This window comes from Streptomyces sp. NBC_01257, assembly GCF_035917255.1.
Lineage (GTDB): Bacteria > Actinomycetota > Actinomycetes > Streptomycetales > Streptomycetaceae > Streptomyces.
Map to the genome: position 1 here is coordinate 1,939,120 of NZ_CP108472.1, position 113,069 is coordinate 2,052,188.

101 protein-coding genes, 1 tRNA gene and 1 pseudogene (1 of these 103 running past the window's edge) are annotated in these 113,069 nt (G+C 71.5%); 40 read left to right on the forward strand and 63 right to left on the reverse strand.

The genetic code is table 11. The features are described 5' to 3' along the window. Positions 1 to 132 precede the first annotated feature (132 nt). Genes OG408_RS08000 through OG408_RS08020 form a run of 5 tightly spaced genes read right to left on the reverse strand, consistent with a single transcriptional unit; the run spans position 133 to position 5,579 of the window. Positions 133 to 936 carry a DUF1295 domain-containing protein gene (locus OG408_RS08000; RefSeq protein ID WP_326669101.1) on the reverse strand — a complete coding sequence of 268 codons (804 nt, stop codon included), beginning with the start codon at positions 934 to 936 and terminating at the stop codon, positions 133 to 135. Continuing rightward, positions 933 to 2,303, reverse strand: coding sequence for a cyclopropane-fatty-acyl-phospholipid synthase family protein (locus tag OG408_RS08005; RefSeq protein ID WP_326669103.1), 1,371 nt, complete (start codon positions 2,301 to 2,303; stop codon positions 933 to 935). Before OG408_RS08005 ends, OG408_RS08000 begins: the two co-directional genes overlap by 4 nt. Further along, positions 2,300 to 3,583 (reverse strand): SAM-dependent methyltransferase, encoded by a 1,284-nt coding sequence (locus OG408_RS08010; RefSeq protein WP_285573089.1) that lies wholly within the window; start codon positions 3,581 to 3,583, stop codon positions 2,300 to 2,302. Before OG408_RS08010 ends, OG408_RS08005 begins: the two co-directional genes overlap by 4 nt. Before the next feature lie 2 nt (positions 3,584 to 3,585). After that, the gene (locus OG408_RS08015) at positions 3,586 to 4,311 is read right to left on the reverse strand and encodes a DUF1365 domain-containing protein (protein ID WP_266786022.1); all 726 of its coding nucleotides are present in this window, start codon (positions 4,309 to 4,311) and stop codon (positions 3,586 to 3,588) included. Continuing rightward, complete coding sequence (locus OG408_RS08020; protein ID WP_266776824.1) at positions 4,305 to 5,579, reverse strand: NAD(P)/FAD-dependent oxidoreductase; 1,275 nt, start codon at positions 5,577 to 5,579, stop codon at positions 4,305 to 4,307. Before OG408_RS08020 ends, OG408_RS08015 begins: the two co-directional genes overlap by 7 nt. A gap of 259 nt (positions 5,580 to 5,838) precedes the next feature. On the opposite strand from OG408_RS08020, the gene OG408_RS08025 reads away from it, so the two are divergent. The 5 genes from OG408_RS08025 (at position 5,839) to OG408_RS08045 (ending at position 11,366) form a co-directional block, all read left to right on the forward strand. Then, positions 5,839 to 7,377 (forward strand): sulfite oxidase, encoded by a 1,539-nt coding sequence (locus tag OG408_RS08025; protein ID WP_266786024.1) that lies wholly within the window; start codon positions 5,839 to 5,841, stop codon positions 7,375 to 7,377. A 117-nt stretch (positions 7,378 to 7,494) separates the two neighbouring features. Continuing rightward, on the forward strand, positions 7,495 to 8,145 hold the full coding sequence (locus OG408_RS08030; protein ID WP_266776826.1) for a fasciclin domain-containing protein: 651 nt from the start codon (positions 7,495 to 7,497) through the stop codon (positions 8,143 to 8,145). A 154-nt stretch (positions 8,146 to 8,299) separates the two neighbouring features. Further along, complete coding sequence (locus OG408_RS08035; protein ID WP_326669105.1) at positions 8,300 to 9,835, forward strand: amino acid permease; 1,536 nt, start codon at positions 8,300 to 8,302, stop codon at positions 9,833 to 9,835. Between the two features lie 4 nt (positions 9,836 to 9,839). Next, complete coding sequence (locus OG408_RS08040; RefSeq protein ID WP_326669107.1) at positions 9,840 to 10,829, forward strand: ADP-ribosylglycohydrolase family protein; 990 nt, start codon at positions 9,840 to 9,842, stop codon at positions 10,827 to 10,829. A 96-nt stretch (positions 10,830 to 10,925) separates the two neighbouring features. Further along, complete coding sequence (locus tag OG408_RS08045; protein ID WP_266776832.1) at positions 10,926 to 11,366, forward strand: SPW repeat protein; 441 nt, start codon at positions 10,926 to 10,928, stop codon at positions 11,364 to 11,366. A 76-nt stretch (positions 11,367 to 11,442) separates the two neighbouring features. Here OG408_RS08045 and OG408_RS08050 read toward each other — a convergent pair whose 3' ends face one another. Continuing rightward, positions 11,443 to 12,099 carry a TetR/AcrR family transcriptional regulator gene (locus tag OG408_RS08050; protein WP_266776834.1) on the reverse strand — a complete coding sequence of 219 codons (657 nt, stop codon included), beginning with the start codon at positions 12,097 to 12,099 and terminating at the stop codon, positions 11,443 to 11,445. Positions 12,100 to 12,255: 156 nt separating this feature from the next. Here OG408_RS08050 and OG408_RS08055 point away from each other — a divergent pair, with 156 nt between their 5' ends. Genes OG408_RS08055 through atzF form a run of 4 tightly spaced genes read left to right on the forward strand, consistent with a single transcriptional unit; the run spans position 12,256 to position 18,939 of the window. After that, positions 12,256 to 13,074, forward strand: coding sequence for an urea amidolyase associated protein UAAP1 (locus tag OG408_RS08055; RefSeq protein ID WP_285573067.1), 819 nt, complete (start codon positions 12,256 to 12,258; stop codon positions 13,072 to 13,074). Continuing rightward, positions 13,071 to 13,673, forward strand: a complete 603-nt coding sequence (locus OG408_RS08060; RefSeq protein ID WP_266776838.1) for an urea amidolyase associated protein UAAP2 — start codon at positions 13,071 to 13,073, stop codon at positions 13,671 to 13,673. The genes OG408_RS08055 and OG408_RS08060 overlap by 4 nt, the downstream gene beginning before the upstream one ends. Continuing rightward, positions 13,670 to 17,248 (forward strand): 5-oxoprolinase/urea amidolyase family protein, encoded by a 3,579-nt coding sequence (locus tag OG408_RS08065; RefSeq protein WP_326669112.1) that lies wholly within the window; start codon positions 13,670 to 13,672, stop codon positions 17,246 to 17,248. Before OG408_RS08060 ends, OG408_RS08065 begins: the two co-directional genes overlap by 4 nt. After that, the gene (gene atzF / locus OG408_RS08070) at positions 17,248 to 18,939 is read left to right on the forward strand and encodes an allophanate hydrolase (RefSeq protein WP_326669115.1); all 1,692 of its coding nucleotides are present in this window, start codon (positions 17,248 to 17,250) and stop codon (positions 18,937 to 18,939) included. The genes OG408_RS08065 and atzF overlap by 1 nt, the downstream gene beginning before the upstream one ends. A gap of 119 nt (positions 18,940 to 19,058) precedes the next feature. On the opposite strand, the gene OG408_RS08075 is transcribed toward atzF, so the two are convergent. From OG408_RS08075 to OG408_RS08130, 12 genes are all read right to left on the reverse strand, one after another. Continuing rightward, positions 19,059 to 21,893, reverse strand: coding sequence for a DEAD/DEAH box helicase (locus tag OG408_RS08075; protein WP_326669117.1), 2,835 nt, complete (start codon positions 21,891 to 21,893; stop codon positions 19,059 to 19,061). Between the two features lie 44 nt (positions 21,894 to 21,937). After that, positions 21,938 to 22,891: a YegS/Rv2252/BmrU family lipid kinase gene (locus tag OG408_RS08080; protein ID WP_266776844.1), complete on the reverse strand. Its 954-nt coding sequence runs from the start codon at positions 22,889 to 22,891 to the stop codon at positions 21,938 to 21,940. Positions 22,892 to 22,909: 18 nt separating this feature from the next. Then, positions 22,910 to 23,860, reverse strand: coding sequence for a twin-arginine translocase subunit TatC (gene tatC, locus OG408_RS08085; protein ID WP_266776846.1), 951 nt, complete (start codon positions 23,858 to 23,860; stop codon positions 22,910 to 22,912). A gap of 73 nt (positions 23,861 to 23,933) precedes the next feature. Continuing rightward, positions 23,934 to 24,230 carry a Sec-independent protein translocase subunit TatA gene (gene tatA, locus OG408_RS08090; RefSeq protein WP_266776848.1) on the reverse strand — a complete coding sequence of 99 codons (297 nt, stop codon included), beginning with the start codon at positions 24,228 to 24,230 and terminating at the stop codon, positions 23,934 to 23,936. A gap of 237 nt (positions 24,231 to 24,467) precedes the next feature. Next, positions 24,468 to 24,665, reverse strand: coding sequence for a hypothetical protein (locus OG408_RS08095; protein WP_148016158.1), 198 nt, complete (start codon positions 24,663 to 24,665; stop codon positions 24,468 to 24,470). Between the two features lie 19 nt (positions 24,666 to 24,684). Further along, complete coding sequence (locus OG408_RS08100) at positions 24,685 to 25,002, reverse strand: hypothetical protein (RefSeq protein ID WP_285573047.1); 318 nt, start codon at positions 25,000 to 25,002, stop codon at positions 24,685 to 24,687. Between the two features lie 18 nt (positions 25,003 to 25,020). Then, positions 25,021 to 25,977, reverse strand: a complete 957-nt coding sequence (locus tag OG408_RS08105; RefSeq protein ID WP_266776854.1) for a helix-turn-helix transcriptional regulator — start codon at positions 25,975 to 25,977, stop codon at positions 25,021 to 25,023. A 13-nt stretch (positions 25,978 to 25,990) separates the two neighbouring features. Further along, complete coding sequence (locus tag OG408_RS08110) at positions 25,991 to 26,944, reverse strand: helix-turn-helix transcriptional regulator (RefSeq protein ID WP_266776856.1); 954 nt, start codon at positions 26,942 to 26,944, stop codon at positions 25,991 to 25,993. 169 nt (positions 26,945 to 27,113) lie between these two features. Next, complete coding sequence (locus tag OG408_RS08115; protein ID WP_266776859.1) at positions 27,114 to 27,488, reverse strand: FKBP-type peptidyl-prolyl cis-trans isomerase; 375 nt, start codon at positions 27,486 to 27,488, stop codon at positions 27,114 to 27,116. A 43-nt stretch (positions 27,489 to 27,531) separates the two neighbouring features. After that, a complete protein-coding gene (locus OG408_RS08120; protein WP_266776861.1) occupies positions 27,532 to 28,488 on the reverse strand; it encodes an FKBP-type peptidyl-prolyl cis-trans isomerase in 957 nt (318 codons plus the stop codon). 127 nt (positions 28,489 to 28,615) lie between these two features. Beyond that, positions 28,616 to 29,977 carry a Pup--protein ligase gene (gene pafA / locus OG408_RS08125; protein ID WP_123468669.1) on the reverse strand — a complete coding sequence of 454 codons (1,362 nt, stop codon included), beginning with the start codon at positions 29,975 to 29,977 and terminating at the stop codon, positions 28,616 to 28,618. Positions 29,978 to 29,986: 9 nt separating this feature from the next. Further along, positions 29,987 to 31,246: an MFS transporter gene (locus OG408_RS08130; protein ID WP_266776875.1), complete on the reverse strand. Its 1,260-nt coding sequence runs from the start codon at positions 31,244 to 31,246 to the stop codon at positions 29,987 to 29,989. Positions 31,247 to 31,379: 133 nt separating this feature from the next. Between OG408_RS08130 and OG408_RS08135 the strand changes: the two genes are divergently transcribed. Then, positions 31,380 to 32,417, forward strand: a complete 1,038-nt coding sequence (locus tag OG408_RS08135) for a LacI family DNA-binding transcriptional regulator (RefSeq protein WP_326669124.1) — start codon at positions 31,380 to 31,382, stop codon at positions 32,415 to 32,417. Positions 32,418 to 32,474: 57 nt separating this feature from the next. Here OG408_RS08135 and prcA read toward each other — a convergent pair whose 3' ends face one another. The 6 genes and pseudogenes from prcA to arc all read right to left on the reverse strand — a co-directional run bounded on the left by prcA (position 32,475) and on the right by arc (position 38,358). Further along, on the reverse strand, positions 32,475 to 33,338 hold the full coding sequence (prcA, locus tag OG408_RS08140; protein ID WP_266776879.1) for a proteasome subunit alpha: 864 nt from the start codon (positions 33,336 to 33,338) through the stop codon (positions 32,475 to 32,477). Positions 33,339 to 33,397: 59 nt separating this feature from the next. After that, positions 33,398 to 34,243 (reverse strand): proteasome subunit beta, encoded by an 846-nt coding sequence (prcB, locus tag OG408_RS08145; protein ID WP_266776881.1) that lies wholly within the window; start codon positions 34,241 to 34,243, stop codon positions 33,398 to 33,400. After that, positions 34,195 to 34,386 (reverse strand): annotated as a pseudogene (locus OG408_RS08150) (endonuclease domain-containing protein); the annotation flags it as partial. The pseudogene OG408_RS08150 and the gene prcB, both read right to left, overlap by 49 nt. Positions 34,387 to 34,503: 117 nt before the next feature. Continuing rightward, entirely contained in the window at positions 34,504 to 34,722 is a 219-nt protein-coding gene (locus OG408_RS08155) for a ubiquitin-like protein Pup (protein WP_266776883.1), read from the reverse strand. 120 nt (positions 34,723 to 34,842) lie between these two features. After that, positions 34,843 to 36,354, reverse strand: a complete 1,512-nt coding sequence (dop, locus tag OG408_RS08160) for a depupylase/deamidase Dop (protein WP_285573286.1) — start codon at positions 36,352 to 36,354, stop codon at positions 34,843 to 34,845. A gap of 237 nt (positions 36,355 to 36,591) precedes the next feature. Further along, positions 36,592 to 38,358 (reverse strand): proteasome ATPase, encoded by a 1,767-nt coding sequence (arc, locus tag OG408_RS08165; protein WP_266776887.1) that lies wholly within the window; start codon positions 38,356 to 38,358, stop codon positions 36,592 to 36,594. Between the two features lie 241 nt (positions 38,359 to 38,599). Between arc and OG408_RS08170 the strand changes: the two genes are divergently transcribed. Beyond that, the gene (locus tag OG408_RS08170; protein WP_266776889.1) at positions 38,600 to 38,911 is read left to right on the forward strand and encodes a ferredoxin; all 312 of its coding nucleotides are present in this window, start codon (positions 38,600 to 38,602) and stop codon (positions 38,909 to 38,911) included. 49 nt (positions 38,912 to 38,960) lie between these two features. Here OG408_RS08170 and OG408_RS08175 read toward each other — a convergent pair whose 3' ends face one another. From OG408_RS08175 to OG408_RS08185, 3 genes are all read right to left on the reverse strand, one after another. Further along, complete coding sequence (locus OG408_RS08175; protein WP_266776891.1) at positions 38,961 to 39,548, reverse strand: hypothetical protein; 588 nt, start codon at positions 39,546 to 39,548, stop codon at positions 38,961 to 38,963. Positions 39,549 to 39,805: 257 nt separating this feature from the next. Further along, complete coding sequence (locus tag OG408_RS08180; RefSeq protein ID WP_266776893.1) at positions 39,806 to 40,711, reverse strand: tRNA (adenine-N1)-methyltransferase; 906 nt, start codon at positions 40,709 to 40,711, stop codon at positions 39,806 to 39,808. 61 nt (positions 40,712 to 40,772) lie between these two features. Further along, a complete protein-coding gene (locus tag OG408_RS08185; protein WP_266776895.1) occupies positions 40,773 to 42,023 on the reverse strand; it encodes a site-2 protease family protein in 1,251 nt (416 codons plus the stop codon). A 172-nt stretch (positions 42,024 to 42,195) separates the two neighbouring features. Between OG408_RS08185 and OG408_RS08190 the strand changes: the two genes are divergently transcribed. After that, on the forward strand, positions 42,196 to 43,041 hold the full coding sequence (locus tag OG408_RS08190) for a RecB family exonuclease (protein WP_266786028.1): 846 nt from the start codon (positions 42,196 to 42,198) through the stop codon (positions 43,039 to 43,041). A gap of 9 nt (positions 43,042 to 43,050) precedes the next feature. Continuing rightward, positions 43,051 to 43,722: a response regulator gene (locus OG408_RS08195; protein ID WP_266776897.1), complete on the forward strand. Its 672-nt coding sequence runs from the start codon at positions 43,051 to 43,053 to the stop codon at positions 43,720 to 43,722. A 38-nt stretch (positions 43,723 to 43,760) separates the two neighbouring features. On the opposite strand, the gene OG408_RS08200 is transcribed toward OG408_RS08195, so the two are convergent. From OG408_RS08200 to metH, 3 genes are all read right to left on the reverse strand, one after another. Then, positions 43,761 to 45,356 (reverse strand): ABC transporter substrate-binding protein, encoded by a 1,596-nt coding sequence (locus OG408_RS08200; protein ID WP_285573270.1) that lies wholly within the window; start codon positions 45,354 to 45,356, stop codon positions 43,761 to 43,763. A 362-nt stretch (positions 45,357 to 45,718) separates the two neighbouring features. After that, positions 45,719 to 46,420, reverse strand: coding sequence for an HAD family hydrolase (locus tag OG408_RS08205; protein WP_266776901.1), 702 nt, complete (start codon positions 46,418 to 46,420; stop codon positions 45,719 to 45,721). A gap of 120 nt (positions 46,421 to 46,540) precedes the next feature. Beyond that, positions 46,541 to 50,053, reverse strand: a complete 3,513-nt coding sequence (gene metH, locus OG408_RS08210) for a methionine synthase (protein WP_326669129.1) — start codon at positions 50,051 to 50,053, stop codon at positions 46,541 to 46,543. A gap of 219 nt (positions 50,054 to 50,272) precedes the next feature. Between metH and OG408_RS08215 the strand changes: the two genes are divergently transcribed. From OG408_RS08215 to OG408_RS08235, 5 genes are all read left to right on the forward strand, one after another. Beyond that, the gene (locus tag OG408_RS08215) at positions 50,273 to 51,055 is read left to right on the forward strand and encodes an IclR family transcriptional regulator (protein WP_266786029.1); all 783 of its coding nucleotides are present in this window, start codon (positions 50,273 to 50,275) and stop codon (positions 51,053 to 51,055) included. Between the two features lie 231 nt (positions 51,056 to 51,286). Further along, complete coding sequence (locus OG408_RS08220) at positions 51,287 to 52,078, forward strand: MIP/aquaporin family protein (RefSeq protein WP_326669131.1); 792 nt, start codon at positions 51,287 to 51,289, stop codon at positions 52,076 to 52,078. 58 nt (positions 52,079 to 52,136) lie between these two features. Further along, entirely contained in the window at positions 52,137 to 53,678 is a 1,542-nt protein-coding gene (gene glpK / locus OG408_RS08225) for a glycerol kinase GlpK (RefSeq protein ID WP_266776907.1), read from the forward strand. Between the two features lie 7 nt (positions 53,679 to 53,685). Beyond that, positions 53,686 to 55,299, forward strand: a complete 1,614-nt coding sequence (locus OG408_RS08230) for a glycerol-3-phosphate dehydrogenase/oxidase (protein ID WP_266776909.1) — start codon at positions 53,686 to 53,688, stop codon at positions 55,297 to 55,299. A gap of 133 nt (positions 55,300 to 55,432) precedes the next feature. Then, a complete protein-coding gene (locus tag OG408_RS08235; protein ID WP_266776911.1) occupies positions 55,433 to 56,104 on the forward strand; it encodes a FadR/GntR family transcriptional regulator in 672 nt (223 codons plus the stop codon). A gap of 93 nt (positions 56,105 to 56,197) precedes the next feature. Here OG408_RS08235 and OG408_RS08240 read toward each other — a convergent pair whose 3' ends face one another. The 5 genes from OG408_RS08240 to OG408_RS08260 all read right to left on the reverse strand — a co-directional run bounded on the left by OG408_RS08240 (position 56,198) and on the right by OG408_RS08260 (position 62,058). Next, positions 56,198 to 57,250 carry an ABC transporter permease gene (locus OG408_RS08240; protein ID WP_266776913.1) on the reverse strand — a complete coding sequence of 351 codons (1,053 nt, stop codon included), beginning with the start codon at positions 57,248 to 57,250 and terminating at the stop codon, positions 56,198 to 56,200. Further along, positions 57,247 to 58,767 (reverse strand): sugar ABC transporter ATP-binding protein, encoded by a 1,521-nt coding sequence (locus OG408_RS08245; RefSeq protein ID WP_266776915.1) that lies wholly within the window; start codon positions 58,765 to 58,767, stop codon positions 57,247 to 57,249. Before OG408_RS08245 ends, OG408_RS08240 begins: the two co-directional genes overlap by 4 nt. A 2-nt stretch (positions 58,768 to 58,769) precedes the next feature. Next, positions 58,770 to 59,810 carry a sugar ABC transporter substrate-binding protein gene (locus OG408_RS08250; protein WP_266776917.1) on the reverse strand — a complete coding sequence of 347 codons (1,041 nt, stop codon included), beginning with the start codon at positions 59,808 to 59,810 and terminating at the stop codon, positions 58,770 to 58,772. Positions 59,811 to 59,941: 131 nt separating this feature from the next. Then, positions 59,942 to 60,721 carry an SDR family NAD(P)-dependent oxidoreductase gene (locus OG408_RS08255; RefSeq protein ID WP_266776919.1) on the reverse strand — a complete coding sequence of 260 codons (780 nt, stop codon included), beginning with the start codon at positions 60,719 to 60,721 and terminating at the stop codon, positions 59,942 to 59,944. After that, positions 60,718 to 62,058, reverse strand: coding sequence for an enolase C-terminal domain-like protein (locus OG408_RS08260; protein ID WP_266776921.1), 1,341 nt, complete (start codon positions 62,056 to 62,058; stop codon positions 60,718 to 60,720). The genes OG408_RS08255 and OG408_RS08260 overlap by 4 nt, the downstream gene beginning before the upstream one ends. A 257-nt stretch (positions 62,059 to 62,315) precedes the next feature. Here OG408_RS08260 and OG408_RS08265 point away from each other — a divergent pair, with 257 nt between their 5' ends. Continuing rightward, positions 62,316 to 63,350, forward strand: a complete 1,035-nt coding sequence (locus OG408_RS08265) for a PAC2 family protein (protein ID WP_266776923.1) — start codon at positions 62,316 to 62,318, stop codon at positions 63,348 to 63,350. A gap of 64 nt (positions 63,351 to 63,414) precedes the next feature. Here OG408_RS08265 and OG408_RS08270 read toward each other — a convergent pair whose 3' ends face one another. The 5 genes from OG408_RS08270 to OG408_RS08290 form a co-directional block, all read right to left on the reverse strand. After that, positions 63,415 to 66,465, reverse strand: coding sequence for an NPCBM/NEW2 domain-containing protein (locus tag OG408_RS08270; RefSeq protein ID WP_326669137.1), 3,051 nt, complete (start codon positions 66,463 to 66,465; stop codon positions 63,415 to 63,417). Between the two features lie 109 nt (positions 66,466 to 66,574). Next, the gene (gene mshC / locus OG408_RS08275; RefSeq protein WP_326669139.1) at positions 66,575 to 67,804 is read right to left on the reverse strand and encodes a cysteine--1-D-myo-inosityl 2-amino-2-deoxy-alpha-D-glucopyranoside ligase; all 1,230 of its coding nucleotides are present in this window, start codon (positions 67,802 to 67,804) and stop codon (positions 66,575 to 66,577) included. A gap of 138 nt (positions 67,805 to 67,942) precedes the next feature. Then, on the reverse strand, positions 67,943 to 68,782 hold the full coding sequence (locus OG408_RS08280) for an SCO1664 family protein (protein ID WP_266776929.1): 840 nt from the start codon (positions 68,780 to 68,782) through the stop codon (positions 67,943 to 67,945). Next, entirely contained in the window at positions 68,746 to 69,336 is a 591-nt protein-coding gene (locus tag OG408_RS08285) for a DUF3090 domain-containing protein (RefSeq protein WP_020207450.1), read from the reverse strand. The genes OG408_RS08280 and OG408_RS08285 overlap by 37 nt, the downstream gene beginning before the upstream one ends. 107 nt (positions 69,337 to 69,443) lie before the next feature. After that, positions 69,444 to 70,166 (reverse strand): histidine phosphatase family protein, encoded by a 723-nt coding sequence (locus OG408_RS08290; RefSeq protein WP_266776950.1) that lies wholly within the window; start codon positions 70,164 to 70,166, stop codon positions 69,444 to 69,446. Between the two features lie 67 nt (positions 70,167 to 70,233). On the opposite strand from OG408_RS08290, the gene corA reads away from it, so the two are divergent. Next, positions 70,234 to 71,220, forward strand: coding sequence for a magnesium/cobalt transporter CorA (gene corA, locus OG408_RS08295; RefSeq protein WP_326669142.1), 987 nt, complete (start codon positions 70,234 to 70,236; stop codon positions 71,218 to 71,220). 23 nt (positions 71,221 to 71,243) lie between these two features. Here the strand turns inward: corA and OG408_RS08300 are convergent, their stop codons facing one another. Both OG408_RS08300 and OG408_RS08305 read right to left on the reverse strand, forming a co-directional pair. Then, positions 71,244 to 72,032 carry a ferritin-like domain-containing protein gene (locus tag OG408_RS08300; RefSeq protein WP_266776954.1) on the reverse strand — a complete coding sequence of 263 codons (789 nt, stop codon included), beginning with the start codon at positions 72,030 to 72,032 and terminating at the stop codon, positions 71,244 to 71,246. 221 nt (positions 72,033 to 72,253) lie between these two features. After that, entirely contained in the window at positions 72,254 to 73,303 is a 1,050-nt protein-coding gene (locus OG408_RS08305; RefSeq protein ID WP_266776956.1) for an LLM class F420-dependent oxidoreductase, read from the reverse strand. A 140-nt stretch (positions 73,304 to 73,443) separates the two neighbouring features. Between OG408_RS08305 and OG408_RS08310 the strand changes: the two genes are divergently transcribed. Continuing rightward, on the forward strand, positions 73,444 to 74,427 hold the full coding sequence (locus OG408_RS08310; RefSeq protein ID WP_266776958.1) for an aldo/keto reductase: 984 nt from the start codon (positions 73,444 to 73,446) through the stop codon (positions 74,425 to 74,427). Beyond that, the gene (locus OG408_RS08315; RefSeq protein WP_326669145.1) at positions 74,424 to 76,637 is read left to right on the forward strand and encodes a helix-hairpin-helix domain-containing protein; all 2,214 of its coding nucleotides are present in this window, start codon (positions 74,424 to 74,426) and stop codon (positions 76,635 to 76,637) included. Before OG408_RS08310 ends, OG408_RS08315 begins: the two co-directional genes overlap by 4 nt. A gap of 73 nt (positions 76,638 to 76,710) precedes the next feature. On the opposite strand, the gene OG408_RS08320 is transcribed toward OG408_RS08315, so the two are convergent. Continuing rightward, the gene (locus OG408_RS08320; RefSeq protein WP_266776962.1) at positions 76,711 to 77,370 is read right to left on the reverse strand and encodes a hypothetical protein; all 660 of its coding nucleotides are present in this window, start codon (positions 77,368 to 77,370) and stop codon (positions 76,711 to 76,713) included. A gap of 47 nt (positions 77,371 to 77,417) precedes the next feature. Here OG408_RS08320 and OG408_RS08325 point away from each other — a divergent pair, with 47 nt between their 5' ends. Continuing rightward, positions 77,418 to 77,606, forward strand: a complete 189-nt coding sequence (locus OG408_RS08325) for a DUF5703 family protein (RefSeq protein WP_136328229.1) — start codon at positions 77,418 to 77,420, stop codon at positions 77,604 to 77,606. Positions 77,607 to 77,675: 69 nt separating this feature from the next. Here the strand turns inward: OG408_RS08325 and OG408_RS08330 are convergent, their stop codons facing one another. The 3 genes from OG408_RS08330 to OG408_RS08340 all read right to left on the reverse strand — a co-directional run bounded on the left by OG408_RS08330 (position 77,676) and on the right by OG408_RS08340 (position 80,317). Continuing rightward, on the reverse strand, positions 77,676 to 78,452 hold the full coding sequence (locus OG408_RS08330) for a chaplin (RefSeq protein ID WP_326669148.1): 777 nt from the start codon (positions 78,450 to 78,452) through the stop codon (positions 77,676 to 77,678). Between the two features lie 138 nt (positions 78,453 to 78,590). After that, on the reverse strand, positions 78,591 to 78,824 hold the full coding sequence (gene chpH, locus OG408_RS08335; RefSeq protein WP_266776966.1) for a chaplin ChpH: 234 nt from the start codon (positions 78,822 to 78,824) through the stop codon (positions 78,591 to 78,593). Positions 78,825 to 78,982: 158 nt separating this feature from the next. Then, complete coding sequence (locus tag OG408_RS08340; protein ID WP_266776968.1) at positions 78,983 to 80,317, reverse strand: M20/M25/M40 family metallo-hydrolase; 1,335 nt, start codon at positions 80,315 to 80,317, stop codon at positions 78,983 to 78,985. A gap of 183 nt (positions 80,318 to 80,500) precedes the next feature. On the opposite strand from OG408_RS08340, the gene OG408_RS08345 reads away from it, so the two are divergent. Then, a tRNA-Leu gene (locus OG408_RS08345) sits at positions 80,501 to 80,585 on the forward strand. Between the two features lie 147 nt (positions 80,586 to 80,732). Next, positions 80,733 to 83,618 carry a glycoside hydrolase family 2 TIM barrel-domain containing protein gene (locus OG408_RS08350; RefSeq protein WP_326669151.1) on the forward strand — a complete coding sequence of 962 codons (2,886 nt, stop codon included), beginning with the start codon at positions 80,733 to 80,735 and terminating at the stop codon, positions 83,616 to 83,618. 50 nt (positions 83,619 to 83,668) lie between these two features. On the opposite strand, the gene OG408_RS08355 is transcribed toward OG408_RS08350, so the two are convergent. Further along, positions 83,669 to 84,730, reverse strand: coding sequence for a rhamnogalacturonan acetylesterase (locus OG408_RS08355; protein WP_326669153.1), 1,062 nt, complete (start codon positions 84,728 to 84,730; stop codon positions 83,669 to 83,671). A 229-nt stretch (positions 84,731 to 84,959) separates the two neighbouring features. Between OG408_RS08355 and OG408_RS08360 the strand changes: the two genes are divergently transcribed. Next, positions 84,960 to 85,895, forward strand: coding sequence for a pseudouridine synthase (locus OG408_RS08360; protein ID WP_326669155.1), 936 nt, complete (start codon positions 84,960 to 84,962; stop codon positions 85,893 to 85,895). Between the two features lie 9 nt (positions 85,896 to 85,904). Here the strand turns inward: OG408_RS08360 and OG408_RS08365 are convergent, their stop codons facing one another. The 4 genes from OG408_RS08365 to OG408_RS08380 form a co-directional block, all read right to left on the reverse strand. Continuing rightward, positions 85,905 to 86,534 carry an MBL fold metallo-hydrolase gene (locus OG408_RS08365; RefSeq protein WP_326669157.1) on the reverse strand — a complete coding sequence of 210 codons (630 nt, stop codon included), beginning with the start codon at positions 86,532 to 86,534 and terminating at the stop codon, positions 85,905 to 85,907. Beyond that, a complete protein-coding gene (locus OG408_RS08370) occupies positions 86,534 to 87,619 on the reverse strand; it encodes an S-(hydroxymethyl)mycothiol dehydrogenase (protein WP_266776979.1) in 1,086 nt (361 codons plus the stop codon). Before OG408_RS08370 ends, OG408_RS08365 begins: the two co-directional genes overlap by 1 nt. Before the next feature lie 148 nt (positions 87,620 to 87,767). After that, positions 87,768 to 89,405, reverse strand: a complete 1,638-nt coding sequence (locus tag OG408_RS08375; RefSeq protein ID WP_326669160.1) for an amidohydrolase — start codon at positions 89,403 to 89,405, stop codon at positions 87,768 to 87,770. Positions 89,406 to 89,451: 46 nt separating this feature from the next. Further along, a complete protein-coding gene (locus OG408_RS08380) occupies positions 89,452 to 91,029 on the reverse strand; it encodes an APC family permease (RefSeq protein ID WP_442806014.1) in 1,578 nt (525 codons plus the stop codon). A 51-nt stretch (positions 91,030 to 91,080) separates the two neighbouring features. On the opposite strand from OG408_RS08380, the gene OG408_RS08385 reads away from it, so the two are divergent. Continuing rightward, complete coding sequence (locus OG408_RS08385; protein ID WP_266776985.1) at positions 91,081 to 91,794, forward strand: TetR/AcrR family transcriptional regulator; 714 nt, start codon at positions 91,081 to 91,083, stop codon at positions 91,792 to 91,794. 45 nt (positions 91,795 to 91,839) lie between these two features. On the opposite strand, the gene OG408_RS08390 is transcribed toward OG408_RS08385, so the two are convergent. Next, on the reverse strand, positions 91,840 to 92,541 hold the full coding sequence (locus tag OG408_RS08390; RefSeq protein WP_266776987.1) for a FadR/GntR family transcriptional regulator: 702 nt from the start codon (positions 92,539 to 92,541) through the stop codon (positions 91,840 to 91,842). Positions 92,542 to 92,722: 181 nt separating this feature from the next. On the opposite strand from OG408_RS08390, the gene OG408_RS08395 reads away from it, so the two are divergent. Together OG408_RS08395 and OG408_RS08400 are read left to right on the forward strand one after the other, a co-directional pair. Further along, a complete protein-coding gene (locus OG408_RS08395; protein ID WP_285572554.1) occupies positions 92,723 to 93,232 on the forward strand; it encodes a gluconokinase in 510 nt (169 codons plus the stop codon). An 11-nt stretch (positions 93,233 to 93,243) separates the two neighbouring features. Next, positions 93,244 to 94,641: a GntP family permease gene (locus OG408_RS08400; protein ID WP_266776991.1), complete on the forward strand. Its 1,398-nt coding sequence runs from the start codon at positions 93,244 to 93,246 to the stop codon at positions 94,639 to 94,641. Here the strand turns inward: OG408_RS08400 and OG408_RS08405 are convergent. Next, entirely contained in the window at positions 94,627 to 95,265 is a 639-nt protein-coding gene (locus OG408_RS08405; RefSeq protein WP_266776993.1) for a cytochrome b/b6 domain-containing protein, read from the reverse strand. The genes OG408_RS08400 and OG408_RS08405 overlap by 15 nt on opposite strands. Continuing rightward, a complete protein-coding gene (locus OG408_RS08410) occupies positions 95,249 to 96,025 on the reverse strand; it encodes a molybdopterin-dependent oxidoreductase (RefSeq protein WP_405402486.1) in 777 nt (258 codons plus the stop codon). The genes OG408_RS08405 and OG408_RS08410 overlap by 17 nt, the downstream gene beginning before the upstream one ends. A 110-nt stretch (positions 96,026 to 96,135) precedes the next feature. Between OG408_RS08410 and OG408_RS08415 the strand changes: the two genes are divergently transcribed. Further along, positions 96,136 to 96,567: an ASCH domain-containing protein gene (locus tag OG408_RS08415; protein WP_266776995.1), complete on the forward strand. Its 432-nt coding sequence runs from the start codon at positions 96,136 to 96,138 to the stop codon at positions 96,565 to 96,567. A 95-nt stretch (positions 96,568 to 96,662) separates the two neighbouring features. On the opposite strand, the gene OG408_RS08420 is transcribed toward OG408_RS08415, so the two are convergent. Further along, a complete protein-coding gene (locus OG408_RS08420) occupies positions 96,663 to 97,892 on the reverse strand; it encodes an FUSC family protein (protein ID WP_266776997.1) in 1,230 nt (409 codons plus the stop codon). Between the two features lie 126 nt (positions 97,893 to 98,018). Beyond that, positions 98,019 to 99,674, reverse strand: coding sequence for an FAD-binding dehydrogenase (locus OG408_RS08425; RefSeq protein ID WP_266776999.1), 1,656 nt, complete (start codon positions 99,672 to 99,674; stop codon positions 98,019 to 98,021). Positions 99,675 to 99,892: 218 nt separating this feature from the next. On the opposite strand from OG408_RS08425, the gene OG408_RS08430 reads away from it, so the two are divergent. From OG408_RS08430 to OG408_RS08455, 6 genes are all read left to right on the forward strand, one after another. Continuing rightward, positions 99,893 to 100,786, forward strand: a complete 894-nt coding sequence (locus OG408_RS08430) for a DMT family transporter (protein ID WP_266777001.1) — start codon at positions 99,893 to 99,895, stop codon at positions 100,784 to 100,786. 105 nt (positions 100,787 to 100,891) lie between these two features. Further along, positions 100,892 to 101,530, forward strand: coding sequence for a TetR/AcrR family transcriptional regulator (locus OG408_RS08435; RefSeq protein WP_266777003.1), 639 nt, complete (start codon positions 100,892 to 100,894; stop codon positions 101,528 to 101,530). Positions 101,531 to 101,565: 35 nt separating this feature from the next. Next, positions 101,566 to 102,339, forward strand: a complete 774-nt coding sequence (locus OG408_RS08440) for a glucose 1-dehydrogenase (RefSeq protein ID WP_285572547.1) — start codon at positions 101,566 to 101,568, stop codon at positions 102,337 to 102,339. Between the two features lie 33 nt (positions 102,340 to 102,372). Continuing rightward, positions 102,373 to 102,885 (forward strand): NUDIX domain-containing protein, encoded by a 513-nt coding sequence (locus OG408_RS08445; RefSeq protein WP_326669169.1) that lies wholly within the window; start codon positions 102,373 to 102,375, stop codon positions 102,883 to 102,885. Positions 102,886 to 102,928: 43 nt separating this feature from the next. Next, on the forward strand, positions 102,929 to 103,324 hold the full coding sequence (locus OG408_RS08450) for a YidH family protein (RefSeq protein ID WP_266777009.1): 396 nt from the start codon (positions 102,929 to 102,931) through the stop codon (positions 103,322 to 103,324). After that, positions 103,321 to 103,632, forward strand: a complete 312-nt coding sequence (locus OG408_RS08455; RefSeq protein WP_266777011.1) for a DUF202 domain-containing protein — start codon at positions 103,321 to 103,323, stop codon at positions 103,630 to 103,632. Before OG408_RS08450 ends, OG408_RS08455 begins: the two co-directional genes overlap by 4 nt. 42 nt (positions 103,633 to 103,674) lie before the next feature. Here OG408_RS08455 and OG408_RS08460 read toward each other — a convergent pair whose 3' ends face one another. Both OG408_RS08460 and OG408_RS08465 read right to left on the reverse strand, forming a co-directional pair. Continuing rightward, a complete protein-coding gene (locus OG408_RS08460) occupies positions 103,675 to 104,613 on the reverse strand; it encodes an NADP-dependent oxidoreductase (protein WP_326669173.1) in 939 nt (312 codons plus the stop codon). A gap of 41 nt (positions 104,614 to 104,654) precedes the next feature. Then, entirely contained in the window at positions 104,655 to 105,293 is a 639-nt protein-coding gene (locus OG408_RS08465) for an NADPH-dependent F420 reductase (protein ID WP_326669175.1), read from the reverse strand. 113 nt (positions 105,294 to 105,406) lie between these two features. Between OG408_RS08465 and OG408_RS08470 the strand changes: the two genes are divergently transcribed. Continuing rightward, positions 105,407 to 105,748 (forward strand): winged helix-turn-helix transcriptional regulator, encoded by a 342-nt coding sequence (locus OG408_RS08470; RefSeq protein WP_266777017.1) that lies wholly within the window; start codon positions 105,407 to 105,409, stop codon positions 105,746 to 105,748. 41 nt (positions 105,749 to 105,789) lie between these two features. Here the strand turns inward: OG408_RS08470 and OG408_RS08475 are convergent, their stop codons facing one another. Next, positions 105,790 to 107,079, reverse strand: a complete 1,290-nt coding sequence (locus OG408_RS08475) for a glucarate dehydratase family protein (RefSeq protein ID WP_285572535.1) — start codon at positions 107,077 to 107,079, stop codon at positions 105,790 to 105,792. Between the two features lie 155 nt (positions 107,080 to 107,234). Between OG408_RS08475 and OG408_RS08480 the strand changes: the two genes are divergently transcribed. Further along, on the forward strand, positions 107,235 to 108,263 hold the full coding sequence (locus tag OG408_RS08480; protein WP_266777019.1) for a phosphotransferase family protein: 1,029 nt from the start codon (positions 107,235 to 107,237) through the stop codon (positions 108,261 to 108,263). 8 nt (positions 108,264 to 108,271) lie between these two features. Further along, positions 108,272 to 109,522: an acyl-CoA dehydrogenase family protein gene (locus OG408_RS08485; RefSeq protein WP_266777020.1), complete on the forward strand. Its 1,251-nt coding sequence runs from the start codon at positions 108,272 to 108,274 to the stop codon at positions 109,520 to 109,522. A gap of 47 nt (positions 109,523 to 109,569) precedes the next feature. Here OG408_RS08485 and OG408_RS08490 read toward each other — a convergent pair whose 3' ends face one another. Further along, a complete protein-coding gene (locus OG408_RS08490) occupies positions 109,570 to 109,734 on the reverse strand; it encodes a hypothetical protein (RefSeq protein WP_266777021.1) in 165 nt (54 codons plus the stop codon). Between the two features lie 74 nt (positions 109,735 to 109,808). On the opposite strand from OG408_RS08490, the gene OG408_RS08495 reads away from it, so the two are divergent. Next, a complete protein-coding gene (locus tag OG408_RS08495; RefSeq protein WP_405402501.1) occupies positions 109,809 to 110,687 on the forward strand; it encodes a LysR family transcriptional regulator in 879 nt (292 codons plus the stop codon). Positions 110,688 to 110,695: 8 nt separating this feature from the next. Here the strand turns inward: OG408_RS08495 and OG408_RS08500 are convergent, their stop codons facing one another. The 3 genes in view from OG408_RS08500 to OG408_RS08510 are tightly spaced (at most 28 nt apart) and all read right to left on the reverse strand, a layout consistent with a single transcriptional unit that may run on beyond the window. Continuing rightward, positions 110,696 to 111,289, reverse strand: a complete 594-nt coding sequence (locus OG408_RS08500; protein WP_266777022.1) for a TetR/AcrR family transcriptional regulator — start codon at positions 111,287 to 111,289, stop codon at positions 110,696 to 110,698. Positions 111,290 to 111,317: 28 nt separating this feature from the next. Beyond that, on the reverse strand, positions 111,318 to 112,985 hold the full coding sequence (locus OG408_RS08505; RefSeq protein WP_266777023.1) for a class I adenylate-forming enzyme family protein: 1,668 nt from the start codon (positions 112,983 to 112,985) through the stop codon (positions 111,318 to 111,320). Beyond that, a protein-coding gene (locus tag OG408_RS08510) for an SDR family oxidoreductase (RefSeq protein ID WP_266777024.1) crosses the window boundary here: on the reverse strand, positions 112,982 to 113,069 show its final stretch. Its footprint extends 677 nt past the window's final position; only the last 88 of its 765 coding nucleotides appear in the window; its start codon lies beyond the right edge, outside the window; its stop codon occupies positions 112,982 to 112,984. The genes OG408_RS08505 and OG408_RS08510 overlap by 4 nt, the downstream gene beginning before the upstream one ends.

Here is a 113,069-nt window from a genome sequence, read left to right on the forward strand (position 1 = left end):
GTGGCCGCACGCGCTCGCCCCGGGTCGGGTCGTCCCGGTGGGCCGTGGCCATTTCGCGGTGTCCACCCCGTACTTCGGCCGTTGGGAGGCGGCCGGGGTACGGGGCACACTGGCTCCCTCCCGGCGGGCGGCTCAGCCGCGGCGCGGCGGGCGCGGGAAGAATCCGCTGGTCCGGTCCCTGTACGCGGCGAAGCCGGGGCGCTCGGCCATGTGCCGTTCCAGGAGCGCCTTTCCGCTGCCGCCGATGAGCAGGAAGCTCATCAGGACGGGTGCCACCAGGGTGGCGGCGGCCGCGCCGGGCGCCTGGCACACGATCAGGAACAGGCCCCACCACACGCAGAAGTCGCCGAAGTAGTTCGGATGCCGGGTCCAGGACCACAGTCCGCGGTCCATGATCTTCCCGCGGTTCGCCGGGTCTGTCTTGAACCGGGCCAGCTGGCGGTCCCCCACCGCTTCGAAAACCAGCCCCACCGCCCACACGCCCGCACCGGCCCAGGCCCACGCGCCGGCCGGTCCCGTCAGGTACCCGGCCGCCTGCACCGGGAGCGAGATCAGCCAGACCAGGGCGCCCTGGAGCAGGTACACCTTCCGCAGGGCGTACAGCCGCGGGTCGCCCGGCGCCCTGGCGAGCATCGCCGCGTACCGCGGGTCCTCGCCGTGCCCCCGGCCCCGCCGGGCGATGTGCCAGGCCAGGCGCAGCCCCCACACGGCGGTGAGCACGGTGACCAGGAACCGGCGGGTGCCGTCCCCGTCACCGGCCGACGCTGCGTACGAGACGAGGGCCACGGCGGTGAAGCCCAGGCCCCAGGCGACGTCCACGACCCGGTGCACACCCATGCGCAGGGCGACGGCGAACGTCGCGAGCATGACGGCCAGGGCGGCGCCCGCACAGGGCAGCAGGCCCTGTGCGAACGCCGCCCATGCGAAGCCGCTCATTCCGCGAGTCCGGCCGTCGCCCCGTCACGCGCGGCCGGCACCTCGGCCGAAGCCGCGTACCAGCCGTTGCGGGTGTCCGGCATCCCGGCCGCACCGGTCGTCTCCGGCCGTACGGAGAGGATCTGGTCCACGCCCATCCGCCGTTCGTCGAACGCCAGGGCGCCGCCTGCCAGGTAGAGCCGCCACACCCGCACGGTCTCCTCGCCGACGAGGTCCGTGAACTCCTGGTGGTTCTCCTCCAGGGTGCGCCGCCACGCGTCGACGGTCCGCACGTAGTGCTCGCGCAGCCCCTCGACGTCACGCACTTCGAGGCCGGCGCCCTCCAGCAGCGTCACCGTCTCGCCGAGCGGGCGCATGTGCATGTCGGGCGCGATGTACGACTCGATGAACGCGCCGCCGCCCGGGGCGTCGCGCCCGCGTGACATCTGCTGGACGAGCACCCGGCCGCGCGGCCGCACCATGGCGTGCAGCGTCCCGGCGAAGGCCGGGTACTGCTCGTCCCCGACGTGCTCGCCCATCTCGATGGTGGACACCGCGTCGTACCCGCCCTCGTGGCCCGGCGCCCGGGCGATGTCGCGGTAGTCGCAGCAGCGGACCTCGACGAGGTCCTCCAGGTTCCGTTCGGCCACCTGGTGGCGGACGTACGCCGCCTGTTCCCGGGCGAGGGTGACCGCGGTGACGCGGACGCCGTGCCGCTGCGCGGCGTACAGCGTGAGCGATCCCCAGCCGCAGCCGATGTCCAGCAGCCGGGCGCCCGGACGCAGTCCCAGCTTGCGGCAGATCAGTTCGAGCTTGTCGCGCTGCGCGTCCGCGGGGCCGTAGCCGGGGGCTTCACTGGTCCAGTAGCCGCAGGAGTAGGCCATCGTCTCGTCGAGGAGCAGCGCGTAGAAGGCGTTGGAGAGGTCGTAGTGGTGGCTGACGGCGGCCCGGTCGCGGGCCTTGCTGTGCAACACGCCGTGGAGTCCGGCGCGGGCGGCGGGTACCGGTGGCCGGGGGCCGACGGCGCCCAGCCGCAGCGCGGTGCCCAGCGCCCGCAGCCGGCCGCCGGCACCGGGGCTCGGCGGGCGCAGTCCGCGTTCGCGCACCGCGTGGCGCATCGCCCGCAGGCCGGTGGCGAGATCACCTTCGATGTCGATGTCCCCGGTGATGTAGGCCTCGGCGAGGCCGAGTTCGCCCGGGGCCCACAGGAGCCGGCGCAGTGCGCGGCGGGAGCGGACGTGGACCAGGGGCCCGTCGGGGGCGCCGGTCTCGCTGCCGTCCCACATCCGTACCCTGACCGGCAGTTCGCCGCCGAGCAGCTGCTCGACGAGCGGTTCGAGGCGTTGCGCAGCGCCGGGGGCGGCGGTCTGCTTGGCCGTGAGTGTCATCGCGCTGTTTCCTGACGGGTCAGCAGCATCTGCTGCACATGGAGGTAGCCGGAGCGGAATCCCGCTTCGGAGTAGGCCAGGTAGAAGGTCCACATCCTGCGGAAGGTGGCGTCGAAGCCGAGCGCGTCGACGTCGTCGGTCCGTTCGGTGAAGCGTTCCCGCCACAGCCGCAGGGTCTCGGCGTAGTGGGTGCCGAAGTCGTCGCAGCGCTCGACGCGCAGGCCCGTGTGCTCGGCGGTGACCTGTCCGACGGCCTCGACGGACGGGAGGAGTCCGCCGGGGAAGATGTACTTCTGGATCCAGGTGTAGGTGCTCCCGCCGGCGCGCAGCCGGTCGTCCGGCATGGTGATGGCCTGGAGGGCGATCCTGCCGCCGGGGGCGAGCCGCTCCTCCAGGGTGCGGAAGTAGACCGGCCAGAACTCGGCGCCGACCGCCTCGATCATCTCGACGCTGATGATCGCGTCGTACTCGCCCTCGACGTCCCGGTAGTCGCTGAGCCGGACCTCGACACGGTCCTCGAACCCGGCGTCCCTGATCCGGCGGCGGGCCAGTTCCTGCTGCTCGCGCGAGAGGGTGACGGAGACGACGCGGGCGCCGCGGGCGGCGGCCCGGATCGCGAGTTCGCCCCAGCCCGTGCCGATCTCCAGGAGCTGGGTGCCGGGCCCGACCTCGGTGAGGTCGAGCAGCCGGTCGATCTTGCGGTGCTGGGCGGCGGGCAGCAGGGCGTGCTCGGCGGGGAAGCCGCGGAAGATCGCGGAGGAGTAGCTGAGCGTCTCGTCGAGGAAGAGCGCGAAGAGCTCGTTGGACAGGTCGTAGTGGTGGCTGATGTTGTCGCGGGCGCCCTCACGGGTGCCGAGCTGTCCGGCGGGGCGGCGGCGGGCCCAGACGCCCCGCAGCCGCTGGAGGGGCTGCGGGATCAGGGTGGCGACCTGGTCGGCGAGGACGGTCAGCACGCCCACCGGGTCGGGTGAGTCCCACTCCCCCGCCATGTAGGACTCGCCGAAGCCGATCAGTCCGTCGACGCCGATTCTGCGGAAGAACGTGGCGGGGTCGCGTACGTCCATCAGCGGGCCGCCGAGGCCGAGGTCCTCGCGTCCGGCGAGCCGGACCCGGAGCGGGAGGCGGTCCAGGGCGTGGCGGACGAGCCGTTCGGCGATGAGGGTCCGCAGCCTTGAGCCGCGCGGCGGCCGCACGACATCGGGCCAGCGCCCGGGGTCGATGTCCGCGGTGGCGTGCACCGGGGGCGAGGTGGAGGGGGACGGGGAGTGGGACGTGGACACGCTCACTGCATTCCTTCCTGGGGGCGGTGGTGGGGACGGGGCTGTACGGGCAGTCCGCGCAGCAGCAGGCGGATGCCGTGCAGCCGGATGGCGGCCGAGACGACGGCGGTGGACCAGGGGTGGAGCAGCGCCAGCCGGAGCAGGGCGCGCGGGGTGACCGGGCGGCGCACTCCGCGGACCGTGGCGGTGAAGGGCCGGATGCCGGCCCGTTCCAGGTGCACCGTCAGGTCGAGCCGGGGCCCCGGCTCGGGGAGCCGCATCCGGTAGGAGCCGGTCACGTCGAAGAACGGCGAGACGTAGAAGTCCTTGCCGGTGGACGCCCGGCCGTCGGCGTCCGGGCGCAGCAGGTAGCAGTGGCGTTCGCCGTACGTGTTGTGCACCTCGGCGACCGTGCAGAGCGGGCTGCCGTCCGCGCGGCGGCACCAGTAGACGGTCAGCGGGTTGAAGACGTGGCCGAACACCCGGGCCTGGGTGAGCATCCGCACGCTGCCGTCGGCGAGGTCGACGCCGTTCGCGGCCAGGAAGCGGCTCAGTCCGTCCCGGATGGTCGGGGCCGTGCCGCCGAAGTGGTCGCGCGGGTCGAAACCCGCCAGCAGGCGCAGGGCCGCGGGCAGCGGTGGCGGCCCGTCCGGGTCGATCAGCCACAGGTAGGTGCGGTGCCGGAACGCGTACTTGCCCGGCGCACTCCGTACGTGGGCGATGGTGCAGGGGTAGAGGGCGTTCACCAGTCCACCCCCAGGGCGGCGGCGGCCTCGGCCCCCGAGCGGCAGCCGTCCTCGTGGAATCCCCAGCCGTGGTACGCCCCCGCGTAGGCGGTGACCGGGCCGGACAGGGCGGGCAGCCGGGCCTGCGCGGCCACCGACTCCGGGGTGAAGACGGGGTGTTCGTAGACCATGCGGGCGCGGACGAGGCCGGGGGCGACGCGGTCGGCGCCGTTCAGGGTGACGACGAAGGTCTCGGGGGCGTCGAGCCGCTGGAGCCGGTTCATGTCGTAGCTGACGGTGACGTGCCGGGCGTCGGCCGAGCAGTCCGGCATCAGGTAGTTCCAGGAGGCGCGGGCGCCGCGGGCGCTCGGCAGCAGCCGGGTGTCGGTGTGCAGCAGGGTGGGGTTGCGGGAGTAGCGGAAGGCGCCCAGGGTGCGGCGTTCCTCGTCCGTCGGGTCGGCGAGGATGCGCAGCGCCTGGTCGGGGTGGGTGGCGATGACGACGGAGTCGAACGCCTCGGTGGTGTCGTCGGCGGTGACGAGGTCGACGCCGTCCGTGTGCCGGCGCACGGCACGGACCGGGGTCGCGGTGCGGACGGCGGCGAGCTGCTTGGTGACCCGTTCGACGTAGGCGCCCGAACCGCCGGTGACCGTCCGCCACACCGGGGAGCCGCCGACCGCGAGCATCCCGTGGTGGTCGAGGAAGCGGAAGAGGTAGCGGGCGGGGTACAGCATCGCGGTCACCGGGTCGCAGGACCAGACCGCGGAGACCACGGGGGTGAGGAAATGGGCGGTGAAGTACGGGGAGAAGCGGCCGCGGGCGGCGAACTCGCCGAGCGTCATCGTGTCCGCGTCCGGTCCGCCGTCGGCCAGGAGGCGGCGGGCGGCCCGGTGGAAGCGCGGCACGGCGGCCAGCATCCGCAGATAGGCGGGGTCCCGGAGCTGGGCGGGCCGGGCGAGCAGACCGGCCGGGCCGCGGGCACCCGCGTACTCCAGGCCGCATCCCTCGCACCGCACCGACATGCTCATCTCCGACTCCTGGGTCGGGACGGCGAGCTCCGCGAAGAGCCGCAGCAGATGCGGGTAGGTGCGCCGGTTGTGCACGATGAAGCCGGAGTCGACGCGGTGGACGCGGCCGTCCGACGCGGGCAGGTCGTGGGTGTGCGCGTGGCCGCCCACCCGGTCGTCCGCCTCGAACAGCGTCACGTCGTGGGCCGTGCGCAGGATGTGCGCGGCGGTCAGTCCCGCCACCCCGCTCCCCACCACCGCTGTACGTTGCCGCCTGCCTGTCATGCCGTTCCCTCCGCCTGCCCGTGCCCCGCGCTCGCGCGCTGACGCGCGCGAGCGGCGAGGCCTCTCAACTGTGGTTCGTTACAGGTCGCGCCGCGGATTGGCCGGGACCGACTCTCATTCGTTCGGGTGACAGACCAATCCGCGGGCCGACCGGCCACGAATCCCGGTTGTGAGCGAAGATCGGAACGAAGCGAAGAGCGGGGCCCCCGGGTCCCGGCGGTCCCGCTGGGCACGAGCGGCCTGCGCCGCGCTCAGCGGTGTGATCGCCGGGTTCTGCGCCCTGGCCGTCGCCGAGCTCGTGGCGGCGGTCGTGCGTCCCGAGGCGGGTCCGGTCGCGGTGGTGGGCGGTGCGGTGATCGACCGCACTCCCCCGGCGCTGAAGGACTTCGCGGTCCGCCATTTCGGCACCAACGACAAGCTGGTCCTGGAGCTCGGGATTCTGGCCCTGCTGGCGGTCTTCGCCGTGGCGGTCGGGATGCTGGCACTGCGGCACCGGCTGATCGGTTCGGCGGCCGTTCTGGTCTTCGGCGTGGTCGGGGCGGTCGCGGCGATCGGGCGGCCGGAGGGCCGCCCGTCCGACGCCCTGCCCTCGGTGGTGGGTGCCGTGCTGGCCGCAGGACTGCTGTACTTCCTGGTCGGACGGCTGGCTCCGGCTCCCGGCCCCTCCCCCGCGGCTGGCGGGAGGGACGGGGAGCCGGTCCGCGGCACCTTCGACCGGCGGGGCTTCGTCATCGCGGCGAGCGCCGCGGCGGTCGCCTCGGCCGGTGCCGGTCTGCTCGGGCGGCGGCTCACCTCCGCCGTCCAGGCCGGGGCCACCGCCTCACGGAACGACCTGGTGCTGCCCGTACCCGGCTCGCGGGCGCCCGCCGTACCCGCGGGCGCCGATCTGAAGATCCGGGGGCTGAGCTCGTTCGTAACCCCGAACAAGAGCTTCTACCGGGTGGACACGGCGCTGGTCGTGCCGCGGATCGATGCGAACGACTGGCGGCTGAGGATCCACGGCAAGGGCGTGAAGACGCCCCTGACGCTCAGCTTCCAGGACCTGTTGCGCCGCGAGATCATCGAGCGCGACATCACCCTGACCTGCGTGTCCAACGAGGTGGGCGGACCGTACGTCGGCAACGCGCGGTGGATCGGTGTGCGACTGGCCGATCTGCTGCGCGAGGCGGGGGTGAAGCCGCCGTCCGGCGGTGGACCCGCCGACCAGATCGTGGCGCGTTCGGTGGACGGCATGACGATCGGCACGCCGGTCGAGGACGTCATGGACGGACGCGACGCGCTGCTCGCCCTCGGCATGAACGGTGAGCCGCTGCCCTTCGACCACGGCTTCCCGGTCCGGATGGTCGTTCCCGGCCTGTACGGATACGTCTCGGCCTGCAAGTGGATCAAGGACATCGAGCTGACCACGTTCGACGACTACGACGCCTACTGGGTCAAGCGTTCCTGGTCCAAGCAGGCACCGATCAAGACCGAGTCCCGGATCGACACCCCCCGCCCCTTCGCCTCCCCGAAGGCCGGCACCATTCCGGTCGCCGGGGTCGCCTGGGCCCAGCACCGCGGTATCCAGCGGGTCGAGGTCCGGGTGGACGGCGGCCCGTGGAATCCCGCGAAGCTGGCGGCCGAGGACAGCCGTGACACCTGGCGCCAGTGGGTGTGGGAGTGGCCGGCCACCTCCGGCAACCACACCCTGGAGGTCCGTGCGACGGACCGCACCGGCGCCACTCAGACCGACCGGCGCGTCGGCACCGTACCCAACGGTGCGACGGGCTGGCACTCGGTGGTGGTCGACGTGTCCTGACCGGACGGTCACCACCTCCCCTTACTCACGCGCTCCGCGAGGAGCAGCGTTTCGCACAGCCCAACCCCCTTACCGACCGTAATCATTCGGTCACCCATACGAACCAGGAGAACCATCATGAAGGTCACCCACGCGCGTCGTGCCGCCGTCGCCATCTCGGCGGCGTTCGTCCTGCCGCTGGCCCTTTCGGCCTGCTCCAGCGACTCCAAGGACAGCGCGTCCGGCTCCTCGGCCAGTTCGGCGAAGGCCTCGGACCCGGCGTCGGCGTCCGCGAGCGACACGATGCCCATGGACCAGCCCTTCGGCCCCGCCTGTTCGTCGGTGCCGAAGAACGGTGCGGGCTCCTTCGACGGCATGGCGAAGGACCCGGTCGCCACGGCCGCCTCGCACAACCCGGCGCTGTCCACCCTGGTCACCGCGGTCAAGAAGGCCGGCCTGGTCGACACCCTGAACAACGCGCAGAACATCACGGTGTTCGCCCCGACCAACGACGCCTTCGCCAAGGTCCCGAAGGCCGACCTGGACAAGCTGCTCGCCGACAAGGCCGCGCTCACCAAGGTCCTCACCTACCACGTGGTGGGCCAGAAGCTGACGCCGAAGCAGCTGGAGAAGGGCTCCTTCGACACCCTGGAGAAGAGCGAGCTGACGACGTCCGGTTCGGACATGACGTACACCGTGAACGACTCCTCGAAGGTCGTCTGCGGCAACGTCCCGACCGCCAACGCGACGGTCTACATCGTCGACACGGTCCTGATGCCCGCCAAGTAGCGGTCCTTCCGCGCGGGCCCGCGCTCACGCCCTTCGGCAACCCGCCGGAGGGCGTGAGCACTTCGGCCCCGCCCGGACACGGTCACGTCACGCCCCGGAAACAGCGCGTCCCTAATTTCTGTCGCCCGACAGGAAATCGGCGACAGGGGCTGACATGACCGCCACCGCACCAACGGACGTACGTCCGGATCCCGCCGGAACCGGCCAGGGCGACCACACCTCCCTGGCCGGTTTCGGCTATCGCCAGGAGTTGCACCGCTCCATGGGGCGCTACGCCTCGTTCGCGGCCGGTTTCTCCTTCATCTCCGTCCTCACCACCGTCTTCCAGTTCTTCGCGTTCGGCTTCTCCTTCGGCGGCGCGGCCTTCTTCTGGACCTGGCCGGCCGTGCTCGTGGGCCAGCTGCTGGTCGCCGCGTGCTTCGCCGAACTCGCCGCCCGTTACCCGCTGTCCGGGGCGATCTACCAGTGGTCGACCCGGCTGAGCACCCCCGCCTTCGGCTGGTTCGCCGGATGGATCATGGTGATCGGACAGATCGTCGTGGTCGCGGCCGCCGCGCTCGCGCTCCAGGTGGTGCTGCCCGCGATCTGGTCCGGATTCCAGCTGGTGGGCGGCGATCCGGCACCCACCACGGCGACGGGCGCGGCCAACGCCGCGCTGCTGGCCGTCGTCCTCCTCGCCCTCACCACGACGGTGAACCTGCTCGACAACAGGGTCATGTCGGTCGTCAACCGCGTCGGAGTGACGGCCGAGATCATCGGCGCGGTCCTCATCCTGGTCCTCCTGTTCACCCACACCGAACGCACCCCCGGCGTCACGCTGCACACCGGCGGCCAGGGCGGCGCGCTCGGCGCCCTGCTGGTCGGTTCCTTCACCGCGGCCTACGTCCTGATCGGCTTCGACAGCGCGGGCGAGATGAGCGAGGAGACCCGCTCCCCGCGCCGCACCGCCCCGCGCACGATCCTGCTCGCACTGGCCTCGGCGGGTGTGCTCGGCGGACTACTGGTGCTCGCCGGCATCCTGGCCGCACCGGACCTGACGGACGGCCGGCTGGCCACGGAGGGCCTCTCGTACGTGCTGACCAGCAGCCTCGGGGACGGGGTCGGCCGCTTCCTGCTGGCCGACGTGGCGGTCGCCGTGGCGGTGGCGACCCTCGCCATCCAGACGGCCGGCTCCCGGATGCTGTTCTCGATGGCGCGCGACGGCGTACTGCCCTTCTCCGCCCGCCTCGCCAAGGTCTCCCCGCGCACCGGAATGCCCGCCGCACCCGCCCTGTTCGTCGGCGCGGCGGCCGCGGCACTCGGCCTGCTCAACCTGGCGTCCCCCGAGGCGTTCCTGGCCATCGGCACCACGTGCATCGCGATGCTCTACCTCGCGTACGCCATGGTCACGGGCCCGATGCTGCTGCGCCGGCTGCGCCGCCTGCCGCTCTCGCCCGCCTCCGGCCCGCCGCACGACGAGACGGGCGAACCGCTCTTCTCGCTCGGCCGTTGGGGACTCCCCGTCAACGCGCTGGCCTTCGGGTACGGAGCGGTGATGACCGTCAACCTGGCCTGGCCGAGGGCGGCGGTGTACGACCCGGCGGGCGGGCACTGGTACTTCCAGTGGTTCACGGTGCTCTTCCTGGGCGCCACGGTGCTGCTCGGGGCCGTGTATCGCGCCTGCGTGAAACGGCCGGCCTCCGTACGCTGACCGGATGGACTCCCCGAGCAGACAGGACCGGGCGGCCGGCGCGGTGGTCGGATCGGCCGTCGGCGACGCGCTGGGCGCGCCGTTCGAGTTCGGTCCGGCCGGCGTCCACACCGCCCGCTTCCCGGACGGCTCCGGCACGATGTGCGGCGGCGGTGGCTGGGACCCGGGCGAGGCGACGGACGACACGCAGATGGCCGTGCTCGTCGCGGAGTCGCTGCTGGAGTGCGGCGGTCTCGACCTGCCCGACCTGTTCGGCCGGTTCCGGCGGTGGGCGGCCGGCGATCCCAAGGACATCGGCCTCCAGACGGAGGCCGTCCTGACCAGTGGTGATCCGTGGGACCTCGCCGCGGCGCTGCACTTCCGGATCAACGGCCGGGCGGCGGGCAACGGTTCACTGATGCGCGCCGCCACCTCGGCCGTGTACTTCGCCGGGCCGGAGCGGCCGGAGGCGGAGGCCCGGGCCGCGACCATGGAAGCGGCCCGCCGGATCGCCGCCCTGACGCACGGCGACCGCGCCGCCTGGGAGGGCACCGCCGTCCTGCACGAACTGATCCGGGTGGCGCTGAACGGGGCCGATCCGCTCGACGCCGTCCCCGACGCACTGGCCGCCGTGCACGCGGCCCACCGGGAGCGCTGGGCCGCCGTCCTCGCACCCGACTGGCATCCGGACCTGGCGACCGAGTTCAACGGCGCGGTGTGGCCCTGCCTCGGTACGGCGCTGTGGGCGCTGCGCACGACGCGTGCGTACGAGGACGCGCTGGCCGCGGCGATCGACGTGGGCGGGGACACCGACACCGTGGCCGCGGTGACGGGGGCGCTGACGGGTGCGGTGTACGGGCTCGGGGCGATCCCGTCGCACTGGACCGGGCCGCTGCACGTCCCGCTGCCGGGGTACGGCGACCGGGTGCTGCGCACCCCGGACCTGATCGCGCTGGCCCGGCGGCTGGACGACCGGAGCACCGATGCGCATCCTGCGGAGATTCAGCTGCCTTGAACCTACACATAAGGGGCATATAAGAGCACAATGGCAGAGCGGGTCGCTTGCCGCACACAGCGGCGGCCAGGCCTGCGAAAGCAAGGGAGACGAACCATGTCAAACGTCTCGCACACCGGTCACGACATGACCGGACACCCCGACGTCTCCGAAATGCGCGACCGGTACGACCGGATGATGGGCGGCCGCGACGTGGCGCTCGTCGACGGGCCGGTGTTCCTGGTCGGTCTGTACTGCGCCGTATCGCCCTGGGTGCTGCACTTCACGACGTCCCAGTCGTCCCTCGTGACGCACAACCTGATCATGGGTATCGCGATCGCCGTGCTGGGGCTGGGATTCACCGTGATGCCGCAGCGCATGTACGGCCTGAGCTGGGCCATCTGCGCGATGGGCGCCTGGATGATCATCTCGCCCTGGGTGGTGGGCAGCAGCCCGGACATGGGCGTCGTGCTCAACAACGTCATCATCGGCGGTCTGACCGTCCTGCTGGGGCTGGTCTGCGCGGGCGCCTCGATGAGGAGCGGCAACCGCACTTAGGGCGTGTCACCCCCACCACGGAAGGGACCACCGTCACCGGCCGGGTCCGCGGACAGCGGTCCCGGCCGCACCACGATCACCCGGCGGAATCCGCCCCCACGCCCACGATCCGAAGCGCCGCGTCCGCCGTGGCCGCCGCGAACGTCTCCGTCGCCCGCCCGGGCTCCGACAGATGCACGAGGATCACGCCCTCGATGAGCCCGAAGACCAGATCGGCGCGGAGCCGCGCCTCGTCCGCGCCGAGCGCCGCGCCCGCCCCGGTGGCGGCCAGCAGTTCCCCGTACGCGGCCCGCAGCGCCGCCCGCACCCGGTGGAAGTCCGCGAACCGCTCGGCCCGCACCTCCGGCAGGACGTACAGCGCGCCCAGGTTGTACGGGCCGCCGCACAGCAGCGCCACATCCGCGCGGCACAGCTCCCACAGCCGGTCCTCGGCCGGCCGCGACGCGTCCGCGAGCAGCTTCCCGGCGAGCGCGAGCGACGGGGTGACGGTCGACTCCAGCAGCGCCGCGAGCAGATCCTCCTTGCCCGCCACGTAGTGGTACATCGTGGCCTGGCGCATACCCGCCCGTTCGGCGACGGCCCGGGTGGTGGTGGCCGCGTATCCACGAGTGGTGAACAACTCGGCTGCGGCGGACAGGAGTTCCTCCCGTGCGGACAGTCCGGTGTCCGGTCGCTGGGTGGCGCGCGGCCGGCCGACCCGGCGGCCGCCGCCGGTTCCCGAGGTACTGGACATGGGCCGATCGTCCCACATCCCCGGGCGCCACGATCTTGGTGAGCACTCGGTAACTCCCGCGCAACGAACGGGCAATGGCCACGACTCCCCGGCCCCCTAATTTCTGTCGCGCGACAGAAACAAGCATCGGCAACACGTCGAGCCGGAGGTTCAGCCATGGCGACAGCGACGACACACGGGGCCCGGGACCACGCCCGTGCCCAGGACGGCACCCGTACCGGTGCCATGCCGGTGGTGCCCGCGAGCGACTGGCCGGACGCCACCCCGGGCACCCCGGTCTGGGCCGAGACGGTCGGGGGCGGCAACTACACGCACCGCGTCCTGGCCCGCGGCACCGAGCTGCGGCTCACCGACCTCGCGGGGGACGCCTGCGCCCATCTGCTGCTGTACGCGGACGGCCGGCCGTGGGAGCGGCTCAACACCGCGGACACGGTGAAGGTGCAGTGGAACGCCTACCTGGGTGCCGGCCGGCTGCTCCTGTCCGACCAGGGGCGGGTGCTCGCCTCGGTGACCGCGGACTCCTCGGGCCGGCACGACGCCCTGTGCGGCACCTCCACCCTGGGCCGGAACACCCGCCGCTACGGCGACGGCACCCCGCAGTCGGGCTCCCCCGCCGGCCGCGAACTGCTGAAACTGGCCGCCCTGAAGAACGGCCTGGAGCCGCGCGATCTGCCGCCCTCGCTCTCCTTCTTCCAGGGCGTACGGATCGGCGGGGACGGCACCGCGGAGTTCACCGGCTCGGCCGGGGCGGGCGGCTCGGTGACCCTGCGCGCCGAGCAGGACCTGACCGTGCTGATCGCGAACGTCCCGCATCCGCTGGACCCGCGCCCCGCCTACACCAGCACCCCGCTGGAGGTCCTGGCCTGGCGCGCCCGGCCGACGGCCCCGGGCGACGCCCTCTGGGACGCGGCACCGGAGAGCCGCCGCGCCTTCCTCAACACACTCGACTTCCTCACCGCCCGGGGGCTCGCATGACGACCACCACCATCCCCGCCCGCGCGGCCTGGTCCGCGAAGGTCCGCGCGGGTGAGCACCTCACGCTCACCGATCTGCACGGCAACCAGGCGGTGGACTTCCTGGTGTACGACGCCCACGACACGGCCGTCCGCTACAGCGCGCCCGACACGATCCAGGCCGGCGGGGGCATCTTCCTCACCACCGGCAGCGTGCTGATGTCGAACGAGTACAGCCCCCTGATGACGGTCACGGCGGACGGCTGCGGCCGGCACGACACGGTCGGCGGCGCGTGCTCTAAGGAGTCCAACACCCTGCGCTACGGCCACCACACCTGGTCGCAGCACGCCTGCGTGGACAACTTCCTGGCGGAGGGCGCCCGGCACGGGCTCGGCAAGCGCGATCTGGTGTCCAACGTCAACTGGTACATGAACGTGCCGGTGGAACCGGACGGCACGCTCGGCATCGTCGACGGACTCTCGGCGCCCGGCCTCTCCCTCACGCTGCGGGCCGAGACGGACGTGCTCGTGCTGATCTCCAACTGCCCCCAGATCAACAACCCCTGCAACGGTTTCGAGCCGACGGCGGTAGAAGCCACTCTCACCGGGACAAGCCGATGACGTTCGATCCTCCGACGGCCCTCGACACACCTGCGGCCTTCGGCACGCTGCTGATCGCCAACCGGGGCGAGATCGCCGTCCGCATCATCCGTACGGCCCGCCGCCTCGGTCTGCGCACGGTCGCCGTCTTCTCCGACCCGGACCGCTCGGCCCCGCACGTCCGGCTCGCCGACGAGGCCGTCCGGCTGGGCCCGGCGCCCGCCAAGGAGTCCTATCTCGACGCCGATCTGGTGCTGAGGGCGGCGAAGGACACCGGGGCCGGGGCCATCCACCCGGGGTACGGATTCCTCTCCGAGGACGCGGAGTTCGCGCGGCGCTGCGAGGAGGCCGGGATCGTCTTCGTCGGCCCGACCGCCGCCCAGCTGGAGCTGTTCGGCGCCAAGCACACGGCACGTGCCGCGGCCGAGGCGGCGGGCGTCCCGCTCGCCCCCGGCACCGGGCTGCTGCCGGATCTGCCGGCCGCGCTGGCGGCCGCGGAGCGCATCGGTTACCCGGTGATGCTGAAGGCCACCGGCGGGGGCGGCGGGATCGGCATGTCGGCCTGCCGGTCGGCCCAGGAGCTCGCCGGCGCCTGGGAGCGGGTGCAGCGGGTCGCCGCCGCGTCGTTCTCCTCGGCCGGCGTCTTCCTGGAACGCCTGGTGGAGAACGCCCGCCATGTCGAGGTGCAGGTGTTCGGGGACGGGAACGGCCGGGTGGTGACGTTCGGCGACCGCGACTGCTCGCTGCAGCGCCGCAACCAGAAGGTCCTGGAGGAGGCGCCCGCGCCCGGCCTCCCCGCCCGCATCCGGAGCCGGCTGACCGACTCCGCGCGGGAGCTGTGCGCCTCGGTCGGCTACCGCTCGGCCGGGACGGTGGAGTTCGTCTACGACGCGGCGCGCGCCGAGGCGTACTTCCTGGAGGTCAACACCCGGCTCCAGGTGGAGCACCCGGTCACCGAGGAGATCCACGGCGTCGACCTCGTCGAGTGGATGCTGCGCCTGGCCCAGGGCGAGACCGCCGTCGTGCGGCAGCCCGACGCACCCCGCGGCCACGCCGTCGAGGCGCGGGTCTACGCCGAGGACCCGAGCCGCGACCACCGCCCCGGCGCCGGTCTGCTGACCCGGGTCGACTTCCCCCGGGGCGAGGGCCTGCGGGTGGACAGCTGGATCGAGACGGGCACGGAGGTGACGACGGCGTACGACCCGATGCTGGCCAAGGTCGTCGCCCACGGCACCGACCGCGCGGAGGCCCTGGCCCGGCTGGACGCGGCGCTCGCCTCGACCCGCGTCGACGGCATCGAGACCAACCTCGGCCTGGTCCGGGCCGCACTGGCCGACGACCGGGTCCGTACCGCGACACACTCCACGGCCACGCTCGCCACCATCGACGACCCGACGCCCCGTGTCGAGGTGGTCTCCGGCGGCACCCTCACCACCGTCCAGGACTGGCCGGGACGCACCGGCTACTGGCAGGTCGGCGTCCCCCCGTCGGGCCCGATGGACGACCTGTCGTTCCGGCTCGGCAACACCGCCCTCGGCAACACCCCCGGCGCCCCCGGACTCGAATGCACCCTCCAGGGCCCCACCCTCCGTTTCACGCACGCCACGACCGTGTGCGTCACCGGCGCCCCGGCCCCGGTGACCCTCGACGGCGCACCGGTCCCCCAGTGGGAGCCGCTGACCGTCCCGGCGGGTGCCGCACTCGCGGTCGGCGCACCGGACGGGCACGGACTGCGTACGTACGTCCTGTTCGCCGGCGGCGGTCTGGACGTCCCGGAGTTCCTGGGCAGCGCGGCCACGTTCACGCTCGGCGGTTTCGGCGGGCACGGCGGCCGGGCCCTGCGCACCGGCGACGTGCTGCACGGGGGCGCCACCGCACCGGAGGCCCTCCCGGTCCCCGTGGCCGGACGGCCGAGCCTCACGGGCACCTGGCAGATCGCCGCCGCCGAGGGCCCGCACGCGGCGCCGGAGTTCTTCACCGAGGAGGACATCCACGACTTCTACGCGGCCGACTGGAAGGTCCACTTCAACTCGGCCCGCACCGGGGTCCGCCTGATCGGCCCGAAGCCGCGCTGGGCCCGGGCGGACGGCGGCGAGGCCGGGCTGCACCCGTCGAACATCCACGACACGCCGTACTCCGTGGGCGCGGTCGACTACACCGGCGACATGCCCGTGCTGCTCGGTCCCGACGGCCCGTCGCTGGGCGGCTTCGTCTGCCCGGCGACGGTGGTGACCGCCGAACGCTGGAAGCTGGGCCAGCTGCGCCCCGGCGACACCGTCCGCTTCCTGCCCGTGACGGTGACGGGAGAGTCCCGCCCCGAGATCACCGACGGCGGCGTCCTGTACCGCGACGACGCCGTCACCTACCGCCGCAGCGGCGACGACAACGTGCTGGTCGAGTACGGGCCGATGCAGCTGGACCTGGCACTGCGGATGCGCGTCCACGCCCTGATGGAAGCCCTGACGGCCGCGGCCGTCCCGGGCATCACCGGCCTGACGCCGGGCATCCGTTCGCTCCAGATCCAGACGGACCCCGCGGTGCTCCCGCAGACCGCGCTCCTGGACCTGCTCCACCGCACCGAGGCGGCGCTCCCGCCCACCGACGCCCTGACCGTCCCGTCCCGCACCGTGCACCTGCCGCTGTCCTGGGACGATCCGGCGACCCGCGAGGCCATCGCCCGCTACATGGCGGGGGTCCGGGACGACGCGCCCTGGTGCCCGTGGAACATCGAGTTCATCCGCCGGGTCAACGGCCTGGACTCGGTCGACGACGTGTACCGCACGGTCTTCGACGCCGAGTACCTGGTGATGGGCCTCGGCGACGTGTACCTCGGTGCCCCGGTGGCCACTCCGCTGGACCCGCGCCACCGGCTGGTCACCACCAAGTACAACCCGGCCCGTACCTGGACCGCGGAGAACTCCGTCGGCATCGGCGGCGCCTACCTGTGCGTCTACGGCATGGAGGGGCCGGGCGGCTACCAGTTCGTCGGCCGCACCACCCAGGTCTGGTCCGGCTGGCAGCAGCGCGGCGCCTTCGAACCGGGCTCCCCGTGGCTGCTCCGCTTCTTCGACCGCATCAAGTGGTATCCGGTGGAGGCCGACGAACTCCTGGAGCTGCGCGCCGACATCATCTCCGGCCGGTTCGTCCCGAAGATCGAGGAGGGCGAGTTCTCACTGGCCCGGTACGAGGAGTTCCTGGCCGGGAACGCGGACTCGATCGCCGCGTTCCGCAGCCGCCAGGGCACGGCCTTCGCCGCCGAGCGGGACGCCTGGGAGGCGGCGGGCGAGTTCGCCCGGGCGGAGGCCGCCGACGCCCCGGCGCCCCCGGCCGCCGAGGTGACGGTGCCGCCGGGCGGACGGCTGGTGGAGGCCGAGTTCGCGGCCTCGGTCTGGCAGCTCAACGTGGCCGAGGGCGACACGGTGACGGCGGGTCAGCCGCTGCTGGCGCTGGAGGCGATGAAGATGGAGTCCCGGGTCCACGCCCCGGCGGACGGCGTGGTGGAAAGGATCCTCACCCGCCCGGGCGCCCAGGTGGAGGCCGGCACGGCCCTGGTCACCCTGGCCCCCCTCGCCCGCACGAACCCAGGAGCCCCCTGATGCCCAGCACCTCGCTCGCACCCGTCCTCGCCCGGATCCGCGCCGCCTACGCCCGCATCGAGGCGGTGGACCGCCCGGAGATCTGGATCGGCCTGCGCCCGCAGTCCGACCTGGAGGAGGAGGCCCACGCGCTCGGAACCCGCCTCGCGGCAGGTGAGTTCCTCCCCCTGGCGGGCCGGCTGCTGGCCGTCAAGGGCAACATCGACGTGGCCGGCCTGCCCACCACGGCGGGCTGCCCGTCCTACGCGTACGAACCGGCGGCGGACGCCCCCGCCGTGGCCCGCCTGCGGGCCGCGGGCGCCCTGGTGATCGGCACGACCAACCTGGACCAGTTCGCCACCGGCCTCGTCGGCACCCGGTCCCCGTACGGCGCGGTCCGCAACGCCCACGCCCCCGACCGGATCAGCGGCGGTTCCAGCTCGGGTTCGGCGGTGGCCGTGGCGCTCGGCATCGCGGATCTCGCCCTCGGTACGGACACGGCGGGCTCCGGCCGGGTCCCGGCCGCGTTCAACGGCATCGTGGGCCTGAAGCCGACCCGCGGCCTCGTCCCGACGGAGGGCGTGGTCCCGGCCTGCGCGAGCCTGGACTGCGTCACCGTCTTCGCCCGTACGCTCCCCGAGGCGGAGTCGGCACTCGCCCTGATGACCACCCCCACCGCCCGCCCCGTCCCCGCCCGGACCCCGGGGCCGTGGCGGATCGCGGTACCGCCGACGGACCAGCTGGGCGAACTGGACCCGGGCTGGGCGGAGGCCTACGAGGCCACGGCCGACCGCCTCCGCGCAGCAGGCGCCGTCCTGGTTCCCCTCGATCTGTCCCCCTTCACCGAGGCGGCGGCGATGCTGTACGCGGGGGCGTTCGTGGCGGAGCGGTACACGGCGGTGGGCGCGTTCGTCGACAGCGGCCCGTCCGGCCTGGACCCCACGGTGGCGGGCATCATCACGGCGGCCCGGGACATCCCGGCCCACCGGCTGTTCGCGGACCGGGACCGGCTGGCGGAGCTCCGGAGCGCGGCCGAGGACGCGCTGGGCGACGCGGACGCGCTGCTGCTCCCCACCGCCCCCGGCCACCCCGCGCTCGCGGACGTGGAGGCCGACCCGCTGGGCGCGAACGCCCGCCTGGGCCGGTTCACCAACTCCACCAACCTGTTCGACCTGTGCGCGGTGGCAGCGCCCGCGGGCGAGGTGGCGGGCCTGCCGTTCGGCGTGATGCTGATCGGCCGGGCGCACACGGACGAACGCCTGCCCCGGATCGCCGCCCTGCTGACCCCGCCCGTCCGCCTCGCGGTGGTCGGCGCCCACCTGACCGGCGAGCCGCTCAACCCCCAGCTCCTGTCACTCGGCGCCCGTCTGCTCCGCACGACGACCACGGCCCCCGTCTACCGCCTGCACGCGCTGGCGACCACACCACCGAAACCGGGCCTGGTCCGCACGGACGAGGGAGGCGCCGCCATCGAGACAGAGATCTGGGAACTGCCGCCCGAGGGCCTCGGCACCCTCACGGCAGCCCTCCCCCACCCCATGACGCTGGGCAGAATCGACCTGTCGGACGGCACCACGGCACCCGGCTTCCTCTGCGAGCCGTACGCGGTGGCGGGATCGAAGGACATCACGGAGCACGGCGGCTGGCGCGCGTACAGATCCGGCACACACTTCAGCCCCTCCGGCCCCCATGTCAGCCCCTCCGGCGATTGAGGAGCGGGGTCCGGGGCAGAGCCCCGGTCACGGGAAGGGGCGGGTAGGGGACAAGCCCGGCCGCAGGCGCACCCACTTGCGCGCCCCCGCCCGCACCCGACAACAACGCCCCCGGACGCTCATCCCACGGAGCTGTACGCCACAACCCCGCGCAACACCTCATCAACCGCCTTACGCGCATTCCGCCCCACAGAACTCCCCTCCCGAGGAGCCGCCGCAGCCACCTGCCCCAGCACGTCGATCACCTGCTTGCACCAACGGACGAAGTCCCCCGCCGGCATCTCCGCCTCGCGCAGCACCTCGTCCAGCGTCCGCCCGGACGCCCACATGTACACCGCCCAGGCGAACCCGAGATCGGGCTCGCGCTGCCCGACCCCTTCGGCCTGGTTGATCTTGAAGTCCTCCTCCAGGGCATCGAGCCGCCCCCAGATCCGGACCATCTCGCCCATCGCGGTCTTCGCCGGCCCGGACGGCAGCTTCGGCGCCACCGCGTCGTCGGACTGCCGCGCCTCGTACACCAACGCCGAGACGCACGCCGCGAGTTCCGCCGGTGCGAGGCCTTCCCAGACCCCCGCCCGCAGGCACTCGCTCGCCAGCAGGTCCAGCTCGCCGTAGAGCCGGGCCAGCCGCTTCCCGTGCTCGGTGACCTCGCTGCCCCGCAGATAGTCGAGCTCGGTGAGCAGGGCGACGATCCGGTCGAAGGTGCGGGCGATCGTGTTCGTCCGCCCCTCGATCCGCCGCTCCAGCTGACGGGTGTCCCGCTGCAGCCGGTGATACCGCTCGGCCCACCGCGCGTGGTCCTCACGCTCGTCGCACCCGTGGCACGGGTGCGCGCGCAACTCGGCCCGGTAGCGCGCGATCTCGCGGTCGTCGGCGGCGACGGCCCGCTCCCGGCGGTGCCGGTCCGGCACGATGTGCCCGGCCTTGGTCCGCAGCGCGGAGGCCAGATCACGGCGCGACTGCGGCGAGCGCGCGTTGAACGACTTCGGGACGCGCATCCGTTCCAGCGCCTCGACGGGCACCGGGAAGTCGATCGAGGCCAGCCGCTTCACCTGTCGCTCCGCGGTGAGCACCAGAGGCCGCGGCCCGTCGTGGTACTCCATGCCCCGGTGACCGTGCCCGTTGGTCCGGCCGGCCGGAAGCCCGGGGTCGAGGACGAGCGCGAGCCCGGCGAACTTGCCGGTCGGCACATGGATGACGTCGCCGGGCTTGAGCTTCTCCAGGGACGCCGCCGCCGCGGCCCGCCGCTGCGAGGCGCCCTGCTTGGCGAGCTCCGTCTCCCGGTCCTTGAGGTCGCGGCGCAGCCGCGCGTACTCCTCGAAGTCACCGAGGTGGCAGGTCATGCCCTCCCGGTAGCCCTCCAGGCCCTCCTCGTTCTTCTGGACCTGGCGGGAGATCCCGACCACCGAGCGGTCCGCCTGGAACTGCGCGAAGGAGGTCTCCAGCAGCTCGCGCGAACGGTGCCGCCCGAACTGCTGCACCAGGTTGACGGCCATGTTGTACGAGGGCCGGAAGCTGGAGCGCAGCGGATACGTACGCGTGCCCGCGAGTCCGGCCAGCGCGCCCGGGTCCATGCCGCGCTGCCAGAGGACCACCGCGTGGCCCTCGACGTCGATGCCGCGCCGGCCGGCCCGGCCGGTGAGCTGGGTGTACTCGCCGGGGGTGATGTCGGCGTGCTGCTCGCCGTTCCACTTGACGAGCTTCTCCAGGACCACCGAGCGCGCGGGCATGTTGATGCCGAGCGCGAGGGTCTCCGTCGCGAAGACCGCCTTCACGAGGCCGCGGACGAAAAGCTCCTCGACGACCTCCTTGAACGTCGGCAGCATTCCGGCGTGGTGCGCGGCGATGCCCCGCTCCAGGCCTTCGAGCCATTCGTAGTAGCCGAGGACGTGGAGGTCCTCGCCGGGGATGGACGCGGTCCGCTCCTCGACGATCTCCCGGACCAGCCGGCGCTTGTCCTCGTCGTTGAGCCGCAGTCCGGCGTGCAGGCACTGCTGCACCGCGGCCTCGCAGCCGGCCCGGCTGAAGATGAAGGTGATGGCGGGCAGCAGTCCCTCGGAGTCCAGCCGGTCGATGACCTCGGCCCGCGAGGGGGTCCAGATCCGGCTGCGCTGGCGCCGCTCGCGCTCCCGGTCGGCCTCGCGCACCAACTTTCCGCGGCGGCGCTCGCGCGGGTTGTACCCGCGCTGGTTCTCCATCCGGGCGAGCCGGACGAGGTCGGGATTGACCTCACGGCGTCCGGCACCGCGGCCGCCGTGGTCGCTCTCCTCCTCGAAGAGGTCGTACATCCGGCGGCCGGCCAGCACGTGCTGCCAGAGCGGCACCGGCCGGTGCTCGGAGACGATCACCTCGGTGTCGCCGCGCACGGTGTCCAGCCAGTCGCCGAACTCCTCGGCGTTGGACACGGTCGCCGACAGGGACACCAGGGTGACGGACTCCGGCAGGTGGATGATCACTTCCTCCCACACCGCGCCCCGGAAGCGGTCGGAGAGGTAGTGCACCTCGTCCATCACCACGTATCCGAGGCCGTTCAGCGCCTGGGAGCCCGCGTACAGCATGTTCCTCAGCACCTCGGTGGTCATGACGACCACCGGTGCGTCGGAGTTGACGCTGTTGTCCCCCGTCAGCAGGCCGACCTTGTCGGCGCCGTAGCGCTTGACCAGGTCGGCGAACTTCTGGTTGGACAGGGCCTTGATCGGCGTCGTGTAGAAGCACTTGCGGCCCTGCTCCAGGGCCAGGTGCACGGCGAACTCGCCGACGATCGTCTTGCCCGAACCGGTCGGGGCCGCGACGAGCACGCCCTTGCCGGCCTCCAGCGCGGTGCAGGCCTCGATCTGATAGGGGTCCAGATCGAACTCGTACATCTCGCGGAACGGCCCGAGTGCGGTCGCCTGCTCGGCGGCTCGGATCCGGGAAGCCTGATAGCGCTCAGCTGGTGAGAGGTCCTCTGTCATCTTGTCCACGAGCCTACCCGCCGCCTCTGACAGTGACGCGATCTTTAATTCCCCGTGGGAGAACCCGTCGGAGCACCGGCCGGCGAACCAGTGGAGGTGACCGCGGGCGGGCCCGCCCCGAGCACCCGGACCGCGCCCGGCGCACAGGTGGCGGTCAGCGGCAGCGCCCCGAGCGGTTCACCGTCCGCGTACGCGGTGACACCGACCGCTTCGAGCGCGATGGAGGAGACCCGGTGCGTGGTGACGACGGGATGGCTGAGGTGCGTCCCCTTGTAGACCCGGGGGAACACCTTGAGGAGCGTGGTGCGGCTGCAGTCGCCGACGACCGTCACGTCGAACAGGCCGTCGTCCATGACGGCGTCCGCACAGATCCGCATGCCACCGCCGTACGTGGATCCGTTCCCGACGGCGATGAGCGTCGCCTCGATCTCCCGGACCGGCCCGCCGTCCAGACTCATCCGGTACGCGACGGGCCTGAACGCGGCGAGTTCGGCGAGAATCGCCAGGTCGTACTTGAACCGGCCGCCCCAGCGCATCCGGTTGCCGCGGTCGTTGACCCGGGAGTCGAATCCGGTGGCGAGCACGGACCCGAACCACCGGTCGCCCACCCGGCCGAGGTCGATCTCGCGGACGGCGCCGCCCTTGAGCGCGCGGGCGGCCAGCCGCCCCGCCGCCGCCGGGTCCCGTACCGGCATGCCGAGGGCGCGGGCGAAGTCGTTGCCGGTGCCGACCGCGACGACGCCGAGCGGGGTGAGCGTTCCGGCGACCGCCTGGAGGGCGAGGGACATCATGCCGTCCCCGCCGACGGCTATGAGCGCGCCCGTCCCGCCGGTCACGGCCTCGCGCGCCCGCCGCAGCGCGTCACCGGCGTCCTCACCGAGGACCGTACGGACGGAGAATCCGGCGTCCCGCAACGCGGAAGCGGCCGGCTGCGCGGCGTGCGCGCCCCGGCCGCGTCCTGCGGTGGGATTGACGAAAAGGGTGATCTCGCTGGTCACCCGGGGGACCTTACAAGGTCAGGTGATGTCGTCGTAACCGTTCACCCGGTCACGGTCCGAGGACGCCTGCGCGGGCAGCGACCGGCTCGCGGAGACCGACTCGCTCTCCCCGATGTCCTCGGGAGTGAGGTCCAGTTCCGAGGCCTCGTCGTCGCCGGGGCCCTCCGCCTCACGCTGCGCCTTGCGGCGGTCGTTGAGGAGGGAGATCGCGGTGGCGACGAAGTAGAGGACCCAGATCGGACCGGCGAGCGCCAGCATCGTCAGCGGGTCGGTGCTCGGGGTCGCCAGGGCCGCGAAGAGCGTGATGCCCATGATCATGCCGCGCCACCAGCCGAGCATGCGCTTGCCGGTGATGACACCGCCGAAGTTCAGCATCACCAGGAGCAGCGGCAGTTCGAAGGAGAGCCCGAAGACCACCACCATGCGTGTGATGAGGTCCAGCAGGTCGTCCAGCGGCAGCTGGTTGTCCAGGTCCGCCGGCGAGAACTCCAGCAGGACCTCGGCCATCGTCGGCAGGGTCTTGTAGGCGAAGAAGCCACCCGCGAGGAACAGGGGGAAGCCCGCTCCGACGAACGCGAGCGAGTACTTCTTCTCGTGCCTGTGCAGTCCCGGCGCCACGAAGGCCCAGAGCTGGTAGAGCCAGATCGGCGAGGAGAAGACGACTCCCGCCATCAGCGACACCTTGAGCGCGAGGGTGAACGGGGTGAGCAGCCCGTTCAGGACGATGCGCGCGCAGGTGCCGTCCTTCTGCTTGGCCAGCTCCGCGAAGCTGTACTCGCAGCCGACCGCCTTCAGCACGGGGTCGGTGAAGAACTCGATGATCCCCTTGTAGAAGAACGCGGCGACGATGGTGACGACCACGATCGCCAGCAGGGCCTTCGTCAGCCGGTTCCGCAGCTCACGCAGGTGCTCCACCAGGGGCATGCGGCCCTCTGGATCCGTCTCCTGTGTGCGGGCAGACTTGAGCAACCCACGTCCTCATCTCGTGCAGCAGGCCGTTACCGGTCAGGGCGCCTGCTTTTCGGCCCGGTTGGTGTGTGTGTCAGTGCTTGATCGTCGAGTCGGTCGGCTCAGCGACCGGACGGGAGCTGGTGACGTCACCGGGGGCGGCCTGGATGGTGCGCGGGGCGGTCTGGTCCTGAGCGGCGTCCTTGGCGGCGGGCTCGGCCGGGGTGGCCGACGGGCCGCCCTCGGACTTCATGGCCTTGGCCTCGCTCTTGAGGATGCGGGCCGACTTGCCGAGCGAGCGAGCCATGTCAGGAAGCTTCTTCGCGCCGAACAGCAGAACAATGACGACGAGGATCAGGATGATCTCGGGAGCGCCGAGCCTTCCGAACATATGCGTGTACCTTCTCACCGAGGCAGCAGGGGTGGGGCGGACCGAACGTCGGACGGACGTCCGATCGTCGAACTGTCAGCGATCGTATCCCGCAGGAGTAAACGCAGGGCAATACCCATGCATCCTTGCGATTACGGCCCAACGCCTCGCTCACAGGGCCGTCACCAGCAGCGTACCTCCCGCAACTGAGAAAAAGGAGGCCGCGCCCTCCCGGATCGATCCGGCCCCGGGCGCCGGCTAGCGCAGGGTTTCGCCCGTGGCCGCGAGGTTCGTGGCCGCGCGCTCCAGGTCCTCGGCGGCCCGGTTGATGCGCTCGGTGGTGCTTGTCACCTGGTGTCCGAGGCGCTGGGCCTCGATGAAGACCTTGACGGCGAGCACCCCGAGTACGGCGATCCCGAGGAACCCCAGGGCGATGGCGAGCATGGGCCAGAACATGCGCAGAGCCTCGATGTTTCTAGTGTCCGGCCGGTCCGGAGTGACCGGGGGTGACAGGTCGGGCACCGGTGTGGAGGCGCAGCGTCCGCACCCCGCCACCGGTGAGAAGTTCCACTATCCGCTCCCCCGCGGGCCTGCGGACCGCCGCGTCGCACGCGGGGCAGGTGAAGGAGTAGAACGTGGTCCTGCTGCTGGCGCCGATCGCGAGCCGGAACTCGGCCGCCGCCAGTTCGAACCGCGCCCGGCACTCCGGGCAGGCGGCCCGGAACCGTACGGACTCCGGAACGACCACGGTCGGCACGGCGGAAACACCCGACACCACGGACAAAGGGGGCATGGCTCCTCAGGCTTCCTCTCAGACCGGGCCGTCGTACGCGGCGAGCGCCGCACGGGCCGCACGCTGTGCGCTCTGGGCCAGCTCCGGCGGCGAGACGATGCGTCCTTCCCTGCCGAGCCGGAGCGCGAGCCTGCGCAGCGACGCCGGGTCGGGGGTCCGCAGCGTGATCCGCAGACCGCCGTCGGGCAGTTCGTCGGCGCTGTCGTGCGGGTAGTACTCGGCCACCCAGCGCCCCCCGGGACCGACCTCGACCACGACCTCCGGGTCCTCGGCGGCGGGCTGGACCAGCCCTTCCGACAGGTCCCGGAGTTCGAGCTCCGGCGGCGCGGCCGGCTCGTCGAGCAGCCGGATCTCGGCGACCCGGTCGAGGCGGAACGTACGCCGGTCCTCGGAGGACCGGCACCAGGCCTCCATGTAGGTGTGTCCGACGGCGAACAGCCGGATCGGGTCCACCTCGCGCTCGGTCAGCTCGTCGCGCGCGGGCGAGTAGTAGCGCAGCCAGAGGCGGCGGCGCTCGGAGATCGCCCGGTCCACGTCGGCGAAGACGCCGCCCTCGGACTCGAAGGTGACGGAGAGCCGGGAGCTGGCGGCCCCCACCTCACCGGCGGCGGCCTCCAGCTTGGCGGTGGCCCGCAGCAGGGCCTGGCGGTCGCTCTCGCGCAGTCCGGGGAGCGTCGCGACGGCGCGTGCGGCGACCAGCAGGGCCGTCGCCTCGTCGGCCGCGAGCCGCAGCGGTTCGGCGACGTCGTCCGGGTTGTGCCACCAGATGCGGTCGCCGTCGGTGTCGATGTCCAGCAGGTCGCCGCCGCGGAAGCTCGTCCCGCACATGGGCAGGACGTCGAGGTCCGAGATCAGTTCGTCCTCGGTGATCCCGAAGGCCCGTGCGACGTCCTGGACATGGGCGCCGGGGCGCTCACGCAGATACGTCACCAGGGAGAGCATCCGGCGGGTCTGGTCGATGGCGTTCGTGGCCATGAATACGGTCCCCTCAGTCCTTGGCCACGGCGCGCAGCCGGTCCACCACGTCGGCCCGCAGATCCGCAGGTTCGGTCACGACGACGTCCGGGCCGAACTCCACGAGCCAGGCGTCCAGACCGTGTCCGTACGGGATCTCCAACTCCTCCCACCCGTCCCCGAGTTCCCGGACCGATATCGCCCGGGCTCGGAGCGGGTAGCCGGAGCCGGCCCGCAGCCTGATCAGCGCGGTGCGCGTCGCCGTCTCGCCCGCCCAGCTCTCGACGGTCTCGCGGACGGTGACCACGTCGGGCACCTCGGCGGTGAAGGCACCGGCCCGGGAGCGGACCTTGCCGGCGATCCGGGAGAGCCGGAACACCCGCTCAGCGGCTCGCTCCCGGTCCCAGCCGGCCAGGTACCAGTGGCCGCGCCAGCACTCCAGCGTCCACGGCTCGACCTGGCGCTGCTCGGGGCGCGCGGCGTTCGCCTTGCGGTAGTCGAAGGTCACCGGACGGCGGTCGCGGCAGGCCAGCATCAGGGGTTCGAACGCGGCCTCGTGGACGGGGATACGGGGTTCGAGCGCGCTGTGCACCTCGTAGGCGTCCTCGGCCTCCGGCATGCCGGCGGCCCGCAGTTTCTGGAGGGCGCCGCTGGCCGCGCCGGCCAGCCGGGCCTGCTGCCAGACCTTGGCGGCCAGTCCGAGGGCGGCGGCCTCCTCGGCGTCCAGCGTGATCGGGGGCAGCCGGTTGCTGTCGCGGCGGGCGAGGTAGCCGGTGTCCCCGTCCAGGTTCTCCACGGTCTCGATGACCAGGCCGAGCTCGCGCAGATCGTCCTTGTCGCGCTCGAACATCCGGTTGAAGGCGTCGTCGGACCCCGCTTCGAGGTAGGCCTCGATGGAACCGCGCAGTTCGCGCTTGCTGAGCGGGCGCCGGGTCCCCAGCAGACACAGCGCCAGGTTCATCAGCCGCTCGGCCTTGGCAATCGCCATCGACGCCCTTTCTGTTTTGCTCTACGACCCTCGACCGTACCGCCCCGGGGTGTCCGGACAAAAGCCAGTGCCGCGGCAGGCAACGTCTGCGGCGGAGCGCACGTTGCCTGCCGCGGCACTGGGGCCCGCGCCTTGCGGCGCGGGCCCCTGGAAGCGCGGAGGCGCCGGATCAGACGGCGACCAGGTCGCAGACGAAGATCAGCGTCTCGCCCGGGGCGATCGCGCCGCCGCCGGCGCCGCGCTCGCCGTACGCGAGGTGCGAGGGGATGGTCAGCTGGCGACGGCCGCCGACCTTCATGCCCTGCACGCCCTGGTCCCAGCCCTTGATGACCTGGCCGGCACCGAGCTGGAACTGGAGCGGCGTACCGCGGTTCCAGGAGGCGTCGAACTCCTCGCCGGTGGAGAAGGCCACGCCCACGTAGTGGACGGAGACGGTCTGACCGGCCTGGGCGACGGGACCGTCGCCTTCCCAGATCTCCTTGATCTCCAGGTCGGCCGGCGGCTCGCCACCCGGGAAGTCGATCTCGGGCTTCTCGATGCTCACTGACTTGCTCCTCTAAATGATGAACTGGGCAACCGGGACAGTCTTACATCTTTGCCAGGATGTCCACGGCGAAGACGAGCGTCGAGTTCTTGGGGATGGTCTGCTGCGCCTTGTCGCCGAAGGCCTGGTCCGGCGGGATGACGAGCAGCACCCGGCTGCCGATCTTCTTGCCGATCAGACCGGTCTTCAGGCCCTTGAGCGTGACCTGGGCCAGCGGGAAGGTCTGCGTCTTGCCGGTCGCGTAGGTGCTGTCGAACGTCTTGCCGTCCTTCCACAGCAGGCCCACGTAGTTCACGACGACGCTGTCGGTCTCCTTGACGACCTCGCCCTTGGACTCCAGGACGTAGTTGGAGACCAGCTTCTTGGGCGGGGTGGACTTGGTGGGGATCTTGACGCTCGGGGCCTTGCCGTCGGTGTTGGTGCCCACCTTCGGCAGGTCGACGTTGTCCTGGGCGACCTCGGTGCCCTTGGCCGTCGCCGGGATCTGCTTCGCCTTCAGGACGTCGACGACGAAGACGAGGGTGGCGTTGGGCTTGATGTCGCCCTGGCCCTGCGCGCCGTAACCGAGGTCCGGCGGGATCACGAGCTCGACCCTGCTGCCGACCTTCTGACCGACCAGGCCCTTGTCCCAGCCCTGGATGACCATGCCGGCCCCGAGGGTGAGGTCGAACGCCTGCTTGCGGTCGAAGCTGTTGTCGAACGGCTTGTCGGAGTCCCAGGCCTGTCCCAGATAGTTGACCTGGATCGCGTCGCCGTTCTTGAGCTTCGCGCCGTCACCCTCACTGACGACGTTGGTCTTCAGCTCCTTGGGCGGCGTTCCCGTGCCCTTGGCCAGGGTGGGCTTCTCGCCGAACTTCGCGCCCGCGGTGATGGCGGGGAAGCCGTCCTTGGTGGGGGCGGACGCGGAGGCGGAAGCGGAGTCGGAGCCCTTGTCGTCGTTGCCGCAGGCCGCTGACAGCAGCAGCAGGGGGACGACGAGAAGGCCGGCAATTCGGCGCACTGGTTCCTCAGATCTCAGACGACACATGTGTAGGGGGTCCCGGACACTCTAGGGCGTGCGCAGGGCCCCGTACGAGGAACGTACGGGGCCCGAGTCGCGCGAGGGCCGAGGCGCGTCCTGCGCCGGCTCACATACCCGCGATGAGCTTCTCCACTCGGTCGTCGACGGATCGGAACGGGTCCTTGCACAACACCGTGCGCTGCGCCTGGTCGTTGAGCTTGAGATGGACCCAGTCGACGGTGAAGTCCCGCCGCTGCTCCTGGGCCCGCCGGATGAAGTCGCCCCGCAGCCGCGCCCGGGTCGTCTGCGGGGGCACCGACTTGCCCTCGAAGATCTTCAGGTCGTTGCAGATGCGGGCGGCCTGTCCCTTGCGCTCCAGCAGGTAGTACAGGCCGCGGCGGCGGTGGATGTCGTGGTAGGCGAGGTCTATCTGGGCGACCCGCGGATTCGACATGGTCATGTTGTGCTTGGCCCGGTACCGCTCGATGAGCTTGTACTTCATGACCCAGTCGATCTCGGTGCCGATCCGGTCGAGGTCCTCGGCCTCGATCGCGTCGAGTGTGCGGCCCCACAGTTCGAGGACCTTCTCGACGTTGCCCGTACGGATGCCGCGGCGGTCCACGAAGTCCACGGCCTTCTCGTAGTACTCGCGCTGCACCTCGATGGCGGACGCCTCGCGGCCGCTGGCGAGGCGGACCTTGCGCTGTCCCGTGATGTCGTGGCTGACCTCGCGGATCGCCCGGATCGGGTTCTCCAGGGTCAGGTCCCGCATCACCGTGCCCGCCTCGATCATGCGGAGCACCAGGTCGGTCGCGCCGACCTTGAGGAGCATGGTCGTCTCGGACATGTTGGAGTCGCCGACGATGACGTGGAGGCGACGGTACCGCTCCGCGTCCGCGTGCGGTTCGTCCCGGGTGTTGATGATGGGACGGGAGCGCGTCGTCGCGGAGCTGACGCCCTCCCAGATGTGCTCGGCACGCTGGCTGACGCAGTAGACGGCGCCCCGCGGGGTCTGCAGCACCTTGCCGGCGCCGCAGATCAGCTGCCTCGTGACGAGGAAGGGAATGAGGATGTCCGCGAGCCGGGAGAATTCTCCGTGCCGGGCCACGAGGTAGTTCTCATGGCATCCGTAGGAGTTTCCCGCCGAGTCGGTGTTGTTCTTGAAGAGATAGACGTCGCCCGCGATTCCCTCCTCGTGCAGGCGGCGCTCGGCGTCGACGAGCAGGCCTTCGAGAATGCGCTCGCCGGCCTTGTCGTGAGTGACCAGTTCGGTCAGGTTGTCGCATTCGGGGGTTGCATATTCCGGATGCGATCCCACGTCGAGGTAGAGGCGGGCGCCGTTCCGCAGAAAGACATTGCTGCTGCGGCCCCATGACACAACACGGCGGAAGAGGTAGCGCGCCACTTCATCAGGAGACAGTCGGCGCTGTCCCCTGAACGTGCACGTGACGCCGTACTCGTTCTCCAGCCCGAAAATGCGGCGGTCCATGACTGAACATTACGCCTGATGGCCCGAGCTGAAACCGGGTTCGACGGCACCGTTTCGATCATTTTCCGATCCTCGCACCGCTACGGCACTACGCCCGGGAGCTGCGAGGACCTTTCCGGTGGCCAGCAGAACGGCCAGCGCGGCCACTCCACCGGCCCCCGCCACGGCGAAGCTCCACGCCGTCCCGCCCCACTCCACGGCCGGACCCGCCACGGCCGTGCCCGCCGCCGCGCCCACCCCGAACGTCGTCACGAGCCAGGAGAACGCCTCCGTCACCGTGCCCCGCGGGGCGTGCCGGTCGACGACGATGAACGAGCAGGCGATGGCCGGGGCCAGGAACACCCCGGCGACGGCGGCCAGCACGGTCATCGCCACCACACCCGGGGTCAGCACCAGGGGGAGGTAGCCGAGCGCCAGCAGGGCGACGATCACCCGGAGCCTGCGCTCGGGCGGCCCCGACCACTGCCGCGCCCCGTAGACCGTGCCGCCGATCAGCGCGCCGAGCCCCAGGGCCGCCATCAGCCAGCCGTAGACCGACTCCTGGCCCTGGTCGTCGGCGTACGCCACGCCCGCCACCGTGATGGAGCCCAGCGCCAGGCCGACGAAGAAGAAGGAGCCGAGCAGCGCCAGCAGCCCGGGCGAGCGCAGCGCCCCCAGCCAGTGCGCCTCGCGCGGCGCGGAACGCCAGGCCCTGGACGGCTCGGACAGGACGACGGAGAGCGCCCCGAGGACGCCGATCGCGTTGATGACGAGCAGGGCGGCGGCCGGCGACCAGAGGGAGACCAGCACGGTCACCAGGAGCGGCCCGACCGTGAACATGACCTCCTGCGCGACCGCGTCCATGGCATAGGCCCGGTGCACCCGGTCCTCGCTGCCGAGGACGCTCGGCCACAGGGCCCGCAGGCCGCCCTCCAGGGGCGGCGTGAACACTCCGGCGACGGCCACCGCCCCGTAGGCGAGCGGCAGCGATCCGAAGCCCGCCACGGCGAGCAGGACCATGCCGAGTGCGGAGACGACGGCGGCGGGCAGCTGGACGCGCGGCTGGCCGTAGAGGTCCACGGCGCGGCCCAGCAGCGGCTGACCGACCGCCGTGCCCAGCCCGTACACCGCCGCGAGCGCGCCCGCGAGGGCGTAGCTGCCGCCCTCCGCGCGGGTGAACAGGACGATCGCGATGGGGGCGGTGCCGTTCGGCAGCCGGCCCACCAGGGTGCCCGTGAGCAGCCTGGCGGCATGCCGCGCCCGGAGGATGTCCAGATATCCCGCGGCCATGTCCCGCCCCTCTCCTTGGAGCGCCCGTCCGGCCACCCGAGGTTTTACGTATAACTTCAAGGTTCATACGTACCATGAGCCCAGTCCGCAGGTCCACCTCGCCGTGCCTGCCCCGACCGGCCCGGAGGCCCGCGTGACCAGCCCAGCACCACCCGGCCCGCCCCGGCCCACCAGCCGCGACGTGGCCCGGGCCGCCGGCGTCTCCCAGGCCACCGTCTCCCTGGTCGTCGGTGACAAATGGCGCGGCCGGGTCTCCGAGGCCACCGCCGGCCGGGTGCGCGAGGCCGCCCGCGGACTCGGCTACCGGCCCAATCTCGCGGCCCGCAACCTGCGTCTGGGCAGTACCCGGACCGCACTGCTCGTCGTGCCCGCGCTCACCAACGAGTTCTTCGCCCGGGTGTACACCGGCGCCGCCGCGGTCGCCGCCGAGCACGGTTTCGGCGTCGTCCTCTACCCGTCACCCGACGGCACGGGCCCGGCCCGGGACCCCTTCGCCTCGGCCCGCGCCGCGCTGGACGGGGTGATCGCCTCCTCGATGGCGGCCGACGCCCTGGGCGCCCTGCAAGGAGCGGGTCTCCCCCTGGTCATGCTCGACAGCGACCCGGCGGCGCCGGGACCCGCCGCCCGGGTCAACCTGGACATCGCCGACGGCATGCGGCAGGTGACGGAACACCTGCTCGCCCTCGGCCACCGCCGTTTCCTGCATCTCTCGTCGTCCGTGGACACCTGGACCTTCGCGGTCCGCGCCCGTGCGCTCCACGCGGCCCTCGGCGGCGTGGCGGGCACGGAGGTGCGTACCGTCGCGGCCGCCCTGGACGTACGGGCGGGACGCGAGGCCACCGAGCGCGCGCTGGCGGCCCCGGGCCCGCGCCCCACCGCCCTCGTGTGCGACGACGACATCCTGGCGGCGGGCGCCTGCAAGGCCGCCCGCCGGCTCGGGCTGCGGGTCCCGGACGACCTCTCCGTCACCGGCTTCGACGATCTGGCCCTGGCCACGGCGGTCGAGCCGGAGCTCACCACGGTGCGGCTGCCCGCCGAACAGGTCGGCGAGCGCGGCATGAGCGCCCTGCTGGCGGTGCTGGACGGCCGGCAGGCCGAGCCGGGGAGCCTGCCGGTGCGGCTCGTCGTGCGCGGCTCCAGCGCGCCACCGCCCGCCGGCCAGGCCGTATGACGGTGCCCCGGCCCGCCGAAGGGCGGACCGGGGCACCGTCGGGACGTGCGGGACGGGCTACTCGACGTCGCCGCCGGAATCGGTGGAGTCCCCGGCATCGGAGGCATCCGGGGCGGCCTTCTTGGCGCCCGGCTTGCCGGTGTCCGTCGCGGCCGCGGAGGTGTCCGCGCCCTCGCCGTCCTCGGTGTCCGAAGGGGCGTCCGTGGGCGTCGAATCCGCGCCGTCCGCCTCCAGCAGGCGGGCCAGCTGCCGGCCGACGATCCGCTTGAACTTGCGCTGCTGCGGCCGCGTACGGTCCAGGACCGCGACCTCCAGCCGCTCCGCGGGGATCTCCCGCTCGCTGCCGTTGGGATCGCGGGACAGCGCCTGCACCGCCAGCTTCAGCGCCTCGGCGAGCGACATCCCGTCACGGTGGCGCTGGTCCAGGAAGGTGCTGATCTGCTCGGCGTTGCCGCCGACCGCGACCGAGCCGTGCTCGTCCACGATCGAGCCGTCGTGCGGCAGCCGGTAGATCTGGTCGCCCTCGGGCCCGGCGCCGACCTCGGCGACCACCAGCTCCACCTCGTACGGCTTCTCGGCCGCACTGGAGAAGATGGTGCCGAGCGTCTGCGCGTAGACGTTCGCCAGTCCACGCGCCGTCACGTCGTCGCGGTCATAGGTGTATCCGCGCAGATCCGCATAGCGCACTCCGCCGATGCGGAGATTCTCGTACTCGTTGTACTTTCCGGCGGCGGCGAAACCGATCCGGTCATAGATCTCGCTGAACTTGTGCAGCGCGCGGGACGGGTTCTCGCCGACGAACACAATGCCGTCGGCGTACTGCAGCACAACCAGGCTGCGACCACGGGCGATGCCCTTCCGGGCGTATTCCGCCCGGTCGGCCATGGCCTGCTGAGGTGAGACATAGAACGGCGTCGACACCGGCTATCCGTCCCTTTCTGTCAGTGACAAGAGCATCGAAGAAGCCTCGGTACGGGCGGTCAGAGCAGCGCGGCGCGCGGGCCGTCGGGCTGTTCCAGCCGGCGTTCCAGAATCGAGCGGGCAATCTCGGAGGATTCCGTCTCGGTCAGCTTCCGGAAGCCCTCGTCGGTGATGACGGTGAGGATCGGATAGATACGACGGCCCACGTCCGGTCCACCGGTCGCGGAATCGTCGTCCGCCGCGTCGTACAGCGCCTGTACGACCAGCGTGAGCGTCTGCTCCTCCGTCAGGTCCTCGCGGTAGAGCTTCTTCATCGAGTTGCGGGCGAAGATCGAGCCGGAGCCCGTCGACGCGTACCCGTGCTCCTCGGAGCGGCCGCCCGTGACGTCGTAGCTGAAGATCCGGCCCCGCTCACGGTCGACGTCGTAGCCGGCGAAGAGCGGCACCACGGCGAGACCCTGCATGGCCATGGCCAGATTGCCGCGGATCATCGTGGAGAGCCGGTTCGCCTTGCCCTCCAGGGAGAGCTGGGCCCCTTCGACCTTCTCGAAGTGCTCCAGCTCCAGCTGGAAGAGCTTGACCATCTCCACGGCCAGACCGGCCGTACCGGCGATGCCCACCGCCGAGTACTCGTCGGCCGGGAAGACCTTCTCGATGTCGCGCTGCGCGATCATGTTGCCCATGGTCGCCCGCCGGTCACCGGCCAGGACGACGCCGCCGGGGAAGGACGCCGCGACGATCGTGGTGCCGTGCGGCGCCTCGATGGCCCCCTTCATGGGCGGCAGCTGCCGGTTGCCCGGGAGCATCCCGGGCGACTGGTCGGACAGGAAGTCCATGAAGGAAGAGGACCCGGGCGTCAGGAAGGCAGCTGGTAGACGCCCGGTGCTACGAGTGTTGGCTTCCACGCGTTTCCCTCCAGGTAAGCGATGGCCCTGCGCAAGGTGTCAGGAGCATCTCCCAACTTGCCTACGGCCGAATTGCAGTTGAAGCACCGTATGCCACGGACCCTACCCGTCCGACGACGGTGATCCACATGTGTGGCGGAGGCATTCGGACCGATCGCGGTCCGCGCCCGCGAGGTGTGTCCCCGAGGCGTGCCGGCGGTCGTGCGGCACGGGCCGGAGCCCGTGCCGCACGCCGGTCACCGGTAAGGGCGCCGGGCCGGTTACTCCCCGCCCTTTTGAACAAATGAGCGAACGAAGTCCTCGGCATTGGCCTCCAGGACGTCGTCGATCTCGTCGAGGACGTCGTCCACGTCGTCGCTCAGCTTCTCCTGCCGCTCCTTGAGGTCCTCGGAACCCTGCGCTTCCTGCGCCTGCTCCTCGGTCCCCTCGGTGGAACGTGTCGCCTTCTGCTGTCCGCCGCCGGTGTCCTTGGTCGCCATGTAGCTCACCCCGCTCGGTTCGAAGCACTTGATCAGACCCTACCTACGGGGTCCGACATTGGCCCGGTACTTGTCTCAACGTCCGGAGGTCATCGGAATGATTCCCAGTCGGCGGCCCTTTCAGCCGCCCGACAGCACCCGGACCAGCTCTTCCGCCGTACGGCAGCGGTCCAGGAGCGCCTTGACGTGGTCACGGGTGCCCCGCAGCGGCTCCATGGTCGGAACCCGCTGCAGGGAGTCGTGGCCCGGCAGATCGAAGATGACCGAGTCCCAGGAGGCTGCGGCGACGTCGTCCGCGTACTGCTCCAGGCAGCGGCCGCGGAAATACGCCCTGGTGTCCTCCGGAGGCGCCGTACGGGCCTTCTCGACCTCGTTCTCGTCCAGGAGGCGCTTCATCCTGCCGCGGGCCACCAGACGGTTGTAGAGGCCCTTGTCGGCCCTCACGTCGGCGTACTGCAGGTCCACCAGGTGCAGCCGGGCCGCGTCCCAGTCCAGGCCGTCCCGGCGGCGGTAGCCCTCCATGAGCTCCCGCTTCGCGATCCAGTCCAGCTCGCGGGACAGACTCATCGGGTCGTTCTCCAGCCGGTTGAGCGTGTCCTCCCAGCGGACCAGGATGTCCTTGGTCTGCTCGTCGGCGTCCGCCCCGTACCGCTCCTCGACGTACTTGCGGCCCAGCTCGAAGTACTCCATCTGGAGCTGGACAGCGGTGAGTGTCCGGCCGCTGCGCAGAGTGATCAGCTGCTGGAGATCCGGGTCGTGCGAGACCTGGTGCAGCGTGCGCACCGGCTGGTCGACGGCCAGGTCGACGTTGATGAAGCCGTCCTCGATCATGGAGAGGACCAGTGAGGTGGTGCCCAGCTTGAGGTAGGTGGAGATCTCCGAGAGGTTCGCGTCACCGATGATCACATGGAGCCGGCGGTACTTCTCGGCGTCGGAGTGCGGCTCGTCGCGGGTGTTGATGATCGGGCGCTTGAGGGTGGTCTCCAGACCGACCTCGACCTCGAAGTAGTCGGCGCGCTGGCTGATCTGGAACCCGTGCTCGTGGCCGTCCTGGCCGATGCCGACCCGTCCGGCGCCGGTGACGACCTGCCGCGAGACGAAGAACGGCGTCAGATGGCGCACGATGTCCGAGAACGGGGTCTCGCGCTTCATCAGGTAGTTCTCGTGCGTGCCGTACGAGGCGCCCTTGTTGTCGGTGTTGTTCTTGTAGAGGTGGATCGGCTGGGCGCCGGGCAGCTGGGCCGCGCGCTCGGCGGCCTCGGCCATGATGCGCTCGCCGGCCTTGTCCCACAGGACCGCGTCCCGGGGGTTGGTGATCTCCGGCGAGCTGTACTCGGGGTGTGCGTGGTCGACGTAGAGCCGTGCTCCGTTGGTGAGGATGACATTGGCCAGGCCGATGTCCTCGTCGGTGAGCTGGCTGGAGTCGGCGGTCTCGCGGGCGAGGTCGAAGCCTCGCGCGTCGCGCAGCGGGTTCTCCTCCTCGAAGTCCCAGCGGGCGCGCCGCGCCCGGTGCATCGCCGCCGCGTAGGCGTTGACGATCTGGGACGAGGTGAGCATGGCATTGGCGTTGGGGTGGCCGGGCACGGAGATCCCGTACTCCGTCTCGATGCCCATTACTCGCCGTACGGTCATGCGGCCCTCCTTGCCCGGCGTCGCTCCCTTCCGGGGCGGCGCTCAAGTACCGCTGCTTCTCCGGTGCGTGCGCGGTCTGCCCGTCCCCGCACTGCGCGACCGGGCGGTACGCCAGAGCCTAGAGCGCCTCTGTGCTGCTGGGGAGATCAATTACGTCATTACTGCGGTGTCGTGGGAGCTGTCCGGAAAGCAACCGGCTGCGGATGCCCGGCCGGGCATCCGCAGCCGGTGTGCGTTCTAGAGGTACTGCCCGGTATTCGCCACCGTGTCGATGGAACGACCGGTGTCCGCGCCCTGCTTTCCGGTGACGAGTGTGCGGATGAAGACGATCCGCTCACCCTTCTTGCCGGAGATCCTGGCCCAGTCGTCCGGGTTGGTGGTGTTCGGCAGGTCCTCGTTCTCCTTGAACTCGTCCACGCATGCCTGGAGGAGGTGGGAGACGCGAAGGCCCTTCTGGCCCTGTTCGAGGAAGGCCTTGATGGCCATCTTCTTGGCCCGGTCGACGATGTTCTGGATCATCGCGCCGGAGTTGAAGTCCTTGAAGTACAGGACTTCCTTGTCGCCGTTGGCGTACGTGACCTCGAGGAAGCGGTTCTCCTCGGACTCGGTGTACATCCGCTCGACGACCGACTGGATCATGGCGTGAGCCGCCGCCTCCTTGGAGCCGGTGTGCTCGGCGAGGTCGTCCGCGTGCAGCGGCAGCGAAGGCGTGAGGTACTTCGCGAAGATGTCCTTCGCGGCCTCCGCGTCCGGACGCTCGATCTTGATCTTCACATCGAGACGGCCGGGCCGCAGGATCGCGGGGTCGATCATGTCCTCGCGGTTGGAGGCGCCGATGACGATGACGTTCTCCAGGCCCTCCACACCGTCGATCTCGGCGAGCAGCTGGGGGACGATGGTGTTCTCCACGTCCGAGCTGACACCGGAACCGCGGGTGCGGAAGAGGGACTCCATCTCGTCGAAGAAGACGATGACGGGGGTGCCCTCACTCGCCTTCTCACGGGCACGCTGGAAGACCAGGCGGATGTGACGCTCGGTCTCGCCGACGTACTTGTTGAGGAGCTCGGGGCCCTTGATGTTCAGGAAGTAGCTCTTTCCGGCGGGCTGGCCGGTGACTTCGGCGACCTTCTTGGCAAGGGAGTTGGCCACTGCCTTGGCAATGAGTGTCTTGCCGCAGCCGGGCGGGCCGTAGAGCAGGATGCCCTTCGGCGGCCGCAGTTCGTGTTCCTTGAAGAGGTCCGGGTGGAGGTAGGGGAGCTCGACCGCGTCGCGGATCAGCTCGATCTGGTCGCCCAGGCCACCGATCTTGTTGTAGTCGATGTCCGGGACTTCTTCGAGGACGAGTTCTTCGACCTCGCTCTTGGGAACCACTTCATAGACGTAGCCGGACCTGGGTTCGAGCAGCAGGGCGTCGCCGGGACGGATGGTGATGTCCAGCAAGGGCTCGGCGAGCCGCACCACCCGTTCCTCGTCGGTGTGCCCGACCACCAGGGCTCGTTCGCCGTCCTCAAGGATCTCCTTGAGGGTGACGATGTCCCCGGCCCGCTCGAATTCCATGGCGTCGACCACGTTGAGCGCTTCGTTGAGCATGACTTCCTGGCCGCGCCGGAGGTCCTCGAGCTCAACACTGGGACTGACGTTCACCCGGAGCTTGCGGCCCCCGGTGAAGATGTCGCAGGTGCCGTCCTCGTTGGCGTGCAGGAACACTCCGAAGCCGGCCGGCGGCTGTGCGAGCCGGTCGACCTCCTCCTTGAGAGCCACGATCTGGTCGCGGGCCTCCCGGAGTGTGCTTGCGAGCCGCTCGTTCTGCGCGGACACGCCTGCGAGGTTGGTCTGCAACTCGACGATCCGCTCTTCGAGAATCCTCGTATGACGCGGAGAGTCGGCGAGCTTACGTCGCAGGACGGCGATTTCCTGCTCGAGATAGGCGACCTGGCCGGCTGGGTCATCGGACCCCCGCCCGGGCCGGATGCCGCGGTTGATGTCGTCGTCGTGGGCTGCCACGGTCCTCACCTCCTCCAAGGGGAGCTGGACGCTTCCTGACCCTACCTGGGTGGGTGATGATTGAAACCCCTAGATCACAAAGACTCTGGGGTGTGTCCGATCTTCACCCTTGCGCTCTCCCTCGTGTCAGGGGAATACCCACCCTTCAACATCGGAAAGCGGCCGGTTGTATCGTCGAACTGTTCAACACCCGTCAGGGCTGGCTTTTTTTGGTTCGGATACGCAGGAAACGGCAGGAGAAATGACCGTGCAGCAGGACGCTCCCACCGGCAGCGAGACGCAGGACCTGGAGGTCTGGATCGACCAGGACCTCTGCACGGGGGACGGCATCTGTGTGCAGTACGCGCCCGAGGTGTTCGAGCTGGACATCGACGGTCTCGCGTACGTGAAGAGCGATCAGGACGAGCTGCTCCAGCACAAGGGCGCGACCACACCGGTCCCGCTGCCGCTCCTCCAGGACGTCGTCGACTCGGCCAAGGAGTGCCCGGGCGACTGCATTCATGTACGACGCGTTTCGGACAGCGTCGAGGTCTACGGCCCCGAGGCCGCCTGACCGCTCCGGCCGCCGTCCCGGACGGGGCGGCGGACACGCGCGGTGACGGTCAGACGCCGGCCCCGGCCGGTTCCTCGGACTGGCTGCTGCGCACGAAGGCGCCGTTCTGCCACTGCCAGGTGACCTTCTCCTGCTCGTCGGGGCAGCAGGAGGGCACCGAGGGCGAGGAGTAGCCGAGGAGTGTGGCAGCGATGACGCCGTCACTCACCGTGAAGTCCCCGACGCTCTTCGACTGGGCGGGGTCCACCAGGGTCGCGACGATCCTCGGTGCGGCCCCGCTTGTCTGCGTGAGGACGTAGACGCCGCTGGGCGGGGTACCGGATCCGGCCGCGCAGTGGACCACGGCGACGGTTTCCGGACGTCCGTCGCCGTCGAGGTCGCCCGGGGCCTGCTTGGCCACGGTGGTGCCCACTCCGCCGCACTTCAGGGGGAAGGCGGCGCGGGCCGGGTCGGGTGCGGCGACGGGGGCGGCCCCGTGCTGCGCGGTGGTGCGGTGGGGGGTGGAGGCCGAGGCGCGCGCGTCGGGCTGGAGCAGGCCTGCGGCCGCGACGACGGCGGCCATGGCCGCCGCGGTGGCGAGCCAGTGCATCGGCGAGGTGTCGGTGTGCGCGAGGTCCGGGAGCGCGGAGGTCTGCACGCGGGATGTCTCCTGTGGTCCTGTGGTGCGGAATGCCGGAAAGGCGGTGCCGTCGGCGGGACGTCGGCGGCGGGGTGGGGGTGGCCAGCATCGTGCCACACCTCACACGGCAGCGGAACGGTGGGGTCGCCACGGATCGCTTCCCCGTCCGTCACCCGCCGTGCGGCCAACGAAAGGGCGCCGCCGCCGGGTTCCCGGGTCGGTCCGGGAACCCGGCGGCGGCGCCGGTACGTCGGGTGCGGGGGCGGTGCTCCCGGCTACTCGGCGGCGGAGCCGCTCTGGCTGCCGGGGCCGGTGTAGTCCTCGCCGTAGGCGCCCTTGGAGGGGCGGCGACGGCGCGGCGGGGCCTGGACGCCGTCGGCCAGCCGGCGGGCGGTGACGAGGAATCCGGTGTGGCCGATCATCCGGTGGTCCGGGCGGACGGCGAGACCCTCGACGTGCCAGTTGCGGATCATCGACTCCCACGGCTGCGGTTCGGCGAAGCACCCGATCTCACGGATGGACTCGACCGTCCGCGAGAGCTGGGTGGTGGTCGCGACGTACGCGCAGAGGATGCCGCCGGGGACGAGCGCCTTGGAGACGACGTCCAGGCACTCCCAGGGGGCGAGCATGTCCAGGACGACGCGGTCCACGTCGGTTTCCGTGAGGTTGTCCTGGAGGTCGCCGACGGTGAGCTGCCAGGCGGGGTGCGGGCTGCCGAAGTAGCGCTCGACGTTCTGCTGGGCGATCTCGGCGAAGTCCTCGCGGCGCTCGTAGGAGTGCAGCATGCCCTGCTCGCCGATGGCGCGGAGCAGGAAGGTGGAGAGCGCGCCGGATCCGACCCCGGCCTCCACGACGCGGGCGCCGGGGAAGATGTCGCCGAAGGCCAGGATCTGCCCCGCGTCCTTGGGGTAGACCACGGCGGCGCCGCGGGGCATGGACAGGACGTAGTCGGGGAGCAGGGGGCGCAGCGCCAGATAGACGACGTTCCCCGTGGTACGGACAACACTGCCCTCGGGAGCACCGATCAGCTCGTCGTGCGAGAAAGAACCCTTGTGGGTGTGGAAGTTCTTTCCGGCTTCGAGCGTGAAGGTGTAGTGGCGTCCCTTGGGATCGGTGAGCTGGACCTGGTCCCCGACCTTGAAGGGCCCACGTCGGCGGGCGGCACCGGTCGGTTCAGACATGTGACCAGCGTACCGGTGTTTCCCGGGGCTCCGACCGCCTGCCCGGCGGGGTGCGCGGGGGTCAGGCGGCGGGGCGTGCCATGGCGGCGACGAAGGCGCGCTCGACGTCGGCGGTGGACAGCACCCCGTAGATCGCGCCGGTGTCCTCGACGACGAGGTACTCGGTGGCGGGGCTGGCCTTGAGGCGGTCCAGGAGTGCCTCGCCGGCGAGTTCGGCGGGGACCTTCATGCCGTCGGTGAGGTCCTGGGCGAGGCCGCCGACGGCGACCCAGGGACGGCGGTGCTCGGGGACCCCGACGATGGCGGCCTCCCGGACGACGGCCTGGGGTTCGCCGGTCGCGTCGACGACGACGAGGGCGCGGGCCCCGGCCTCGTTGGCCCGGCGCAGCGCCTCGGACAGCGGGGTGTCGGCCTCGACCGGGACGGCTCGCCTGGTGAGGGCGCGGGCCTGGAGGTCGGGGAGGTGTTCGCGGAGCCGGGCCATGCGCAGGCTGTTGCCCGCGCCGGTCCAGATGATCGCGGCGAGGATCGCGGCGAGCAGGGCGTCGGTGACGGTGTCCATGCCGCTGATGTCGCGGTTGCTGCTGCCCAGGGACCCGGTGTGGGTGAGGAGGGGGAGGCCGATGAGGGTGATGACGGCGAGCGCGCGGCCGACCCAGGCGGCGGCGACGGTGCCGCTCATCGGGCGGCCGGTGATCTTCCAGACGACGGCGCGGAGCATCCGGCCGCCGTCGAGCGGGAGGCCGGGCAGGAGGTTGAACGCGGCGACGATGAGGTTGGAGATCATCAGTCCGCCGAGCAGGACGCCGGGCACGGTGCCGGCCTCGACGAACTTCATCGGGATGTAGAAGACCCCGGCGAGGACGAGGGAGAGCAGCGGGCCGACGAAGGCGAGGACGAATTCGCGGCCGGGGGTCTCCGACTCCTTCTCGATCTCCGAGACGCCGCCGAAGAACTGGAGCTGGATGCGGCGGACCGGGAGCTTGTAGCGCAGGGCGGCGACCGTGTGCGCGAGTTCGTGGACGAGCACGGAGGCGTAGAAGGCGATCGCGAAGAAGAGGGCTACCAGGTAGCGCGCGGCGCCGAGGTCGGGCAGGACGCGGTCGAGCTGGCCGCCGAACACCCAGGTGATCAGGGCGGCCACCACGAACCAGCTGGGTGCGACGTAGACGGGCACTCCGAAGGGGCGGCCCATGAGGATGCCGCCCCCGGGATCCTCCCTGCGTCCCGGTGCGCCCTTGTCGGGGCCGTCGCCGGGGTCGGCTCCCCCTGCGCCGGGCTGCGGCCGCCCGCTGTTGCCGCTCTCGTCCACGAGGTCCCTTCGGTCGGTGCCGTTTCGGCACGATCATGCAGTGTTCGAGGGTCTGTGGTCGATGGTATGCCGGTTGGTGTCAGTGGCGGGTCGTAGGGTCTTCGTCATGACCTCTGTGCCGCGGCCGCCTCAGCCGCCCTCGTCCCTTTCGCCGTCGCGGGCGAGCGATTTCATGCAGTGCCCCCTGCTGTACCGCTTCCGGGTCATCGACAAGCTGCCGCAGAAGCCCAGTGAGGCGGCTACCCGGGGCACGCTCGTGCATGCGGTGCTGGAGCGCCTCTTCGACAATCCGGCGCAGGAGCGCACCCCGGGGCGGGCCACGGCTCTGATCCCGGGTCAGTGGGACCGGCTGCTGGAGTCGAAGCCGGAACTGTCGGAGCTGTTCGCCGAGGACCCGGAGGGCGAGCGGCTCGCGGGGTGGCTGTCGGAGGCGGAGCGGCTGGTGGAGCGCTGGTTCTCGCTGGAGGACCCGATGCGGCTGGAGCCGGCCGAGCGGGAGCTGTTCGTCGAGACCGAGCTGGAGTCGGGGCTGCGGCTGCGCGGGGTGATCGACCGGATCGACGTGGCGCCGACCGGCGAGGTCCGGATCGTCGACTACAAGACCGGGAAGGCGCCGCGTCCGGAGTACGCGGAGGGCGCGCTCTTCCAGATGAAGTTCTACGCGCTGGTGATCTGGCGGCTCAAGGGTGTGGTGCCGCGCCGGCTCCAGCTGGTCTATCTCGGCAGCGGCGACGTGCTGACGTACGACCCGGTGGTGGCGGACCTGGAGCGGGTGGAGCGCAAGCTGCTGGCACTGTGGGAGGCGATCTCGCTGGCCACGGAGACGGGCGAGTGGCGGCCGCGGCCGACGAAGCTGTGCGGCTGGTGCGACCACCAGGCGCTCTGTCCGGAATTCGGCGGGACTCCCCCGGTCTATCCGCTGTCGGTGCGCCCGGCGGAATCGGGACAGGATGTCCAGGGCAGAATGGATCCGGTCCGGGCTGAGGCCGGCCGGCCTGAGGTCCTTGAAGGACATTGAGGAGATCCCGTGGCTATCCGCGTCCTACTGGTCGACGACCAACCGCTGCTGCGCACCGGCTTCCGGATGATTCTGGAGGCGGAGGGTGATCTCGCGGTGGTGGGCGAGGCCGGTGACGGTCTCCAGGCGCTCGACCAGGTGCGGGCGCTCCAGCCCGACGTGGTGCTGATGGACATCCGGATGCCGCGGATGGACGGCGTCGAGGCGACCCGTCAGATCACCGGTCCCGGCCGGGACGGTCCGGCGAAGGTGCTGGTGCTGACGACCTTCGATCTCGACGAGTACGTGGTGGAGGCACTGCGCGCCGGCGCGAGCGGCTTCCTGCTGAAGGACGCCCCGGCCAATGAGCTGGTACAGGCGATCCGGGTGGTAGCGGGCGGCGAGGCGATGCTCGCCCCGAGCATCACGCGCCGGCTGCTCGACAAGTACGCGGACCATCTGCCGTCCGGCGAGGATCCGGTCCCGGACACGCTGCACACGCTCACGGACCGCGAGGTCGAGGTCCTGAAGCTGGTGGCGCGCGGTCTGTCGAACGCGGAGATCGCCGCGGACCTGTTCGTCAGCGAGACCACGGTCAAGACGCACGTGGGCCATGTGCTGACGAAGCTGGGGCTGCGCGACCGGGTGCAGGCCGCGGTGTACGCGTACGAGAGCGGACTGGTGCGCCCCGGCGCTCAGTGACCCGGTGGGGCCCGGCACCGGGGCGGTGTCCCGGCCGGTCAGCCGCGGCCGAGCTCCCAGAGCTGGAGGTCGGCGGAGGAGTTGACCGCCCACTCGACGCCGGTGAGGCCCTCGCGGGAGGCGACGTACTGCTTGCCCTGCCAGACGGGGAGGACGGGGACGTCCTCGGCGACGACGTCCTGGAGCTGCTGGAAGGTCCTGGCGGCGGCGCTGCGGTCGTCCTCGCGGCGGGACTGCGGGATGAGGGTCTTCTGGGCCTCGGCCGACCGGTAGGGCGAGTTGAGGAAGTTGTCCTTGTCGAGGAACGGCGCCGTGTAGTTGTCCGGGTCCGGGAAGTCGGGGAACCAGCCCATGCCGTAGGCGGCGTAGTCACCGCGCACCTCGGCCGGCCGGTACTTGGCCCAGGGGGTGCCCTCGACGGAGATGTCGAACAGGCCGGTGTCGTTGAACTGCTTCTTCAGCATCCGGTACTCGGCGGCGGTCGCCTCGCCGTAGTGGTCGGTCGTGTAGTGCAGGGTGAACTTCACCGGGGTGTGGATCCCGGCGTCCTTCAGGATGGCGGCGGCCTTCGCGGTGCTGGGCTCGCCGTACTTGTTGAAGAACGAGTTGGTGTGCCCGGTGATGCTGGTCGGGATCAGTGAGTACAGCGGTTCGGCCGTGGTGCCGTACACCTCGCTCGCGATCCGGCCGCGGTCGATGATCTGGGCCATGGCCTGGCGGACCGCCTTGTTCTTCACCGCGGGGTCCTCGGTGTCGAATCCGAGGTAGCTGATCGCGAGGCCGGGCATCTCGGTCAGCTTGATGTCATCCTCGGGCTTCTCCAGCATCCGCCGGGACTGCTCGGGCGACATGGTGCGGGTCATCATGTCGATCTTCTTCTCGTCGAGCGCCTTGCCCATGGCGGTGGCGTCGGGGAAGAGATCGAGTTCCACCTTGTCGTTCAGCACCTTCAGGTCACCCTTGTACCGGGGGTTCCTGGTGAAGACGACTTTCACGACCTGATCGTTCTTCACTTCCGGCTTCATCGTGTACGGGCCGGAGCCGTCCACCTGGAAACCGTCGCGCGCGGAGGCCGCCGGGTATTTGTCCTTCTGGACTATTCCGGCGGGCGGTGTGGCGAGCTTGTACGGGAAGGTCGCGTCCGACGTCCGGAGGTGGAATACGACTTCGCGATCGCCCTTGGTCTCGACGGTGTCGATGTTGTTGAGCAGCGCGACGGGCCCGTTGGTGGACTTGATCCGGATGACGCGGTCGATGGAGTACTTGACGTCCTCGGCGGTGACCGCGCTGCCGTCGGCGAATTCGAGTCCCGCGCGCAGCTTGCAGCGGTAGCTCTCGTTCGCGGTGTCCGTGAAGGTGCAGCTCTCGGCCGCCTCGGGCACCGGCAGGCCGCCGCCGCGCGGGACGTGCATGAGGGTCTGCACGGTCTGCCGCAGCACGTTCCAGACGCCGGCCTCGTAGCCGATGGCCGGGTCCAGGGGTGCCGGGGCGTCCGTGGAGGCGACGAACTGGTCCGTGGTGCCGACAGCGATGGCGCCGTCGCCCTCGCTCCCGCCGTCCGACACACCGCAGGCGGCGAGTACGGGCGCGAGCAGGCCGACGACGGCCGGCAGCACCAGAGTCTTGCGGTTCATCGTGGTCGTTCTCCCTCATGCGGTCATGGAGAAAACGACATTAGTAGGCGTCGCCGGCAATGCCGGACCGGTGCCGCTGCGGCGTAATCGGAGCGTGTACGGAATCGGTGGCGAGCCGATTTCCGGTTCCCGGAATGATTCGTACAGAGATTCATCAATCGGGACACTTGGGTACAAGGAACGGGCAGCACGGAAGGGCTCGGGGACTTATCGGCGCGCGAATGAGTGACAAAGGTCACGCGGTGGACACTTTTGCGAATTTGACATGTCCCCGACTTATCCACACTCGGGCGCAACATAAAGCGCACGGCCGCACGCGAGAGCTTTTCCATTCATTCACAGAAATACTCTCGGTATGCGGATCAGCGCATACCGGTGACCAGTCCCCTGAGAAATGCGAGATCGACTTCTTCGAGCGAACCGACGACCACCCGGCCGGCCGCCGGTGCGATCGGCGACACGGACGGTACGGCCACCACCCGGCACCCCGCGGCCTCCGCGGCGGCCACACCGGTCGCGGTGTCCTCGATGACGGCACAGAGCCGGGGATCGGCCCCGAAGCCGCTCGCGGCGGTGAGATAGGGCTCGGGGTGGGGCTTGGTGCGGGTCACCTCGTCGCCCGCCACGGTGAGCGCGAAGTGGTGCCGGCCCACCGAGTCCAGGACCCGTTCGATGATCCGCCGGTGCGAGGCGGAGACCAGCGCGGTCGGGATCTCGTGCTGGGCCAGCTCGGCGAGCAGCCGGGCGGCGCCCGGCATCAGCGGCACCCCGGCGGCGATGCGCTTCTCGAAGCGGTCGTTGAGCAGCACGGTCAGTTCGTCGAGGGTGACGTCCGCACCGGTGACGTCCATGAGGTACCCGGCGCTGCGCGTCATCGGGCCGCCGACGACCACGTCCTTCCACGCCTCGTCCAGCCGGTGCCCCAGATCGGCGAAGACCGACACCTCGGCGTCCCACCAGAAGCCCTCGGTGTCGACCAGGGTGCCGTCCATGTCGAGGAAGACGGCCTGAAGGGCGCCACCCTCGGCCGTACGGGTCAGGGACGCGGGGATCGTACTGGTCATCCGGCACACCTTCCATGAGGGACGAGAAGGCCGGCCACCTTTCCCGGGAGGGAGGGCGACCGGCCTGCACTGGACCGACCAGTGTACGACTCGTACGGCTACCGCGCGTCGAACGGCGTCTTACCGCGCGTTGAAGTACTTCGCTTCGGGGTGGTGGATGACGATCGCGTCGGTGGACTGCTCGGGGTGGAGCTGGAACTCCTCCGAGAGGTGCACACCGATCCGCTCCGGCTGGAGCAGGTCGGCGATCTTCGCGCGGTCCTCCAGGTCCGGGCACGCGCCGTAGCCGAGCGAGAACCGCGCGCCCCGGTACTTCAGCGCGAACATGTCCTCGACCTCGGACGGGTCCTCGCCGGCGAAGCCGAGCTCCGAGCGGACCCGGGCGTGCCAGTACTCGGCGAGGGCCTCGGCGAGCTGGACGGACAGGCCGTGCAGCTCCAGGTAGTCGCGGTAGGAGTTGGCCTCGAAGAGCTTGGCGGTCTCGCCGCCGATCCTCGAACCGACGGTGACGACCTGGAGGCCGATCACGTCGGTCTCGCCGGACTCCTCCGGGCGGAAGAAGTCCGCGAGGCACAGCCGGCGGCCCCGGCGCTGGCGCGGGAAGGTGAAGCGGGTGCGCTCCGAGCCGTCCTCGTGGAGCAGGATCAGGTCGTCGCCCTTGGAGACGCAGGGGTAGTAGCCGTAGACGACGGCTGCCTCGAGGAGGTTCTCGGTGTGCAGCTTGTCGAGCCAGCCGCGCAGGTGCGGGCGGCCCTCGGTCTCGGCCAGCTCCTCGTACGTCGGTCCGTCGCCGGCCCGGGCCTGCTTGAGGCCCCACTGGCCCTTGAAGAGGGCGCCCTCGTCCAGCCAGGAGGCGTACTCCTTGAGCTGGATGCCCTTGACGACCCTGCTTCCCCAGAACGGCGGGGTGGGGACGGGGTTGTCGACGGCGACGTCCGAGCGGACGCCCTCCTCCGGCTCCTCGACCTCCAGCACGGCCGTGTCCCGCTTGGGCACGCGGCGCTGCTTGAGCTCGGGGAGGACGGCACCCGGGACGCCGCGCTTGACCCCGATGAGCGCGTCCATGAGACGCAGCCCCTCGAAGGCGTCCCGCGCGTAGCGGACCTCGCCCTCGTAGATCTCGTGCAGGTCCTGCTCGACGTAGGCGCGGGTGAGGGCCGCGCCGCCGAGGATGACCGGGTAGTCGGCCGCCAGCTTGCGCTGGTTCAGCTCCTGGAGGTTCTCCTTCATGATCACGGTGGACTTGACCAGGAGGCCGGACATGCCGATGACGTCGGCGCGGTTCTCCTCGGCGGCTTCCAGGATCGCGGAGACGGGCTGCTTGATGCCGATGTTGACGACGTTGTAGCCGTTGTTCGACAGGATGATGTCGACGAGGTTCTTGCCGATGTCGTGGACGTCGCCGCGGACGGTGGCCAGGACGATGGTGCCCTTGCCCTCCGCGTCCGACTTCTCCATGTGCGGCTCCAGATGGGCCACCGCGGACTTCATGACCTCGGCGGACTGGAGCACGAAGGGCAGCTGCATCTGGCCGGAGCCGAAGAGCTCGCCGACGACCTTCATGCCTTCCAGCAGGGTGTCGTTGACGATGTCGAGGGCGGGCCGGGTCTGCAGGGCCTCGTCGAGGTCGGCCTCAAGACCCTTCTTCTCGCCGTCGATGATCCGGCGCTGGAGGCGCTCGTCGAGCGGCAGGGCGAGGAGCTCCTCGGCCTTGCCCTCCTTCATCGACTTCATGTTGACGCCCTCGAAGAGCTCCATGAGCCGCTGCAGCGGGTCGTACCCCTCGGCGCGGCGGTCGTAGATCAGGTCGTGGGCGACCTTGACCTGCTCCTCCTCCAGCCGGGCGATGGGCAGGATCTTCGAGGCGTGCACGATCGCGGAGTCCAGACCGGCCTTGACGCACTCGTCGAGGAAGACGGAGTTCAGGACGACGCGGGCCGCCGGGTTCAGCCCGAAGGAGATGTTGGAGAGGCCCAGCGTGGTCTGCACCTCGGGGTGGCGCTTCTTCAGCTCACGGATCGCCTCGATGGTGGCGATGCCGTCCTTGCGGGACTCCTCCTGCCCGGTACAGATGGTGAAGGTGAGGCAGTCGATGAGGATGTCCGACTCGTTGATGCCCCAGTTGCCGGTCAGGTCCTCGATCAGCCGCTCGGCGATGGCGACCTTGTGCTCGACGGTGCGGGCCTGGCCCTCCTCGTCGATGGTCAGCGCGATCAGCGCGGCGCCGTGCTCGGCGGCCAGCTGGGTGACCTTGACGAAGCGCGACTCGGGGCCGTCGCCGTCCTCGTAGTTCACGGAGTTGAGGACCGCGCGCCCGCCGAGCTTCTCCAGCCCGGCCCGCAGCACCGGCAGCTCGGTGGAGTCCAGCACGATCGGCAGCGTGGAGGCGGTGGCGAAACGGCCGGCCAGTTCGTTCATGTCGGCGACGCCGTCGCGGCCGACGTAGTCGACGCACAGGTCGAGCATGTGCGCGCCCTCGCGGATCTGGTCGCGGGCCATCTCCACGCAGTCGTCCCAGCGCGCCTCCAGCATGGCCTCGCGGAACTTCTTGGACCCGTTGGCGTTCGTTCGCTCACCGATCGCGAGGTACGAGGTGTCCTGGCGGAACGGCACGGTCTGGTAGAGCGAGGCCGCGCCGGGCTCGGGGCGCGGGTCGCGGACGGCGGGGGTGAGACCGCGGGCCCGGTCGACGACCTGGCGCAGATGCTCGGGCGTCGTACCGCAGCAGCCGCCGATCAGGGAGAGGCCGTAGTCGCTCACGAAGGCTTCCTGCGCGTCCGCCAGCCCCTCCGGGCCGAGCGGGAAGTGCGCGCCGTCCTTGGTCAGGACGGGCAGGCCCGCGTTCGGCATGCACATCAGCGGGGTGCGCGAGTGCCGGGCCAGATAGCGCAGGTGCTCGCTCATCTCGGCCGGGCCCGTCGAGCAGTTCAGCCCGATCAGATCGATGCCCAGGGGCTCCAGGGCGGTCAGCGCGGCGCCGATCTCGGAGCCGAGCAGCATGACGCCGGTCGTCTCGAAGGCCAGCGAGCAGATCAGCGGCACGTCGGCGCCCAGGGCCTCCATCGCGCGGCGTGCGCCGATGAGGCTGGACTTGGTCTGGAGCAGGTCCTGCGTGGTCTCCACGATCAGGGCGTCCGCGCCGCCGGCGAGCAGGCCCTCGGCGTTCTGCTGGTAGCCGTCCCGCAGCACGTCGTACGCGATGTGGCCGAGCGACGGCAGCTTGGTGCCGGGGCCGACGGAGCCGAGGACCCAGCGCTGGCGGCCGTCCTTCGCACCGAACTCGTCGGCGACCTCACGGGCGATGCGGGCGCCCGCCTCGGACAGTTCAAAGATCCGGTCGGCGATCTCGTACTCGTTCGCCGCCGAGTGGTTCGCGCCGAAGGTGTTCGTCTCCACGCAGTCCACACCGACCGCGAAGTACTCCTCGTGCACGGAGCGCACGATGTCGGGGCGGGTGAGATTCAGGATCTCGTTGCAGCCTTCGAGGTTCTCGAAGTCCTCCAGCGTGGGGTCCTGTGCCTGGAGCATGGTGCCCATGGCACCGTCGGCCACCACCACGCGGGTGGCGAGCGCCTCGCGGAGGGCTGCGGCTCGGTTCCGGCTGTCGGCGGAAGGGGTCGGCGACGAGGCCATGGATGTACTCCCAGGGATGCGACGGCTGTCGGCTTTGCGTCTTCGGCGGAAGGCGCACCCGGCCAGGGTAGCGGGGCGGCGTCCCGGACCGTCACTCTGTCCCACGAATCGGACGGCATGGCTTCCCGCGGCCGTCCGGACCGGTGAGGTGCCGCAGACTTCCCTAGTGATCGAGCATGGGTCGGCATCGACCGATAGTGTTCAGCATTGTCGAACATGATGGAGGAGTACGGCGCGATGGCCAAGAACATCCAGTCGCTGGAGCGGGCGGCCGCGATGCTGCGTCTGCTGGCGGGCGGCGAGCGGCGGCTGGGGCTGTCCGACATCGCCTCCTCCCTGGGCCTGGCCAAGGGCACCGCGCACGGCATCCTGCGCACGCTCCAGCACGAGGGCTTCGTCGAGCAGGACGCGGCGTCCGGCCGTTACCAGCTGGGGGCCGAGCTGCTGCGCCTGGGCAACAGCTATCTGGACGTGCACGAGCTGCGGGCCCGCGCCCTGGTCTGGACGGACGACCTGGCCCGGTCCAGCGGCGAGAGCGCCCACCTGGGCGTCCTGCACCAGCAGGGCGTGCTGATCGTCCACCACGTCTTCCGGCCGGACGACAGCCGGCAGGTCCTGGAGGTCGGGGCCATGCAGCCGCTGCACTCCACGGCCCTGGGCAAGGTGCTGTCCGCCTATGACCCGGTGGCCCACACGGAGGCCCTGGAGGCCGAGCGGCAGGCGTTCACGCCCCGCACCGTCACCGACCCGGAGGAGTTCGAGTCGATGCTCGACCTGATCCGCGCGCGCGGCTGGGCGGCCGACGTGGAGGAGACCTGGGAGGGCGTGGCCGCGGTGGCCGCCCCGATCCACGACCGGCGCCGGATGCCCGTGGGCGCCGTGGCCGTGACCGGAGCCGTGGAGCGGGTCTGCGCGGACGGCGAGCTGCGTCCGGACCTCGTGGCGGCGGTACGGGACTGCGCCCGCGCGGTCTCCCGGGATCTGGGCGCCAGGCGCTTCTGAGCACGCCTCCGGATCACGCGTAACGATCGAGTTATAGAACACACAACCCTTGACGCCTCTCTCACCTGGGAGAAACACTGCCGTTCATCGGTCGGCATTGTCGAACAGCTAACGGAAATAAGCGTTAGGGTGTGACAGTGCCAAGGGCCGGCAACGTCCTCACATGAGGGCGCGGACCACCGGAGGGACCCGGGGTTCGGCTTCCCTGGACGAACGACAAAGGAGTCGCGGGTGTCCAGCTCCGACATCTTCATCGGCGAGACCATCGGTACCGCCGTACTCATCCTGCTCGGCGGCGGTGTCTGTGCCGCCGTGACGCTCAAGCACTCCAAGGCGCAGAACGCCGGCTGGCTCGCCGTCACCTTCGGGTGGGGGTTCGCGGTCCTGACCGGCGCCTATCTGGCCGGCGGCGTGTCCGGCGCGCAGCTCAACCCTGCCGTCACCATCGGTCTGGCGATCGAGGGCGGCACCAAGTGGAGCGACGTACCGCTGTACCTCGGCTCCCAGCTCCTCGGCGCGATCATCGGCGCGGTGCTGGTCTGGCTGACCTACTACGGGCAGTTCCGCGCCCATCTCACCGACCCGGAGGTCCTCAAGGCCCATACGGGTGAAGAGGGCATGGTCGACAAGGCCGCGGCCCCCGCGGCCGGACCGGTCCTCGGCGTGTTCTCCACCGGCCCCGAGATCCGCAACGCCGTGCAGAACGTCGTCACCGAGATCATCGCCACCGTCGTGCTGGTCCTGGCGATCCTCACCCAGGGCCTCAACAACGAGGGCAACGGCCTCGGCACGCTCGGCGCCCTGATCACCGCACTGGTGGTCGTCTCGATCGGTCTCTCGCTCGGCGGCCCGACGGGCTACGCGATCAACCCGGTTCGCGACCTCGGTCCGCGTATCGTGCACGCGCTGCTTCCGCTGCCGAACAAGGGCGGATCCGACTGGGGCTACGCGTGGATCCCGGTCGTCGGACCGCTCATCGGCGGCGCGATCGCCGGCGGGCTCTACAACGTCGCCTTCGCCTGAGCCGCAGAGCCCAGAGCCGTCACCCCCACGACCACACAGACTTCCGGGAGAGCACACCGTGACCGACGCACACACCACCGGCACCCACGGCACCGGGCCGTTCATCGCCGCCATCGACCAGGGCACCACGTCCAGCCGCTGCATCGTCTTCGACAAGGACGGCCGGATCGTCTCCGTCGACCAGAAGGAGCACGAACAGATCTTCCCGAAGCCGGGCTGGGTCGAGCACGACGCGACCGAGATCTGGGAGAACGTGCAGGAGGTCGTGGCGGGCGCCATCGTCAAGGCCGGCATCACCGCCGCCGACGTGAAGGCGATCGGCATCACCAACCAGCGCGAGACCACGCTGCTCTGGGACAAGCACACCGGTGAGCCCGTCCACAACGCCCTCGTCTGGCAGGACACCCGCACCGACGCGCTCTGCAAGGAGCTCGGCCGCAACGTCGGCCAGGACCGCTTCCGCCGCGAGACCGGCCTGCCGCTCGCCTCGTACTTCGCCGGGCCCAAGGTCCGCTGGCTGCTCGACAACGTCGAGGGGCTGCGCGAGCGCGCCGAGCGCGGCGACATCCTCTTCGGCACCATGGACTCCTGGGTCATCTGGAACCTGACCGGCGGGACCGACGGCGGGGTGCACGTCACCGACGTCACCAACGCCTCGCGCACCCTGCTGATGAACCTGCACCGCATGGAGTGGGACGACAAGATCCTCTCCTCCATCGGCATCCCGGCCGCGGTGCTGCCCGAGATCCGTTCCTCCGCCGAGGTGTACGGCCACGCCAAGGGCGGCGTGCTCGACGGCGTGCCGGTCGCCTCCGCGCTCGGTGACCAGCAGGCCGCGCTGTTCGGCCAGACGTGTTTCGCCGAGGGCGAGGCCAAGTCGACGTACGGCACCGGCACCTTCATGCTGCTGAACACCGGCGAGACGCCCGTCAACTCCTACAACGGGCTGCTGACCACGGTCGGCTACCAGATCGGCGACCAGAAGCCGGTCTACGCCCTGGAGGGGTCGATCGCCGTCACCGGTTCGCTGGTGCAGTGGATGCGCGACCAGATGGGCCTGATCCAGTCCGCGGCCGAGATCGAGACCCTGGCCTCCTCGGTCGAGGACAACGGCGGCGCGTACTTCGTGCCGGCCTTCTCCGGCCTGTTCGCCCCGTACTGGCGGCCGGACGCCCGCGGCGTCATCGCCGGTCTCACCCGCTACGTCACCAAGGCGCACATCGCCCGTGCCGTGCTGGAGGCCACCGCCTGGCAGACCCGCGAGATCAGCGACGCCATGACGAAGGACTCCGGCGTCGAGCTGACCGCGCTCAAGGTCGACGGTGGCATGACCTCCAACAACCTGCTGATGCAGACCCTCGCCGACTTCCTGGACGCACCCGTGGTGCGGCCCATGGTCGCCGAGACCACCTGCCTCGGCGCCGCCTACGCCGCCGGCCTCGCCGTCGGCTTCTGGCCGGACACCGACGCGCTGCGCGCCAACTGGCGCCGGGCCGCCGAGTGGACCCCCCGCATGGACGCGGACACCCGCGACCGTGAGTACAAGAGCTGGCTCAAGGCCGTGGAACGCACCATGGGCTGGCTCGAGGACGAGGAGTAGAAAGACAATGACCACCCTGCAGAGCGTCCCCGCCCTCGGGACGCATCCGGCCTCCGGCTCCCTTCCGAGCCGCGCCGAGACCCGGGAGCAGCTTTCCAAGGCGACGTACGACCTCCTGGTGATCGGCGGCGGAATCCTGGGCATCTCCACCGCCTGGCATGCCGCGCAGTCCGGACTGCGGGTGGCCCTGGTGGACGCCGGTGACTTCGCCGGCGCCACCTCCTCCGCCTCCTCCAAGCTGCTCCACGGCGGTCTGCGCTACCTGCAGACCGGCGCGGTGAAGCTGGTCGCGGAGAACCACTTCGAGCGGCGTGCGGTGTCCCGTCAGGTGGCCCCGCACCTGGCCAACCCGCTCACCTTCTACCTGCCGGTCTACAAGGGCGGGCCGCACGGCGCCGCCAAGCTCGGCGCGGGCGTGTTCGCGTACTCGGCGCTGTCCGCCTTCGGCGACGGCGTCGGCCATGTGATCAGCCCGGCGAAGGCGCAGCGCGACGTGCCGGAGCTGCGTACGGACAACCTGAAGGCCGTCGCGGTCTACGGCGACGACCAGATGAACGACGCCCGGATGGCGCTGATGACGGTCCGTGCGGCCGTCGAGGCGGGGGCGACCGTCCTCAACCACGCGGCGGTGACCGGGCTGCGCTTCACCCGGGGCAGGGTGACCGGCGCCGAGCTCCAGGACCGCACGGACGGCACGGAGTTCGGCGTCACCGCCCGGCTGGTGCTCAACGCCACCGGGCCGTGGGTCGACCACCTGCGGAAGATGGAGAACCCGGACGCGGCTCCGTCGATCCGGCTGTCCAAGGGCGCGCACCTGGTGCTCAGGCGCACCCGCCCCTGGAAGGCCGCGCTGGCCACACCGATCGACAAGTACCGCATCACGTTCGCCCTGCCGTGGGAGGACATGCTGCTGCTCGGCACGACGGACGAGGAGTACGAGGGCGATCCGGCGGATGTCGCGGTGACCGAGAAGGACACCGCGCAGATCCTGGACGAGGCGGCGTTCTCCATCCGGGACCAGCAGTTGTCGCGCGATCTGATCACGTACTCCTTCGCGGGGCTGCGGGTGCTGCCGGGCGGGCCCGGTGACACCTCGAAGGCGAAGCGCGAGACGGTGGTGACGGAGGGCCGCGGCGGGATGCTGTCGGTCGCGGGCGGCAAGTGGACGACGTTCCGCCACATCGGCCGCACGGTGATGAACAAGCTGGCCACGCTCCCCGGGCACCCGCTCGGCGAGGACATGGAGCCGGTCTCGCGGCTGCCGAGGAAGCTCCCGCTGCCCGGTATCGCCAACCCGAACGCGGTGGCGCACCGTCTGCTGATCGATGGCGGTACGCCGGGTCCGCGGATGTCGGCCGACACGGCACGGCACCTGGCCACGCACTACGGTTCGCTGTCGTTCGACATCGCGCGGCTGGCCAACGAGAGCCCCGCGCTCGCCGAGCGCATCCACCCCGACGCCCCGGAGATCTGGGCCCAGGTCGCCTACGCGCGCGACCACGAGTGGGCCGAGACCGCGGACGACGTGCTGCGCCGGCGGACCACGCTGACGATCCGGGGACTGGCCACGGACGAGATCCGGGCCGGTGTGGAGTCGGTGCTCGGCGACCGGAAGAGCTGACCTGTCACAAGGCCGGGGGCGGCGTCCGGGGGGACGCCGCCCCCGGCCTTGTGTGCCGATTCCGCCGATGGGCGCACGGGCCGTCGCCGGGGACGCATAATGGTGCGATACATCGGATGTCTGGAGGTCGCCCATGGCTGTCACTGACGAGGCCATCGAGAAGATCAAGGGAATGATCGTCTCGGGTGCGCTACGGCCCGGCGATCGTCTCCCCAAGGAGAGCGAACTCGCCGCGGAGCTCGGCCTGTCCCGCAACTCGCTGCGGGAAGCGGTGCGCGCCCTGTCGCTGATCCGCATTCTCGATGTGCGCCAGGGCGACGGCACGTATGTCACGAGCCTCGATCCGCAGCTGCTGCTGGAGGCGCTCAGCTTCGTCGTGGACTTCCACCGCGACGACACGGTGCTGGAGTTCCTGGCGGTCCGCCGGATCCTGGAGCCGGCCGCGACGGCGATGGCGGCGAGCCGGATCAGCGAGGAGCAGCTGGACGTGCTCAGCGCCCAGCTGGACGCGCTGGGCGAGCGCCCGTCGGTCGAGGAACTGGTCGCCTGCGACCTGGAGTTCCACCGCGGGATCGTCCAGTCCTCCGGCAATTCGGTGCTCTGCTCGCTGCTCGACGGGCTGTCGGGCCCGACGACCCGGGCCCGGGTCTGGCGCGGTCTGACGCAGGAGGACGCGGTGAGCCGCACCCTCCATGAGCACCGGGCGATCCTCTCGGCGCTGCGGGACGGCGACGCGGAGGCCGCGCGGGCGTGGGCGACGGTGCATGTGGCCAGCGTGGAGCAGTGGCTGCGCTCGACGCTCTAGCCGCGGGCGCGGGGCCTGCCGGGGCCCCGCCCCGGACCGAGAACGCCGGACGGGCCGAGGGGCCCGTCCGGCGTCCTGGGTGCGATGCGGCTGTCAGTCCTGTTCCTCGCGGCTGGCATAGCGCGAGGCGACCAGGGCGATGATGATGATGGCGCCGTTGAGGAACTTCTCCCACTGGCCCGGAACACCGGCCAGGGTCATCACATTGACGACCAGCCGAAGGGTGAGTACGCCGGTGAGCGCGCCGAATATGGTGCCGCGGCCCCCCTTCAGACCGATCCCGCCGATCACGGCGGCCGCCATGACGTCGAAGATCATGTCCTTGCCCTGCGTGGCCCCGACCGAACCGTAGTGGCCGGTGTAGAGGATGCCGGCGAAGGCGGCGAGCAGCCCGCCGACCGCCAGGACGATCCAGGTGACGCGGTCGACGCGGATACCCGCGGCGCGGGCGGCCTCCGGGTTGCCGCCGATCGCGTAGAGCGAGCGCCCGTGCCGCGTCCAGGCCAGCACCGCGCCGCCGGCGGCGAACAGCGCCAGGCAGATCCAGACGGCCGCCGGCGCGCCGAGCCAGGAGGCCTTGCCCAGGTAGCTGAAGGAGGACGGGACGTCGATGATCGACTTGCCCTCGGTGATGCCGTTGTGGAGACCCCGCAGCATCATCAGCATGCCGAGCGTCGCGATGAACCCGTTGACGCGCAGTTTCAGCATCAGGAAGCCGTTGAAGGCGCCGATCACCACGCCCGCCAGCAGGCAGAGCGGGACCGCTGTCCAGCCCGGCATCACCCCGAGACCGGCGAACCGGTCGCCTCCGCCGGGCAGCACCAGCCACAGCGCGATGACCGGTGCGATACCGATCGTCGACTCCAGCGACAGGTCCATCCGTCCGCAGATCAGGATGAAGGCCTGGGCGAGCACCAGCAGGCTGAGCTCGGAGGACTGCTGGACGACGTTGATCAGGTTCTGGGAGGTCAGGAACACCGGCGAGACGATGAATCCGACCAGCATCACCACCAGGATCACCGGCACCAGCGAGAAGTCGCTCCACCGGATCAGCTTCAGCCGGTCCAGCGGGCGGTCGCCCGCGACCGGGCCCTTCAGCGCGCTCTCGATGTCTTCGGCCGCCGGAGGCCTTACCGTGCCGGTCATTCCCTTTCCCCCACACCTTCCATGGCGGCGACGAGTTCTCCGTCGGCCCACCCGCTTGCGAATGTCTCGACCACCCGTCCGTGGAACAGGGCGAGTACGCGGTCACAGACCCGTAGGTCGTCCAGCTCGTCGGAGATGATCACTGCGGCGTTCCCCTCGTCGGCGACCTGCCGTACGACCCCGAGGAGCGAGTCCTTGGACTTGACGTCCACGCCCGCGGTGGGCCGGACCGCCACCAGCACGCTGGGCTTGCGGGCCAGCGCGCGGGCGACCACCACCTTCTGCTGGTTGCCGCCGGAGAGCCCGGAGACGGGCTGCTCGGGCCCCTGGGTCTTGATGTCCAGCGAGCTGATCATCGTCCGGGCGAACTCCCTGGTGCGGGAGGGCAGTACGGTCCCCCACGGTCCCAGCTGGTCGGTGACCGTGAGGGTGGCGTTCTCGGCGACGCTGCGCCCGAGGACGAGGCCCTGGTCGTGCCGGTCCTCGGGTATGTAGCCGATCCCGGCGTCCAGGGCGTGCGGCACGCTGCCCGAGCGCACCGCCGTGCCGTGCACCCGGACCGTGCCGCCGTCCGCCTTGCGCATGCCCGCCAGCACCTCGCCCAGCGCGGTGTTGCCGCTGGCCGCGGAACCGGCCAGGCCGAGCACCTCACCGGGGCGCACCTGGAGGTCCAGCGGCTCGAACCAGTCCTCCAGGGCGAGCCCCTGGACGCTCAGGACGGGTTCGGCCGACGGGTCGGGCGGCGTGGCCGTGCCGGCCGCGTGCCAGGCGACGGCGCCGCCGGACTTCTCCCCCGTCATCGCCGACACGAGCTCGTTCTTCTCGATGTCGGCGACCGGGGCCGTCAGTACGTGGCGGGCGTCGCGGTAGACGGTGACCGCCGTGCACAGCTCGTACACCTCCTGCAGATGGTGGGAGATGAAGAGGAACGCCACCCCCTGGCTCTGCAGTGCGCGGAGCTTGTCGAAGAGCCGGCCGATGCCGCGGGCGTCGAGCTGGGCGGTCGGCTCGTCGAGGATGATCAGCCGGGCGCCGAAGGACAGCGCGCGGGCGATCTCGACGAACTGCCGCTGCTCGACGTCGAGATCGCGCGCCCGGGTGTTCGGGTCGACCTGGACGCCGTAGTCGGCGAGGAGCTGCTCCGCGCGTCTGCGCAGCCTCCCCCAGCTGATCCAGCGGGAGTTGTCGTCGAACCGGTTGAGGAAGAGGTTCTCGGCGACGGTCAGATCGGGCACGACCATGGACTTCTGGTAGACGCAGGCGACCTTCGACTGCCAGGCCGAGGTGTCCCCGAAGGCGGGCGCGGGCTGCCCGCCGAAGGTGACCGTGCCCGCGTCCGCCTTGTGGAGTCCGGTCAGCACGCTGACCAGCGTCGACTTGCCCGCGCCGTTGCGTCCGACGAGTGCGTGCGACTCACCCGGCAGCACGGTGAGCTTCACGCCGTCGAGCGCCACGGTCGGCCCGAAGCGTTTGACGACGCCTTCCGCCTGTACGGCAGGAGGGGGTGCCTGGTCCATGGCTAGCTCTTCTTCTCCAGCTGGTTGGCCCACAGCTTCGGGTCGTCGACGTTGTCCTTCGTCACCAGGGGCGCGGGGAGCTGGTCCTCGAAGCCGTTCGGGATCTTGATGATGGTGGAGTCGTGGTCGGTCGGGCCCGCCTTGAAGGTCTTCCCGTCCAGCGCCGCCTTCGCGTAGTACAGCGCGTACTTCGCGTACAGGTCGGCGGGCTGGGAGATCGTCGCGTCGATCTTCCCGGCCTTGATGGCGTCGAACTCCTCCGGGATGCCGTCGTTGGAGATGATCGTGATGTGGCCCGGCGTGCCGGCCGGCTTCAGCAGCTTCTTCTGCTCCAGGAGCGCGAGGGTGGGCTGCAGGAAGACACCGCCGGCCTGCATGTAGATGCCGTTGATGTCGGGGTGCGCTGCCAGGGTCGACTGGAGCTTCGCGGAGGCGACGTCGCCCTTCCAGTCGGTGGCCAGCTCGAAGACCTTGATGCCCGGGTAGTCCTTGTCCATGCAGGCCTTGAAGGCCTCGGACCGGTCGCGGCCGTTGATCGAGGAGAGGTCGCCCTGGAACTCGACGACCTTGCCCTTGCCCTTCAGCTGCTCGCCGAGGTACTTGCAGGCGTTCGTGCCGTACGCCTTGTTGTCGGCGCGCACCACCATGTAGATGCTGCCCTTGTCCGGGCGGGTGTCGACGCTGATGACGGGGATCTTCTTGTCGTTCAGCGTGTTGAGCGACTCGGCTATCGCACCGGTGTCCTGCGGGGCCATCACCACGGCCTTGGCGCCCTGGTCGGTGAAGGTCTGGACGTTGGCGACCAGCTTGCCGATGTCGTTCTGGGAGTTGGTCAGCGGCAGTGCCTTGACCTCGCCGCCCTTGACGCCCTTCTCGATGTAGTTCTGGTACGAGTTCCAGAAGTCGCTGTCGCTGCGCGGCAGGTCGATGCCGACCTTGCCGCCACCCGCACCGTCGTCCGATGATTCGCGGTTGCAGCCCGCGAGGGCAGTGACGGCCAGCAGTACGGCGCAGGCCGCCGCACTCGTCGTACGCACTCTCATTGGTGTCCCGTTCCTTTGTGGAGTACCGGCTCGAAGGATCTGATGGCATTGCGGGGGTGCGTGGTGCAGGTGGTGCAGATGGTGTGAGACATGCGGGCCGGACCGTCCGAGCCGGGGCCGCACCTCCCGGGTCAGCTGTCGGCGGGGCGCAGGCGCAGGCCCTGCATCCCCCCGTCGACGGCCAGTGCCGTGCCCGTCACGGAGGCCGCGGCGGGGCTGGCGAGGTAGAGGATCGCGGCGGCCACCTCGTCGGCCGAGACCAGCCGGCCCAGCGGCTGCCGGGCGTTGAGGGCCGCGCGTTCGGCGGCCGGGTCGTCGGCCTGGCCGAGCAGCCGGCCGATCCACGGGGTGTCCGCGGTGCCCGGGTTGACGCAGTTGACCCTGACCCCCTCGCGGACGTGGTCGGCGGCCATGGCGAGCGTCAGCGAGAGGACCGCGCCCTTGCTCGCGCTGTACAGGGCGCGCTGGGGCAGCCCCGCGGTCGCGGCGATCGAGCAGGTCTGGGTGATCGAGACGGCGCCGGGGCGCTCGGCGGCGGCCCGCCGCAGGTGCGGCAGGGCGTGCCGGGCGGTGCGGACCATGCCGAGGACGTTGATGTCCAGGACCCGGGTCCACTCGTCGTCGTCGTTGTCCTCGACGGAGCCGATGGAGCCGATGCCGGCGTTGGACACCAGGGTGTGCAGGGAGCCCAGTTCGGCGGCGGCCCGGTCGACGGCCTCGCGGACGGCGCCGTCGTCCGTGACGTCCGCCTTGACGGCGAGGGTGCCCTCGGGGGCGCCCGCGGTCTCCCGGTCCAGGACCGCGACGCGGGCCCCGCGGGCCAGCAGCATGGTCGCGACGGCGGCCCCGATGCCGGATGCGCCTCCCGTCACCAGTGCGTTCATGCCCTCGAAGTCGCGTGTGCCGGTCATCGGCCGTCCTCCTCGTTCGTGCGGCGGGCCTGCCAGACGGGGCCCTCGGGATAGCGGTGTGCGGCGATCGACTCGGGGTGCATCCGGGCCGAGAAGCCCGGCGCCGCCGGAGTGGTGTAGCGGCCGTTCTCGATCACCACGGGGTCGACGAAGTGTTCGTGGAGGTGGTCGACGTACTCGATCACCCGGTCGTCCCAGCTGCCGGAGACGGCCACGTAGTCGAACATCGAGAGGTGCTGGACCAGTTCGCACAGTCCGACGCCGCCGGCGTGCGGGCAGACCGGTACGCCGAACTTGGCGGCGAGCAGCAGGATCGCCAGGTTCTCGTTGACGCCCGCGACGCGCGCGGCGTCGATCTGGACGAAGTCGACGGCCCCGGCCTGGAGCAGCTGCTTGAACACGACCCGGTTGGCGACGTGCTCGCCGGTGGCGACCTTGACGGGCTGTCCGGCGCGCACGGCCGCGTGGCCGAGGACGTCGTCGGGGCTGGTCGGCTCCTCGATCCAGTGCGGCTCGTACGGTGCGAGCGCGGTCATCCACGCGACGGCGTCGGAGACGTCCCAGCGCTGGTTGGCGTCGACGGCGATCCGTACGTCGGTGCCGACGGCCTCACGGGCGAGTGCGAGCCGGCGGACGTCGTCGCCGACGTCACCGCCGACCTTCAGCTTGATCTGGGTGAAGCCGTCGGCGACGGCCTCCTTGGCCAGCCGGACCAGCTTGTCGTCGGAGTAGCCGAGCCAGCCGGGCGAGGTGGTGTAGGCGGGGTATCCCTCGGCGCGCAGCCGCTCGGCGCGGGCGGCCCGGCCCGGTTCGGCGGCTCGCAGGATGGCGAGCGCCTCGTCGGGGGTGAGGGCGTCGGTGAGGTAACGGAAGTCGACGAGGGAGACGAGCTCCTCCGGGGTCATCCCGGCCAGGAACTCCCAGACGGGTCTGCCCGCGTGCTTGGCCGCGAGGTCCCAGGCGGCGTTGACGACCGCGCCGGCCGCCATGTGCATCACACCCTTCTCGGGCCCCAGCCAGCGCAGTTGGGAGTCGTGGGTGAGATCGCGGTAGAGCGCGCCGAGGTCGGCGGCGGTACGGGGCACCGGCCGTCCGACCAGATAGGGCCGCAGCGCCTCGATGGCGGCCGCCATCACCTCGTTGCCGCGCCCGATGGTGAAACAGAAGCCATGTCCCTCGATGCCGCCGCCGTCCTCATGGTCCGCGGCGTCGGTACGCAGTACGACATAGGCAGCCGAGTAGTCGGGATCGGGGTTCATGGCGTCCGAGCCGTCCAGTTGTTCCGAGGTCGGAAATCGGATGTCGTGGACCTCGAAATCCGTGACGGTCTGACTCATGTGCGCCCCCAGGGGAAATAACATCGGACCTCTGCTCTGGTCATCCGATGTATAGCGCCCTGAAGGCCCCAACGTCCAGAGTTGAGCGGAAACTGTCCCCACACAGCTCGGATGTATCGTCCCGCAGACGCCCTGGTCGGGCCGATGATGCATCTGGCTCGCCCGGGATCACCCGGCCGTGCGCAGGGGCTGCGGCGAGAGGGGCCGGAAGCCGTAAGGTTGTTCCGTACGCAAGGGAACTTCGGAAGGAGGCCTGGGTGATCGAGCTCGAGGGGGTTCCCGAGCTGATCGACCCGGTCATGGTGGCCGCGTTCGAGGGGTGGAACGACGCAGGTGACGCCGCCTCCACGGCGGTGGCGCACCTGGACCGGGAGTGGAAGGGCGAGGTGTTCGCGGCGCTGGACGCCGAGGACTACTACGACTTCCAGGTCAACCGCCCGACGGTCTGGCTGGACGGCGGGGTGCGCAAGGTCACCTGGCCGACGACCCGGCTCTCCGTGGTCCGCATCGGCGGGGACAAGCCCCGCGATCTCGTCCTGGTCCGGGGCATCGAGCCGTCGATGCGCTGGCGCTCGTTCTGCAACGAGATCCTGGGCTTCGCCCATGAACTGGGCGTCGAGATGGTGGTGGTGCTCGGTGCGCTGCTCGGCGACACCCCGCACACCCGTCCGGTACCGGTCAGCGGTGTCACGTCCGATCCGGACCTGGCCAGGACCATGGACCTGGAGGAGACGCGCTACGAGGGGCCGACCGGCATCGTCGGCATCCTCCAGGAGGCCTGCACGCACGCGGGCGTGCCCGCGGTGAGCCTGTGGGCGGCGGTGCCGCACTACGTGTCGCAGCCGCCCAACCCGAAGGCCACGCTGGCGCTGCTGAACCGCCTGGAGGACCTCATCGGTCTGCGCATCCCGCTGGGCGAACTGCCCGAGGACGCCCGCGCCTGGCAGCTCGGGGTGGACCAACTGGCCGCCGACGACAGCGAGGTCGCGGAGTACGTGCAGACGCTGGAGGAGGCCCGGGACACCGCGGAGCTGCCCGAGGCGAGCGGCGAGGCCATCGCCCGGGAGTTCGAGCGCTATCTGCGGCGCCGGGACCCGGGGCCGGGCGGCGCACCGGGCGGGCACGCCACGGAGAGCGGGGACGGCTCGTATCTGCGGGACACGTCGAGCGGCCGGACCAGACCGCCGAAGCCGCCCCGTCCGGAGACCGGCCCCGGGCCCGTCCCCGGGAGCGGCGGCCCGCCGCCGGATTCGTCGGATGACTCCGGGGAGGATGCTCCGGAGGACGACTGATCCGGACACCAGGGGGGCCGGGCGGGTACACACCCGCCCGGCCCCCCTGGTGCGTCACCGGCGTTCAGGAACAGATGAAGCGCGCCGCGCCCCAGTCCCCGTGGTCACCGGTCTTGGACCCGTTGGTGTCCGTGACCTTCAGGTGCACGTGCCGCGCCCCGTCGAGCGGGACGTCGACGGGGACGGTCTCCGACGCCCCCGTCACCTTCGGCGAGGTCCACAGCACCTTGCCGTCCGCCTCGACGGAGAACGCCACCTCGCCGTAGCCGTTGATCTCGTCGTCGATCCCGGCGTCGGCGGTGAACTTCGAGCAGTGTCCGCCGAGGTAGACCTCGATGTCGGAGTCGGCGTGGGTGCCGATCCCCTTCTCGTACACCGTTCCGGCCAGGGTCAGCGGGTGGCCGTCGGCCGCGCCGGACTCACCGTTGCTGCGGTCGCGTTCGGCGGGGCCGTACCCGTTCGTCGAGGTCAGCCACTCCAGATCGCCGGCCCACGCCTCACCGGTGGGGGGCGCCGGCATCACTGAGGCGGCGAAGCGCCGGACCGCCGTGCGGGACTCGCCCGCCGACCGGTAGCGCGCGAGCGCGGTGATCCGCGCCTCCCCCACTGCGGCGTCTTTCGCCGGGGTGACCTGGACCTCCACCCGCCGGGTGGTGCCCGCCGGGATCCGGGCCACGGTCGCGGCCGGGGCGGCCTGCCAGCCCTCGGGGACGTCGAGCGAGACCGCCGCGTCCGTGACGTCGGCCTTGCCCGCGGTGACGTCGACGGTGACGGTGCCCGTGGCCCCGGCGCCGATCTCCTGCCCCTGGGGAGCGGAGACGGCGGCCGTCGCCTCGGCGTTCCGTCCGCCGACCGCGCTGGTCCGCTCCAGCTTCACGGAGAACTTCTTGCCGGTGGGGAGCGGAGCGGTCTTGATCTTCACCACGCCGCCGCGGTCGTCACGGTCGTACCACCAGCCCTGCTTCGCGGCGGCATAGGCGGCCGCCGATCCGAGCCGGGGCAGCTTGCCCGCGAGCTTCACCGCCCTCGGCTCCGAACCGGTGTGCACGCTGAACTCGTACGGGCGGCTGCTCTGCTTGCCCGTGAACGTCCCCTTGCTCGCGCCGATGTCCACGGTGACGTCGCCCGCGCCCCTGGCCGGTGCCCGGACGTCGGCCCGCTGCGTGGCGTACGCGCCGTCGCGGTGCTGACGGGTCACGCCGTCGTCCTCGTACAGGGTGAACGAGGACCTGCCCTGCGGATAGATGTCCCAGGCGAGCGGGGAGGCGGCGGTGCGGTCCTTGTAGGAACGGATGCCCGGCCACATCGGCACACTGGCACCGGCCCTGACGAAGAGCGGCAGGGTGTCGAGCGGGGCGCTGTAGTCGTCGACCGTGACCGGCCCCTCGTACGTCCGCCCGCTCCAGTAGTCCGTCCAGGTGCCCTTCGGCAGGTAGATGCCGTCGCGCTCGGTGGTGTCCTGGTAGACGGGGGCGACGAGGAAGTCCTCGCCGGACATGAACTCGTACTTCGCCGCGTCCGTCGCCGTCTTCGGGTCGTCCGGGTACTCCAGCGCCAGCGGGCGGACCATGCCGACACCGGTCTCGGTGGCCTCGTGCGCGTAGGAGTACTGGTAGGGCAGCAGCGACTCCTTCAGCTTGAGGTAGTCGCGGTTGATGGAGGTGTACGGCTCCCCGTAGCGGAAGGGCTGCTTGTCGCTGGCCGCCCAGCCGTCCATGGTCATCGTGGTCCCGAGGAACATCTTCCACTGGAGGTCACGCGTGTACGTCTTGGCGCTGCCTCCGAAGATGCCGTCGACGTCGCCCGTGGTGTAGGCGAGTCCGGACATCGTGGCGCCGGCGTACGTCGGGATCTGCCAGCGGATGTAGTCCCAGGTGCCGTACTGGTCGCCGGACCACTGGACCCCGCAGCGCTGCGCGCCCGACCAGCTCTCGGGGGCGTAGGTGAAGCCGCGGGCGTCGCTGTTGTCCTCGATGCCCTTGTAGGCGTCCTTGCAGCCGTCCAGGGCGAACTTGTAGCCCTCACCGATCCAGGCGACGTCGAGCTTGGCGACGCGCTGGCCGGCCTTGACCTGGTCGGCGATCTTCTCGATGCCGTCCTGGGTCCAGAGGCCGAGCTGCATGTCGCGGTCCCGGAGCCCCTGGGAGGTCTCCGCGAGGTCCTCGTAGCCGCAGCCGTAGCCGTCGTTGACGAGCATCCAGCCGTTGGGCATGTCGTTCTCGACGTAGCCGTCGGCGACCTTCAGCGCGTCCAGGGTGTGGCGCTCGCCGCGGTTGGCGTTGTGCAGGTAGCAGTCGGCGTCGCCGATCTCCATGCCGTACACCGGCGGCAGGAAGGGCTTGCCGGTGAGCCGGGTGTACTGGCCGATGACGTCCTTGGCGCTGTCGCCCGCGAAGTAGTAGGCGTCGAAGCGCCGTTCCTGCTCGGTGGTGGTCACCGGGTCGGTGAAGGCGTAGGTGCCCGGCGCGAAGGTGTTGCGGAAGACGCCGTAGCCGGCCGACGAGAGGTAGAACGGCACCGAGTTGGGGTGGCCGCCGTCGTCCCAGTTGTAGTCGACGCCGACCTCGACGGTCTTGTCCCGGTGCGAGGTGTTGCCGCGGCCGTTCTGCATCCCGGCGCCGTAGAACTGCTCGTCGGCGCCGCGGGCCAGGGTCTGGGTGGTCTTGTCGGCGTCCCAGCTCAGCCCCTTCGCCTCGGACCAGACCTGGCTGCCGTCGGCCCGGTACAGGGCGAACCGCAGCGGCGACTTGTAGGCACGCAGCGTGACGCTCTTGGTGGAGAGCTCGTAGCGGTCGCTCCGCTCCTTCCACCGGGTGCGGGGCGGGGCGCCCTGCGGCAGGACGATGGCATCGCCCGCCGGGTCCTCGAACGTGCCGTCGGGGGCGAGTTCGATACGGAAGGTGTCCTCGGACACGAAGCTGACCCGGGCCTTCGCGGCCCCGGCACTCAGGCCGTAGACGGGTCCGTCGGCCGTGAAGCCGGTGAGATCGCCGACCGTCGTGCCGGCGGGTCCGGCCGGGTCGGCGGCCTGTGCGCTGCCCGGCCCCGAGAGCGCGGCGAGCAGTCCCAGCAGCGCTGCAACTACTGCCCCTCTGATGCGCGTTGATGATTGCATAGAGCGCTTTTAGCGCAGTACCGAGCATTTGACCATGGACAAAACGGAACCGGCCCCGAACTTCATCAAGAAGTTCGGGGCCGGTGAACGGACGTAATACGGCGGGCAGTTACAGCGCGACACCGAGCAGGGCGTCGACGGTGCGCGAGACGAGTCCCGGCGCCCCCTCGTCCGTCCCGCCCCCGGCGGTCTGCCGCTCGGCCCAGCGGTCCACGGCGGCCAGGGCCGCCGGAGCGTCCAGGTCGTCGGCGAGGGCCGCGCGGACCTCCTCGACCAGGGCGTCGGCTGACAGCCCGTCCGGCCGCGAGACGGCGGCGCGCCAGCGCGCGAGACGCGCCACGGCGTCGGCGAGCACCTGGTCGGTCCACTCCCAGTCGGCGCGGTAGTGGTGCGAGAGCAGGGCGAGCCGGATCGCCGCCGCGTCCACTCCGTCGCGGCGCAGCGCCGAGACGAAGACCAGGTTGCCCCGGGACTTGGACATCTTCTCGCCGTCCAGGCCGACCATGCCGGCGTGCACGTACGCCTGGGCGAACGGGTGCTCGCCGGTCAGCACCTGGGCGTGCGAGGCGCCCATCTCGTGGTGCGGGAAGGCGAGGTCGGAGCCGCCTCCCTGGACGTCGAAGCCCATGCCGAGGTGGTCCAGGGCGATGGCGACGCACTCGATGTGCCAGCCGGGCCGGCCGGCGCCGAGCGAGGCCCCGTCCCAGCTCGGCTCGCCCTCGCGGGCGGCCATCCAGAGCATCGGGTCGAGCGGGTTCTTCTTGCCCGGGCGCTCCGGGTCGCCGCCTCGTTCGGCGGAGAGCAGCCGCATCGCCTCGGTGTCGAGGTTCGACACCTCGCCGAAGTGCGGGTCGGTGTCGACGGAGAAGTACACATCGCCGTCGAGTTCGTAGGCGGCGCCCGCGTCCCGGAGCCGTTCGACGAGCGGCACGATGCCGGGTATCGCCTCGACGGCTCCGATGTAGTGCTGCGGCGGGAGCATGCGCAGGGCAGTCATGTCCTCGCGGAACAGGGCCGTCTCGCGCTCGGCGAGCTCGGTCCAGTCCTGACCGTCGCGCACGGCCCGCTCCAGCAGCGGGTCGTCCACGTCGGTCACGTTCTGGACATAGTGAACCTGCCGCTTGGTGTCGAGCCACACGCGCTGGACGAGGTCGAACGCGTTGTAGGTCGCCGCATGACCCATATGGGTCGCGTCGTACGGCGTGATGCCGCAGACATAGATGCGGGCGACGGGACCGGGGTCAAGGGTGATCCGTCCGCCGGTCGCGGTGTCGTGGATCCGAAGGTCGCGGCCCTTGCCAGGCAGGGCGGGGACCTCAGAAGCGGGCCAGGCATGCATGTCACGAGCGTAACCGGACGCGGCTTCCGGATACGAACCGGAGGGGGGATCCTGTCCGAAGAGGCGCTCTTGCGCCCGGGCCGGGAAGATGCAGGCCCCGGCGCATCCCCGGCCGCCGCGGCGGCCGGGGTGGCCTGATCACACCGGCGGCCACGGGATCGACGGCCACTCACCGCTCGGCTCCCGGTGCAGCCCGGTGCCCCGCAATCCGGCCACCCTGGCCCGCAGGGCCTCGATCTCGGCCGCGGTGATCAGTTCCCCCAGCCGGGTGACCAGCGGGGCCCCCGGCTCCAGCTCCGCGGCCAGCCGGTCCAGCACCTCGACGGCCTCGGCCGGCAGCGGTTCCCCGGCCCAGCCCCACAGCAGGGTGCGCAGCTTGTCGTCCGCGTTGAAGGTCACACCGTGGTCGATGCCGTAGAGCCGGCCGTCGGGTGCGGGCAGCAGATGGCCGCCCTTGCGGTCGCCGTTGTTGATCACCGCGTCGAGGACGGCGAGCCGGCGCAGCCGGGGGTCGTCCGCGTGCACCAGCAGGGCCGTCCTGCCCTCGCCCACCTCGGCGCGGACCACGGGTTTCCAGCCCTCGCCCGGCTCCTCGTCCTCGACGAGCGCGAGCAGCCCGGGGTCGTCCCCGTCCGTCCCGGCGGCCTCGATCCAGAGCTGGCACATGCCCTGGCCGTACGGCCCGTCCCGCAGCACGGTCGGGGGCACCAGGCCCCATCCCGTCGCCTCGGACACCTCGTAGGCGGCCACCTCGCGCTGGGCGAGGGTGCCGTCGGGGAAGTCCCACAGCGGCTGCTCGCCGGCCACCGGCTTGTAGACGCAGTGGACCTGGTCGCCCTCGTGGGCGACCGAGCAGTAGAGCACCGCGTTGGACGCGCCGCGGACCTGCCCGAGCACGGTGAGCTGCCCCTTGCCGAGCAGCGTGATGAGCTCGGCGTCGGTCAGGCGCCGCGTCGGTATCCGTTCTGGCGCGGGCATACGTGTCCTTCCGGATCGAGCGGCAGGCTGCACAGGGGGCAGGGCGGGCGGCCGGCGTTCACGACGTCCAGGGCACGCTTGGCGAAGGCCCTGGCCTGTGCGCCGCTGAGCCGGACCCGGAGCATCGGCGGGCCGTTCTCCTCGTCCTGGAGCAGCCGCTCCTCGGCCTCCGCGAGGTCCTCGACGGAGTCCGCGTCCAGCTCGACGAGGGCCTGCGCCTCGACGATCATGCGCTGTTCCTCACCGTCCCAGGCGAGCGCCATGGTGCCGACGCGGAACTCCTCCTCGACGGGGACGTCGAGCGGGGCGGTGTCGGTGACGTCCATCGGGGCCACGGCCGGCACCGGGGAGTTGCCGCCGGTGCGGCGGACCACCTCGTCGAGCAGTTCGTCGACCCGCTCGGCGAGCGCGGCGACTTGGGTCTTCTCCAGGGCCACGCTGGTGACACGTCCGCCTGAGGAAGCCTGCAGGAAGAACGTACGACGTCCAGGCAGCCCGACCGTACCGGCCACGAAACGGTCCGGGGGGTCGTAGAGGAACACCTGACGGGACACGTCCTGTCTCCCTTGAGAATTGACAGTGGATGAGGGTCGGCCGGGCCGGCCCGGGAGAGTCCCCCGGAAAGGCTCCTACGGCGCGTCCACCCTACTGCGCGGAGCGATCACGGCGCCCCAGCGCCGCCCCCGACCGCCGCGTCCCCTGCGCCGCCGGGCTCCGCGCCCGTCCCGGCGCTCGCGTCCGGGGCCGGTTCGCGGGGCGCCAGCGAGGCCAGGTCGCCGGTGTCCCCGAGCCGCAGCAGGAACGGACGCAGCCTGGTGTAGCGGATCGCGGTGACCGAACACGGGTCGGCCTGGACCCGCTGGAACAGGTCCAGATGCATGCCGAGCGCGTCGGCGACCAGGGACTTGATGATGTCCCCGTGGGAGCACATCACGTAGACGGCGCCCTCGCCGTGCTCCGCCTCGATCCGCGCGTTCCAGTCCCGTACCGCGTCGACGGCGCGTGCCTGCATCGCCCGCATCGACTCGCCGCCGGGGAACGCCGCAGCGGACGGGTGCTGCTGCACGACCGTCATCAGCGGCTCTCCGGTGAGCTCGGCGAGTTTGCGCCCCGACCAGTCGCCGTAGTCGCACTCGCTGATCCGGTCCTCGGTGTGCAGCGGGAGCTCCGGCCGGGCTTCGAGCAGCGGTGCCAGGGTCTCGTGGCACCGCTGCAGCGGGCTGCTGACGGCGGCGACGAGGGGCAGTGCGGCCAGCCGTCCGGGCAGCGCGGCGGCCTGCTCGGCGCCGCGCTCGTCGAGCGCGACACCCGGGGTGCGGCCGGCGAGCACTCCGGAGGTGTTGGCGGTGGAGCGTCCATGGCGTACGAGGATCAGGGTGGGCATGACGGCCAGCGTAGGCCGACACCCCCGCGAAGGTGCGCCAGGGCCCCGGGCAGGGGAGAATGCGCGCGTGATCGTGGACTGCGCCATTTACCGGGACGGACGCCGCACCGACGGCCCCGCCGACTTCTCCGACGCCCTCGACGAGGCGCGGGCCAGCGGCGACGCGTTCCTGTGGATCGGCCTGCACGAGCCCACGGAGAAGGAGTTCGCGCTGGTCAGCAGCGAGTTCGGACTGCACCCGCTGGCGGTCGAGGACGCGCTGGCCGCGCACCAGCGGCCCAAGCTGGAGGTGTACGACGACTCGCTCTTCGCGGTGATCAAACCGATCGTGTACGAGCACGAGAGCGACACGGTCAGCGCGGACGAGCTGATGGTGTTCATAGGCGACTCGTTCGTGGTGACGGTCCGCCACGGCGAGGGAGCTCCACTGGCCGCGGTCCGCCGCCGGCTGGAGGCCGAGGCCGATGTGCTCAAGCACGGACCCACGGCGGTCCTGTACGCGATCAGCGACGCCATCGTGGACCACTACATCGATGTCGCGGGCGAGCTCCAGGTCGACCTGGAGGAGCTGGAGACCCAGGTCTTCGCGCCGAACGGGGTGGGCAACTCCAAGAACACCGCGGCCCGCATCTACACCTTCAAGCGCCAGGTGCTGGAGTTCCGCCGGGCGGCGGTCCCGCTGGCGGCGCCGATGGCCCGGCTGGCGAGCGCCGGGGTGCCGTTCGTCCACGAGCACGCGCAGCCGTTCTTCCGGGACGTGCAGGACCACCTGACGCGCGCCACCGAGCAGGTGGAGGGCCTGGACCGGCTGCTGTCCGACATCCTGTCCGCGCATCTCGCGCAGATGGGGGTGCGGCAGAACGACGACATGCGCAAGATCTCGGCCTGGGCGGCGATGGCCGCCGTACCGACGATGGTCGCGGGCATCTACGGCATGAACTTCGAGCACATGCCGGAGCTGCGCTGGGTCTGGGCCTATCCGGCGGTCGTGCTGCTGATGGCGGGGGCCGTCGTCGGCCTGTACCGCCAGTTCAAGCGCCGCGGCTGGCTCTGACAGCGGGCGGGGATCGCCCGCCCTCAGGCGAACTCGGGCGCCGGCACGGCGGGCCCGCCCAGCGCGTCACGCCGCTCGGGAGGCGCCAGGCCGACCATGCGCCGCCAGCCGACGAGCCGCTCGTACGCGTACACGGCGTGGATCCCCGCCGCCAGCGCCGCGGCCCTGGCCCGGGACCAGCCCAGCACCCGGCCCATGTGGTCCATCACGGCGAGGCTGACGTCGCGGTAGACCCGGATCTCGGCGAGCGCGCACTCGCGCAGGATGTGCTGGATCGTCCGGCCGTGCCCGGCGGCGGCGAAGCGCAGCAGCTCCTCGTGGCAGTAGGCGAGGTGGTTGTCCTCGTCGTTCGAGATCATCTTCACCGCGCGGCCCAGGTCGGGGTGGTCGGCGAAGTACTTGCGCAGGAGCCGCATCTGCTCGGACGCGCGCTGTTCGGTCACCCGGCTGTGGGCCAGGTACGTGATGATGTCGCGCTCGGTGAGCGGCTCCTCGCGCCCCAGCTGCTCATGGGCGAGGCCGATGCCGTGCTTCTCCAGCAGCATCGTGTAGTCGGTCTCGTGCGGGACCGGGACCGGCGTCAGACCGCGCTTCCTCAGCAGGGCGTTGAAGATCCGCCCGTGCTTGTCCTCGTCGGCGCCGTGCCGGGCGATCTTCGGGGCCAGCGCACGCTGGCTCGCGGGCACGAGGGCCGCGATACGGCCGTTCTCCCAGCCGCCCTGGGACTCCCCGCTGGCGGCGATGGAGCAGAACAGCCGGAACGACTCGTCGTCGTCGAGAATCTCCTGGAACAGGTTCCTTGCCGAGAGCATCACTGCCACCTCCGTGCCGGCGTTCGCCGAAGGACAGTCAAGTGCGCCGTTCCGGCAGGGGCAACAGGAGGGCTGCGGGACTGGGCCGAACGGGCGTCCGCCCGGGGCCCCGGCGAACCGTTTCCGCTCAGCCCCCGTAACCCGGCCGCCCCGCACGCGTTGTTCCGCGTGACGGCCGTGGCGGGGAGGACCCCCCGAGCCCCCACCACGGCCGCAGATCCTTACGCGAGTCCGGACCGCTCCAGCGCGTCCGTGCCGGCCCGCAGGGCGGCGATCCGCTCGTCGAGCGTGAAACCGGCCGGGGCCAGGGTCAGGGTGGTGACGCCGACGGCCGCGTAGGCCTGCATCCGCTCGGCGATCCGCTCCACCGAGCCCAGCAGGGTGGTCCGGTCGATCAGGTCGTGCGGGACGGCGGCGGCCGCCCCGGTCTTGTCGCCGGAGAGGTACTTCTCCTGGATCTCGGCGGCTTCCTTCTCGTAGCCCATGCGCTGGGCCAGCTGGTTGTAGAAGTTCTGCTTGGGGCTGCCCATGCCGCCGACGTACAGCGCGGTGTAGGGCCGGAACATGTCGGCGAGGCCCTTGATGTCGTCGCCGACGGCGAGCGGCAGCGTCGGGCAGACGTCGAAGCCCTCCATGGTCCGGCCGGCCTTCTCGCGGCCCGCCCGCAGGTACTTCATCGCGGTGTCCTCGAGGTGGTCGGCCGACGGGAAGATCAGCAGGGCGCCGTCGGCGATCTCACCGGTCTGCTCCAGGTTCTTCGGCCCGATCGCGGCGATGTACAGCGGGATGTGCTCGCGCTGCGGGTGCACGGTCAGCTTGATCGGCTTGCCCGGGCCGTCCGGCAGCGGGAGCGTCCAGTGCTGCCCCTCGTACGACAGCCGCTCCCGGGCCATCGCCTTGCGGACGATCTCGACGTACTCCCGGGTGCGGGCCAGCGGCTTGTCGAACTTGACGCCGTACCAGCCCTCGGAGACCTGCGGTCCCGACACCCCGAGGCCGAGACGGAAACGCCCACCGGAGAGCGAGTCGAGGGTGGCCGCGGTCATCGCCGTCATGGCGGGCTGACGGGCCGGGATCTGCATGATGGCCGAGCCGACGTCGATGGACTCGGTCTGCGCGGCGACCCAGGACAGCACGGTCGGCGCGTCGGAGCCGTACGCCTCGGCCGCCCAGCAGACGTCGTAGCCGAGCCGGTCGGCCTCCTGCGCGACGGCGAGGTTGTCCCCGTCCATACCCGCGCCCCAGTAACCGAGATTGATGCCGAGCCGCATAGCCGCTCCCCTTACTGATCAGTAACGTCCCTGTGCTCCGGACTCTAGCGCGCGGGAACGCGATCCGGCAGGGGCCACCCGGGCCCCGGTTGTCCACAGGGCTGCACCGAGTGGAGCCATGGCCAGTAATCTCAGCGCCCATGGAGCAGAGGCATCTCGGCCGCACCGGCCTTCGAGTGTCCCGGATCGGGCTCGGCACCCTCACCTGGGGCCGGGACACCGACGAGCACGACGCTGCCGCGCAGTTGAAGGCCTTCTGGGAGGTGGGCGGCACCCTGGTCGACACCGCCGACGTCTACGGCGGGGGCGAGTCCGAGTACCTCCTCGGGCGCCTGGTCGAGGGTCTGGTGCCGCGGCGCGATCTGGTCATCGCGACCAAGGCCGGCAGCGTGGCCGATCCGTACCGCCGGTTCAACGGCTCCCGCGGGCATCTGCTGGCCGCCCTGGACGCCTCGCTGGAACGGCTCGGCACGGACTACGTGGACCTGTGGCAGGTCCACGCCTTCGACCCCATGACCCCGCTGGACGAGACCCTCCAGGCCCTGGACCTGGCGGTGGCCAGCGGACGCGCCCGCTACGCGGGGGTGGCCGGCTTCTGCGGCTGGCAGCTGGCCAAGGCCGCGACCTGGCAGCTCGCCTCGCCCGGGGTGCGGACCCGGCTGGCGAGTACGCAGATGGAGTACTCGCTGCTGCAGCGGGGGGTGGAGCGCGAGGTGCTGCCGGCCGCGCTCGACCTCGGGGTGGGGCTGCTGCCGTCGTCGCCGCTGGGCCGCGGTGTGCTGACCGGCAAGTACCGCACCGGCACCCCGGCGGACTCGCGCGGGGCCTCCGAGCTGCTGGCCCCGTTCGTCGAGCCGTATCTCGACGACCCGGCGAGCCGCATCGTGGACGCGGTGGCGACCGCCGCCGACGGACTGGCCACCACACCCCTCCAGGTGGCCCTCGCCTGGGTCAGGGACCGGCCCGGGGTGGTGGCCCCGATCGTCGGCGCGCGCAACGCGCAGCAGCTCACGGAGGCATTGTCAGTGGAGGCGCTTAGTCTTCCTGACGAGATCTGCCAGGCGCTCGACGACGTGTCGGCGCCCGTGCACCGCTATCCGGACCAGGACTGGAGCACGCTGTGACTGCGCTTCCCCGGGGGGAATCCCCCGGCCCCTCGGCCACCGACGACGACAGCGTCGGCACGGACGAGCCCGCCACCGCACCGGCATCCGCCGAGGACGCGGACGCCGTCGCGGACGAAGGCGAGGGCGAGGACGAGGCCGGGACCGCCGAGGGCGGAACCCCGGCGGGTGATGACGACGCCGCCCCGGCCCTCTCCGAGGCCGAGGCGGAGCTGGCCGCCCAGCGCGAGCTGCGGGAGCGGATCGAGAAGCGCAAGGCCGAGAAGGAGGGCCCCATCCCCGCCGGTACGAAGCTGAGCGGCCCGGCGGCCGATCTGCTGGCTGCCGTGCGGGCCGTGGAGAGCGGCGAGAAGCCCGGCGACGCGTTCTTCGACTCCCCCGCCCCGTCCCCGGCCCGCCGGAGCGTCCCCGCACCGGCGCCGGTGCGCGAGCGTGCCGCCGAGCCCGTCCGGGTGGCCCAGGGGGCGTCCGCGGAGGCCGTGGCCGCCGTGGCGGCCGTCCTGGCCGAGGGAGGGGCTCCGGAGGCCCTGGCGGGCCCGGCGGCGGGCACCCTGGGCGCGCAGGCCGCCGAGACGCTGCGCGCGGACCCGTGGCTGCTGCTGTCCCTCCCCGGCGTCACCCCCGAGCACGCCGACGGCTTCGCCCGGGCGCTGCTGGGCGACGGCTGCGGCCCCGACGACGAGCGGCGCACCGCCGCCCTCGTCGGCTGGCTGCTGGAGCGCGCCGCCCTGCAGGGCCACACCGCGCTGGACGCGGTGCAGGTGCGCGCCGCGCTCGCCACGCGGGCGGTGACCGACCCCGAAGAGGCCGTGCAGCACGCGATCGCCGAGGGCGTCGTCCTGGTCTTCCAGGACGGTCCGGAGGACGAGGAGACCCCCGGAGCCGACGCAGCCGACGAGGCCGACGGGACGGCCGAAGACGCGGACGGGGGCGCCGAGCGGGAGCCGGTGCAGGTGCTGCTCGGGCTCGACCGGTACGCCCTGGCCGAGGAGAGCCTCGCCGACGGGCTGGCCCGCCTGGTCAACGCCTGCGAGAAGGACGCCGACTGGTCGGACGCCGCCGCCGCGGCCCCCTCCCCCTCGGCCGCCGAACTGATCCGTACGGCCGCGGCCCACGGCCTCGTCGCGCACACGGGCGGCGAGGCGGCGCGGGCCGAACCCGCCGCGCTGATCGCCGCGGCGAACGGGCTCGGACTGCGCGCCCTGGGCGCCACGCACAGCGCGGACGGCCGGCAGCGGCTGGCCGCGGCTGTGGGCGAGCACGGGGCGGCCGTCACCCTGGCCGGGCTGCTGTCCGGCTCCGAGGGCCCCGGCCGGGACGACGAGGGTGCGCTCTCCGTCGACCTGATCGTCGTGCTGGACGCCCCGCAGCTGGACGTGGAGACCGGCGCGATGCTGGTGGAGTCCCTGGCCGACGGCACCCGCCTGGTGCTGAGCGGCGATCCCGGCGTGCTGGGGTCGGCGGGCGCGGGACGGGTGTTCGCCGACGTGCTGGCCGCCCGGGCCTGCCCCCAGGTCGTCTCCCGCACCCCGGACCCCGGACCGATCGGGGAGCTGGTCTCCGGCATCGGCATCGGTGAGCTGAACCAGGTGGAGGCCCCGGGCAAGGAGGTCGTGATCGTCCCCGTGCGCGACGCGGGCGAGGCGGTGCACCGCACGGTGCAGCTGGTCGCCGACTCGGTGCCCCGTGTCATCGGGGTACCGGCATCGGACACCCAGGTCATCACCGTCGGACACGGCGGCTCCGCGGGAACGCGGGCGTTGAACGAGGCGCTGAAGCAGCGGCTCAACCCGGGCCCCGGCCGCTTCGGCGGCTTCGACCCCGGGGACCGGGTGGCCCATGTCCCGGCGCCGGGCAGGACCGTGCCCGGCGTGGTCGTCTCGGCCGACGCCGAGGGCCTGCACCTGGACTGCGCGGGGTCCCCCGTCGTCGTACCGCAGGAGCGGGTAGCCGCTTCCGTCCGGCACGCCTGGGCGCTCAGCGCCCACCAGGCGGCGGGCATGCGCTGGCCCGCGGCCGTCGTCGTGCTGCCGGGTGACGCGGCGCAGGGGCTGAGCCGCCCCTGGGTCTACACCGCGTTCAGCCGCGGCGAGCGGCATCTGTCGGTGGTGCACGGCGTCGACCAGGCCCTGCCGCGTGCGGTCGCCCAGTCCCCCGCCCAGGACCGCACCACCCGGCTGCGCGCGCTGCTGGAGGCGTCCGGGGGCTGACGGCCGGAGGGCCGGGCGGACGCTTCGCGCGTCCGCCCGGCCCTCCGGTACAGCTCCCGCGGGAGCCCCGGGATCAGCTCCTGCCCTTGGCCAGTCCGTCCAGTTCCTCGTCCAGATCGTCCTCGTCGAAGACGGCGCTGACGTCGAAGCGGCAGACCACCAGCTGCGGGTCCGCGTCGTCGAACGGGGCCCCGAGCCACTCCCCCGGCTCCGGCAGCTCGTCCACCGCCGCGACCCAGAGCGTGGAGTCACCCTCCTCCAGGCCGAACTCCGTGTGCCGGGACGCGATCTCGTCCGCCTCGTACTCCCCGAAGAGCACCCCGAGCGCCGCGTGGACACTGCTGCCGACCACCGCGGCGCCGTCGCTGCCGCGGTCGTCCGGATCCACGTCGGCGAGCCGCTGCGCCTGCGCGAGCAGCCGCTGCGGCTCCGCCACCGCGTAGTCGCGGCGGATCAGCACACTGAGCGCGTTCGGCTCCTCGGGGCCGCTGTACGGCGGCAGGGAGTCCTCCACCCCCGGAATCTCGAACGGGGTGACCTCGTCGTGACGGTCGTAGAGGAGTTCGTCGTAGACCTCGGCCGCAGCGGCCAGTGCGTTGAACGCGTCGTAGACAGCGGGGTCGTCGTCCCCGGACCGGCGTTCGACCGCCGCGAGGTGGTGGTCGATCGCGGCTTTGACCGCATCGGCGGCGGCGCGTACCTCGGCAGCGGTGGGCTGCGCAGCATCAGACATAGGGCAGACGCTATCCGTACACGGGCTCTGCCCGCACAATAGATGCGATGCCGGAATACGAATTTGTCGACGTGTACGTGCCGCGCGGGGTGTCCCGGAAGGAGACGGCCCGCCTGTTGACCGACCATGCCGAGTACGGGCACTGGGAGTTGGACCGACTGACGCTGCGCCTGGACGGCAGCCGCCGGGTGCGGCTGCGCCGGCGGATCATCCGCCAGCTGCGGGCCACCTGGTGAGACGACGGAGCGGGCCCCGCTGCTGCGGGGCCCGCTCCCTTCGCCGTGCTGCCTGCTGCTTGCGTGTCGCTAGGCGGCGGCCTTGGCGCGGCGGTACAGCACCGTGCCCGCGCCTGCCAGCAGCAGACCCGCACTGGCCGGGACGAGCAGGTCGAGCCCGCCCGAACCGGTGTGTGCGAGCTGCGGAACGCTCGCGGGCAGGGTCTGCGGCTCGGGCGCGTTCGGGATGGTGCGCGGTCCGGGCGTCTGCGGCGGCGCCTCGTGCGTGACCGGGGTGACCGGAACGGCCGGCGGGGTGCTGTCGTTCTCGCACGAGTTGCCGAGCGAGGGGTTCAGCAGGCCGATGATGGTCACGCTGTTCCCGCAGGCGTTCACGGGGATGTCGATGGGGACCTGGACCTGGTTGCCCGAGAGCAGACCGGGCGAGCCCTGCGCGGTGCCCCGGGCCGTTGCCCCGCCCCCGTCGTCGCTGCGGACGGCCCGGTGCTTGCCGGTGCCCGCCCGCATCCCCTGGGCGTGGCTGTCCGACGTCCGGCCCCTGTCCGACGCGTGGCTGCCCGAGGACCCGGCGGTCGCACCGTGACGGCCCGCGGCCGCACCGTCCGAACCGTTTCCGCAGGCGTTGCCCGCGGTCGGGTTGAGCAGTCCCACGACGCTCACGGAGTTACCGCAGACGTTCACCGGTACCTCGACCGGAATCTGTACCGAATTCCCTGAAAGCACCCCCGGGGAATTCGATGCGCCGCCGGACGCTCCCGCGTCGGCGTGCGCGTAACCGCCACTGAGCGCGAGCACGCCGCCCGCAGCCGCCATGGTGATCAGGCCTTTACGCGTGACCTGTCGCATAGGTTGTTTCCTGCCTTCTACCTTCCGGAATACCCCCGGACTTGACCGTGCGGAGGCAAAGGACCCGACGGCCCCGGAGCACATGGGGTGCGCTCCGGGGCCGAGCGGGCTCAAACCCTTACGGGTTGACGCGCAACGTCAGGCGTTGACGCAGGTGTTGCCGAAGGCCGGGTTCAGCAGCCCGATCACGGAGATCGTGTTGCCGCACACGTTCACGGGAACGTGGACGGGGACCTGAACGACGTTGCCCGAGAGCACGCCGGGGCTGCCGACAGCGGCACCCTGGGCGCCGGAGTCGGCGACGGCCATGCCGGCACCCGCGAGCACCAGACCACCGGTGACAGCCGCAGCGGCGACGATCTTCTTGATCATTATTCCTCCTAGTTGGCAAATGCGGTCCCAGCCGCGGACCGCACCACCTGTAACGAGGAAGAAGTAATCGGGCTACGAGCGATCCTTCCCTTTCACTCGTTCCGGTTAGATGCGCACAAGCTGGCGATTAAGGCGACAGGACGACGGGACACCGGCTTTCAGCTGTTGTCGATGAAGCGGTCGAGCACGCGCGCACCGAACTTCAGACCCTCGACCGGCACCCGCTCGTCCACCCCGTGGAACATGCCCGCGAAGTCGAGCTCCGGCGGGAGCTTGAGCGGGGCGAACCCGAAGCAGCGGATCCCCAGGTCGTCGAAGGACTTCGCGTCCGTACCGCCGGAGAGCATGTACGGGACCGCCCGGGCGATCGGGTCCTCCGCCTTGAGCGCGATCTGCATCGCGTCCACGAGCGAGCCGTCGAAGTCGGTCTCCAGCGCCTTGTCGCCGTGCACGTCCTCGCGCTTGACGCGCGGGCCGAGAATCCGGTCGAGGTCGGCCAGGAACTCCTGCTCGTACCCCGGCAGGAAGCGGCCGTCGACGTGCGCGGTCGCCTGCCCCGGGATCACGTTCACCTTGTAGCCGGCGCCGAGCATGGTGGGCGCCGCGGAGTTGCGCAGGGTCGCGCCGACCATCTTGGCGATGCCGCCGAGCTTGGCCAGCGTGGCGTCCATGTCCTCGGGGTCGAGCGGGGTGCCGAGCGCGTCGGACAGCTCGTCCAGGAACGAGCGCACGGTCTTGGTCACCCGCACCGGCCACTTGTGCCGCCCGAGCCGGCCGACCGCCTCGCACAGCTCGGTGATCGCGTTGTCGTCGTTGGTCATCGAACCGTGGCCGGCCGTGCCGTCCACGGTCAGCCGCATCCAGTGCATGCCCTTCTGGGCCGTCTCGACGAGATACAGCCGCAGGTTCTCGTTGACCGTGAAGGAGAAGCCGCCGACCTCGCCGATGGCCTCGGTGACGCCCTCGAAGAGGTCCGGGTGCTTGTCGACGAGATAGCGGGCGCCGTACGTCCCGCCCGCCTCCTCGTCCGCGAGGAAGGCCAGCACGATGTCGCGCGGGGGCTTGCGGCCACTGCGCATCCGGTCACGCACGACCGCGAGGGTCATGGCGTCCATGTCCTTCATGTCGACCGCGCCCCGGCCCCACACGCAGTCGTCCGCGATCTCCCCGGAGAAGGGGTGGTGGGTCCAGTCGTGGGCGTTCGCCGGGACGACGTCGGTGTGCCCGTGGATCAGCAGGGCCGGCTTGGACGGGTCCTCGCCCTCGATCCGCGCCACCGTGGAGGCGCGGCCCTTGTGGGACTCGAAGATCTTCGGCTCGAGACCGACCTCCGCGAGCTTCTCCGCCACGTACTCCGCGGCCAGCCGCTCGCCGGGCCCGGAGTGGTCTCCGTAGTTGCTGGTATCGATCCGGATCAGGTCACGACAGAGATCCACGACCTCGTTCTCGGCGGTCTCACCCGGGCCGGGCCTGGCCGCTTTGGTCTCGCTCACGCTGGTTCCTTCCACTGTCGCTGTGGTGCTCCCCCTCATCCTCCCGCGCCCGGCCCGTGTACCCAAGGCCGCCCACCCCTCGTCACACGCCCGTCACACCGACCGGGGCGTGATCGAGCACCCCCCAATGTTTGCTATGGTTTTCCACGTCGGAACGGGCCGGGCCCGCGAGACAGACACCTTGTCCGGGTGGCGGAATGGCAGACGCGCTAGCTTGAGGTGCTAGTGCCCTTTATCGGGCGTGGGGGTTCAAGTCCCCCCTCGGACACAGAGCAGATGCCGATCAGGAGAGATCCTGGTCGGCATTTCGCGTTACCCGGGCTTCGGTCCGGGAGGCGGCGCCGACCCCTTGTTGAAACGGTTCATTCGTAGTTAACGTCCTTCCGGAGAAGGGCGTTTCCTAGCGAGGAGAAGCATGAGCCGCACCGACACCGACACGCTGCCCTGGTACGAGGACCCCGCCCCGGGTACCGGCGGGCTCGCGCCCCGGGCCTGGTTCGCGGCCTCCGACGCCGGGCGCGTGTCCCTGAACGGCGAGTGGGCCTTCCGGCTCTCGCCCGCGGCCGGCACCGAGGACGAGTCGTTCGCCCGGCCGGGGTTCGACGCCTCGGCGTGGGGGACGGTCGCGGTGCCCGGGCACTGGGTGCTCCAGGGAGCGGGCGGCGCTCCCGCGTACACGAACGTCGTCTATCCCTTCCCCGTCGATCCGCCCCGGGTGCCGGACGAGAACCCGACGGGCGACCATCTGCGCACGTTCACCCTGCCGGAGGACCGGCCGGAGGGCGGGGAGACGGTGCTCCGCTTCGACGGGGTGGAGTCCTGCGCCCGGGTCTGGCTCAACGGGGAGGTGCTGGGCGACTTCAAGGGGTCCAGGCTGCCGCACGAGTTCGCCGTGGGACATCTGCTGCGGTCCGGCGAGAACGTCCTGGCCGTACGGGTGCACGCGTGGTCGTCGGGAAGCTATCTGGAGGACCAGGACCAGTGGTGGCTGCCGGGCATCTTCCGTGATGTCACGCTGCTGCACCGGCCGCGGGACGCCGCCCGCGACTTCTTCGTGCACGCCGGGTACGACCACCGGGACGGCTCCGGAACCCTGCGCGTGGAGTGCGAGGGGGCGCAGGGGCGGGTCCTCGTACCCGAGCTGGGTGTCGATGCCGCCGCCGGCGAACCGGTGACGCTGCCCGTCGAACCGTGGACCGCGGAGACACCGCGGCTGTACGACGCGGAGCTGGTGACCCCCGGCGAGCGGATTCCGCTGCGGATCGGCTTCCGTACCGTCGTCGTCGAGGACGGTGTCGTCAAGGTCAACGGCCGGCGGCTGCTGTTCCGCGGCGTGAACCGGCACGAGTTCGACCCGGAGACGGGACGGGCCGTCGACCTGCCGGCCATGCGGCGCGATCTCGTCCTGATGAAGCAGCACAACATCAACGCCGTACGGACCAGCCACTATCCGCCGCACCCCGCCTTCCTCGACCTGTGCGACGAGCTCGGTCTCTGGGTGATCGACGAGTGCGATCTGGAGACACATGGCTTTGTCGACCTGGAGTGGCGCAACAACCCGGTGGACGACGACCGGTGGACCCCGGCGCTGCTCGACCGGGCGGCCAGGATGGTCGAGCGGGACAAGAACCACGCCTCGGTGATCATCTGGTCGCTGGGCAACGAGTGCGGTTCGGGCCGCGGCCTGACCGCGATGGCCGGGTGGATCCGGGGGCGGGACCCGGAGCGGCTGGTGCACTACGAGGGCGACCTCTCCTGCAAGGACGTCGATGTGTACTCCCGGATGTATCCGACCCACGCCGAGGTCGAGCTCATCGGCAAGCGGTCGGAGGAGCCCCTGGGCGACCCGGAGCTCGACGCCCGGCGGCGCGCGATGCCGTTCGTCATGTGCGAGTACGGGCACGCCATGGGCAACGGGCCGGGGGGTCTGAGCGAGTACCAGCGGCTCTTCGAGCGGTACGAGCGCTGCCAGGGCGGCTTCGTCTGGGAGTGGATCGACCACGGCTTCGCCCACCCCGAGCACGGTTTCGCCTACGGCGGGGACTTCGGCGAGGAGCTGCACGACGGCAACTTCGTCTGCGACGGGCTGCTCTTCCCGGACCGCACGCCCTCCCCGGGGCTCGTCGAGTACAAGAAGGTCATCGAGCCGGTGCGGATCGGCCCGGGCGAGGCGGCCGGTTCGTTCACCGTCACCAACGGCCACGACTTCACCGGTCTGGAGCACCTGGAGTTCGTCTGGACCCGCGAGGTGGACGGCGCGGTCGTCGCCTCGGGCACCCTGGCGGTGCCGGAGCTGGCGCCGGGCGCCTCGGCCGAGGTGACGCCCGACGCCGCCGGCGACGGCCTGTGGACGGTACGGGCGGTGCTCGCCGCGGACACCGCCTGGGCCGGGCGCGGGCACGTGGTGGCGTGGGGGCAGCGGGAGACGGGCGCCGCGCCCGCCGCCGCCCCGGCGGCCGGTGAACGGCCGGTGCGGTCCGGTGGCGTGATCACGCTCGGCCCCGGCGTCTTCGACGCGGCGACCGGTGCGCCGGTGCGTGTGGGCGGCGTCCCGGTGGAGGGGCTGCGGCTGGACGTGTGGCGGGCGCCCACCGACAACGACAACGGTGCGGCCTGGCAGCCGGACGAACGGTACGGGCTGCGCTGGCGGGAGCTGGGGCTGCACCGGATGCGGCACCGCGTCGACGCGGTCGAGACGGGCGAGGACGCGCTGACCGTACGGACCCGGGTGGCGCCGGCCGGCTGGGACCTGGGGCTGTGCACCACCTACCGGTGGACGGCCGCCGGGGACCGGATCGGGCTGACGGTGTCCGTGGTGCCGGAGGGCGACTGGCCGGTGCCGCTGCCCCGGCTCGGCATCCGGTTCGCCCTGCCCGCCGCGTACGGCGGTGCGCGCTGGTCCGGCGGTGGGCCGGGCGAGGCGTATCCCGACACCCGGGCGGCCGCGATGCTCGGGACGTGGGAGAGGGAGGTGGACGCGCTCCAGACGCCGTACGTCAGGCCCCAGGAGAACGGCGCCCGGGTGGACGTCAGGTGGGCCGAGCTGACGGACCCGGCCGGAGCGGGGCTGCGGGCGGAGGGCGGCACGCCGTTCTGGTTCACCGCCAGGCGCTGGACGAGCGAACAGCTGGACGCGGCGCAGCACCTGCCGGATCTGGTGGCCGGGGACCGTGTGTGGGTCAACCTGGACCACGCGCTGCAGGGCATCGGCTCGCAGTCCTGCGGGCCGGGCGTGCTGCCCGAGTACCGGCTCGGCGTGGCGCCGGCGGAGTTCTCGTTCGTGTTCTCGGCGACGGGCTGATTCCGCACCCTCCTCCGCCCCGGCGGCTGCCGGGGCGGAGGAGGCTCGGGTCAGCGGAACAGGCGGCCCGGCAGCAGGTGCTCCTCGCGCAGCGCGTCGCGGACCATGGCCGCGTACTCCGTCGCCCCGCGCTCGGAGGTGTGCGTGTTGTCGCGCTTCTCGTCGGTGAGGTAGAGCGCCTTCGAGGCGTCCGGTCCCAGTTCCTCGACGCGTCGCCGGGTGAGCGCGGTCAGGTCGACGAGCGGCACGCCGTGCTCGGCGGCCAGGAGGCGGATCTGCTGGGGCAGGTCGACGCCGAGGCCGTTGACCAGCAGGGCGGTGCCGTTGTCCAGCGTGCCGTCGGTGTTGAACCAGCGGCGGACGATCGGGGTGACCAGCACCGGCCGGCCGCCCTCGGCCCGGATCGCGTCGATCATGGTGGTGAGGTTGGCCCGGTAGTCGGCCTCGGTCGTCTGCTTGTCGTTGTGGGCGAGCTGGATGAGCACGGTGTCGCCGCGGCGGATCAGCGGGCGGACGGCGGGGAAGAGCTGGGGCTGGTCGAGGTAGGTCTGTGAACTCTCCCCGGAGTCGGCGTGGTTCGACACCGATATGCCCGCCCGGAGGTACTGCGGAAGCTCTTGGCCCCACCCTGTGTAGGGGCTGCCGAGCTGGTCGCAGACGGTCGAGTCGCCGATCAGGAACAGCTGCGGGGTGCGGGCGGCCGGGGTCACGCGCAGTCCCGCGAGGAGCGGGGCCGGGCCGCCGAAGGCGCGGTCGAGCCCGGGGCTGTCGCTCGCTCCGGTGGGTTCACCCTCGGGTTCGCGCACGTCGACCGTGAAGGAGCGGATCACCTGCCGCCCGGCGGCGGTCGGGGTCTCCCCCAGCACGGTGCGCCGCGTCTCGGCCGTGACCGTCGTACGGCCTTCGGCCGCGCCGCCGATGCGTGCGGTGACGCGGTAGGTGCCGGGGGCCACGTCGAAGTGACAGACCACCGGGGCGGTTCCGGTGCACCCGGCGGGGGCGCCCGCGCCGGCTGCCGGGGCGGGCGACACCGCGACGGCGGGCGCGGCGAGGGCGGTCACGGCCGCCAGGGCCGTCAGCAGGGCTGGTGCGGTTCTGCGTGCAGTGAGCACGGCGGGGCTCCTTCGGGGCTGCGGGTGCCCGGACGGACCTTCCCCGTACGGGCGCAAGCGCTTTCTACCCTTGGAAGCCATGCATTGAATCCTTTCAGAACCGAGAGAACCGATACGTCGAAGCCGGCGTCCCGCCCGGCCGGAGTCCGCTGCCGCCTGCCGGGCCCCGCCCCTGTGGGAGGATTCCCGGCACCATGAGAACCAGCTCCACCGCTTCCGGCGGGTCCCGATGAGGGGGCGCGCGAAGCCCCCGCCGTCACCGCTGGCCCAGCGCGACGGAGTCGATCCGGTGCGGGTGCGGCTGCCGGAGGATCCGGACGGGCGGTGGCCGACGGTCCGTGACCATCTGCTGGCCCGGTTCGGCGACGCGATCGGTGCGGAGCGGGTCGACGCCATGCTGGCCGGGGGCCGGTTCGTCTTCGCCCAGGGCGCGGTGACGGGCGACGAGCCGTACACAACGGGCCGGTACCTCTGGTTCCACCGGGACTTCGCCCCGGAGGAGCCGGTGCCGTTCCCGGTCGGAGTGGTGTACCGGGACGCGCACCTGGTCGTCGCGGACAAGCCGCACTTCCTGGCGACGACCCCGCGCGGCCGGCACATCACCGAGACGGCGGTGGCCCGGCTCCGCCGCGAGCTGGAGCTGCCCCGGCTGCAGCCCGCCCACCGGCTGGACCGGCTGACCGCGGGCCTCGTGCTGTTCGTCGTGCGGCCCGAGGAGCGGGGCGCGTACCAGACGCTGTTCCGGGACCGGCTCGTGCGCAAGGAGTACGAGGCGGTGGCACCGTACGATCCGGCGCTGGTCCTCCCCCGTACGGTGCGCAGCCGCATCGTGAAGGAGCGCGGGGTGATCGCCGCCCGCGAGGAGCCGGGCGAGCCGAACAGCGAGAGCCGGATCGAGCTGCTGGAGCACCGGGGCGGGCTCGGCCGCTACCGGCTGCTGCCCGCCACCGGGCGCACCCATCAGCTGCGGGTCCACATGAACGGCCTGGGGCTGCCGCTGGTCCACGACCCCGTCTATCCCCTGGTCGAGGCCGACGCCGCCCCCGACGACTTCTCGCACCCGCTGCAACTGCTCGCCAGGGTGCTGGAGTTCACCGATCCGGTCACGGGAGGGCCGCGCCGCTTCGAGAGCGGGCTGCGGCTCTCCGCGTGGCCGGAGGGGTGAGTCCCGGCCTCAGTGGCCGCGGGTGATCCACTCCTCCAGGTGCGGGGCCTCCGCGCCGATGGTGGTGGAGTCGCCGTGTCCCGTACGGACGGCGGTCGCCGGGTCCAGGGCGAGCAGCCGGTCCCTGATCGAGGCGACGATCGTCGGGAAGTGCGAGAACGAACGGCCGGTGGCGCCGGGCCCGCCCTGGAAGAGCGTGTCACCGGTGAAGACGGTGGACAGCTCGGGGGCGTACAGGCAGACGGCGCCCGGGGCGTGGCCGGGGGTGTGCAGGACGGTGAGGGTGGTGCCCGCGACCCGGATCTCCTGGCCGTCGGCCAGTTCGCCGTCGGGGGCCCGGCCGGGATGGGTCTGCTTCCACAGAGGCAGGTCGTCGGGGTGGAGCAGGACGGGTGCGCCGGTGGCCGCGGCGAGCGCCGGGGCCGCGTCGATGTGGTCGTTGTGCGCGTGGGTGCAGATGATGGCGCGCAGCGTACGGCCGCCGAGCGCGGCCTCGATGGCGGCGGCGTCGTGGGCGGCGTCGATGACGACGGCCTCGGTGTCGTCGCCGACGATCCAGACGTTGTTGTCGACGTCCCACTCGCCGCCGTCGAGGGCGAAGGTGCCGGAGGTGACGAGGTGGTCGATGCGGGCGGTCATCAGAAGACCACCACCGAGCGCAGGACGTCTCCGTCGTGCATCCGGGCGAAGGCCTGCTCGATGTCGCCGATGCCGATGGTCTCGGTGACGAACGCGCCGAGGTCGATGCGGCCCTGCTGGTGCAGGTCGATGAGCATCGGGAAGTCGCGCGAGGGCAGGCAGTCGCCGTACCAGGACGACTTGAGCGAGCCGCCGCGGCCGAAGACGTCCAGGAGCGGGAGTTCGAGCTGCATCTCCGGGGTGGGGACGCCGACCAGGACGACGGTACCGGCGAGGTCCCGGGCGTAGAAGGCCTGCTTGTACGTCTCCGGGCGGCCGACCGCCTCGATGACGACGTCGGCGCCGTTGCCGCCGGTGAGCGCGCGGATGGCTTCGACCGGGTCCTGGGTGCGGGAGTTGACGGAGTGCGTGGCACCCATCTTCTTCGCCGTCTCCAGCTTGCGGTCGTCGATGTCCACCGCGATGATCTTCGCCGCGCCGGCCAGCCGGGCGCCGGCGATCGCCGCGTCGCCGACGCCGCCGCAGCCGATGACGGCGACCGAGTCGCCGCGGCCGACCTGGCCGGTGTTGATGGCGGCACCGATGCCGGCCATCACACCGCAGCCCAGGAGTCCGGCGACGGCCGGCGAGACCTCGGGGTCGACCTTGGTGCACTGGCCGGCGGCGACGAGGGTCTTCTCGGCGAAGGCGCCGATACCGAGGGCCGGGGAGAGCTCGGTGCCGTCCAGCAGGGTCATCTTCTGCTTGGCGTTGTGCGTGTCGAAGCAGTACCAGGGGCGGCCGCGCAGACAGGCACGGCACTGTCCGCACACGGCACGCCAGTTGAGGACGACGAAGTCGCCCGGTGCGACGTCGGTGACGCCGTCGCCCACGGACTCCACGACGCCCGCCGCCTCGTGGCCGAGGAGGAAGGGGAACTCGTCGTTGATGCCGCCCTGCTTGTAGTGCAGGTCGGTGTGGCAGACGCCGCACGCCTGGATCTTCACCACGGCCTCACCGGGGCCGGGGTCCGGAATCACGATCGTCTCGACCCGTACCGGCTCGTTCTTTCCCGGTGCGATGACCCCTTGTACGTGCTGCGCCATTCCCGTGGTCTCCCTTTTCCCGACTCTTCGCGAGATCGATTCAGGACTTTTCCCGAGATCGATCGGAACAACCGTACGCGGTGCGGGTGGGCCGCGGGAGCGCGCCGCGTGGCCGCACCACCGTAACTCCGGGGCGGACCCCGCGCCGTCAGTCCCCGAACACCCGGCGGCCGCCCACGTACGTCGCCAGGACCCGGGCTTCGGCGATCTCCTCGGGCGGTGCGGCGTACGGGTCGCGGTCCAGGATCACCAGGTCGGCGAGGGCGCCGGCGCGGATGCTGCCGGTGTCGTCCAGGTGGTTCACGTACGCCGAGCCGGCCGTGTACGCGGCGAGCGCCTCGGTCAGGGAAATGCGCTGCTCCGGGAGGAAGACCGGGCCGGCGGCGCCGGGTGCGACGCGGTTGACCGCGGTGTGGATGCCGTGCAGCGGATCGGCGCTGCTGACGGGCCAGTCGGAGCCGGCCGCCACGGTGGCGCCGGAGCGCAGCAGTGCGGCGAACGGGTACTGGAGGGCGGCTCGTTCGCCGCCGAGGAAGGGGATGGTCAGCTCGTCCATCTGGGGTTCGTGGGCGGCCCAGAGCGGCTGGATGTTGGCGGTGGCGCCGAGGGCGCGGAAGCGGGGGATGTCGTCGGGGTGGACGATCTGGAGGTGGGCGAGGTGGGGCCGGGTGTCGGTGTGTCCGTTGGCGGTGCGGGCGGCCTCGACGGCGTCCAGGGCCTCGCGCACCGCCCGGTCGCCCAGGGCGTGGAAGTGGGCCTGGAAGCCGAGGGCGTCCAGTTCGGTGACGTACCGGCGCAGCTCCACGGGGTCGACGAAGCTGGTGCCGGTGTTGGCGGTGGCGCAGCCGCAGGCGTCGAGGTACGGGGCGAGGAGCGCCGCGGTGCCGGTCTCGGCGACCCCGTCCTGCATGATCTTCACCGTGCCGGCGCGGAAGTTCCGGCCGGTCAGCGCCTCGCGCCGGGCGACGAGTCCGGGGATCTGCTCGATGCCGTGTTCGCGGTCCCACCACAGGGCTCCGGTGACGCGGGCGGTGAGCGTGCCGTCGCGGTCCGCCGTGAGGTACGCGTCGGCCACGTCGTCCATCGAGCCGTACGTGCCGACGATGGCGTCCTGCCAGGCGGTGATGCCGAGCGCGTGGAGGTGGCGCTGGGCGCGGAGCAGGCCGGCGAGCCGGTCGGCAGCGGTGGAGCGCGGGGCGTGGCGGGCGACCAGGTCCATGGCGCCCTCCTGGAGGAGGCCGGTGGGTTCGCCGCGTTCGTCGCGTTCGATGCGGCCGTCGGCCGGGTCGGGGGTCCGTGCGGTGATCCCGGCGAGCGCGAGGGCCCGGCTGTTGGCCCAGGCGCCGTGGTGGTCGCGGTTGAGCAGACAGGCGGGGCGGTCCGGTACGGCGGTGTCGAGCTGCTGCCGGGTGGGGGCGCCGCCCTCGAACGCGTCCATGGACCAGCCGCCGCCGGTGATCCACTCGCGTTGCGGGTTCGCGTCGGCGTAGGCCCGTACGGCGGCGATGGTGGCGGTGGCGTCGCCGGCGCCCGTGAGGTCGCACTGCGCGAGTTCCTGCCCGGCGGTGACCGGGTGGACATGGGCGTCCTGGAAGCCGGGGAGCAGGAGGCGTCCGGCGAGATCGACCACCTCGGTGCGCGGGCCGATGAGTTCGCGTATTTCGTCGTGGCCGACGGCGGTGATGCGGTCGCCGGTGACGGCGACGGTGGTGGCGCGGGTGCGGGCGGCGTCCGTGGTGTGGACCGGGCCGCCGGTGAGGACGAGATCGGCGGGGGTGCGGGTCATGGTGGTTCCGTTCCGTGGGGGGTGGCGGGGTCGGCGGGTACGGGGGTCAGGCGGGGTCGGGGGCGGGGACGGGTTCCGCGGGCGCGTCCGGGGCGACGGACCGGCCGGTGACGAAGTAGGGGGATTTCCTCGCCCACTTGGCCCAGGCGGCCGCGACGACGCCGGTCAGCAGCATGACGGCCGGGCAGAAGAGCATGAACCACCCGTTGTCGGGGCTGACCTCGAAGTGGTCGGCGGAGGTGTAGAACGTCCAGCAGAGGTAGCCGCCGAGGCCGAGCAGGACGGCGGCGCTGGCCACGGGGAGCACCACCGCGCGCAACGCCTGGGTCCAGCCCTCGCGCAGGGCGCCGCGGAAGCGCATGGCCGCGGCCAGCGCGGTGAGGGCGTAGTAGAGCGAGACGACGACGCCGATCGCGTTGACGGAGGCCAGGATCAGGTCGCCGACCTTCGGGATGACGAGCGAGAGCACGGCGATGGCGGCGGCGACGCAGCCGATCACGACGGTTCCGGCGGCGGGCGTTCCGTACCGCGGGCTGACCTTGGCCCACAGCGGTCCGAGCGTGCGGTCCCGGCTCATCGCGAACATCCCGCGCACGGTGGGGATCACCCCGGACTGCAGCGAGGCGATGGCCGAGAAGGTGAGCGCGATCAGCGGCAGCGCGGCGAGCGGCTGGTCGGCCAGCCGGTCGCCGAAGTAGGTGAGCCCCTGGGCGCCGTGACCGGTCAGCTCGTCGAGCGACAGGACGCGCTGGAAGGCGAAGGCGCCGAGCAGGAACAGGCCCAGCATCGTGAACAGCGTGAGGAACCCGGCCTTGGAGGCGTCCTGCGGGTCACGGATCTCCTCGGTGACGCTGAACGTGGACTCGAAGCCCCAGAAGCAGAAGACGGAGAGCAGGAGCCCCTGGGCGAGCTGCTGTCCGGAGGGGATGGTGAAGGGGTTGATCCAGTCCAGGCTGAACGGGTGCGGCCCGGCGAACAGCCCGTATCCGCAGAAGCCGAGCAGGACGACGTACTCGAAGACGAGCAGGTACTTCTGGAAGGTGGCGGCCGAGCGGAGGCCGGTGATCGCGGTGAACGTGACGGCGACCAGGACGACGATGCCGAGCGCGGTCGCCTGGGCGGTGGAGTCCGGGTCGAGCCGGAGCCCGGCCACCCGGTGCAGCCCGCCCTCGACCGCGAGCTGGAGCAGCGCGGAGCCGGTGACGGTGGTGGTGTAGGCGAGGAACACCACGGTGGAGACGATGCCGATCCAGCCGACGAGGAAGCCGAGCCAGGGGTTGAGGGAGCGGCCGGCCCAGACGTAGCCGCTGCCCATGTTGGGCTCGACCCGGTTGAGCCGGGAGTAGGCGCTCGCGATGCCCAGGATCGGCAGGAAGGCGAGCAGCATGATGATCGGCAGGTGCAGTCCGACGGCGCCGGCGGTGACGCCGAGTCCGATGCCGATGCTGGTGGTGGCCGCGGTCGACGAGGCGGCGATGGCGAAGCCGTCGACCACGCCGAGGCTCTTGCGCAGGGCCGCGGGTGCCGGGTCCGCCGCGGGTGGTTCGTCGCGGTAGGGCGTACGAGAGGACGTCACGGTCGCTCCTTCACCGAGGGGCGCTTTTCGGCCCCGATGGCGGCACATCGAACTCCTCGGGGGTTCCACACGTCAACGCTGTTGTCATAAGGTGCCCGCATGAACGCGAGCGAGCGGGTGGTGCCGGAGGGCGCGCGGCGCCGCAGGCGTCCCACCAAGCAGGGCACGGTGCTGTCCGAGGAGCTGATCGTGGAGACGGCCCTGCGGCTGATCGGCGAGCACGGGGCGGCGGCGCTCACCGTGCGCCGGCTCGGCGCCGCGCTGGGCTGCGATCCGAGCGCGCTCTACCGGTACTTCCGGGACACGGACGAGCTGCTGCTGGCGGTGGCCGACGAGTTGATCGGGCGTACGCTGCGCACCTGGCGGCAGACGGGCGACTGGCGGGCGGATCTGCGGGCGCTCGGGCTGCGGATGCACGCGGACTATTTGGCCCATCCGCAGGCGGCGTTGCTGACGTGTGCGCGGGTGACCGGGCGGACGCACGAGATCCGTTCGGTGGAGGCGATCCTCGGGGTGCTGCGGGGCGCCGGGTTCCCGGACGCCGAGGCGGTGCGGATCTACCACGTCTTCGTCGACCAGACGCTGTCGTTCGCGGCGCTGGACGCGTCGACGCTGGCGCTCCCGGAGCGGGCGAGGGCGCTGGAGGTACAGGCCTGGCCGGATGTCTACGCCCGGCAGCCGGCGGACACCCACCCGCATATCGCGGCGACCGCCCCGGTGCTGGTCGCGGAGATGAGCCGCAGCGGCTATCCGGCGGCGCTGGAGATGATGCTCGCGGCGGCCGCGGCGCGCTTGCAGCACGTGAAGCCGTAGGCGAGCGGGACAGGGCGCGCGAACACGTGGAGCCTCAGCCCGTGTTCAGGGCGCGAGCACGTCCAGTTCGTGCAGGGCGCCGACCGCGATCTCCTTGGTCAGGCGCTCGGCGCCGGCCGCGTCGCCCTCGCGGACCGCCTCGGCGAGCCGGACGTGGAGGGTGACGGCCGCCGGGTCGGGGTCCTCGAACATCACCTGGTGGTGGGTGCGGCCCGCCAGGACCTCGGCGACCACGTCGCCGAGGCGGGCGAACATCTCGTTGCCGGAGGCGTCGAGGACGATCCGGTGGAACGCGATGTCGTGTTCCAGATATCCCTCAAGCTGCTGGCCGCGCGAGGTGGCGACCATGCCGAGGGCCCGTTCGGTGAGCGCGGCGCACTGGGCCGGCGTGGCGTGGCGGGCGGCGAGCGAGGCGGCGACGGGTTCGATCGCCGAGCGCAGGACGGTCAGCGAGCGCAGCTGGCGCGGGCGGTCGGCGCCGGCCAGCCGCCACCGGATGACCTGCGGATCGTAGACGTTCCACGCCTCGGTCGGCCGCACGGTCACCCCGACCCGGCGCCGGGACTCGACCAGGTGCATGGACTCCAGGACCCGGATCACCTCCCGCACGACGGTGCGCGAGACGTCGAAGCGCTGGGCGAGCTCGTCCGTACGCAGCACCTGGCCGGGCGGATGCTCACCCGCGGCGATCTCCAGGCCCAGGGTGTCCAGCACATGTGTATGCAGCCCCTGGCCCCGTGTGGTCATGGGCCAAGCGTACGGGGGCACCCTCAGGACACCTCTGCGGGACTCCGTCTCCGGAAGCCCGCCGGGAACAAAAAGTACGACGTTTATGTCACAGCGTCTTGAATAAGTCGTACGTATGCGTTTCAGTAGCGCGACGGACCGATGTCGAGGAAGACATCGACGAAGACAGCGAGGCACCGCAATGAGCACCCCCCACGTCGTCGTGGTGATGGGCGTCGCAGGGACCGGCAAGACCACGATCGGCCCCCTGCTCGCCGCCGCACTGGGCGTCCAGTACGCCGAGGGCGACGACTTCCATCCCGCGGCGAACATCGCCAAGATGTCGGCCGGAACCCCGCTGGAGGATGCCGACCGGTGGCCCTGGCTCGACGCGATCGGGCAGTGGGCGCACGGCCGGGCGGGGCTCGGCGGCGTGGTCAGCAGCTCGGCCCTGAAGCGGGCCTACCGCGACCGGCTGCGGAGCGAGGCCCCCGGTGCCGTCTTCCTGCATCTGAGCGGCGACCGGTCGCTCATCGAGGAGCGGATGGCGGGCCGCAAGGGCCACTTCATGCCGACCGCGCTCCTCGACTCGCAGTTCGCCACCCTGCAGCCGCTCCAGGACGACGAGGCCGGCGTGGCCGTGGACGTGTCCGGCACCCCCGAGGAAATCACCCAGCGAGCCGTCGCCGCGTTGCGCCGGCTCGATAACTAAGGATCATCACCGTGACCGGTCTCAGCGTCGAGATGCTGGCAGCGGACGCCGTCGAACCCATCACTTCGGCAGGCAACGCGCAGTTGGGCATCGCCGTACTGGCGGGCATCGCCGTCATCGTTCTGCTCATCACCAAGTTCAAGATGCACGCGTTCCTCGCGCTGACCATCGGCTCGCTGGCGCTCGGCTCGTTCGCCGGCGCCGCGCCGGCGAAGACGATAGCGAGCTTCACCGCGGGCCTCGGCTCCACCGTCGCGGGCGTCGGTGTCCTGATCGCGCTCGGCGCGATCCTGGGCAAGCTGCTCGCCGACTCCGGCGGTGCGGACCAGATCGTCGACACCATCCTGGCGCGCGCCAGCGGCCGGGCGATGCCGTGGGCGATGGTCCTGATCGCCTCGATCATCGGGCTGCCGCTGTTCTTCGAGGTCGGGATCGTGCTGATGATCCCGGTGGTGCTGCTCGTCGCCAAGCGCGGCAACTACTCCCTGATGCGGATCGGCATCCCGGCCCTGGCCGGCCTCTCCGTGATGCACGGGCTGATCCCCCCGCACCCCGGCCCGCTCGTCGCGATCGACGCCCTGGGCGCCAACCTCGGCGTCACGCTGGCCCTCGGTGTGCTGGTCGCCGTCCCGACGGTGATCATCGCCGGTCCGGTCTTCTCCCGCTACGCCGCCCGCTGGGTGGACATCAAGGCGCCGGAGACGATGGTCCCGCAGCGCCCCGCGGAGGACCTGGACCGCCGGCCGAGCTTCGGCGCCACCCTGGCGACGATCCTGCTGCCGGTCGTCCTGATGCTGGTCAAGGCCCTCGTCGAGATCGTGGTCGACGACCCCGAGCAGGGGCTTCAGCGGGTCACCGACGTGATCGGCTCCCCGCTCATCGCGCTGCTCGCGGCCGTCATCGTCGGCATGTTCACGCTGGGCCGGGCCGCCGGGTTCACCAAGGCACGGCTCTCCACCACCGTGGAGAAGTCCCTCGCCCCTATCGCCGGTGTGCTGCTCATCGTGGGCGCGGGCGGCGGCTTCAAGCAGACCCTCATCGACGCCGGTGTGGGCCAGATGATCCTGGACTTCTCCGAGAACTGGTCGATCCCCGCGCTGCTGCTCGGCTGGCTGATCGCCGTCACGATCCGGCTCGCGACCGGTTCGGCGACCGTGGCCACCATCTCGGCGGCCGGTCTGGTCGCCCCCCTGGCGGCCGGCATGTCGACCTCGCACGTGGCCCTGCTGGTCCTCGCCGTCGGCGCGGGATCGCTCTTCTTCAGCCACGTCAACGACGCCGGGTTCTGGCTGGTGAAGGAGTACTTCGGGATGGACGTCGGCCAGACGGTGAAGACCTGGTCGGTGATGGAGACGATCATCTCCGTGGTCTCGCTGGCCTTCATCATGCTGCTGTCACTGATCCTCTAGCCGCTCCCCCGGCTCCCGCCACAGCGGGTGCTCGCGACGGGCCCAACGGCGCTCGACCGATCCGGTGCGCATGCCACGGCGTGCCTCCGGGTCGGCGAGCGCCATCGCGATGTGTCCGCCCAGCACGATGCCGATCGCGAGCGCCAGCCAGTCGTGGACGAACGTCGCGCCGGTCCGCCACATCAGCGGGGCGATTCCGGTGAACCACATCAGCAGCCCGGTGCCCGCCATGACGAGCACCGCTCCCGCGATCCAGGCCGCGTACAGCTTCTGTCCGGCGTTGAACTTCCCGGCCGGCCGGGCGGAGGGCCGGTGGTCACGGCGGCGCACCGCCCGCAGCCACTGCCGGTCGTGCGGCCCGAAGCGGTTGAGCCGGCCCAGATCGGCCCGCAGGGACCGCGCGAGGAGTCCCGCGAGCAGCGGTACGGGGATGAGCAGCCCGGACCATTCGTGCACGGTGACCACGAGGTGGCGGCGTCCGACGAGTTCGGCGAGCTGCGGCACGTACAGGCAGGCCGCGGTGGCCACACAGGTGAGCATCAGCGCCGACGTCGTGCGGTGCACCCACCGCACCGGCGTGCTGAACCGGCGGACCCGCCCGTCCGTCTCAGGTCGTGGGGGCATCGTCGCGGCCGTTGGACCGGCCGACCCAGGCGTCGACGTCATATCCGAGCTTCTCCCAGTAACCGGGGCGAACCGAGTCCGTGACGGTGATCCCGGAGAGCCATTTCGCCGACTTGTAGAAGTACATGGGTGCCACGTAGAGCCGGACCGGGCCGCCGTGGGAGTGGGAGACCGGCCGGTCCTGCATCCGCAGCGCGACCAGGACGTCGGCGCGGCGGGCCTGTGCGAGGGTGAGGCTCTCGCTGTAGGTGCCGTCGAAGCAGGTGAAGCGGATCGCCTTCGCCCCGGGCCTGACCCCGGCCGCGTCCAGCAGGGCGGAGAGCCGGACGCCCTCGAACGGCGTCTCGGGCACCCGCCAGCCGGTGACGCACTGGACGTCCCGCACCATCCGGGTCTGTTCCATCCCCTTCAGGGCGTCCAGGGTGTAGGTGGCCGGGCGGTCGACGAGGCCGTCGACGGTCAGCCGGTAGTCGGCCGCGCTCCGGCGCGGTACGGACGAGGCGACGGAGTAGTAGCGGAAGCCGCCGCCGTTGGGCAGCAGTCCGGTCAGTCCGGTGGGGTCCTTGTCGGAGAGCGCGCCCAGGCCCGATTCCAGCGTCCGTTGCAGGACGGGCGCGGCGACGAGTCCGGCGGCGCCGAGGCCCAGCATCGTCAGGACCAGCCGGCGGCCCACGGGGGTTCCGGTGCCGTCCGGATCGGGGCCGGAACCCCCGTGGGGCACCGGCTCGTCCTGCCCGGCGTCGGAAGAGGAACTGTTCACCCTTCGATTCGAGCACTCCGGGCGGCCGGACGCCAGGGGCGGCGGCGGTCCGTCACCGTCCCGTCAGATTCTCCCCGCTCCGGGCGGGCCGCCGGTGGCAGACTTGCGCCATGCCGAACCGTGAAGCGCTCAAGCCCTTCCTCCTCGTCTTCCCCGGTCCGCTGCGCGACCGGCTGGTCCGGGCGGTCCTCGACGGTCAGAAGGTCTCGACGACCGGACTGCTCGTGGAGTACCAGGTGGAGCAGGAGGAGCCGCCGCCCGTGGGCGAGCGGTCCGCACTCATCGACTCCGACGGGCGGGAGATCGCGGTGCTGGAGATCACGGAGGTGCGGATCCTGCGGCTCGGGGACGTCGACCTGCGGCATGTGCTCGACGAGGGCGAGGGCGACACCTCGGTGGCCGGGTGGCGTGCGGGCCACGAGCGGTTCTGGCACAGCGACGAGATGCGGGAGGCGCTCGGCGACCCGGAGTTCACGGTCGACGACGACACACTGGTGGTCGCCGAACGGTTCCGGGTCGTCGAACTGATCGACCAGGACTGATCGACCAGGACTGATCGACCGGGACTGATCCGCCGGGACCGCCCGGCCGGGACCGGCCGGCCCTCCGGCAGCGCGCGGGCCGCCGGCCCCACCGGTCAGCCCCGGTCCGGCTCCGCCGCCGCGTCCTTGGCGAGGCCCAGCCGGCGCCTGACCGCGAGCAGCCGGGGATGGCGCTCGTGGAGTTCGGCCGAGCGGCGGTCGAGCTCCTTGCCGAGGCGTTCCGTGCGCTTCTCGATGTCGAGCTCGTCCAGGATGCGGTCGACCTCGGCGAGCAGCGCCCCGTGCAGCTGCCACTTCCTGGGGTGTTCCTGGACCGCCGCGAGCAGCAGGTCCGCCACCCGGTCGCGGGTCGCCCGGCTGACCGTGAGCGCGTCGGCCAGCCGTGCCTCGGCCCCTTCGGCGTTCGCGGCGACCGGGGTGGTGATCAGGGTCGAGAAGCTCTCGGCGGCGTCCGCCAGCTGCCCGAACAGGTCCGTGAGCCCGGCGGCCACTTCGGCGGGGAAGAGGGGTTCGCCGGCCCGGTCCTTGGCCAGGTCCGTGAGGGTCCTGGCCAGCACCCGCAGCACCACGGCGCAGATCTCCAGGGTGTCGAGTCCGGTGCGCAGCACGACGCGGTAGAGCAGCCCCTGGCGCACCCGGGGGTTGAGCATGAGGCTCTCCTCTGCCTGCCGCAGCGAGGCGTCCACCGCCACGATGTCGTGGTCGATGCGGCGGGCCCGGTGCAGCCGTTCGGCCGCCTCCTCGACGGTGACCCGGCCGCCCAGGTCACCCCCCAGGTCACGGAAGAGGTCCCCCATCTCGCGGGCCAGGCCGTCGATCGACTGTCCCGCCGACTGCACCCACACGGGCGGGGCGAACAGCAGGTTGAACAGCAGGCCCACGCCCGCGCCGATCAGCGTCTCGAAGATGCGCTCCCACGCGGTGTCGGCGACCTGGGAGACGCCGAGGACCAGCATGGCGCTGATCGCCACCTCGGGGACGAACTCGTTCACCCGCACCAGCCGGCCGATGATCAGCGAGGTGAAGATGGTCAGCCCGAGGCTCCACCAGGACAGCCCGACCAGCGAACTGAACCCGCTCGCGATGAGGACGCCGACGACCACGGAGTTCACCCGTCGGATGCCCGTGGTGAGGGTCGCGTAGAGGGTGACCTGGACGACGAGCAGCGCGGTGAGCGGAGCGGTCAGGGGCGCGGGCTGCGACAGGGTCGCCGTGGCCACCGCATAGGCGATCACCGCCGCCCCCGTGGAGCGCAGGGTCTGGGCCCCCACGGGTTCGGTGGTGCGCCGGACGAGTTTGATCACGGGCTCGGCTACTCCTGGCATCTCCTTACCGTGCCCGGATCCGGCGCTCCCGCCCGGTTTCCCGCCCGAACCCCATCGGACGGACGCGCCCGAGGGCCGTCCCGCTACCCGAACCCCATCGGACGGACGCGCCCGAGGGCCGTCCCGCTACCCGACCGCCTCCGCGGCCGCCCGGCCCGCGGCCCGGCCGGAGAAGATGCAGCCGCCGAGGAAGGTGCCCTCCAGGGAGCGGTAGCCGTGCACCCCGCCGCCGCCGAACCCGGCCGCCTCACCGGCCGCGTACACCCCGGCGAGCGGGGTGCCGTCCGCGGTGAGGACCCGGGAGGACAGGTCCGTCTCCAGTCCGCCGAGCGACTTGCGGGTGAGGATGTTGAGCCGGACGGCGATCAGCGGCCCGGCCTTGGGGTCGAGGATGCGGTGCGGTGCGGCCGTACGGATCAGCTTGTCGCCGAGGTAGGTGCGGGCGCCCCTGATCGCGGTGATCTGGAGGTCCTTGGTGAACGGGTTGGCGATCTCCCGGTCGCGGGCGGTGATCTCGCGGCGCAGCTCGTCCTCGTCGATGAGCCCTTCGCCGGTCAGCGCGTTCATGCCGCGGACCAGGGCGCCGAGGTCCTTCTCGACGACGAAGTCGACGCCGTTGTCCATGAAGGCCTTCACCGGTCCGGGCACGTCCGCGCGGGCCCGGCCGATCACGTCACGGATGGACTTGCCGGTCAGATCGGGGTTCTGCTCGGAGCCGGAGAGCGCGAACTCCTTGCCGATGATCTTCTGGTCCAGGACGAACCAGGTGTAGCCGTGGCCGCTGTGCATGATGTGTTCGAGGGTGCCGAGCGTGTCGAAGCCGGGGAAGAGCGGCACGGGCAGCCGCTTGCCCCGGGCGTCCAGCCAGAGCGAGGAGGGGCCGGGGAGGATCCGGATGCCGTGCTTGGCCCAGATCGGGTTCCAGTTCTCGATGCCCTCGGTGTAGTGCCACATCCGGTCGCGGTTGATGTGGTGGGCGCCCGCGTCCTCGGTGATGCCGAGCATCAGCCCGTCGACATGGGCGGGCACGCCGGAGAGCATCTTCTCCGGCGGGGTGCCGAGCCGCTCGGGCCACTGCTTGCGGACGAGGTCGTGGTTGCCGCCGATGCCGCCGGAGGTGACGATCACCGCCTGGGCCCTGAGCTCGAAGGTGCCGGCCGTTTCCCGGCTGCTCGCGGTGCCGCGCGCCGCCGCGCTCGGCTCCAGGATCTCGCCCGTCACCGTGTCGGTCGTACCGTCGGTGCGGCCGAGTCCGGTCACCCGGTGCCGGAAGCGGAAGCTGACGAGCCCCTTGGCGACGCCCTCGCGCACCCGGCGCTCGAAGGGGGCGACGACGCCGGGGCCGGTGCCCCAGGTGATGTGGAAGCGGGGGACGGAGTTGCCGTGGCCGTTCGCGTCGTAGCCGCCGCGCTCGGCCCAGCCGACGACGGGGAAGAACCGCATGCCCTGCTGGTGCAGCCAGGAGCGCTTCTCACCGGCGGCGAAGTCGACGTACGCCTCGGCCCACTTCCGCGGCCAGTGGTCCTCCTCGCGGTCGAAGCCGGCCGTACCGAGCCAGTCCTGGAGGGCCAGCTCATGGCTGTCCTTGATCCGCATCCGGCGCTGTTCCGGCGAGTCGACGAAGAAGAGACCGCCGAAGGACCAGTGCGCCTGACCGCCGAGCGACTGCTCGGGCTCCTGGTCGAGCAGGATCACCGAACGGCCCGCGTCGACGAGTTCCGCGGTGGCGACCAGCCCCGCGAGTCCCGCCCCGATCACGATCACATCAGCGTCGTACGCCATGGGTTCCATCCTTGTCGGGGCGACCGGGCCGTTGTCCGGCGGAGGGACCGCAGGTCACCCGTGCGGCCGCTCGCGAAGTTACTCGTGCGTCAGATCTTCGGCACCGGCCGCCCCGGCGTCAACCGCCCGGTCGGCCGCACTCCGGCCGCACCGGCGGCCCCCAGGCGCTATCGTCGAAACAAATCACCCTCTTCCGGCCTGACTTGGGGTGGACAAGCGTGTCGGTGCTGGTCCTGGTGCTCGCCGTGAGCGCCGCCTGCTGCCTGGGGTTCGGCTTCGTGCTGCAACAGGCCGCCGCCAGCCACGCCCCGAGGAGCGACTACCTCTCGCCCCGGCTGCTGCTCGACCTGATGCGGGTGCGCAGCTGGCTCGCCGGTATCGGTCTGATGGTCTGCGGCATGGTGCTGGGCGCGCTGGCCCTGGGCAAGGGCGAGGTCTCCGTCGTCGAGCCGCTCCTGGCGACCAATCTGCTCTTCGCGATGGCCCTGTCCCGTCACCGCACCGGGCAGCGGCTGGGCCGGCAGGGCTGGGCCGGGCTCTGGCTGCTGGCCGGCGGGGTCGCCGCCTTCCTGGTGGCGGGCGAGCCGAAGGGCGGGCAGGCGGTGTCGAGTCCGCTGCGGCACTGGCTGGTGATCGGTGTGGTGGTGGGCCTGGCGCTGCTGCTGACCGCGTTCGCGAAGCGGTCACGGTCGGGGTTGTCCCCGGCGCTGCTCGCGGTGGCGGCGGGGCTGCTGTACGGCCTCCAGGACGCCCTCACCCGGGTCAGCGGCGAGCGGTTCTCGGACGGGGGCTGGGCCGGGCTCGTCACGGGCTGGCAGCCGTACGCGGTGCTGGTGCTGGGGGTGACGGGGCTGATCCTCGTACAGAGCGCGTTCGAAACGGGTCCATTGCGGATGTCGCTGCCGGCCCTGACCGCGGCCCAGCCGCTGGCCGGGATCGCCTGCGGGATCGGGTTCCTGGGCGACCAGGTGCGGACCGACACCGGCGCCCTGGCCTGGCAGGCGGCCGGGCTCGCGGCGATCGTGGGCGGGATCGTGCTGCTCGGGCTGCACCCGGCGATGCCGGAGGGGCCGGTGGGCGGACGCCGCTCGCAGAGCCTCCAGCCGCACTGAGCGACGCCCGGCAGACGCACCCCGCGGCCCACCGGAAGATGTCCCGTTCCTCACAGTCGTCCGCCCGGCGTAGCAATTAATAATGGCCAGCATTACATTGGCGTCATGGCGAGAACGTCGGGACAGTCGGGACAACAGACCAGGGACAAGCTGATCCGTGCGGCCGAGGAGATCTTCGCGGCGCAGGGCACGGACGGCGCGCAGCTGCGCGACATCGTCGCCCTGGCGGGTCAGAGCAACCCCTCCGCGGTGCAGTACCACTTCGGTTCCCGGGCCGGGCTGCTCGACGCCGTGATGGCCGGCCGCCAGGAGCGCACCGAGCGGGTCGTCGCACCGCTGCTGGGCTCGCTCCCCGACGACTGCGGTGTACGGGACCTGCTCACCGCGCTGGTGACGGCGGAGGCGAGCCTGCTCGCCGACGACCGGGGCCGCCGCTGTCTGCGGATCTCGGCCGGGCTCAGCCATGAGACCGGGCTGCGGACCGGCCGGCCGCACCCCGCGCTGGACGGCACGGCCTACGGCCGGCTGATCGGCCGGATCGGGGACCGCCTGAGCGCGCTGCCGGAGCCCGTCCGGCTGGAGCGGCTCGATCTGGCACTCACCCTGATCGGCGCGGCGCTGGCCGACCGGGCCCGCCAGGGTCTCGACGGCACCCGGCCGCTGACCGGCCAGGAACTCTTCCTCGCCGACCTCGTCGGCAGCACCACCGCGTTCCTGCACGCCCCCGCGCCGCACGGCGCGTGAACCACCCGCACCGCACGAAGCAAGAAGGACATGTCATGACCGACAAGAACAGCCTCACCGGCCGGACCGTCATCGTCACCGGCGCCGCCCGCGGCCTCGGCGCCGAGGCCGCCCGCCTCGCCGTGGCCGCCGGCGCCGATGTGGTGATCACCGACGTGCTGGACGAGGAGGGCGCGGCCACCGCCGCCGGGCTCGGGCCGAAGGCCCGCTTCCTCCACCACGACGTGACCTCCGAGGAGGACTGGCAGCGCGTCGCCGAGTTCACCCTCGCCGAGTTCGGACGGATCGACGGCCTGGTCAACAACGCGGGCGTCTCGACCGGCCAGCCGCTGGAGACCGAGACGGTCGAGCACTTCCGCAAGGTCATCGACATCAACCTGACGGCCGTCTTCATCGGCATGAAGACGGTGATCCCGGTGATGAAGGAGAACGGCGGCGGCTCGATCGTCAACATCTCCTCGGCGGCCGGTCTCATGGGCCTGGCCCTGACCTCCAGCTACGGCGCGTCGAAGTGGGGCGTGCGCGGGCTGACGAAGGTCGGCGCGGTGGAGCTCGGCACCGCGCGGATACGGGTGAACTCGGTGCACCCCGGCATGGTGTACACACCCATGACGGCCTCGGTGGGCATCCGGCAGGGCGAGGGCAACTACCCCAACACCCCGATGGGCCGGGTCGGCGAGGCCGGTGAGATCGGGGAGGCCGTCGTCTTCCTGCTCTCGGACGCCGCCTCGTACGTCACCGGTGCCGAACTCGCCGTGGACGGCGGCTGGACCACCGGCCCGACCGTCAGGTACGTCATGGGGCAGTGAGCCCCGTCGGAGGTCTGCTGTTGGATGAAGGGCATGAATCCTTCTGACGAGATCCTGGACATCGTCGACGAGAACGACGTGGTGGTGGGGCAGGCCCCGCGCGGTGAGGCGACCGCGCGGGGCCTGCGCCACCGCTGTGTGTTCATCGAGGCCCGGGACGCCGAGGGCCGGATCTTCGTGCACCGCAGGACCGCCACCAAACTGGTCTTCCCCTCCCACTACGACATGTTCGTCGGCGGGGTCGTCGGCGCCGGTGAGTCCTACGGCGAGGCGGCGCTGCGGGAGGCCGAGGAGGAGCTGGGGGTGTCCGGACTCCCCCGGCCCGAGCCCCTGTTCAAGTTCCTCTACGAGGGCGGCGGCCACACCTGGTGGTCGTACGTCTACCGGGTACGGTGCGAGCTGCCGGTGAGTCCGCAGGTGGAGGAGGTCGCCTGGCACACCTTCCTGACGGACGCCGAGCTGGAGCGGCGCCTCGGCGAGTGGGAGTGGGTGCCGGACGGCCTGGAAGCCTACCGACGTCTCCGGGCGTTCCGGGAATCATCCTGAACCGGCCGGGGATGCCCGCCAAAGCGGCAGATAAGGTCCGTACGTGAACGATTTTGTGCAGAGTCTGCGGCTGTGGTTCGCGCCGCAGCGCATCCGTGACGAGGGCGACACCCCCGACTACCGCTTCTCGCTCGCCAACGAGCGGACCTTCCTCGCCTGGATCCGGACGGCTCTCGCACTGATCGGGGGCGGTTTCGCGGTCGACCAGTTCCTGCCGGAGCTGTCCTGGGGCGTCCGTGCGGGTCTGGCACTCGCGCTGCTGGCGGCCGGCGTGCTGTGCGCGCTGCGGGCCGTCAACCACTGGGTGCGGTGCGAGCGGGCGATGCGGCGCGGGGAGGACCTGCCGGTGTCCCGCTTCCCGACACTGCTGAGCCTGGCCGTGGCCGTGGTGGCCGTGGCGATGGTGGTGGTGGTCCTGTTCGGCTGGGAGGGCCGGTGACCGCCGCGGAGCGCGACCCGGGGCTCCAGCCCGAGCGGACGCGCCTCGCGTGGCGGCGTACGACGCTGTCCTGCACGGTGGTCGCGCTGCTGGCGGGCAAACAGGCGCTGCACGGCGGCGTCGGCACGGCCGGGGTCGTCGCCCTGTCGCTGAGCGCGCTCGCCTGGCTGGGCTTCCTGCGGGTGGCGAACCGGCGGGTGCAGGGCATGGGCACCGCGCGCCCGCGGCCGCTCGCGCCGCGGGCGGCGCTGGCGGCCGCGGCCTGCACGGTCGCGCTGGCCGTGTTCGCCGCCGCGATGCTCTTCTGAGCTCGCGCGGGCCCACGGGACAGGCCTGAGGCACCGGGCCGGTCAGCCCTCCTCCCAGTCCACGGAGACGACGATCTTGCCCCGGGTGCGGCCCTGCTCGTTGAGCCGGTAGGCGTCCGCGGCCTCCGCCAGCGGGAAGACCCGGTCGACGTGGACCGAGACGATGCCGCGCTCGGCCAGCTCCGCCAGGTGGGCCAGGTCCTTGGCGTCCGGCCGCACGAAGGCGTACTTGCCGCCGTACGAGATGACCTCGCCGTCCGCGATCGAGGCCAGCCTGCCGTCCGGCGCGAGGGTCTCGGCGGACACCCGCAGCGCTTCGCCGCCCACGGTGTCGAAGGCCGCGTCGATCCCGTCGGGGGCCAGGGCGCGCAGCCGGTCGGCGAGCCCTTCCCCGTACGCCACGGGTTCCGCGCCGAACGCCCGCAGGTGCTCGTGGTTGCGCTCGCTCGCGGTCCCGATGACCCGGCAGCCGCCGTGCCGGGCGAGCTGGACGGCGAGCGAGCCGACACCGCCCGCCGCGGCGTGCACGAGGACGGTGTCGCCGTCGCGGATCCGCAGCGACCGGTGGAGCACCTGGTAGGCGGTGAGCCCGGCCAGGGGCAGTCCGGCGGCCTCCTCGAAGCTCAGGCTCAGCGGTTTGCGGGCGAGGGTGCGCACCGGGGCGGCGACGTACTCGGCGAACGTGCCGCGGCTCAGGAAGTCCTCCCGCACGTAGCCGATGACCTCGTCGCCGACCGCGAACTCGTCGACGGCGGCGCCCGGCTGCACCACGACACCGGACACGTCCCAGCCCGGGATCACCGGGAAGACCGCTTCGAGTCCGGCGTCGAGATAGCCCTCCCGGGCCTTCCAGTCGACCGGGTTGACCGCCGCGGCCCGCACCTTCACCAGGACGGTGTCGGGGCCGACCTTGGGGTCGGGCCGCTCGCCGTACTCCATGACCTCGGCCCCGCCGTAGCTGCTGTAGCTGATCGCCTTCATCCTTCGACCATCGAGCCGGGTCAGGAGCGGCGCAAGTCAGGTCATGCGGTGGCGGCCGCGAAGGGCGGCAGCAGGGTGCGGGGGTCGTGGCCGGAGTGCCAGAGCCCGATGAGGAAGGCCGTGGTGGCCTCCAGGTACGCGGCCCGGTCGAGCCCGCCCACCGGCAGCGGCACGCAGCCCAGATCGCGGACCAGCGCCGCCACGGTCTCCAGCGCGTCCGCGTCGTCGCCGCACAGCGGCACGGAGAGCGGGCCGTCGGCGAAGGCGGGCGGGGTGAGCCGCCAGACCGTGTCCGGCAGGTGGTTGAACGCCTTGACGACCCGGGCGCCGGTGGCGTCGGCGAGGGTGCGCGCGGCGCCGGGGCCGCCCTCGGTGGTCAGGACGAAGCCGGGTCCCACCGCGTTGGTGCAGTCGATCAGCACCCGGTCGCGCAGCGTCCCGTCCGCGGCGGCGAGCGCCGTGACGGCGTCGAGCGCGGCGTCGTAGGGCAGTGCGAGGAGCAGCACGGAGCCGAACGAGACGGCCTCCTCGAAGGTGCCCGAGGCGCTGCCCGTCCGGTCGGCGAGGGCGCGGGCCCGGACGGCCGAGCGGCCCGCGAAGAGGAGCTGGTGTCCGGCCCCGGCCCATTGGGTGCCGAGGGCCTGGGCCATGTTGCCCGTACCGAGAACGCCGATGCGCATATCCGTCTCCCTGGCGAGTGTCCGCGAAGTAGCGTCGTGCCGTGGAAGGTGACGGTAGGAAATCCGTTGCTGACCGTCCGGTGCCCATCGGGCGCCGCGGGGAGGAGAGAGCTGTGGAGCGGCTGCTCGCGGACTGCCGGGCGAGGCTCGGTTTCGATCTGTTCGCGCACACCTGGAACGCGGTGGTCATCCACGCGCTGGGCGGGGGACCGCGCCGGCCGGTCGACCTCCGCGCGGAGATCGGCGGGATCAGCGCGAAGGTGCTCAACGAGACGCTGCGCCGGCTGGCGGGGTACGGGCTGGTGGAGCGCCGGGCGTACGCGGAGGCGCCGCCGCGCGTCGAGTACGCGCTGACCGGGCTCGGCCGGACGCTGCTGGAGCCGATCGAGGCGCTCGGGCGGTGGTCGGCGGAGCACGGCGACGCGTTCGTGGCGGCACAGGACTGGGACGACTGAGCCCCGACGGGACGGGGCCGGTGCGGGCCCCGTCCGGTCCCTCACCAGCGCGGGATCGTGGGCGTGGCCCAGCCCGGCTCGCCCTTGCGCATCGCGGCGGCGTCGTCACGCTCGCGCATGCCGCCGTCGTCGTCGAGCCAGCGGCGGTGCAGCACGGCCAGGCGTTCCCGGTCGAGTTCGACGCCGAGGCCGGGGGCGTCGGAGACGGTCAGCCGGCCGTCCTCGAAGACATGGCGGGTGGTGATGACGTCCTCGGTCTGCCAGGGGTAGTGGCTGTCGCAGGCGTAGTCGAGGTTGGGGACGGTGGCCGCGACGTGCGTCATCGCGGCGAGGCTGATCCCGAGGTGGGTGTTGGAGTGCATGGAGAGCCCGACGCCGTAGGTGCGGCAGATCCCGGCCAGTTCGCGGGTGCGGTGCAGTCCGCCCCAGTAGTGGTGGTCGGAGAGGACGACCTGGACGGCGTCACGGGCGAAGGCCTCGGGGACCTCGGCCAGCGTGGTGACGCACATGTTCGTGGCCAGCGGCACATCGGTGCCGGCCGCGACGGCGGCCATCAGCTCCGTGCCGCTCGCCGGGTCCTCCAGGTATTCGAGTACGTCCTTCAGCTGCTCGGCGACGTACAGCGAGGTCTCCACCGACCAGGCGCCGTTGGGATCGAGGCGCAGCGGCTGCCCGGGGAAGGCGTCGGCGAGCGCGCGGACCGCGGCGATCTCCTCCTCCGGCGGGAAGACCCCGCCCTTCAGCTTGAAGGAGCTGAAGCCGTAGGTACGGGCGAAGCGCCGGGCCTGGGCGACGACTCCGGCCGGGTCGACGGCGGCGCCCCAGTCGTCCCGCTCGCCGCCGTCCGGATGCTCGGCCCAGCGGTAGAACAGGTACGCGCTGTACTCGACGCTGTCGCGGACCTTGCCGCCGAGCAGCGCGTGCACCGGCAGGCCGAGGGTCTTGCCCAGGGCGTCCAGGCAGGCCACCTCGAAGGCGGAGACGACCGAGAGCCGCAGCTTGTCCGCGGTCTGGACGCCGCGCAGCCCGCCCGCGTCGACCCGCTCGTCGGCCGCGCGTGAGTCGCCGCACACCTCGTCGGCCAGGGCGAAGAGGCCGTTCACATCGCTGACCGGGCGTCCGGCCAGGGCGGTGGCGAGCGGCTGCGCCAGTTCGAGGTACTTGCCGTCGCCGTAGGTCTCCCCGATGCCGGTCACCCCGCCGCGCGTGACGACCTCCACGATGAGCCGCGGGGTGTACGGCTGGTGGACGCCCTGGGTGTTGAGGAGCGGCGGGTCGGCGATGAGGATCGGGGTCAGCCGGACTTCGTCGATCAACCATGCTGTGTTCATACGTGAACTCTATTCAGGGATACGACTGAAGGCCAGAGTCCGGCCACCATGCGGACCGGGATTCCGCACATTCCGTTCCCGGAGTTCACTGGACGACATACCGACTGGTCGGCATCATGAACACCGACGATTTATTCACCCCGGAGGTGCGCACGATGAGCCAAGTCCACCCGCCAGGTCTCGACCTCGACCGGTTGCGCGGACATCTCGACCGCGAGCGGCCGGGCCTGGTGAACGGACCGCTCGAGGCCCGGCTCATCGAGGGCGGACGGTCGAACCTCACCTACGTCGTCACGGTGGCGGACGGCACCGGCCGCTGGGTGGTCCGACGGCCGCCGCTGGGTCATGTGCTGGCGACCGCGCACGACATGAAGCGCGAGCACCGGGTGATCAGCGGGCTGCACCCGACGGCCGTCCCGGTCCCCGAACCGGTGCTGCTCTGCGAGGACGACTCGGTCATCGGCTCCCCCTTCTACGTCATGGAGTACGTCGAGGGCACCCCGTACCGCACCGCCGAGCAGCTCGCCCCGCTGGGCGCCGAGCGCACCCGCAAGGCCGTACTGAGCCTGGTCGACACCCTCGTGGAGCTGCACGCCGTCGACCCGCAGGCCGTCGGCCTCGGCGACTTCGGGCGCCCCGAGGGCTTCCTCGACCGTCAGCTGCGCCGCTGGGGGAAGCAGCTGGACGCCTCCCGCAACCGCGAGCTGCCGGGCATCGACGAGCTGCACGCGGCACTCGGCCGGCAGCTCCCCGGCTCCCCCGCCCCGACCGTCATCCACGGCGACTACCGCCTGGACAACGTGCTGATCGGCGCGGACGACGAGATCAAGGCCGTCCTCGACTGGGAGATGTCGACGCTCGGCGACCCGCTCACCGACCTCGGACTGCTGGTCATGTACAGCTCCGACCTGGGGCTGCCCGAATCCCCGGTCTCCACCACCAGCGGGGCCGCCGGCCACCCCTCCCCCGCCGAGCTGATCGAGCGCTACGCGGCCCGCTCCGGCCGGGACACCTCGGGCATCTCCTGGTACACGGCGTTCGCCTGGTTCAAGCTCGCCGTGATCCTGGAGGGCATCCACTACCGCTACACCCTGGGCCAGACGGTCGGCGGCGGCTTCGACCGCATCGGCGACCTCGTCCCCGTCTTCATCGAGCACGGCCTCACCACCCTCCAGGAAGGCTGATCCACCCCATGGACTTCGCATTCGACGCCCGTACCGAAGAGCTGCGCGCCAAGCTGCTCACCTTCATGGACGAGCACGTCTACCCGGCCGAGAAGACCGCGGACGAGCAGCGCGAACAGCTCGCGTCGCCGTGGGACACCCCGCAGGTGGTCGAGGACCTGAAGGCCGAGGCCCGCAGGCAGGGGCTGTGGAACCTCTTCCTGCCGGACGCCGAGTACGGCGCCGGGCTCACCAACCTCCAGTACGCCCCGCTGGCCGAGATCCTGGGCCGCTCCCCGCATCTGGCGCCGACCGCGCTGAACTGCGCGGCGCCGGACACCGGGAACATGGAGGTCCTCGCCCAGTTCGGCACCGAGGAGCAGAAGAAGCAGTGGCTGGAGCCGCTGCTGGCCGGGGAGATCCGGTCCGCGTTCGCGATGACGGAGCCGGAGGTCGCCTCCTCGGACGCGACGAACATCGAGACCCGCATCACCCGGGACGGAGGGGGTACCTCCCGTTCGGGCGGAGCCGAGAATGGGGGAGACTACGTCATCAACGGGCGCAAGTGGTACATCTCCGGGGCGATGAACCCGGACTGCGCGATCTTCATCGTGATGGGCAAGACCGACCCGGACGGCGACGACATCCGCCGCCAGCAGTCGCAGATCCTCGTCCCGCGCGACACCCCGGGCCTGACCGTGAAGCGCGCGATGCAGGTGTACGGCTACGAGGACCACTCCCACGGCGGCCACGCCGAGGTCGTCTTCGACGACGTGCGCGTGCCCGTGACGAACCTGATCGGCGAGGAGGGCGGCGGCTTCGCCATCGCCCAGGCGCGGCTGGGCCCGGGCCGCATCCACCACTGCATGCGGCTGATCGGCATGGCGGAGCGCGCCATCGAGCTGATGTGCCGGCGCGCGGTGGCCCGTACGGCCTTCGGCAAGCCGCTCGCCCAGCAGGGCGTGGTGCACAACTGGATCGCGGACGCCCGGGTCACGGTGGAGCAGCTGCGGCTGCTGGTGCTGAAGACGGCCTGGCTGATGGACACCGTCGGCAACCGCGGCGCGCACACGGAGATCCAGTCCATCAAGATCGCCACCCCGCGCGCGGTGGTCTCCATCATCGACCAGGCGGTGCAGTTGCACGGCGCGGGCGGCGTCAGCCAGGACTTCCCGCTGGCCGAGCTGTGGGCGGCGGCGCGGACGCTGCGGCTGGCGGACGGCCCGGACGAGGTGCACCAGCGGTCGCTGGCGCGGCGGGAGATCAAGAAGTACCTGTAGGGCACCGGTGTCGCGGGCCCGCACCCCGGTGCGGGCCCGCGGCGATGTCAGTAACCGCCGTACGGCACGTGGTCGGCGAGTGCCAGTTCGCGGGCGAAGGCCCGTACCCGCAGCAGGCAGCGGGCGAGGACCCGGACGACCCTCGGGCGGTGCGGCCCGTAGGCCACGTTCCACAGAGGGGGAACACGCGTCGAAACCTGGATGTGCGCCATGTATCCACCTTCACCCCGCGAACGCGTTCGGTCCAACAGATGGATTCGCTGGCTGCGATCGCTACCGTAGATGGATGGAGATTCGCCAGCTCCGCCATTTCATGGCGGTGATCACGCACGGCAGTTTCACCGCCGCCGCCCGCGCCGAGCTGATCGTGCAGTCCGCGCTGAGCACCTCCGTCCGCAACCTCGAACGGGAGCTGGGGGCCGACCTGTTCGAACGGACCGGCCGCCGGGTGGTGCTCACCGAGGCGGGCCGGGCGCTGCTGCCCTCGGCCCGTACGGTGCTGGCCGGGACGGACGCGGCGCGTGACGCGGTGGCCGCCGTGTCGGGGCTGGCCACCGGGCGGGTGCGGATCGGCACGATCCAGACGCTGACCTGCGTGGATCTGGCCGCCGAGCTGGCCCTGTTCCACCGGCTGTGGCCCGGGGTGCAGATCTCGCTGCGCGAGGCGACGACTCCGGAGCTGGTGGCGGGGGTGCGGGCGGGTGAGCTGGATCTCGCCTATCTCGCGCCGGACGCGGCCGAACTCCCGGAAGGCATCATGGCGTTCGCGTCCTGGCAGGAGGACCTGGTGCTGATCACGGCGCCCGGCCACCGGCTGGCGACGGCCGGCCGCACCCTGGTCAAGGACCTCGCCGACGAGCCGTTCGTGGACTTCCGGGCGGGCACCGGCCTGGAGACCGCGGTGCGGCGGCTGGCCGCGCACTGCGGCCTGGAGCGCCGGATCACCTGCGATGTCACCCAGATCCGGCTGCTCGTCGATCTCGTCCGGGCGGGGATCGGCGTGGCGATCGTGCCGCGCCGGATCGGCGAGGACGCCGGACTGCCGTGCGTGAGCATCCGGCAGCCGGAGCCGGGCCGGACGGTGCTGCTGGTGGGCCGGGCGCCCCGGCCGCGCAATCCGGCGGCCGAGGCCCTGCTGGGCCGGCTGGCCGGCAGCAGGGCCTGACGAGCGCCCTACGGCCGCAGCGCGCGCAGCAGCAGATCGGCGAGGTGGTCGGCGACCTCCTGCTGGGTGAGCGGGCCGTCCGGCCGGTACCACGTCGACAGGTGGTGGACCGAGCCGAAGTGGTAGTCGACGATCAGGTCCGCCGGGGTGGCCGTGGAGAACACCCCGCTGCGCTGCCCCTCTTCCACGAGCGCCCGGAAGCGCTCGTGGTAGCGGCGCCGCTCCACCCGTACCTGCTTGTTCTTCTCCGGGCTCAGATGGTGCATGGAGCGGAAGAAGATCGAGGCGTCGTCGAGGTTCTCGATGGTGGTGACGACCACGTCGGCCGCGGCGTCGCGCAGCCGCTGCTCGACGGGTGCGTCGGCGCCAGCGAAGGCGTCGAGCCGCTCCTGCTGGAGCCGCAGCACCCGGGCGTAGACCTCCTGGAGGAGGTCCTCCTTGGAGCCGAAGTAGTGGTAGAGCGCGCCCTTGGTGACGCCGGCCGCCTCGACGATCTCCTGGACCGAGGTGCGGTCGTACCCCTGCTCGGCGAAGAGCCGCGTGGCGGCGGCCAGCAGCCGCTGCGGGACGGGGGTACCGCTCCCGTCCGTCGCCTTGGCCATAGCCGCCACCTTCCTTCCGTGCTGTGGGTCAACCGTTCTCACGGGGTGAACGCAGTTCCCGCCTGAGGATCTTCCCACTTGCGGTCTTGGGAAGTTCCGCCAGGATCTCGACTTCGCGCGGGTACTTGTACGCGGCGAGCCGTTCCTTGCAGTACGCACCCAATTCATCGGGTTCGACCGAGGCGCCGGGCCGCAGACTGACGTAGGCGCGGACCGTCTCGCCGCGGTAGGCGTCCGGGACGCCGACGACGGCGGCCTCGCGCACGGCCGGGTGGGTGTAGAGGACGTCCTCGACCTCGCGCGGCCAGACCTTGAAGCCGGACGCGTTGATCATGTCCTTCTTGCGGTCGACGACGTAGAGCCAGCCCTCGCGGTCCATGAAGCCGATGTCGCCGGTGCGCAGCTCGCCGTCCGGGAACGCGACTGCGGTTGCCTCGGGCAGCCGCCAGTAGCCGGAGACGACCTGCGGGCCGCGCACCGCGATCTCGCCCTGTTCGCCGAACGGCACGTCCGCGCCGTTCTCGTCGATGATCCGCACGACGGTGTCCGGGCCGGGCACGCCGACCGAGAGGGTGCCGGAGACCGGGTCGACGGGCGCCTCGCGCTCGGGCGGCACCGAGGCGCAGGGGGCGGTGCACTCGGTGAGGCCGTAGCCGTTGCGGATGTACGGGCCCAGGCCCGACCGGAACTTCTCGACGAGCGCGGGCGGCAGCGGCGCGCCGCCGGAGGAGATCACCTGGAAGGAGGCGAAGTGCCCGGGCGTGACACCGGGGGTCGCGGCGAGCGCCATGAAGGCGGTCGACGGGCCGACGGTGTACGCGGGGCGGTGCTCGGCGAAGGCGTCGAGGACGACACCGGGGTGGAAGCGGTAGGCCAGGACCAGGGTGCCCGCGTTGGTGAGGCAGGCGGCCAGCTGGCAGACCATGCCGGTGATGTGGAAGAGCGGGGCGAGCGCGAAGTAGGCGGCGCCCTCGGCGATGGGGTGGCCGGTGCGCTGGCGCTCGGCGTTGACCATGATGTTGCCGTGGGAGTTCAGGGCGCCCTTGGGGGTGCCGCTGGTCCCGGAGGTGTAGCTGATCAGCGCCACGTCGGCGGCGGTGAGTTCGCGGCCGGCGGGGGCCGGGAGGCCCTGCCGGGCGACGGTCACCAGATCGTCCGCGTCGTCGGCTGCGGGCAGCCGGTCGAAGTTCAGCACCCGCTCGTCGTTCTTCGTCTGGAGGTCGAGCTCGCAGGCGGTGACGGCGATCCGGACGGACGGGGCGGCGGCCGCGGTGTCCCGCAGATACGCCTCCCAGGCACGGTCGGAGCAGATCAGCGCCGTGACCTCGGCGTCCTTCAGTACGTGGCCGACCTCGGCGGACTTGTACATCGGGTTGAGCGGGACGACCGTCGCCCCGGCCTTCCAGGCGCCGAGCAGCGCGAGGACGAAGTGCGGGGAGTTCTGCAGCATGATCGCGACCCGGTCGCCGCGCTCCAGCCCCCGGGCGGCGAGGTGCCCGGCCACGGAGTCGGAGAGCTCGTCGGTCTCGGCGTAGCTGAGACGTCCGTCGAAGTAGGCGAGTGCCGGGTGGCCGGGGGTCCGGGCCACGGAGTCGCGGAAGGCGTGCACCAGGGTCCCGGCGGGACTGACGGGGGCCCGCTGGGCCTCGCTGAGCAGCGGGAGCCAGGGCTTGGCCGCGTAGATCGACTCGCTCATGCTCCGGTCTCCTCCCATGTGCGCTGGAGGCGGTTCATGCCGCGGAGCCAGCGATCGGTGTCCTCGGCCCTGGCCCCGTAGTAG

Excerpts from the sequence above, each read along its gene's own strand:
- OG408_RS08230 (WP_266776909.1), top strand. The coding sequence starts at position 53,686 with ATGACCACCCTGCAGAGCGTCCCCGCCCTCGGGACGCATCCGGCCTCC.
- OG408_RS08240 (WP_266776913.1), bottom strand. The coding sequence starts at position 57,250 with ATGACCGGCACGGTAAGGCCTCCGGCGGCCGAAGACATCGAGAGCGCG.
- OG408_RS08280 (WP_266776929.1), bottom strand. The coding sequence starts at position 68,782 with ATGCCCGCGCCAGAACGGATACCGACGCGGCGCCTGACCGACGCCGAG.
- OG408_RS08305 (WP_266776956.1), bottom strand. The coding sequence starts at position 73,303 with ATGCGGCTCGGCATCAATCTCGGTTACTGGGGCGCGGGTATGGACGGG.
- OG408_RS08300 (WP_266776954.1), bottom strand. The coding sequence starts at position 72,032 with ATGCTCTCGGCAAGGAACCTGTTCCAGGAGATTCTCGACGACGACGAG.
- OG408_RS08325 (WP_136328229.1), top strand. The coding sequence starts at position 77,418 with ATGCCGGAATACGAATTTGTCGACGTGTACGTGCCGCGCGGGGTGTCC.
- OG408_RS08460 (WP_326669173.1), bottom strand. The coding sequence starts at position 104,613 with ATGAAGGCGATCAGCTACAGCAGCTACGGCGGGGCCGAGGTCATGGAG.
- OG408_RS08405 (WP_266776993.1), bottom strand. The coding sequence starts at position 95,265 with ATGCCCCCACGACCTGAGACGGACGGGCGGGTCCGCCGGTTCAGCACG.
- OG408_RS08395 (WP_285572554.1), top strand. The coding sequence starts at position 92,723 with ATGAGCACCCCCCACGTCGTCGTGGTGATGGGCGTCGCAGGGACCGGC.
- OG408_RS08440 (WP_285572547.1), top strand. The coding sequence starts at position 101,566 with ATGACCGACAAGAACAGCCTCACCGGCCGGACCGTCATCGTCACCGGC.
- OG408_RS08020 (WP_266776824.1), bottom strand. The coding sequence starts at position 5,579 with ATGACAGGCAGGCGGCAACGTACAGCGGTGGTGGGGAGCGGGGTGGCG.
- OG408_RS08235 (WP_266776911.1), top strand. The coding sequence starts at position 55,433 with ATGGCTGTCACTGACGAGGCCATCGAGAAGATCAAGGGAATGATCGTC.
- OG408_RS08155 (WP_266776883.1), bottom strand. The coding sequence starts at position 34,722 with ATGGCGACCAAGGACACCGGCGGCGGACAGCAGAAGGCGACACGTTCC.
- OG408_RS08180 (WP_266776893.1), bottom strand. The coding sequence starts at position 40,711 with ATGTCTGAACCGACCGGTGCCGCCCGCCGACGTGGGCCCTTCAAGGTC.
- OG408_RS08035 (WP_326669105.1), top strand. The coding sequence starts at position 8,300 with ATGACCGCCACCGCACCAACGGACGTACGTCCGGATCCCGCCGGAACC.
- OG408_RS08350 (WP_326669151.1), top strand. The coding sequence starts at position 80,733 with ATGAGCCGCACCGACACCGACACGCTGCCCTGGTACGAGGACCCCGCC.
- OG408_RS08490 (WP_266777021.1), bottom strand. The coding sequence starts at position 109,734 with ATGGCGCACATCCAGGTTTCGACGCGTGTTCCCCCTCTGTGGAACGTG.
- OG408_RS08260 (WP_266776921.1), bottom strand. The coding sequence starts at position 62,058 with ATGAGTCAGACCGTCACGGATTTCGAGGTCCACGACATCCGATTTCCG.
- OG408_RS08485 (WP_266777020.1), top strand. The coding sequence starts at position 108,272 with ATGGACTTCGCATTCGACGCCCGTACCGAAGAGCTGCGCGCCAAGCTG.
- OG408_RS08045 (WP_266776832.1), top strand. The coding sequence starts at position 10,926 with ATGTCAAACGTCTCGCACACCGGTCACGACATGACCGGACACCCCGAC.
- OG408_RS08030 (WP_266776826.1), top strand. The coding sequence starts at position 7,495 with ATGAAGGTCACCCACGCGCGTCGTGCCGCCGTCGCCATCTCGGCGGCG.
- OG408_RS08465 (WP_326669175.1), bottom strand. The coding sequence starts at position 105,293 with ATGCGCATCGGCGTTCTCGGTACGGGCAACATGGCCCAGGCCCTCGGC.
- OG408_RS08420 (WP_266776997.1), bottom strand. The coding sequence starts at position 97,892 with ATGCCAGGAGTAGCCGAGCCCGTGATCAAACTCGTCCGGCGCACCACC.
- OG408_RS08110 (WP_266776856.1), bottom strand. The coding sequence starts at position 26,944 with ATGGCGATTGCCAAGGCCGAGCGGCTGATGAACCTGGCGCTGTGTCTG.
- OG408_RS08365 (WP_326669157.1), bottom strand. The coding sequence starts at position 86,534 with ATGACCGCCCGCATCGACCACCTCGTCACCTCCGGCACCTTCGCCCTC.
- OG408_RS08495 (WP_405402501.1), top strand. The coding sequence starts at position 109,809 with ATGGAGATTCGCCAGCTCCGCCATTTCATGGCGGTGATCACGCACGGC.
- OG408_RS08055 (WP_285573067.1), top strand. The coding sequence starts at position 12,256 with ATGGCGACAGCGACGACACACGGGGCCCGGGACCACGCCCGTGCCCAG.
- OG408_RS08200 (WP_285573270.1), bottom strand. The coding sequence starts at position 45,356 with ATGAACCGCAAGACTCTGGTGCTGCCGGCCGTCGTCGGCCTGCTCGCG.
- mshC (WP_326669139.1), bottom strand. The coding sequence starts at position 67,804 with ATGCATGCCTGGCCCGCTTCTGAGGTCCCCGCCCTGCCTGGCAAGGGC.
- OG408_RS08310 (WP_266776958.1), top strand. The coding sequence starts at position 73,444 with ATGGAGCAGAGGCATCTCGGCCGCACCGGCCTTCGAGTGTCCCGGATC.
- OG408_RS08250 (WP_266776917.1), bottom strand. The coding sequence starts at position 59,810 with ATGAGAGTGCGTACGACGAGTGCGGCGGCCTGCGCCGTACTGCTGGCC.
- tatA (WP_266776848.1), bottom strand. The coding sequence starts at position 24,230 with ATGTTCGGAAGGCTCGGCGCTCCCGAGATCATCCTGATCCTCGTCGTC.
- OG408_RS08480 (WP_266777019.1), top strand. The coding sequence starts at position 107,235 with ATGAGCCAAGTCCACCCGCCAGGTCTCGACCTCGACCGGTTGCGCGGA.
- OG408_RS08170 (WP_266776889.1), top strand. The coding sequence starts at position 38,600 with ATGACCGTGCAGCAGGACGCTCCCACCGGCAGCGAGACGCAGGACCTG.
- OG408_RS08435 (WP_266777003.1), top strand. The coding sequence starts at position 100,892 with ATGGCGAGAACGTCGGGACAGTCGGGACAACAGACCAGGGACAAGCTG.
- OG408_RS08475 (WP_285572535.1), bottom strand. The coding sequence starts at position 107,079 with ATGAACACAGCATGGTTGATCGACGAAGTCCGGCTGACCCCGATCCTC.
- dop (WP_285573286.1), bottom strand. The coding sequence starts at position 36,354 with ATGACCGTACGGCGAGTAATGGGCATCGAGACGGAGTACGGGATCTCC.
- metH (WP_326669129.1), bottom strand. The coding sequence starts at position 50,053 with ATGGCCTCGTCGCCGACCCCTTCCGCCGACAGCCGGAACCGAGCCGCA.
- OG408_RS08130 (WP_266776875.1), bottom strand. The coding sequence starts at position 31,246 with ATGGCCGCGGGATATCTGGACATCCTCCGGGCGCGGCATGCCGCCAGG.
- OG408_RS08075 (WP_326669117.1), bottom strand. The coding sequence starts at position 21,893 with ATGACAGAGGACCTCTCACCAGCTGAGCGCTATCAGGCTTCCCGGATC.
- OG408_RS08360 (WP_326669155.1), top strand. The coding sequence starts at position 84,960 with ATGAGGGGGCGCGCGAAGCCCCCGCCGTCACCGCTGGCCCAGCGCGAC.
- OG408_RS08385 (WP_266776985.1), top strand. The coding sequence starts at position 91,081 with ATGAACGCGAGCGAGCGGGTGGTGCCGGAGGGCGCGCGGCGCCGCAGG.
- OG408_RS08050 (WP_266776834.1), bottom strand. The coding sequence starts at position 12,099 with ATGTCCAGTACCTCGGGAACCGGCGGCGGCCGCCGGGTCGGCCGGCCG.
- OG408_RS08390 (WP_266776987.1), bottom strand. The coding sequence starts at position 92,541 with ATGACCACACGGGGCCAGGGGCTGCATACACATGTGCTGGACACCCTG.
- OG408_RS08500 (WP_266777022.1), bottom strand. The coding sequence starts at position 111,289 with ATGGCCAAGGCGACGGACGGGAGCGGTACCCCCGTCCCGCAGCGGCTG.
- OG408_RS08505 (WP_266777023.1), bottom strand. The coding sequence starts at position 112,985 with ATGAGCGAGTCGATCTACGCGGCCAAGCCCTGGCTCCCGCTGCTCAGC.
- OG408_RS08415 (WP_266776995.1), top strand. The coding sequence starts at position 96,136 with ATGCCGAACCGTGAAGCGCTCAAGCCCTTCCTCCTCGTCTTCCCCGGT.
- OG408_RS08095 (WP_148016158.1), bottom strand. The coding sequence starts at position 24,665 with ATGTTCTGGCCCATGCTCGCCATCGCCCTGGGGTTCCTCGGGATCGCC.
- OG408_RS08190 (WP_266786028.1), top strand. The coding sequence starts at position 42,196 with ATGCAGTGCCCCCTGCTGTACCGCTTCCGGGTCATCGACAAGCTGCCG.
- OG408_RS08375 (WP_326669160.1), bottom strand. The coding sequence starts at position 89,405 with ATGACCCGCACCCCCGCCGATCTCGTCCTCACCGGCGGCCCGGTCCAC.
- OG408_RS08370 (WP_266776979.1), bottom strand. The coding sequence starts at position 87,619 with ATGGCGCAGCACGTACAAGGGGTCATCGCACCGGGAAAGAACGAGCCG.
- chpH (WP_266776966.1), bottom strand. The coding sequence starts at position 78,824 with ATGATCAAGAAGATCGTCGCCGCTGCGGCTGTCACCGGTGGTCTGGTG.
- OG408_RS08270 (WP_326669137.1), bottom strand. The coding sequence starts at position 66,465 with ATGCAATCATCAACGCGCATCAGAGGGGCAGTAGTTGCAGCGCTGCTG.
- OG408_RS08100 (WP_285573047.1), bottom strand. The coding sequence starts at position 25,002 with ATGCCCCCTTTGTCCGTGGTGTCGGGTGTTTCCGCCGTGCCGACCGTG.
- OG408_RS08040 (WP_326669107.1), top strand. The coding sequence starts at position 9,840 with ATGGACTCCCCGAGCAGACAGGACCGGGCGGCCGGCGCGGTGGTCGGA.
- OG408_RS08330 (WP_326669148.1), bottom strand. The coding sequence starts at position 78,452 with ATGCGACAGGTCACGCGTAAAGGCCTGATCACCATGGCGGCTGCGGGC.
- OG408_RS08320 (WP_266776962.1), bottom strand. The coding sequence starts at position 77,370 with ATGTCTGATGCTGCGCAGCCCACCGCTGCCGAGGTACGCGCCGCCGCC.
- OG408_RS08255 (WP_266776919.1), bottom strand. The coding sequence starts at position 60,721 with ATGACCGGCACACGCGACTTCGAGGGCATGAACGCACTGGTGACGGGA.
- OG408_RS08425 (WP_266776999.1), bottom strand. The coding sequence starts at position 99,674 with ATGGCGTACGACGCTGATGTGATCGTGATCGGGGCGGGACTCGCGGGG.
- OG408_RS08445 (WP_326669169.1), top strand. The coding sequence starts at position 102,373 with ATGAATCCTTCTGACGAGATCCTGGACATCGTCGACGAGAACGACGTG.
- OG408_RS08380 (WP_442806014.1), bottom strand. The coding sequence starts at position 91,029 with ATGTGCCGCCATCGGGGCCGAAAAGCGCCCCTCGGTGAAGGAGCGACC.
- OG408_RS08060 (WP_266776838.1), top strand. The coding sequence starts at position 13,071 with ATGACGACCACCACCATCCCCGCCCGCGCGGCCTGGTCCGCGAAGGTC.
- pafA (WP_123468669.1), bottom strand. The coding sequence starts at position 29,977 with ATGGACCGCCGCATTTTCGGGCTGGAGAACGAGTACGGCGTCACGTGC.
- OG408_RS08215 (WP_266786029.1), top strand. The coding sequence starts at position 50,273 with ATGGAGGAGTACGGCGCGATGGCCAAGAACATCCAGTCGCTGGAGCGG.
- OG408_RS08245 (WP_266776915.1), bottom strand. The coding sequence starts at position 58,767 with ATGGACCAGGCACCCCCTCCTGCCGTACAGGCGGAAGGCGTCGTCAAA.
- OG408_RS08290 (WP_266776950.1), bottom strand. The coding sequence starts at position 70,166 with ATGCCCACCCTGATCCTCGTACGCCATGGACGCTCCACCGCCAACACC.
- OG408_RS08000 (WP_326669101.1), bottom strand. The coding sequence starts at position 936 with ATGAGCGGCTTCGCATGGGCGGCGTTCGCACAGGGCCTGCTGCCCTGT.
- OG408_RS08205 (WP_266776901.1), bottom strand. The coding sequence starts at position 46,420 with ATGACCAGTACGATCCCCGCGTCCCTGACCCGTACGGCCGAGGGTGGC.
- OG408_RS08065 (WP_326669112.1), top strand. The coding sequence starts at position 13,670 with ATGACGTTCGATCCTCCGACGGCCCTCGACACACCTGCGGCCTTCGGC.
- OG408_RS08105 (WP_266776854.1), bottom strand. The coding sequence starts at position 25,977 with ATGGCCACGAACGCCATCGACCAGACCCGCCGGATGCTCTCCCTGGTG.
- OG408_RS08005 (WP_326669103.1), bottom strand. The coding sequence starts at position 2,303 with ATGACACTCACGGCCAAGCAGACCGCCGCCCCCGGCGCTGCGCAACGC.
- atzF (WP_326669115.1), top strand. The coding sequence starts at position 17,248 with ATGCCCAGCACCTCGCTCGCACCCGTCCTCGCCCGGATCCGCGCCGCC.